The organism is Paenibacillus sp. FSL A5-0031 (assembly GCF_001956295.1).
Lineage (GTDB): Bacteria > Bacillota > Bacilli > Paenibacillales > Paenibacillaceae > Pristimantibacillus.
The window spans coordinates 173,014-288,356 of record NZ_MRTD01000009.1 but is presented as its reverse complement, the minus strand read 5'-3'; the positions used below and the strand labels follow the sequence as shown (position 1 = coordinate 288,356).

Annotated in this window: 87 protein-coding genes and 1 other annotated feature (2 of these 88 only partly in view); of the genes, 30 read left to right on the top strand and 57 right to left on the bottom strand. The window is 45.2% G+C overall.

Annotated elements, in window-relative coordinates; translation table 11 throughout:
* Positions 1–56: the start of a sensor histidine kinase gene (locus tag BK120_RS17940; RefSeq protein WP_083682137.1), read on the bottom strand. The gene continues 1,336 nt to the left of window position 1, outside the view; the window shows 56 of its 1,392 coding nt (coding positions 1–56); its start codon is at positions 54–56; the stop codon falls past the left edge of the window.
* A complete protein-coding gene (locus BK120_RS17935; RefSeq protein WP_076268851.1) occupies positions 53–727 on the bottom strand; it encodes a response regulator transcription factor in 675 nt (224 codons plus the stop codon). Before BK120_RS17935 ends, BK120_RS17940 begins: the two co-directional genes overlap by 4 nt.
* 155 nt (positions 728–882) lie before the next feature.
* Between BK120_RS17935 and trxB the strand changes: the two genes are divergently transcribed.
* Entirely contained in the window at positions 883–1,824 is a 942-nt protein-coding gene (gene trxB, locus BK120_RS17930) for a thioredoxin-disulfide reductase (protein WP_076268899.1), read from the top strand.
* A 237-nt stretch (positions 1,825–2,061) separates the two neighbouring features.
* Positions 2,062–4,002 (top strand): glycoside hydrolase family 13 protein, encoded by a 1,941-nt coding sequence (locus BK120_RS17925; protein WP_083682135.1) that lies wholly within the window; start codon positions 2,062–2,064, stop codon positions 4,000–4,002.
* A 209-nt stretch (positions 4,003–4,211) separates the two neighbouring features.
* Here BK120_RS17925 and BK120_RS17920 read toward each other — a convergent pair whose 3' ends face one another.
* The 6 genes from BK120_RS17920 to BK120_RS17895 form a co-directional block, all read right to left on the bottom strand.
* On the bottom strand, positions 4,212–6,395 hold the full coding sequence (locus BK120_RS17920; RefSeq protein WP_076268850.1) for a glycoside hydrolase family 88/105 protein: 2,184 nt from the start codon (positions 6,393–6,395) through the stop codon (positions 4,212–4,214).
* A gap of 167 nt (positions 6,396–6,562) precedes the next feature.
* Complete coding sequence (locus BK120_RS17915) at positions 6,563–7,855, bottom strand: ABC transporter substrate-binding protein (protein WP_076268849.1); 1,293 nt, start codon at positions 7,853–7,855, stop codon at positions 6,563–6,565.
* A 55-nt stretch (positions 7,856–7,910) separates the two neighbouring features.
* Positions 7,911–9,614 carry a response regulator gene (locus BK120_RS17910; protein ID WP_076268848.1) on the bottom strand — a complete coding sequence of 568 codons (1,704 nt, stop codon included), beginning with the start codon at positions 9,612–9,614 and terminating at the stop codon, positions 7,911–7,913.
* 19 nt (positions 9,615–9,633) lie between these two features.
* The gene (locus BK120_RS17905) at positions 9,634–11,397 is read right to left on the bottom strand and encodes a cache domain-containing sensor histidine kinase (protein ID WP_076268847.1); all 1,764 of its coding nucleotides are present in this window, start codon (positions 11,395–11,397) and stop codon (positions 9,634–9,636) included.
* A gap of 173 nt (positions 11,398–11,570) precedes the next feature.
* Positions 11,571–12,422, bottom strand: a complete 852-nt coding sequence (locus BK120_RS17900; protein WP_372239003.1) for a carbohydrate ABC transporter permease — start codon at positions 12,420–12,422, stop codon at positions 11,571–11,573.
* Positions 12,419–13,303, bottom strand: coding sequence for a carbohydrate ABC transporter permease (locus tag BK120_RS17895; RefSeq protein WP_076268846.1), 885 nt, complete (start codon positions 13,301–13,303; stop codon positions 12,419–12,421). Before BK120_RS17895 ends, BK120_RS17900 begins: the two co-directional genes overlap by 4 nt.
* A 252-nt stretch (positions 13,304–13,555) precedes the next feature.
* Here BK120_RS17895 and BK120_RS17890 point away from each other — a divergent pair, with 252 nt between their 5' ends.
* Complete coding sequence (locus tag BK120_RS17890) at positions 13,556–14,515, top strand: LacI family DNA-binding transcriptional regulator (protein ID WP_083682127.1); 960 nt, start codon at positions 13,556–13,558, stop codon at positions 14,513–14,515.
* Between the two features lie 121 nt (positions 14,516–14,636).
* Positions 14,637–15,914, top strand: coding sequence for an MFS transporter (locus BK120_RS17885; RefSeq protein ID WP_083682126.1), 1,278 nt, complete (start codon positions 14,637–14,639; stop codon positions 15,912–15,914).
* A gap of 20 nt (positions 15,915–15,934) precedes the next feature.
* On the opposite strand, the gene BK120_RS17880 is transcribed toward BK120_RS17885, so the two are convergent.
* Positions 15,935–17,806, bottom strand: a complete 1,872-nt coding sequence (locus tag BK120_RS17880) for a beta-L-arabinofuranosidase domain-containing protein (RefSeq protein WP_256710934.1) — start codon at positions 17,804–17,806, stop codon at positions 15,935–15,937.
* Positions 17,807–17,952: 146 nt separating this feature from the next.
* On the opposite strand from BK120_RS17880, the gene BK120_RS17875 reads away from it, so the two are divergent.
* On the top strand, positions 17,953–18,771 hold the full coding sequence (locus tag BK120_RS17875; protein ID WP_076268844.1) for an SDR family oxidoreductase: 819 nt from the start codon (positions 17,953–17,955) through the stop codon (positions 18,769–18,771).
* A gap of 93 nt (positions 18,772–18,864) precedes the next feature.
* Here BK120_RS17875 and BK120_RS17870 read toward each other — a convergent pair whose 3' ends face one another.
* The 18 genes from BK120_RS17870 to BK120_RS17785 form a co-directional block, all read right to left on the bottom strand.
* Positions 18,865–20,010, bottom strand: coding sequence for a glycoside hydrolase family 76 protein (locus BK120_RS17870; RefSeq protein WP_083682124.1), 1,146 nt, complete (start codon positions 20,008–20,010; stop codon positions 18,865–18,867).
* Positions 20,011–20,042: 32 nt separating this feature from the next.
* Entirely contained in the window at positions 20,043–21,110 is a 1,068-nt protein-coding gene (locus BK120_RS17865) for a glycoside hydrolase family 76 protein (protein ID WP_076268843.1), read from the bottom strand.
* A gap of 246 nt (positions 21,111–21,356) precedes the next feature.
* Positions 21,357–22,499, bottom strand: a complete 1,143-nt coding sequence (locus BK120_RS17860; RefSeq protein WP_076268842.1) for a GntR family transcriptional regulator — start codon at positions 22,497–22,499, stop codon at positions 21,357–21,359.
* 126 nt (positions 22,500–22,625) lie between these two features.
* Positions 22,626–23,735 (bottom strand): glycoside hydrolase family 76 protein, encoded by a 1,110-nt coding sequence (locus BK120_RS17855; protein ID WP_083682122.1) that lies wholly within the window; start codon positions 23,733–23,735, stop codon positions 22,626–22,628.
* 44 nt (positions 23,736–23,779) lie between these two features.
* A complete protein-coding gene (locus BK120_RS17850; protein ID WP_076268841.1) occupies positions 23,780–24,721 on the bottom strand; it encodes a carbohydrate ABC transporter permease in 942 nt (313 codons plus the stop codon).
* Positions 24,722–24,726: 5 nt separating this feature from the next.
* Positions 24,727–25,692, bottom strand: coding sequence for a carbohydrate ABC transporter permease (locus BK120_RS17845; RefSeq protein WP_076268840.1), 966 nt, complete (start codon positions 25,690–25,692; stop codon positions 24,727–24,729).
* A gap of 24 nt (positions 25,693–25,716) precedes the next feature.
* Positions 25,717–28,317 (bottom strand): DUF5696 domain-containing protein, encoded by a 2,601-nt coding sequence (locus BK120_RS17840; RefSeq protein ID WP_076268839.1) that lies wholly within the window; start codon positions 28,315–28,317, stop codon positions 25,717–25,719.
* 29 nt (positions 28,318–28,346) lie between these two features.
* A complete protein-coding gene (locus tag BK120_RS17835) occupies positions 28,347–30,473 on the bottom strand; it encodes a YIP1 family protein (protein ID WP_076268838.1) in 2,127 nt (708 codons plus the stop codon).
* 21 nt (positions 30,474–30,494) lie between these two features.
* Positions 30,495–31,367 carry a carbohydrate ABC transporter permease gene (locus tag BK120_RS17830; protein WP_372239002.1) on the bottom strand — a complete coding sequence of 291 codons (873 nt, stop codon included), beginning with the start codon at positions 31,365–31,367 and terminating at the stop codon, positions 30,495–30,497.
* A gap of 1 nt (position 31,368) precedes the next feature.
* Positions 31,369–32,331, bottom strand: a complete 963-nt coding sequence (locus BK120_RS17825; protein ID WP_076268836.1) for a carbohydrate ABC transporter permease — start codon at positions 32,329–32,331, stop codon at positions 31,369–31,371.
* A gap of 40 nt (positions 32,332–32,371) precedes the next feature.
* Complete coding sequence (locus BK120_RS17820; protein WP_076268835.1) at positions 32,372–35,191, bottom strand: extracellular solute-binding protein; 2,820 nt, start codon at positions 35,189–35,191, stop codon at positions 32,372–32,374.
* Between the two features lie 177 nt (positions 35,192–35,368).
* Positions 35,369–36,427 carry a hypothetical protein gene (locus BK120_RS17815; protein WP_076268834.1) on the bottom strand — a complete coding sequence of 353 codons (1,059 nt, stop codon included), beginning with the start codon at positions 36,425–36,427 and terminating at the stop codon, positions 35,369–35,371.
* A gap of 61 nt (positions 36,428–36,488) precedes the next feature.
* A complete protein-coding gene (locus BK120_RS17810) occupies positions 36,489–36,869 on the bottom strand; it encodes a hypothetical protein (protein WP_076268833.1) in 381 nt (126 codons plus the stop codon).
* Between the two features lie 91 nt (positions 36,870–36,960).
* Positions 36,961–38,226 carry a glycoside hydrolase family 125 protein gene (locus BK120_RS17805; RefSeq protein WP_218639595.1) on the bottom strand — a complete coding sequence of 422 codons (1,266 nt, stop codon included), beginning with the start codon at positions 38,224–38,226 and terminating at the stop codon, positions 36,961–36,963.
* 245 nt (positions 38,227–38,471) lie between these two features.
* Positions 38,472–40,133 carry an alpha-amylase family glycosyl hydrolase gene (locus tag BK120_RS17800; RefSeq protein ID WP_076268831.1) on the bottom strand — a complete coding sequence of 554 codons (1,662 nt, stop codon included), beginning with the start codon at positions 40,131–40,133 and terminating at the stop codon, positions 38,472–38,474.
* Positions 40,134–40,137: 4 nt separating this feature from the next.
* The gene (locus BK120_RS17795; protein WP_076268893.1) at positions 40,138–40,977 is read right to left on the bottom strand and encodes a sugar ABC transporter permease; all 840 of its coding nucleotides are present in this window, start codon (positions 40,975–40,977) and stop codon (positions 40,138–40,140) included.
* Positions 40,978–40,979: 2 nt separating this feature from the next.
* Positions 40,980–42,293, bottom strand: a complete 1,314-nt coding sequence (locus BK120_RS17790; RefSeq protein ID WP_076268830.1) for a carbohydrate ABC transporter permease — start codon at positions 42,291–42,293, stop codon at positions 40,980–40,982.
* A gap of 125 nt (positions 42,294–42,418) precedes the next feature.
* Positions 42,419–43,729 carry a sugar ABC transporter substrate-binding protein gene (locus BK120_RS17785; protein WP_076268829.1) on the bottom strand — a complete coding sequence of 437 codons (1,311 nt, stop codon included), beginning with the start codon at positions 43,727–43,729 and terminating at the stop codon, positions 42,419–42,421.
* A 495-nt stretch (positions 43,730–44,224) separates the two neighbouring features.
* Here BK120_RS17785 and BK120_RS17780 point away from each other — a divergent pair, with 495 nt between their 5' ends.
* Together BK120_RS17780 and BK120_RS17775 are read left to right on the top strand one after the other, a co-directional pair.
* The gene (locus BK120_RS17780) at positions 44,225–45,253 is read left to right on the top strand and encodes a LacI family DNA-binding transcriptional regulator (protein WP_076268828.1); all 1,029 of its coding nucleotides are present in this window, start codon (positions 44,225–44,227) and stop codon (positions 45,251–45,253) included.
* A gap of 4 nt (positions 45,254–45,257) precedes the next feature.
* Positions 45,258–47,201 (top strand): glycoside hydrolase family 15 protein, encoded by a 1,944-nt coding sequence (locus tag BK120_RS17775; protein ID WP_076268827.1) that lies wholly within the window; start codon positions 45,258–45,260, stop codon positions 47,199–47,201.
* Positions 47,202–47,305: 104 nt separating this feature from the next.
* On the opposite strand, the gene BK120_RS17770 is transcribed toward BK120_RS17775, so the two are convergent.
* Both BK120_RS17770 and BK120_RS17765 read right to left on the bottom strand, forming a co-directional pair.
* Positions 47,306–49,597: an alpha-amylase family glycosyl hydrolase gene (locus BK120_RS17770; protein ID WP_076268826.1), complete on the bottom strand. Its 2,292-nt coding sequence runs from the start codon at positions 49,595–49,597 to the stop codon at positions 47,306–47,308.
* A 146-nt stretch (positions 49,598–49,743) separates the two neighbouring features.
* Positions 49,744–50,763, bottom strand: a complete 1,020-nt coding sequence (locus BK120_RS17765; RefSeq protein WP_076268825.1) for a LacI family DNA-binding transcriptional regulator — start codon at positions 50,761–50,763, stop codon at positions 49,744–49,746.
* A gap of 414 nt (positions 50,764–51,177) precedes the next feature.
* Between BK120_RS17765 and BK120_RS17760 the strand changes: the two genes are divergently transcribed.
* Positions 51,178–51,624, top strand: coding sequence for a Dps family protein (locus BK120_RS17760; protein WP_076268824.1), 447 nt, complete (start codon positions 51,178–51,180; stop codon positions 51,622–51,624).
* Between the two features lie 93 nt (positions 51,625–51,717).
* Here the strand turns inward: BK120_RS17760 and BK120_RS17755 are convergent, their stop codons facing one another.
* The 11 genes from BK120_RS17755 to BK120_RS17705 all read right to left on the bottom strand — a co-directional run bounded on the left by BK120_RS17755 (position 51,718) and on the right by BK120_RS17705 (position 65,164).
* Positions 51,718–54,465 (bottom strand): ABC transporter permease, encoded by a 2,748-nt coding sequence (locus tag BK120_RS17755; protein WP_076268823.1) that lies wholly within the window; start codon positions 54,463–54,465, stop codon positions 51,718–51,720.
* Positions 54,459–55,145, bottom strand: a complete 687-nt coding sequence (locus tag BK120_RS17750) for an ABC transporter ATP-binding protein (RefSeq protein WP_076268892.1) — start codon at positions 55,143–55,145, stop codon at positions 54,459–54,461. Before BK120_RS17750 ends, BK120_RS17755 begins: the two co-directional genes overlap by 7 nt.
* Before the next feature lie 97 nt (positions 55,146–55,242).
* Positions 55,243–56,553, bottom strand: coding sequence for a sensor histidine kinase (locus BK120_RS17745; RefSeq protein ID WP_076268822.1), 1,311 nt, complete (start codon positions 56,551–56,553; stop codon positions 55,243–55,245).
* The gene (locus tag BK120_RS17740; RefSeq protein ID WP_076268821.1) at positions 56,550–57,254 is read right to left on the bottom strand and encodes a response regulator transcription factor; all 705 of its coding nucleotides are present in this window, start codon (positions 57,252–57,254) and stop codon (positions 56,550–56,552) included. The genes BK120_RS17745 and BK120_RS17740 overlap by 4 nt, the downstream gene beginning before the upstream one ends.
* Before the next feature lie 136 nt (positions 57,255–57,390).
* Positions 57,391–58,023, bottom strand: coding sequence for a fumarylacetoacetate hydrolase family protein (locus BK120_RS17735; RefSeq protein WP_076268820.1), 633 nt, complete (start codon positions 58,021–58,023; stop codon positions 57,391–57,393).
* Positions 58,024–58,068: 45 nt separating this feature from the next.
* Positions 58,069–60,018 carry an ABC-F family ATP-binding cassette domain-containing protein gene (locus BK120_RS17730; protein ID WP_076268819.1) on the bottom strand — a complete coding sequence of 650 codons (1,950 nt, stop codon included), beginning with the start codon at positions 60,016–60,018 and terminating at the stop codon, positions 58,069–58,071.
* 158 nt (positions 60,019–60,176) lie between these two features.
* A complete protein-coding gene (gene fumC, locus BK120_RS17725) occupies positions 60,177–61,562 on the bottom strand; it encodes a class II fumarate hydratase (RefSeq protein WP_076268818.1) in 1,386 nt (461 codons plus the stop codon).
* Positions 61,563–61,701: 139 nt separating this feature from the next.
* Positions 61,702–62,934: a GAF domain-containing sensor histidine kinase gene (locus BK120_RS17720; protein ID WP_076268817.1), complete on the bottom strand. Its 1,233-nt coding sequence runs from the start codon at positions 62,932–62,934 to the stop codon at positions 61,702–61,704.
* 165 nt (positions 62,935–63,099) lie between these two features.
* Entirely contained in the window at positions 63,100–63,975 is an 876-nt protein-coding gene (locus BK120_RS17715; protein ID WP_076268816.1) for a glycoside hydrolase family 43 protein, read from the bottom strand.
* 109 nt (positions 63,976–64,084) lie between these two features.
* A complete protein-coding gene (locus BK120_RS17710; protein WP_076268815.1) occupies positions 64,085–64,753 on the bottom strand; it encodes a bifunctional 2-keto-4-hydroxyglutarate aldolase/2-keto-3-deoxy-6-phosphogluconate aldolase in 669 nt (222 codons plus the stop codon).
* 99 nt (positions 64,754–64,852) lie between these two features.
* A complete protein-coding gene (locus BK120_RS17705; protein WP_076268814.1) occupies positions 64,853–65,164 on the bottom strand; it encodes a Dabb family protein in 312 nt (103 codons plus the stop codon).
* A gap of 241 nt (positions 65,165–65,405) precedes the next feature.
* On the opposite strand from BK120_RS17705, the gene BK120_RS17700 reads away from it, so the two are divergent.
* Together BK120_RS17700 and BK120_RS17695 are read left to right on the top strand one after the other, a co-directional pair.
* Positions 65,406–69,479: a bifunctional 2',3'-cyclic-nucleotide 2'-phosphodiesterase/3'-nucleotidase gene (locus tag BK120_RS17700; RefSeq protein ID WP_076268813.1), complete on the top strand. Its 4,074-nt coding sequence runs from the start codon at positions 65,406–65,408 to the stop codon at positions 69,477–69,479.
* 123 nt (positions 69,480–69,602) lie between these two features.
* Entirely contained in the window at positions 69,603–70,739 is a 1,137-nt protein-coding gene (locus BK120_RS17695) for a winged helix DNA-binding domain-containing protein (protein ID WP_076268812.1), read from the top strand.
* On the opposite strand, the gene BK120_RS17690 is transcribed toward BK120_RS17695, so the two are convergent.
* The gene (locus tag BK120_RS17690) at positions 70,718–71,947 is read right to left on the bottom strand and encodes a DUF418 domain-containing protein (protein ID WP_076268811.1); all 1,230 of its coding nucleotides are present in this window, start codon (positions 71,945–71,947) and stop codon (positions 70,718–70,720) included. The genes BK120_RS17695 and BK120_RS17690 overlap by 22 nt on opposite strands.
* A gap of 131 nt (positions 71,948–72,078) precedes the next feature.
* Between BK120_RS17690 and BK120_RS17685 the strand changes: the two genes are divergently transcribed.
* Both BK120_RS17685 and BK120_RS17680 read left to right on the top strand, forming a co-directional pair.
* Positions 72,079–72,828: a response regulator transcription factor gene (locus tag BK120_RS17685; protein ID WP_076268810.1), complete on the top strand. Its 750-nt coding sequence runs from the start codon at positions 72,079–72,081 to the stop codon at positions 72,826–72,828.
* Positions 72,825–74,561, top strand: coding sequence for a sensor histidine kinase (locus BK120_RS17680; protein WP_076268809.1), 1,737 nt, complete (start codon positions 72,825–72,827; stop codon positions 74,559–74,561). Before BK120_RS17685 ends, BK120_RS17680 begins: the two co-directional genes overlap by 4 nt.
* Positions 74,562–74,605: 44 nt before the next feature.
* On the opposite strand, the gene BK120_RS17675 is transcribed toward BK120_RS17680, so the two are convergent.
* The gene (locus BK120_RS17675; protein WP_076268808.1) at positions 74,606–75,793 is read right to left on the bottom strand and encodes an aminotransferase class I/II-fold pyridoxal phosphate-dependent enzyme; all 1,188 of its coding nucleotides are present in this window, start codon (positions 75,791–75,793) and stop codon (positions 74,606–74,608) included.
* 52 nt (positions 75,794–75,845) lie between these two features.
* Positions 75,846–76,083: a binding site (T-box leader), on the bottom strand.
* Between the two features lie 244 nt (positions 76,084–76,327).
* Here BK120_RS17675 and BK120_RS17670 point away from each other — a divergent pair.
* Positions 76,328–77,041, top strand: a complete 714-nt coding sequence (locus tag BK120_RS17670; RefSeq protein ID WP_076268807.1) for a class I SAM-dependent methyltransferase — start codon at positions 76,328–76,330, stop codon at positions 77,039–77,041.
* 79 nt (positions 77,042–77,120) lie between these two features.
* Positions 77,121–77,459, top strand: a complete 339-nt coding sequence (locus BK120_RS17665; protein ID WP_076268806.1) for a hypothetical protein — start codon at positions 77,121–77,123, stop codon at positions 77,457–77,459.
* Positions 77,460–77,623: 164 nt separating this feature from the next.
* Here BK120_RS17665 and BK120_RS17660 read toward each other — a convergent pair whose 3' ends face one another.
* The 5 genes from BK120_RS17660 to BK120_RS17640 all read right to left on the bottom strand — a co-directional run bounded on the left by BK120_RS17660 (position 77,624) and on the right by BK120_RS17640 (position 82,023).
* Positions 77,624–77,839, bottom strand: coding sequence for a hypothetical protein (locus BK120_RS17660; protein WP_076268805.1), 216 nt, complete (start codon positions 77,837–77,839; stop codon positions 77,624–77,626).
* Positions 77,840–78,082: 243 nt separating this feature from the next.
* Positions 78,083–78,763, bottom strand: coding sequence for an S-layer homology domain-containing protein (locus BK120_RS17655; protein ID WP_076268804.1), 681 nt, complete (start codon positions 78,761–78,763; stop codon positions 78,083–78,085).
* Positions 78,764–78,835: 72 nt separating this feature from the next.
* Positions 78,836–80,035 carry an MFS transporter gene (locus BK120_RS17650; RefSeq protein WP_076268803.1) on the bottom strand — a complete coding sequence of 400 codons (1,200 nt, stop codon included), beginning with the start codon at positions 80,033–80,035 and terminating at the stop codon, positions 78,836–78,838.
* Positions 80,036–80,069: 34 nt separating this feature from the next.
* Positions 80,070–81,197, bottom strand: a complete 1,128-nt coding sequence (locus BK120_RS17645; RefSeq protein ID WP_076268802.1) for a Gfo/Idh/MocA family protein — start codon at positions 81,195–81,197, stop codon at positions 80,070–80,072.
* Entirely contained in the window at positions 81,190–82,023 is an 834-nt protein-coding gene (locus BK120_RS17640; protein WP_076268801.1) for a sugar phosphate isomerase/epimerase family protein, read from the bottom strand. The genes BK120_RS17645 and BK120_RS17640 overlap by 8 nt, the downstream gene beginning before the upstream one ends.
* A 357-nt stretch (positions 82,024–82,380) precedes the next feature.
* On the opposite strand from BK120_RS17640, the gene BK120_RS17635 reads away from it, so the two are divergent.
* The 7 genes from BK120_RS17635 to BK120_RS17605 all read left to right on the top strand — a co-directional run bounded on the left by BK120_RS17635 (position 82,381) and on the right by BK120_RS17605 (position 89,320).
* Positions 82,381–83,781, top strand: a complete 1,401-nt coding sequence (locus BK120_RS17635) for a stalk domain-containing protein (protein ID WP_076268800.1) — start codon at positions 82,381–82,383, stop codon at positions 83,779–83,781.
* A gap of 19 nt (positions 83,782–83,800) precedes the next feature.
* Positions 83,801–84,664: a phosphate ABC transporter substrate-binding protein gene (locus BK120_RS17630; protein ID WP_076268799.1), complete on the top strand. Its 864-nt coding sequence runs from the start codon at positions 83,801–83,803 to the stop codon at positions 84,662–84,664.
* Between the two features lie 163 nt (positions 84,665–84,827).
* Entirely contained in the window at positions 84,828–85,790 is a 963-nt protein-coding gene (gene pstC, locus BK120_RS17625; RefSeq protein WP_076268798.1) for a phosphate ABC transporter permease subunit PstC, read from the top strand.
* A gap of 14 nt (positions 85,791–85,804) precedes the next feature.
* Entirely contained in the window at positions 85,805–86,695 is an 891-nt protein-coding gene (pstA, locus tag BK120_RS17620; protein WP_076268891.1) for a phosphate ABC transporter permease PstA, read from the top strand.
* A 272-nt stretch (positions 86,696–86,967) separates the two neighbouring features.
* Entirely contained in the window at positions 86,968–87,459 is a 492-nt protein-coding gene (locus tag BK120_RS17615) for a DUF1648 domain-containing protein (RefSeq protein WP_076268797.1), read from the top strand.
* A gap of 94 nt (positions 87,460–87,553) precedes the next feature.
* Positions 87,554–88,330: a 3'-5' exonuclease gene (locus BK120_RS17610; protein ID WP_076268796.1), complete on the top strand. Its 777-nt coding sequence runs from the start codon at positions 87,554–87,556 to the stop codon at positions 88,328–88,330.
* Positions 88,331–88,441: 111 nt separating this feature from the next.
* The gene (locus BK120_RS17605; RefSeq protein WP_076268890.1) at positions 88,442–89,320 is read left to right on the top strand and encodes a DMT family transporter; all 879 of its coding nucleotides are present in this window, start codon (positions 88,442–88,444) and stop codon (positions 89,318–89,320) included.
* Between the two features lie 213 nt (positions 89,321–89,533).
* Here the strand turns inward: BK120_RS17605 and BK120_RS17600 are convergent, their stop codons facing one another.
* A complete protein-coding gene (locus BK120_RS17600) occupies positions 89,534–90,124 on the bottom strand; it encodes a LysE family transporter (RefSeq protein WP_076268795.1) in 591 nt (196 codons plus the stop codon).
* 114 nt (positions 90,125–90,238) lie between these two features.
* Between BK120_RS17600 and BK120_RS17595 the strand changes: the two genes are divergently transcribed.
* Complete coding sequence (locus tag BK120_RS17595; protein WP_076268794.1) at positions 90,239–90,793, top strand: helix-turn-helix domain-containing protein; 555 nt, start codon at positions 90,239–90,241, stop codon at positions 90,791–90,793.
* Between the two features lie 254 nt (positions 90,794–91,047).
* Positions 91,048–92,616: a class I adenylate-forming enzyme family protein gene (locus BK120_RS17590; RefSeq protein ID WP_076268793.1), complete on the top strand. Its 1,569-nt coding sequence runs from the start codon at positions 91,048–91,050 to the stop codon at positions 92,614–92,616.
* Positions 92,617–92,644: 28 nt separating this feature from the next.
* Here BK120_RS17590 and BK120_RS17585 read toward each other — a convergent pair whose 3' ends face one another.
* From BK120_RS17585 to BK120_RS17575, 3 genes are all read right to left on the bottom strand, one after another.
* The gene (locus BK120_RS17585) at positions 92,645–93,181 is read right to left on the bottom strand and encodes a hypothetical protein (protein WP_076268792.1); all 537 of its coding nucleotides are present in this window, start codon (positions 93,179–93,181) and stop codon (positions 92,645–92,647) included.
* Positions 93,181–93,597, bottom strand: a complete 417-nt coding sequence (locus BK120_RS17580) for a MerR family transcriptional regulator (protein ID WP_076268791.1) — start codon at positions 93,595–93,597, stop codon at positions 93,181–93,183. The genes BK120_RS17585 and BK120_RS17580 overlap by 1 nt, the downstream gene beginning before the upstream one ends.
* Positions 93,598–93,834: 237 nt before the next feature.
* Positions 93,835–101,400, bottom strand: a complete 7,566-nt coding sequence (locus BK120_RS17575) for a pullulanase (RefSeq protein WP_076268790.1) — start codon at positions 101,398–101,400, stop codon at positions 93,835–93,837.
* Positions 101,401–101,862: 462 nt separating this feature from the next.
* Between BK120_RS17575 and BK120_RS17570 the strand changes: the two genes are divergently transcribed.
* From BK120_RS17570 to BK120_RS17545, 6 genes are all read left to right on the top strand, one after another.
* Positions 101,863–102,558 carry a response regulator transcription factor gene (locus tag BK120_RS17570; protein ID WP_076268789.1) on the top strand — a complete coding sequence of 232 codons (696 nt, stop codon included), beginning with the start codon at positions 101,863–101,865 and terminating at the stop codon, positions 102,556–102,558.
* On the top strand, positions 102,551–103,555 hold the full coding sequence (locus BK120_RS17565; protein ID WP_076268788.1) for a sensor histidine kinase: 1,005 nt from the start codon (positions 102,551–102,553) through the stop codon (positions 103,553–103,555). Before BK120_RS17570 ends, BK120_RS17565 begins: the two co-directional genes overlap by 8 nt.
* 103 nt (positions 103,556–103,658) lie before the next feature.
* Entirely contained in the window at positions 103,659–104,420 is a 762-nt protein-coding gene (locus tag BK120_RS17560; protein ID WP_076268787.1) for an ABC transporter ATP-binding protein, read from the top strand.
* Positions 104,410–106,362 (top strand): FtsX-like permease family protein, encoded by a 1,953-nt coding sequence (locus BK120_RS17555; protein WP_076268786.1) that lies wholly within the window; start codon positions 104,410–104,412, stop codon positions 106,360–106,362. The genes BK120_RS17560 and BK120_RS17555 overlap by 11 nt, the downstream gene beginning before the upstream one ends.
* Before the next feature lie 161 nt (positions 106,363–106,523).
* Positions 106,524–107,915: an aldehyde dehydrogenase gene (locus BK120_RS17550; RefSeq protein ID WP_076268785.1), complete on the top strand. Its 1,392-nt coding sequence runs from the start codon at positions 106,524–106,526 to the stop codon at positions 107,913–107,915.
* A 128-nt stretch (positions 107,916–108,043) separates the two neighbouring features.
* A complete protein-coding gene (locus BK120_RS17545) occupies positions 108,044–109,453 on the top strand; it encodes a HEAT repeat domain-containing protein (RefSeq protein ID WP_076268784.1) in 1,410 nt (469 codons plus the stop codon).
* Positions 109,454–109,833: 380 nt separating this feature from the next.
* Here the strand turns inward: BK120_RS17545 and BK120_RS17540 are convergent, their stop codons facing one another.
* The 4 genes from BK120_RS17540 to BK120_RS17525 all read right to left on the bottom strand — a co-directional run bounded on the left by BK120_RS17540 (position 109,834) and on the right by BK120_RS17525 (position 113,058).
* Positions 109,834–110,886 carry a hypothetical protein gene (locus tag BK120_RS17540; RefSeq protein ID WP_076268783.1) on the bottom strand — a complete coding sequence of 351 codons (1,053 nt, stop codon included), beginning with the start codon at positions 110,884–110,886 and terminating at the stop codon, positions 109,834–109,836.
* Positions 110,887–111,017: 131 nt separating this feature from the next.
* Positions 111,018–111,845, bottom strand: a complete 828-nt coding sequence (locus BK120_RS17535; RefSeq protein WP_083682118.1) for an AraC family transcriptional regulator — start codon at positions 111,843–111,845, stop codon at positions 111,018–111,020.
* Positions 111,846–111,964: 119 nt separating this feature from the next.
* Positions 111,965–112,579 carry an NAD(P)H:quinone oxidoreductase gene (wrbA, locus tag BK120_RS17530; protein ID WP_076268782.1) on the bottom strand — a complete coding sequence of 205 codons (615 nt, stop codon included), beginning with the start codon at positions 112,577–112,579 and terminating at the stop codon, positions 111,965–111,967.
* Positions 112,580–112,605: 26 nt separating this feature from the next.
* Positions 112,606–113,058, bottom strand: coding sequence for a MarR family winged helix-turn-helix transcriptional regulator (locus tag BK120_RS17525; RefSeq protein ID WP_076268781.1), 453 nt, complete (start codon positions 113,056–113,058; stop codon positions 112,606–112,608).
* A gap of 244 nt (positions 113,059–113,302) precedes the next feature.
* Here BK120_RS17525 and BK120_RS17520 point away from each other — a divergent pair, with 244 nt between their 5' ends.
* Complete coding sequence (locus tag BK120_RS17520) at positions 113,303–114,073, top strand: exodeoxyribonuclease III (protein WP_076268888.1); 771 nt, start codon at positions 113,303–113,305, stop codon at positions 114,071–114,073.
* 58 nt (positions 114,074–114,131) lie between these two features.
* On the opposite strand, the gene murI is transcribed toward BK120_RS17520, so the two are convergent.
* Together murI and BK120_RS17510 are read right to left on the bottom strand one after the other, a co-directional pair.
* Positions 114,132–114,929, bottom strand: coding sequence for a glutamate racemase (murI, locus tag BK120_RS17515; RefSeq protein WP_076268780.1), 798 nt, complete (start codon positions 114,927–114,929; stop codon positions 114,132–114,134).
* A 152-nt stretch (positions 114,930–115,081) separates the two neighbouring features.
* A protein-coding gene (locus BK120_RS17510) for an LTA synthase family protein (protein ID WP_305953891.1) crosses the window boundary here: on the bottom strand, positions 115,082–115,343 show its 3' end. 1,625 nt of this gene lie beyond the right edge of the window; 262 of the gene's 1,887 nt are visible here — the last part of the coding sequence; its start codon lies off the right edge, out of view — the gene reads right to left on this strand; it ends in the stop codon at positions 115,082–115,084.

Genomic DNA, 115,343 nt, shown 5'->3' with positions numbered 1-115,343 from the left:
ATCAAAACGATAACGAGGAATGTTGCCGTAATTCGAAAGTAAAGGCCGCGAATCATGACCATACCTCCAGTCGATACCCTAGTCCGCGAATCGTTACGATACGGAAACGATATTGCTCCTCGGGAAAACGATCCCGCAGTCTTTTGATATGGACATCAACGGTTCGCTCGTCCCCCTCATAGTCCATCCCCCATATTTGTTCAATCAGATGATCACGGGCAAAGGTTTTGCCTGGATAGCTTGCCAGCTTGAACAGCAGCTCGAACTCTTTAGGCGGCAATGTTACTTTCTCGCCACCAGCTGACATATGGAAGTCCGTTCGATTCATGAGGACATCGCCGAACTCTACCGTCTGCGAAGCGGTGATCCGGTATCTTTTGAGCAGTGCCTTAACCCGGGCTATGAGCTCCGGCGGATCAAATGGTTTGACCATATAATCATCCGCACCAAGCTCAAACCCCCTCACCTTTTGCGAGGTTTCCCCCTTGGCAGTCAGCATGAGCAGCGGAATATCATAGCTCGCTCGAAGTTCCGCGCAAAGCGCCCACCCGTCCATGCGGGGCATCATTACATCAATAATCGCAAGATCTGGTCGTACCACGTCCAGCTTCTCTAATGCGTCTATACCATCTATAGCTTCAATGACCTGACAGCCTTCTCTTTTTAGGAAAAGAGCTACCAGCTCGCGAATGTTCGGATCGTCGTCTGCAACTACGATTTTGGGCATTTTGTTCTTCCTCCAATTAGACTTATGTAGTTATGATTTCAGCATACATGACCAACATGAACGTTACATGAACGATATTGACTTTAAAGCTACATTATAATAATTTTAAAGTAGGATTTATTATTCAACGGAATTTTGAATGGAGGATATAGATGATGCATAAAACAATTATTATTGGTACAGGACCTGCCGGATTGACGGCTGCAATCTATTTGGCTCGCGCGAACATGGAACCTCTCGTTATTGAAGGGTGGCAGCCAGGCGGCCAGCTTACAACAACAACAGAAGTAGAAAATTTCCCGGGTTTCCCTGATGGTATTTTGGGCAGCGAGCTAATGTCTAACATGCGCAAGCAGGCACAGCGTTTTGGTGCAAAATTCAAAACAGGCTCTGTAAAAAGCGTCGACTTCAGCAAACGCCCTTACACGCTTGACGTGGAAGGCATTGGCGAGCTGCAAGCCGAATCCATCATTATTTCTACAGGCGCTTCAGCCAAATACCTCGGCATTCCGGGTGAGCAAGAAAATATCGGTCGCGGCGTAAGCACATGTGCAACTTGTGATGGCTTCTTCTTCCGCGGCAAAAAAATTATTGTAGTAGGCGGCGGCGACTCCGCAATGGAAGAAGCCGTGTTCCTTACTCGCTTCGCTTCCGAAGTAAGAGTAGTTAACCGTCGCAATGAGCTGCGCGCATCAAAAATTATGCAGGATCGCGCTCGTGCGAATGACAAAATCGTATGGAGCCTAAACCGAACACCGCTTGAAGTTGCTGCAACGGGCATGGGCTTGCAAGGGTTGAAGGTGCGCAATAATGAAACGGGCGAGGAAGAATTGCTTGAAACAGACGGCGTATTTATTACGATCGGCCACACGCCTAATACCGGTTTCCTTGGCGGTCAAATCGACACCGATGAGCAAGGCTACATTATTGTGAAGCCGGGCACTTCCGAGACGAACATCCCAGGCGTATACGCTTGCGGCGACGTTCAAGACCGTAATTACCGCCAAGCGATTACCGCTGCTGGAAGCGGCTGTATGGCTGCTCTGGATTGCGAGCGCTACTTGGAATCGCTAGCGCATGAAGCGGTTAATGCATAATTTTTTTTCAAAACTAGACTAGTACAATACGTGCAAATTATGTATAATAAAAGTGTTGAGATTTACAATAGAAAGGCAATGCTACCGCAACCATTTGTTCGCAATATGCTTCGCGTGAGCGGCGCCTGAACGTGTTATGGGAGAAGGTACAACCTCGGCTTATTATGAGCAGAGAGGTTGTGCCTTTTTTCGTGTTTCCATATCTTCTCTCACATCATCCATGAAGGAGCGATAATCATGTTATTAGAAGCTGTTTATCACAGACCGAAGCAAAACTGGGCTTACGCCTACGACGGAAAGACGCTGCACCTCCGCTTGCGTACCAAAAAAGACGATGTTGCTGTAGTTGAAGCAATCGTCGGCGACAAGTACGCGTGGGATCAAACGATTACAACGGTCCCTATGCATATTTTCACTTCGGATGCACGATTCGATTATTGGGAAACTTCCGTTATCCCTCCTTTTCGGAGACTGCGTTATGCGTTCCGTTTAATAAGCGGAGATGAGGCGATTATTTTCTCGGATAAAGGTGTCGAGCTTACACTTCCCGATAACTCAAATTCATTTTTTGATTTCCCATACATTAATCCAATCGATGTATTTGAGCCGCCAGCTTGGGTGAAGGACGCTGTCTTTTATCAAATATTCCCTGAACGCTTCGCGAATGGCGATCCTTCGATCAATCCTGAAAATGTGCTGCCTTGGGGCGGCGAGCCTACGCCAAAAAACTTTTTTGGCGGTGACCTGCAGGGTGTAATTGATCACTTGGATCATATTTCAGCACTTGGCATTAATGCGGTATATTTCACTCCGCTGTTCGAAGCAACGACCAATCACAAGTATGATACACAGGACTACATGAAGGTTGATCCGCATTTTGGCACAAATGAGAAGTTAAAGGAATTGGTTGATGCTTGTCACGCCCGCGGCATTCGTGTCTTGCTTGATGCGGTATTCAATCACTCAGGCAAAACCTTCCCTCCATTCGTCGATGCTCAGAAGAACGGACAGCAGTCAAAATATGCGGATTGGTTCTATGTTCGGGAATGGCCGCTGCAAGTGGTGGACGGCGTTCCGACGTACGAGACCTTCGCATTTGAGCCGCTTATGCCAAAGCTGAACACCGAGCATCCTGAGGTGAAGCAATATTTGTTCGAGGTAGCTCGCTACTGGATCGAGGAGATTGGAATCGACGGCTGGAGATTGGACGTTGCCAATGAGGTTGATCATCAGTTTTGGCGTGAATTCCGTCAAACGGTAAAAGCAGTGAATAAAGACGCTTATATTTTGGGCGAGATTTGGCATGATTCGATGATGTGGCTGCAGGGTGATCAATTCGATGCGGTTATGAACTACCCTTTCACGAATGCAGTTCTTGATTTCTTTGCTTATCAAACGATTGATGCTTCTGACTTCGCTAATGCGATTGGAGCGCAGCTTGCAGCGTATCCGCAACAGGTAACAGAATCGGCTTTCAACCTGCTCGATAGCCATGATACGCCTCGTCTGCTTACGATCTGCGAGGATAATACCGATGCGATGAAGCTTTCTTCGCTCTTCCAGCTGACCTTCCCTGGAACCCCATGTATTTATTATGGCGATGAGGTAGGCATCAATGGCGCTGGCGATCCAGGCTGTCGCAAATGCATGGTGTGGGACCCAGAGGAGCAAAACCGCGAATTGCTCACGTTCTATACCGACGCAATCGGACTGCGCCACAAGTACAGCGCGCTTCGCAGCGCTGATATTCGCTTCGTGCACGTTGGCGCAGCAGATGGCACCTTGGTCTATGAGCGTCGTGAAGGCAGCCAGCGGCTTCTTATCGCGATGAATGCTCGCGGCGAAGCTGCTGATTTGAGCTTCGTAATTGAAGCTCAGCCGACTGATTGCAACGCTGCTCCTCACGCTGTTGCTTTTAGAGGCTTCACTAGCAGCGAAAATGCTAAAGCTGCTGCTGCTGAAGCTAAGAATACAACTATAAATGCTGCTAATGGCAGCCTCTCGACTGCTTCTGTAGTCACGAAGAGTAGTAATATATCTACATGGTCTGTATTGCTGTCCAACACCAGCACACTTGCTCAAAACTCCACCATCGCAAGCAATGCTGCCGGCAAGCTGCAACTTAAACTTCCGGCTTATGGTTTTGTTATTTTAGAACAGACTGCAAAGAATGTTTAACCCATATTTCTAGCATGATGCTGCAAGCTAAAACGCCTTCGGCGTCCTTCTGACGCTGAAGCAGCTTAGACGGTGAACTATAAGATAAGTATGAAAAATAATATACTTTCTTATATTTTTAAAAAAGGGAATGCTTCACTGGTTATTAACCATGAAGCATTCCCTTTTCATATTCGCAAAAGCTTTAATAGTTTGAGTATTGGAGGAGGCTAAATCGTTTCAATACCTCTCTTTTGTTGAAGCCATTCCTTAAGCAGAAGCATTTCTACTCCAGCGAGCAGAACAATGCCAATGCCATGCGTATCATTGAGCTGTGTATGCAAGTCGTACTTATAATAGTGACTCGAGAAAGAATAGCCCGAGCCACGGCATACACCATATAAATTCCCCTTGGTATCCATGCAGTGCCGGGTCAAACCTTCCCATGCTCGAAATGCACTTTCAGCATAGGCAGATGCATCTGGCAGCCAGCCGCTGCACACGCCCTTGGAATAGGCATAGATGAACATAGCCGTGCACGAGGTCTCCAAATAAGCATCCTTTTCATCAATAACTTGTCGCCAAAGCCCTTCATCACTTTGATAGCGGAGATAGCTGGCACTTAGCGATCGGAACATGTCCAGCAGCTCGCTACGCTGCGTATGTTTTTCGGGCAAAACAGCAAGCAGCTCTGATAACGAGAAAAGTACCCAGCCATTCCCACGTCCCCATGCAACATCGGTCGCCATTCCATGCTTAAAATCAAATACATGCGACATAATGCCTTTCTCTGGCATAAGCAAATACTTCTTGTATAGCAAGAACTGGTTTGCCGCTTCAGATACATACGCCTCATCCCCAGTTAGCTGATAATAACGGCATAGAAAAGGTACGGCCATATAAAGATCATCCGCCCACAACGTATTTGTCCCAGTCGGATTCTCACGGTAAAAAGCTCCGTCAGGAAGTCTTTCCTGCACATTCGCTATATAATGTCCGATTTCATAGGCAAGCGCATCCGCCCCAGGCAGCTGTTCATGTTCCTTGAATGCTTCCAGCATAATTGAACCGAATGAGCCGCAATCATCAAGACTGTCGATGCGAGCCATCGGATGAAGAATGCCCGGCGCGCCATATTGTTGACGATCCCACTTCATGTATGCATACCATGATGTGGTTTGACCAACGTGTTCAGTCACGTATCGCACAAGATCGCTCCGCTTAAGCTTTCTACCAGCCTGTAACAACCCGTATAGTGTGACACCTAAAGGATAATTCCATTTGCCAAACAAAGGTGCCTCCATATAAGGACGGACCCAAGTACCAGGAGCATCCATCCTCCAATAGGTTCCATGTTCTCCGTCTTCAAAAATGCGATACAGCTCTTTAAGCTGCTCTATATCGGGAACATGCTTTTCGATAAACGGTCCTAGATACAACCAATTTCCCAAGCAGCCCTTTATCTGCATAGGGTTTGTGAACGTCAATTGGCTTTCGCCTAGCCAAACTTCTGCATGAACCCCCCATTCACTCGTTGCCGTTTGTTTGATAATAAGGTTATGCTCACCGAAAGACATTTCAATAGGCACATCAAATTCACCCGTCTGGTTGGTTTGAAAAACCTCTTTTCCGTCAATATACATCGTTATCTTGCCGGCGGTGCTTCCCTTAATACGGCATTCAACGCCATATCCCGGTACATACAACCGCGCCCATGCAAAGCCCGTCCGTCCTTGTGCCTCGCCAAACACTCGCGACAAAGGCGATTTAACTTGCTCTTGTTTTGGCCAACTTAGCCTTGGATACCACTTCAACGTATCCTCAAGCTCAGACTGGCCGTCTCTTGGCAGCCGCTCAATAGGCAATGAATTGTGAATCGGTTCACTGTATAACCAGCCCTCCTGACCTTCACGTTCCTTTGAAGCGACGACGGAATGGTATATTACCCATTTGGTGTTCGACGTACCGAATAAGCCGCCAAAACCAGCGCGTGTTTTCGTATATTTCAGCACCACGTCATTCCAGCCTTTGCCGAGCACTGCGCTGCATCCCCTTGTTCGCCCCTCATTTTCTTCATGCGGCAAGCTGCGAAATACACTCCTATTATTTACGAAGATCTCAAGTGGACAGCAGGCTGTCACTGACCAATGCTGCTCAGTATCCGAAGCATCGCTCCATACTTTCCCCCATACGTAGCAATGCTGTCCCGGCAGCGCTTCTGGAAACCGATCCTCCAGATCGAATCTATATCTAAAGTCCTCCGCACGCTGGATGCCTTCACGATTAAAGGCTCGATATACGTACGGCTGTGCAGGATGTTCGGCTACATAACGGTTGGATAAGCCCCGTATTGCAGCTAAGATGTCCGCACCCGTTTTCTCATACATGCTGCCTTGTTCCTGTAAACTTGTCATTGCACATTGCTCCTTCTTTTTATGATGAGAAAAAAGGCGTTCCCTCCTCGCAAGGATGGAACGCCTTCGCCCCCGCCTCATTATCCGCGTCCGTGCGCATGCTTCCGATAATGCTCTAGCGATGTCCCAGCAAGTTGCTTGAATACCTTCGTGAAATGAGATGCATGCTATTTCAAGCTGGCTTCCGTATCGGCCGCAAGCTTCTGAATCGTTTCATACGCCTTATCCGGCGTTGTTTTGTTAAAGATAACGCTTTGAATCGTATTATTCATATCTCTTCCGAAATCGTTATAACCAGGAGGCTGAGCCGTAAAAGGCTGAGCATTCTTAGCGATCTTCTCCAACATTTGCTGGCCTAGCTTATCCGCATCGGTCAAGTCTGCCTCGATTGCAGCCATCACTTCATCAGAAACAGGTGTTCCACGCTCCGTCTTCAAGATTTTGCCAGCTTCCGGATCATTTAGCAGCCATAGGACAAACTTCTTCGATTCCTCCGCCTGCTTCGTGCCTGCAGCTATAGACCAATAAAATGTCGGTTTTAGCCAGCCGCCCGCTTCTGTGTCAGAAGGGAATGCAGCTACACCAAGCTTACCTGGCAATAAGCTGTCGTACGCAGCAATTTGCGAGGAATGTGTGCCTTTCATTAGAACCTTGCCCTTAACGAGTGAATCGAACTGTGTGTCTAGCTCTACGTCTGAAATGGTCTGCTCTGCTGGTGCTACGATACCGTCTTTACGCATATCACTCCAAATAGTGGACCATTCCAGCCATGTGTCTTTATCCATGTTCAATTTGTTGTCTATATAGAAAGGACCTTTTCCTTCTGCATGCTGATAAGCACGGTATTCCAGCTCACCAGCAGAGAAGTCTCTCGATAGATACATCCCTTCAGGCAATTTAGTACGCGCATCGCGGGCCATTTTGAAGAAATCATCCCACTTCCAGTCTTCCTTCGGCTCTTCAATGCCATATTGCGTAAACAACGACTTGTTGTAAACGATTCCATAACTGTTTCTTCCTGCTGGAAGCGCTACTTGCTTGCCCTCTACAGCTCCCGTATCCAATAGTTTGGCATCGAGCTTAGACAAGTCTGCACCTTCCCAGTCGAGCAATTGATTTCTTGTGGCGTAATCCCCTAGGTAAGAGGCATCCATTTGAAAAATATCCGGCATATTGCGTGCAGCAGACAGCGTAGCCAGTTTGTCCCAATAACCATCCCAGCCCGAATACTCCGACACGATCTTCACGTTCGGATTTTGCTCCTCATACAGAGCGATCGCTTTCAAGGTAGCGTCATGCCGCGTTTGTGAGCCCCACCACATTACTCTCAGTGTAATGTCCTGCTTCCCCCCTTTGTTCCCTTCTTCACCCGCAGCATTATCATTTTTGCCGCCGCAAGCTGCCAGCGAAACCGTCAAAGCTGCAGCCAGAATGACAGTCAGCCATCTTTTGGTTTTCATTTTTTTAGCCCCTCCTTGGATGTTTGTGTTGATACACTCGAATGGTAACATAGCGCTAATCCGCTGGATACGAGGTGGATGTCCGATTATTTTCAATATTTGACGATAATGCGGAATTGTACGTTTCAAACAGCTGTGTCGGATTCATTCCCGTATATTTTTTAAATAATGTGCTAAAATAAGGCACGTTTTTGTAGCCAACCTTGTCCGCCACCTCATAAATAAGATGTTTCCCTTCCATGATTAGCGACTTCGCTCTCTCCATCCGCACCTTGGTTAAATAAGTGTTGAAAGTGTCATCCGTCGTTTTTTTGAAAATATGGCTTAAATAGCTGCGCGACATACCGATCTCGTCCGCTATATCTGTCAACGTCAGCTCCTTATCATAGTTCTCGTGAACATATTGAATAATAAATTCGACGGCTTGAAGATGCTTTACATTAGCATTTGCATGAAACTGCATGCCAATCTGCTGCAGCTTTCCGATGAGCCACAGCTCCATCTCCTTGGCCGAGGTTAACGATTCGATGGCGGAATATGCCTCGTCATTTGCATGAATGTGCTCCTGTACAACACCCGCCTGAGACAAAGCATGGACGATTACTCCCCACAGTTCCGCGCAAAAATGTCGAATATAAGCCATCGGTATTTTGTTGATGCTGTCCTGCTGAATAATAAACCGCTGTATAATAGCGATCGCTTGGTCAATTTGCGCATGTGCGACCGCCTCAGATAGCTCCTGATACATCTTGAACGGATATAGTCCCTGCTTCAGCTCCTGATAAAGCTGATATTCTTCCTTCGCCAACGAGTCCGGCATCGCAAACACCTTATGCTCCTTGCTTAACCGGCGGCTTTTGAAATAAAGTGCATGAAATCCTTCCTCTGTCGATGCGGCAATCTCTCGCCACTCGCGCTTCATACCGCCGATGCCTACTACGATTTCTATTTTCAGGAATGAATAGACCGCTTGAGCGATACGTTCTGCCAGCTTCAGCGCCTTAGCCTCCGCCGCTGCGCATTCATCATTTCCGCTTATATGCAGCAGCAGCGCACAATGATGGCTGTACAGCTCGACAAGTGCCGATTCTGGAAATCCCTCTGCGGCAATCTCCTCAATGATGTTGCTCAGCGCAAAATAAAACAAATTATGATCAACAATCGAGAGACTGCTGATTCGTTCCGTTCGCACCATTTCGATGATTAATACAAGATGCCCCTTATAATTCCAAGAACCAAATTTCTGGTTCACCTCTTCAATATCACTGAATCCTGTGTCCCGGGAACCGGTAACAACGTAATTCATCCATTTTCTTTGAACATAGGGCTCATAAAACATCAGTTTTTCTTTTATTCGCTCGTTCTGCTGCTGTTCATTCATGACGGTCTCAAGCTCCGAGATTGCCTTCGACAACACCTCTTTCATCGTCGTTAACGAAATAGGCTTATTTAAATAGTCATCCACTTGCAGCCGAAGCGCCTGTCTTGCATATTCAAAGTCCGAATAACCTGACAACACGATAATTTTTCCCGCGAATTGCCTCTCACGCAGCTGCTCAATCATTGCAAGTCCATTCAAGATCGGCATGTAAATATCGGTAATAACGATATCCGGCTGCTCAGCCATAATGAGCTCGAAACCAGCATGACCGTCCTGAGCGTCTCCGACCACCTCAATGCCAAGCTCCTTCCATATGCTGATGCCCCGCATAATTTGAATGATTTTTCGCTCATCTTCAATAATGACTGCTCTCCACATGGTCGTTCCTCCTAAAATATCAACGATAGTAATTGGATTTATCACGTTTGGGTATAAGAACGGTGACCGAGGCGCCTTCACCGAACACGCTTGCGACTTCTATCCCGTAAGGCGATCCAAACAAAGCTTCAATACGCTCCTCTACATTACGGATGCCGTAGCCGCCCATCTTCGTCTGATGCTGCGGCATTTCGGTTTGTGATGGGCGAAACCCATTTCCGTTATCTTGAATGACAAAAGCGATGCCCTCTTTATGCTCTAATACCCGGATGTGCACGGAACCATTTTGCCTGCCGTGAAAGCCGTGCATGACGGCATTTTCGACAATTGGCTGGAGCAGCACCTTCGGCATATAATAGGTTTCGAGCGAAGGAGGCAATTCAATCGATACGCTCAGCTTAAAAGGCTCCATCCTAATCTGCTGAATTTGCAAATAACTTCCTATATAAGCCAGCTCTTCCCGAACGGTTACGATCGTATCACCGTTAGACAAGCCAATTCGGAACATTTTCCCCACCAGCTCTAGCACTTCACTAATTTTGGGTTGATTGGCCTCAATAGCCATCCAATTAATCTGATCCAGTGTATTGTACAAAAAATGTGGATTAATCATCGCCTGAAGCGCTTTGACATCCAATTCCTTCTGCTTTATATATTGTTTCTCCAAATGTGCGTACAGCTCCGTAACGCGTTCAGTCAAAGCATCGTAGCCTCGGAACAAAATACCGAATTCATTCGTATAATCGCGAGGCATTTCTGACTTCAACCTATCGACTGAAAAGCGGTCCATTCCTTGCTTCAGCGTCATGATCGGCTTCATAAATTGTCGTGAGAATAAAAGCGTAAAGAAGAAGGCTATAAGAATGGCTGCAATGCCGATCGCTCCCAGCATAAAAGCAATTCTAGTGCTGTCCTCTGAAATCCCCTTTAAAGGCGTGAATTGAATGACCTGCCACTGCGCATTTTCATCCCCTGATTCGGTGACGAAATAAGTTTCCCCAAGCTCTACCTTTCTACCGCTTAAATAGCTCGAATTATCGTAATAACTTTTAATCATATCGCGCAGCCAAACATTTTCCTCCCGCGCGAAACCTGCATCCGTAATCATTTGCTGGCCATTGCCCATGAGCACACGCTTAATGCCGCGATTTTTGTTACTTTCATTTAGCAGCGTGTCCTGCACCGCCTCTGGCTTCATCCCCAGCACAAGCACGCCGAGAAATTGATTTGTATCGGAATATATTTTTTGCGCGAAGCCGATAGCCTTCTTGTTCTGATTCGCAGCAGCAACTTCTCGTTCACCGATCCACGCATAATCGCTTTGGCTAACGATTGGATACCACTCCTCCTGCGGCAAATCTTCCATTTCTTCAAACGCAGCCGGCAGACCCACATTGGGAAGTGGATCATGCATGTACACTTGTACGGAGCTGAGTACATCATTCCAGCTGTATACGATATTGGATAAATAATAGCTTAAATCTTGTTGGGCTAGTTTTCTGTTGTATACATCACTTTGCCTATTTTTCAAATAGTCGAGCAGAGCCTCATTTCTCGTAATCGACAATGCAACCTGCTCTACCGAGGTCATTTTGACATCAATGCGTTTGCCAACCTCATCGAGCAGCTCCTGCTGATAGACAGACACCTGCTTGGACATATAGGCAGAGGTCACCTGGTAGCTTACAGCCATAAGGAGGATGAGAAACAGCACCAAAAAGCCTCCGAACGTAAGCATATATAAGCTGCTCATGCGATACGTTTTGAACGGATTTCGAGACATGCAGAATTAACCTCCCTTGCCGATTTGAACGGCGTTAGCATAGAATTGACCATACGACAAAATGGACAAGACGAACCGCTGCTCCTTTAAAGCTTCCTGACGTCTAAGAGTCATGAAGCTTAAGAGAGCGCGGTTCTCTGTCCATTTCTTTATTTTATAAACATGGTTAAGTATTACCCTTTTAGCCCCGTTGTTGCAATTCCTTCTATAAATTGCTTCTGTGCCATGAAAAAAACAATGACCGACGGAATAATCGACAACAGTGACATGGCTAGCATTTGTCCCCACTCAACGCTTGATTGTGAGTCCATAAACAAACGAAGGGCTAGTCCGACCGTGAATTTCTCGACGCTGTTGATATAGAGCAGCTGCTGGAAAAAATCGTCCCATGTCCATAGAAAGGAGTAAATAGCCACGGTGACTAACGCTGGTTTAATGAGCGGCATAATGATGCGGAAATAAATACCGAATGTACTGCACCCATCAATTTTTGCCGATTCATCAAGCTCACGAGGTATGCTCCTAATGAATTGTACGAGCAGGAAGACGAAGAATCCGCCTCCCCCAAAGAAATGAGGCACAATAATCGGCAAATACGTATTGATCCAATTAAAATCAAAAAACATAACGTACTGCGGGATCACAATAACCTGAGAAGGTATCATCATCGTTAGCAATAACAGTGAAAACCATAGCTTGCTGAACTTAAAGTTTATTCTTGCGAAGCCAAAGGCGACCAAGCTGGCTGTAGCCACGGAGCCCGTGACGCTAAATAATTCTATAATAAAGGAATTCGTAAAAAAGCGGCTGAACGTATGATCTGGAATCGCAGTCCAGCCCTTCACGTAATTGCTCCATTGCGGATCGCTTGGGAAGATGCCCGGCAAGCTCATTTCCGCATTGGTTTTAAGTGAAGCTCCAAGCCACCATACGATAGGATAGATCATGACCAGACAAACAAGGATTAAAATAAGATGCGTTGGAAGATTCCTGTCTTTCATCCACTTCAACGTCTTCAACATCATCTTCCACCTTCACTTTCATAGAACACCCAATACTTTGATATCGCAAAATTCAGCGCGGTAGCCGCAGCAATAATTAACAACAGCACCCAAGCAAGAGCTGAAGCGTAGCCCATTTGGAAAGCGCCAAAAGCTTTTTCATATAAATAAAGAGCGTACATATATGTCGATTTTAGCGGGCCACCTTTTGTAATGATGAAAGCCTGTGTGAACATTTGAAAGGAGCCAATCAAACCAAGAATCAAGTTAAACAAAATGACAGGAGAGAGCATTGTCAGCGTCACGCTGAAAAACTGCCTGAGCTTGCCTGCTCCATCCACAGATGAGGCTTCGTACAGTTCTTTTGGAATTTGCTTTAATCCTGCAAGAAAGATAATCATCGCCGAACCGAACTGCCAAGCCTGCAGCAAAACGAGCGTGCTTAGCGCCGTATCTGGATTCGTCACCATACTCATGTTCTCGATGCCAAACCAGGATAGCAGCTTGCTGATGAAGCCCTCTGCTCCAAAAATGTTCTTCCAAAGGACAGCCACTGCGATACTTCCCCCAATGAGCGATGGCAAATACATAATGGTCCGGTAGAAGGACATTCCTTTAATTTGCTTATTTAGAACGATAGCGACTAACAATGCAAACAATAGCTTGAGAGGTACAGCAAAAATAACATAAGTAAACGTTATTCCTAACGATTTCGAAAAATTGGGATCTGCCGTAAACATTCTTTTATAATTGTCCGTTCCTACCCAGCTTCCAGGCTCCAGCAGCGAATAATCGGTAAACGAAAAGTATAACGATTGAAGAGCCGGATATAGTGTTAACAAAAAAAATCCGATTAGAAACGGGGATATAAATAAATATCCAGTTAAATTCACGTAAGACTTCATTGCTGCACCTCTTTTTCACGTATTGTCTGACTAACCTCGGTTATTGTCATTATAGAGGCTGGATGACATCGCTTAAATGAGAGAGACGTGTGATTTCTTTCAATATCGGACGAATTAGCATAAACGTGAACAAGACATAATCAGTAAATAGCCCCTGTACATTTATTAATTCAAGTTGGCTCTAGACAGTAAATAATCATTTATGCAATAATAACTTAAACGATTAAGTAGTGAAAGGATGTCTCTGTCTCTATTTTCTGCAGCAGTCGTAGAAGGAGTTGTATCCCCATTAAAAAAGCTACGCTTAAGGACATTGCTAAGGCTGCTCAAGTATCTGTAGCTACTGTCAGTTATGTACTCAACAATGTCTCCAATCAGACGATACCTGAAGAAACAAAATGCCGTGTCCTCGATGCAGCTAAGCAATTGAATTATGTACCCAACCTTGCTGCCAGATCACTGGTCAAGCAAAAGTCTGGATTGATTGGCATTCTGATTAACAGAGCGGAAAATGAAGGCTTCTGGAAGCAGTTCCGTTATTCTCAGTTTATTAATCGGCTGGAGCGGCTGCTGACGGATCGCGGCTACCACGTTGTATTATTCAGCTTGGATGCCTCAAGCCCAAATCTCGATATTATCTCGGAACGCAAGCTGGATGGCGTATTTGTTGTTGATGTTAAAGAGGAAAACTTCCACCTGATTTCAAGCCACTTCTTTGCTGACGTCCCTTTAATCGTTGTGGACAGCATGATTGAAGATCCCTTATTTTATAAGGTTAATTATGATTATGCTGATGCCTTCACTTATGCATTCGCATCGCTCTTACAACCTAAGGAAAGCTTTTTGATAATCGACAGCTTCAACAATGCAGACCTCGTTAACCATATTTGTACTCATTCAGGAATAGGACGCGATCAAATCCACGTTATGGATAAAGAGCATGACTTAAAGGCATTCCTCGAACACAATTTGGATCGGACCGGCATCATTCTGAACGAATTTGTCGCCATCTCAGCAGCTAAATATGTTGATCCAACAAGCTTAGCCATCATTTGTACGGCAGGCTGTCCGGAAATCGCCCCTGCTTCCGCTTCCAAGATATCGTTTGGCGATCGCAAGCCAGAAGAAGCTTTCCAGCTTATGATGCAGCTGCTGAAAGATCCGAAGTCTGGCCCTGCGAATAAATATGTTCTTGTAAAAGCTGATAAATAAGTAATCGCAGAGTAATCTCTGCTTTTTCTATATCAACTTAAACGATTAAGTTATCCTCTATATCCTTAATATCTGCAGTTAATTATTAACCAAGTCAATCATTCTTATAGGAGGTTATATTATGCTCGGATTAGCAAAAGAATCAAATGGCAGCGCACCTAATCTTCAACCGCAAGAAGGTTCTGCTTCATCTCTGTGGAAAAACCGTAATTTCATCGCCGTGTTCTCCAGCTACAGCTTATCGCTGCTAGGCAATACCTTTCATAGCATCGCGCTAAACTTGTGGGTACTGCAAACGACAGGTAGCGCCAAGCTCATGTCCGTCGTACTCATTACCCATCTCGTAATCAGCATGCTGTTCGGTTCCTTTGCAGGTACGATTGCGGATCGCACCGATCGTCGCACGTTGATGTGGGTGACAGATATTATCCGTTTTGTGCTCGTCGGCGCCATCGCTGTACTTGTGTACTTGCCTAATATACCGTTTATTTTTATCGTTATTTTGACTGCCATCGTCGCATTTGCAGGGGTTATTCGAACGCCTGCCTTTCAAGCTTCGCTCGTCGAAATTATTGATAAAGAACAAATAGCCAAGGCTGTTGGGGTAATCAATATATCGGATAACATCATCCGAATATCTGGCTTTGCTCTTGGAGGTATCGCTGTTGCTGCATTTGGCGGGGCATTTGCAATTGCTATCGATGCAGTAACTTTTCTGCTCTCAGCAGCGCTGCTGCTCTTCACAGGCAAGTTCCCCTATGCAGCGGCTAGAGATACGGAGAAGGCGCAAACCACCTTTAAAGAGGATCTCAAAGCAGGCTTCCGATACGTATGGACGGATCCATTTGCCAGAGCAGCCGTTATTTTATTACCAGTAGTTATGTTCTTCTTTCTATCCACCTTCATGCTCATTCAAGTCATGGCCATCAATGTATGGCATGCAAAACCGTTTGTATTCGGACTTATGGAGGCGTGCATCCCACTCGGTTATGTCGTAGGCTCCATTCTAATTATTAAGCTCGATACAAGGTTAAAAGGCAGAGGAAAATGGATCATTGGAAGCATGATCCTTATGGGTCCTATGTTCATCGCCATATCGCTAATGTCATCTGCATTTGCAGCATTGCCGCTTATCCTTCTCGTTGGCTTCCTCTTCTCCTTCAGTACGACGATCATCTTTATCGCACTTCGGGTAGCCATTGATCCTTCGATGCAAGGCAGAGTATTTGGACTCATCGGTGCTCTAACAAGCGTTGCGCCGCCAGTCGGCTTAGCCGTATTCTCAACTCTATCTGATATACACGGACCTGCCGTCATCATAGCGATAAGCGGCGCAGCAATGCTCATTATTGGCTGCATCTCCTACATGTATATGAAGGAGATGCGTCACTTCAACTAAAGGAATAGACTGACAACGTTTTAAGATTGAATAACTGGGAACTCGGCGATCCGTAGACGCGCACAGCCGTAAGGGATGAGCGTAATTTCTTCTTCGGGTTCCTTGCTAGCAACAGGCCCTATTGGCAGAGTGCCAGCCGAGTTAAGCTCCATGGTCCATTGCGGGATCCGGCGACCGTTCATTCGCAAACGTATCGGTGCGTTCTCAGCTACGAAGGGCTGCCTTACCATTGCTGCGTCTTCCACAGTAGGATTTCCCTGTTCAAGTTCCTTCAGACTCACTCCATAATTCCATGGCGACTCCGGGTAAATCTCCCAGTCATGATAAGGCTCGTATGTGCGATGCTTCTGCCAGCGCTCCTTGATTGGGATAACGAACATAAGCGCTCCGCGCTGCAAACCGACCGCACCGTTAGATCTGCTGATCATGCGTGCCTCCATTGGAAGCCGAAGAGTCAGCTCATCGCCATCGTTCCAAACCTGCCGCAGCACAGCAAAACCTTTTTCGATGTTCATAGCAGGCTGTTGTTGTCCGTTGATCAACAGAACCGGCGCGCTGCACCATTCCGGTATTCGTAATTTAATCGGGAATTCAGCTGGCTGATTTACATGCACGGTCATCGTTATCGTTTCTCTAAATGGATATTCCGTTGCTACACGTATGGAAACATCGGTACTTGCGTCGATGGCAGCTGTGATCGTACAGGGAGCATACGCGATTGCAGCCAAACCGCCATCCTCTGTTGCCATCCACAATCTTGCCGTGTATTTCGGCCATCCTTGATGCATGTTAGCGGTGCAGCAGCCAAAATGCGGCTCAATGCCAAATAGATTGGCTTCATTGTTGTTTTCCGTCCAATTGCGTTTGGCATGCGTACACATAATCTGGTTAGCCTGCTGGTCATATTGATGAACGGTCCAATCCGGGCTGATTGCGGCAGGCAGTGCATTATAAGCAACCTTCTCCAAAATATCACCGAAGGAGCCATCGCCTGTAATCCGAATCAGATGCTCTAAGGAATGCATATATTCCACCACAGAGCACAGCTCCGTGCCTTGGCTAGGATGGGTTCCTGCAAGCCACTCGTCACCAGAAAACATGCCGTTAACTTGGCCATGGTAAGTCATCACGCTTGAGATCCCTTTGTATGCAGCTTCGATATGCTGCTTATCCTTTGATTGCATGTAGCGGAGAGCTGGCTGCTTGAATGACATTGCTACGTTAACAACATGAACCCGGTGATCAAATGCCTTCTGTAAGGACCAATAAGGATAGTCTTCATATAAGCCTACCCAGTCCAGCGTTTGCTCCTGAATCAATTGGGAGAGCTCAAGCAAGAATGGCTCGCCGGTGCGATTGTACAACCAATAAATGCTGATGAGATTTTCGCCGCCTCTAGCCTCTGCCCATTCCTGCAGCGGACGATTCGGCAGCTCCGCAAGCTGATATTTGAAATAGTTCATCAAAAATGGTTCTACCCGTTCATCACCAGTATACTCAGCGTGCTGAATCAGCACCTTGAGCATAATCATTCGGCTCCACCAATCTTCATTTGCGGCAGGCCCGAATTGCCCATCCTCGCGTGCGCTTGCAAGCGTCCATTCGATCCATGGCTTTACTTTTGCCTTAAGCTTGTCATCATCAAGGAGATAAGCAAGCGGAAGTAGACCGTCCAAGTAGTAGGGTCCTCTCTCCCAGCTGTCTCCGTCTCCTCCGAGCCAACCGCTATTCGGCCCGACATAACGCCAAAATTCATCTAGATGCCCTGTCATTCCCTCGCTTTGAATCTCCAGCTGGTCTCTAAGCCAGCCGTCCGGCTTAATCGCACCAAGCGGCAGTTCTTGAAAAGGGGTCGAAGCAAGCGGTGCACGGTTCAAAAATATAGCGCTCAATTGGTCATCTCCTCTATGCTGCTTATGTAGTTGAATTTCATCTAGCAATGCTAGTCATTCCTAACCCGTTTCCTTAAAGAATAAATGATTTGCCCCAAAGGAATACTAATTTGGAAATAAGCTTGTAATGGAGGGAATCGTTAGTAATGAACAATGCAGCTAACCAGAAGGATTCGAGCTCTTCTCAGCTTCGTGTAAAGGATAAGGTTGCGGTCATCACTGGAGCTGGTTCCGGCATAGGACGCGCAGCCGCGCTGCGTCTCGCACAGCAAGGTGCAAAAATCGTTCTTCTCGATCTCATTCACAACCGCACTGAAGAGGTAGAGCAAGAAATAAAGAAATTAGGAGGCGAGTCCTTCTTCATCGATACCGATGTTGCCAATGCTGAACGGATGCAAGAAGCGATCCAAGCTGCCGCAAAGCATTTCGGACGGCTCGATATTGTGTTCGCTAATGCGGGCATTAACGGCACTCTCGCCCCTATCGAAGATCTGTCGCCCGAGTCATGGGATGAAACGCTAACAACGAATCTAAAGGGAACCTTCCTTACCGTCAAATATGCAATCCCTCATATGAAAAAATCCGGCGGGAGCATCATTATAACGAGCTCCATTAACGGCAATCGTGATTTTTCAGGTGCCGGCATGGCTGCATACAGCTCTTCCAAGTCAGGTCAGGTCGCTTTTGCCAAGATGGCTGCTCTAGAGCTTGCCCGATATAAAATACGTGTGAATGCCATTTGTCCTGGAGCCATTCAAACGAACATTGGGGAAAACACCCATCGCACTCCTCAAGTAGATAAAATCACCATACCCGTGAACTACCCTGAGGGCAGCCAGCCTCTTGAGCATGGTCCCGGGCAGCCTGAGCAGGTCGCCGATTTAGTGCTATTTCTAGCATCGCAGGAATCCAGCCATATCTCAGGAACCGAAATTTACATCGATGGGGCAGAAACCTTGCTATAGAAAAAGAAGCCATACAGGGTTGGAATGCCTTAGGGATGATCCCTAAGGCATTTTCTACTACGCTAAATTGAGGGCTGAATCACATCAACCTAATCACTTTTTCGTATCAGCTGCCAACTGAGCGTGGATCGTAACCAGCGCTGCTTGCTCCAATAGTTCAGTTGAACGATTCGGATCGATTTCAATGACTCCTGTCTGAGGGTTCCGAAGCGTCGTCCACACCTCATCCGCATAGTTCTGTATATAATCTTTATACTTCGATTTTTTGTTCATATCATCCAGCAGCAGCAGATTTTCAAAAAAGATTGAATTGAAAATAATCGGCTGTGTGTAGAGACGTGAGCTGCCATAAAATTTCAAAGCCGCATCAGCGATGCTTACTGCTTTGTTCAAGTACGATTTTTCACCTGTTGCTTTGTATAAAAGCACGCTGGCTCCAATCATCGTTCCTTGATTATAGGACCATTGTGTTTTATTAATATTCCCGTTTAGGTCAATATGGTCCCAGTAAAGCCCGTTAGGCGCCAGCATGCAGTCATTTACCCAGTTATACATTTTCTTCGCCCAGTCTAAATAGTATGTATCCTTGCTGATTTCATATAAATACAGTCCTATTTGAGCGGCAGGTGCATTCGATACGGTATTCCGATCCTTGCTCCACGATGCCTGTGTCCAAAAAACGCCGCCAGGGCAAGCATGAGAGGCATCCGTGTCCCAGCCGGATACTTGCAGCTCAAATATTTGCTTTGCTCTATCTAAAGCTGCAATATCACCAGTAATTCGGTAAATTTTTATAAGTTCTATTGCGATCCAATCATTATCATCATAAAAGATGTCCCCGCCTCCGCCAAGCGGTGCGCGTACGTAAGAATCGTAGCCTGCAGGTGTCTTCGTGTCATTCCAATATGCAGCTAGACCATCTAATCGATTCTGAATGTCGGTTTTGTATTTCTCGCCAACCGCAGGTATATTCGCCAAAGCTACGGTTGACTGCATCGTTCCTGCATAAGGCCAAACATAGGAGTATTGGTTGTTCCCAGCATGCGGGCTGTTCTCGCTGTAGAGCTTGGTGTCTGGCTGATAGAAGTAGGTTTGTAGAGCCTGATAAGCCGCTTCAGCCCGTTCTGCATTTTGATTTTTATTCGGTTTGGCCCAGACGCTTTGACCGGACGTCATTAATAAAACAACAATCGACAATGCAACAAAACGGAACGTCTTTACTGGTTTCGGTGTACTCATGATATACCTCCCAAGGATCTACTTAGACTACTCTATTTTAATCCAGACTTCTCCAAAGCTGCTGCCGTTTCGAGCAGGATCACGCCGCTAAGCTGTGTGCTGAGCTCGATTTCTTCTTCAAGCGATTCATCCCACCGTTTGCTGAAAAGAATATCCCCCCGGCTCGCAACGCTGCTCCATAGGGACGATGCGTTTGCATACAAAACATCTGCTACTTCACTTCCGCTGCCGCTACCCATCGCAAGGGCCAGTTCGCCTGCGTAACGAACAAAAATGCCTTTAAACAAGCCAGCATCCCCGCCGCCTTCTGCCGGTAGGACATTAGCTTCCTGCGAAGCAAACTCCTCCACAGATGCCTGCCATGTCCGAATGGCATCTTCAAGATAACCTTTTTCGCCCGTAATTTTGTACAGCTCAACTGCCGCTCCAATGAATACGCCCTGGCAATAAGTGAACTTCCAATCCTTATCGATAGTTCCATCGCCTAGACGGTTAGCGCCATCCCACACGAAACCGCTTTCAGGATCAACAAGCACAGCTTTCAGCCAATCGTAAATCTTGATTGCCCATTCTAAATCTTCCTGCTTGCCGAATACCTGATATAGACGTGCCGCCAAAATAGCCGCAGGAGCATTAGCAGGCGTGTTTTTATAGTCAAGCTGCGTTTTTTGCCAAGCAATTCCGCCGCCGACATGGTCATTCCATCCCGTCTTAATATCCTCCCATAGCAACTTCGCAGTGTGCCCGTAGGTTTCATCTTGATCAATCAAATACGCGCGAAGCCAGCCAATTGCCATCCATTCCATATCATCGTATAGATTGTTAGGCCATTCTCCGCCGTTTCTCTCCAGAAGGCCTTGGTGAAGCATAGCCAACCTTTGCTTATAGATGGAATCACCCGTACGGTTCCATCCATCCACCTGTGTTTCAACCGCATGGGCCATCCACCAGTAATGAAAAATCGTGTTGCACGCTCCGGCGGGACATGGCGTCTTAATGTCATACAAGCTGATACTTGGATTCCAGAACTGAGAATCCAATGTTCGTTGAGCCTGCTCCGCTCTCATATCCCAGAACGCAGCTTTTACGTTGTTTGCCATCTTCCTCTACCTCCGTTTCACTTTGATCCATAAAATTTCCCGCGACCTGCAAATTGCTTTAACACGGGATTACTTCCTCTTTGAAAATGTACAATATAAAGCACTTTCAAATAATATACTATATTTCACATATTAATATGTCAATATGTCATCTTTACATTTCGGACTGTAATTTTCTACAAAAAAAGGCCGTTCCAAGAGCCATATTGGCAGCTCTAAGAAACGACCCTTTATCCTATTCTGGCGTTAGATAGATACGGTAGAATTTCCTTGAACAATCTCATGCTCCACAATATTGTTCAATTCCGTAGTCTCATTATTCCAAACACGCTGTAATATTTCGACAGCTCTCCTGCCCGTATCACGCTCGTTCTGGCGAACATGAGTAAACAAATAATCGCCAAACGGCTGACTCGGAGAGTCAAAGCAAACAATTTGATAGTCTTCCGGAATCCGTTTCTTTAGGGACAACAGCGCTTCCCGCAAAATAAGAGCAAGATTATATTCCGTAACGACATACGCATTAAGATCCTTATTAATTTCCACGAAATGGCGTACCGTCTCAATATCATACTGTACTTTAATCGTTTGAAACGACTGCGGCAAAGAGCTGTATAGATTCGTCATAATATGCTCAGGTTTAGGTGTAAACCCACGCTGCATGCACGCATCATTAAAACCTTGTATTCGGTCTTCAATCGTCGTCGTATTATCTGCAGGCGTCGATAAGAAACCGACATGCCGGCCCTCTTGATTCAGCAAAATATTCGTAAGGTCGAAGGCTGCCTTTCTGTTGTCTGTATACACAGCGGTAGCCGCAATCCCCTTCAAATATCTGTCTACTAACACAATAGGGAAGCCGTTTAATACGAGTCTAAGCACTTCAGCATTATAGTGTTCGCCATGGCCCGGGAATACGACGATGCCATCGACACCCAACTTCACAAAAGCACGAATGGCAGCTTCTTCTTCCTCACGATTATCGTAAGTCAGCTTCATCATCATGACGCAGCCGCTAATCGCGCATTGCTCTTCTATTCCGCGAATAAGATCAGCACCAAACGAATCGCCAAAGTCGGGCAGAATCACACCAACTATGCGCACAACTTCATCTTCCAGCCTCGCTTCTACGCTTTCTGACTGCTTCTGCAGCTTCGTTTCTTGCAGATCAGGCAAAACCTCCGCCACAAAGGAGCCCTTCCCTTGTATTCTCTCAATGAGTTTATACTGCGAGAGCATCTCCAGCGCTTTCTTAGACGTAATTCGGCTAACGTTAAAATGGGCAGCAAGTTCTTTTTCCGAAGGAACACGCTCCCCTTTTTTTAATTCGCCGTCATTGATTTTTTGAAAAATATAATTATAAATCTGCTCGTATAAAGGATTATCCATTAGCCGACCTACCTTGTCATAGTATCTTGATATATCAACTATACAACTTTATTATCACGACATCAATATATGAAAAGGCGAAATGGAGCAACGGCGCTGCCGTCGCCCCGCTACGTCAATACTAACTTATTCCGAATCTAGTCTTTCTATTTTGGCTGCAGCTTCTATTAAGAAAACTCCGCTCAATTGCACGGATATATCCAGAGGCTCCTGATGAGGCATATCCCAAGCGGGGCCAAACAAGCCAATTTCCTTCGTGCTGCCTTTCGAGAGCAGTGTATCCGCATTATGAAAGATCATTTCTTTAATTTGGACGCTTTCGTTGACTTCATACAAATGGATCAAATAACGAATGAATATGCCTTTGAACAGTCCACCGTCTCCGGTTCCTTCTTCCTTCATCATTCCGGTCTCAGCAACCGTATGATATTTCATAGCCGAGGCAGCGGTTTTCTCCGCATCTGCCAAATACGTCTTGTCATTTGTATGCTTATAAAGCTCAACTGCCGCGCCTATATAAGTGCCTTGGTTATAGGTGAATATCCAATTTTTATTGACATTAAGATCACCATTCTCTTCCAGCTTAAGGCCATCATACACAAGACCGCTTTCAGGATCAACCAAATTTTTCTTCTGCCAATCATATATTTTTTTGGCCCATTCCAGATCTTCCTTATCGCCAAAATACTCATACATCCTGGCAGCCAAAATAGCTGCCGGCCCGTTCGAGCATGCATTCCTGCTGTCTCGTTGATCCTTCTTCCAAGCCATACCGCCCAGCTCATCTTCCCACCAAGCGGTCTTAATATCATTCCACAGCTTTAAAACATAACCTTTAACCGTCTCGCTTTTGGTTGCATCATATAGCCTCAGCGCTGCAAGAGCGAGCCACTCCATATCATCATAAAATTCATTAAACAATGACCCATTTTTTTTAATAATGCTTTTGACGATCCCCTCTGCCCTATCGGTATAAGCAGCATCACCCGTTCTCTCATACCCATCCATCATGGCATCCACGGCATGAGCCTTCCACCAATAGTTTAGGCTCTCCTCGCGTTCTTTGCTATAAGGATAAGCGTTGTTCATCAGCTTCCCATTCTCATTCCAATAATGCTCGATGAGCTTCTCTTCCGCCCATTCCGCATGATTATTGTAATTTTCCAAACGCTCCTCATTTCCATTGCAGCCTGTCAAGAAAAAACTGCCGACAAGCAGCATGCATATGCTTTTCATTAAATTCACCTCATCCGTCCCTTCTTCTTGCAGGCTTCTACCTTTTAACCGACAATACCGCTATGTTCAATACCCTCTACGAGGTATTTTTGCGCAAACAAATACACAATAATCAATGGCACAACAACTAATAATGACATCGTGTTCGTTAAGGTGGCGGTCAGAGGCTGACCCTGCTTCAGTCCAATGGTGGCGCCTTCCAGCATCAAGCCTTCAAATCCAACCAGCAGTGAATTCGATAACAGCTTGAACTGGCTGAAGAACATCGAGGAATAGAAGCTATCCGTCCACTGCCACGAGAAGGAAAATACAAAGATCGTAATCATCATGGAAAATGAGAGCGGAAGGATGATCATGCTGAACGTCCGAAACAAGCCCGAGCCGTCCACATAGGCCGCTTCCTCTAATTCTTTCGGTATTCCTTTGAAATATTGCCGCATGATCAATATATAAAGCCCATTTTTGAATCCAAAACCGATCATCGATAAAATCGCCATCGGCCACATGGAATCCATCAGCCTAACCGTTCCCCCTGTAAAGGTAGACATCAGACCGAATAAATCAAAGAAGCTGAACTTCATATAAAGAGAGATCATATACGTTTGCGGCGGAATTAAAATCGTAAGCACCACTAAAGAAAATATGACGCTTTTCCCTTTAAAGTTAAACCGCGCAAGCCCATAGCCGACCATCGTACAAACCAGCATTTGAATGATACCGCTTAGAAAGGATATGCCGAACGTGTTCGACAGCCCTTTAAAAAAGGACGTATATTCGATGACCGTTTTGTAATTAAACCATGTAAACTGCCTAGGGATGAAGCGCACCGTGCCATCTATCAAATCCTGCGGGCTCATAAAGCTGTTAGAGAGCTTTACGAGCAGCGGATATAAGATAAGAAACGCCAGCCCAATGAGAAGCAAATAGCGAATAACCGACCAGAACAAGCCATTTATTGCATGCAGATTTAAATATTTAGCCCGCATATTTTTCACTCCCTATTCTGATAAAAGACGAATCTGCTGACAAAAAAGCCAATGACGACAAGGAATACGGCTGCTACCAGAAAATAAATCCATGCCATAGCCGAGGCTGTTCCATATTGGCCAAGCTTCATCGCGTTCGTAATGCTGTGCATAATTTGGTTTTTGCTCCCCGTAAAGGAATCAATAATTGAATAAATGATATTGACCAGAATCAATGGACTGATCAGCGGGAATGTAATTTTCCAAAAGCACTCCCAAGCGGAACAGCCTTCGATTTTGGCCGATTCGTAAATGGAGGAAGAGATTGCCTGCAGTCCTGCCAAGAAAATAAGAATTTGCACGCCTGAACTATTAATGACGGCAAATATATTTTCCGCAGCGCCAACCGTTATATTAACGAGTGCCGGACTGAAATCCAGCATTTGGAACATATATTTTTTTAGCTCCAGATTGCTGAACATCCCGCCTGCCGATTCTGTCACGATAGACGCGCCCGTATCAAGCCCTGGGATACTCTGATAAGCATTCATAATCGAGTTGCTTAAATCAGCTTTATCAATGATTCCAGTCGCCAAAATAACGGGCACGAAAAAAATCGCTCTAAAAATTCCCCGGCCCTTCATTTTCATATTTAACAAAACGGCAATAAACAAGCTGTACATAACGATAATCGGAATATCGAATAACATGTTCTGAACAGCACCGTAAAGCTGCTTGTTAAAGTTAGGGTCCACTCTTAAAATTTGATGGTAATTGTCCAGCCCAATGAATTTCTCCGAAAATCCGCCTTGGGTTAGAAGATTCACATCCATGAAGCTAAATCGCAACGAATCAATGAATATACCCAGAAACAGCAGGAGAAATCCGAGTACAAAAGGACTGACAAAAACCCAGCCCATCAGATCCCTCTTCTGCGTCACGGTTAGCCTAAACCTTTCTTTTTTGTTTATGGCTGCAGACAATTTGTTCATTGCCGGTGATCCTCCTCGCTTGGTTTAAGGATTAATGACCGCGTAACCCAATCCATCTACTGCGGTACCCTCAACCTCAATTCCTTTATCGCTGTAATTAACAATAATCGCTGTACCATTTTCATAAGTTGTTTTGTAAACCTCTTCACCAAGCCGCTCATGATTCACGATCGCCTGATCCTGAACATGCTTCAATACATTGTTCATTTCTGCATAGATCGCTGCAGCGCTCTCCTCCCAATCATCAAACTTGGAAGCGTACAAATCATCGAACAACGAAGCATCCTTCAGCAGGCTGTTCTCCCCGTAATTCAACTTGAAATAGACACCGCTGCCGTATTCCAGAGCTTTCAAAACAGCCGGACGCAGCTCGCTCGCTAGGTTCAAGGCTTCGCTCGCGTACCCAATATAGCCATGCAGCGCGATTTGAATAAATGGTACCTGCGCATCTGCTATCGAGAAGGAGCTGTCCTCATCAGGCAGGTTCAAAATATGATTAACATAAGGAAAGGTGTACGCGTTTCCGTCGTCTGTAATAATATCCTCATAATCCTCTTTTGCTTTAGCTAAAACGTCTGTCGTTATTTTTTTTGTGTCCTGTCGATTGATTTGAGCGCGGTTCTTAAAGTTGGAGTTCAAGCTTTCTCCCATCGTCGATAAGGAAAGTGCCTTTAAACCAAGCGAATGATAATCTTTGGAAAATTTATTGTAATAGCCTGAAATTTTGTCCGGATTAATTCCCCACACGCTGCTCTCATACTCAAGCGTAGCTACATTGAACAACCCTTTATAGCTAGTTTTCTGAAACAAGGAACGAATGCTGTCCTTTTGCGGCTTAAAGCCATCGAATGCTTTATTAGAAGAAACAAATAGCATATCCACATCCGGGAACACCTTTGCCCCCAGCTTCTCCGCTTTCTCTGACAGCTTGCGCAGTCCCTTTGCACCGCCGAGCACGGACTCTACCTTCATTTTTGTAGGTGCGGTATGGCTCATGCCTCCGTTATACCATCCGGTATAGCGAAACTTAATGTTTTGGATACCGCTTTGCGACAGCTCATCCAGCATTAGTCCCGCTTGATCGAAGGAAGTAACTGCCACTTGGCTGCGAAACGGAATACCCAGCTTCCGCACCATCTTATCGACAGAACCCATCGTATCCAAGTAGAACGGAATGTTCTCTTCGGCGCTCACTTTGCTCAAGCTTCCTTTATCAACGAGATACTGACGATATGCCTTTGCCATTCCAACGTAATTTGCATCGTCGCCTGTAAGGAAGAAGTACTTCATGACGATGTTGCCGGTATAAGCATTTTTCTCGTAAATAATCCAAGGAGCCTGTTCAAAAGCATTTTTGGCAATAAAAGAGTCTTTATTTCGAATGGTGAAGTTAGCATACGCCGTGTTATAGGAGTGATTAATGCCGCCCATAACGCCATTAATATCCGCTACCGCATCGCCCTCTTCAATAACCGAGAATAGCGCTGCTCCATCCTTCTTGATGCCAAACACCGGCGCTCGAAACTCTTGTTTGAAGCTGCCTCTTGGCGACTGCGTTAATGCATAATCCGGCCCGTACATTTTCCCTGTCGTTAATAGCGTATTTTTGCTTGCATCATTATTGAAATTGAGGAGCGTTCCCGAGCCGTCTGGAAGGAATACATACCCCTCCTCGCCGGTTTGCCCTGCACCGAAATAATTCAGCAAGGAAAGCTTCACAAGATTAAAACGGGATTGATCATATTCAATGCCGCCGTTATAAAGAGTGACCGATAGACCGCCGTCCGCAAGCACGTAATCAAGACTCATTTTAAAATAAGGGAATACGGAATCATCTCCGTCAAATCCAACCTCGGCGTAGTCCTCCTCCTTCTTCTCGTACGTATAACCTGCTTCCTTGACGTAGTTTTCCAACACTTTCTTGTCCCGCTCCTTGACGGAGGTTTTCAGCACATAAATATCTTCTTTCTCCAAAACAGGGTATTTCGCGATCAGCTCCTTGCCTTTGCTCCCTTCTACATCAGCACGACTGTAGAGGATATAGTAGGCTAATAGCTTCTTCTTATCCCGATCAGCTTCCATATGATCAAGAACATTTTGCTCAAATTTGGACTTCGTAATTTGACGCGGCAGCAGCATGCGCTGTTCCTCGCGCCCGATAACCATGTCCACCCTTATGCCGTTATCAATCTTGCCCCAGCTCACCTGATCCAGCTTCATCGCATGCGTGTAGCTGTTCATTTCCAAGTCGCCTTCTTTGCCTTGCACATTATAGACAAGCTTGACCTGCGACATAAGCTCCTGCTTCATCGCATCACTGGCTTTCGGGTCTTCCAGAGCACTTGGCGGGTTGGAATAAAATTTGCTTCCCGTCGCTTTATCTTCAACCGCCACGCCGCCCGATTCATTATCGAAGTACAGCAGGAGGCGATCATTCTCAGCAGCAAGTGCCAATCCGCCATCCTTTACAGCTTTTTTCATGTTTGGCGGGCTTGCTTTTGCTGCAACTGCTGTTTCTGCTGTTGTTGCTTCAACTGCCTCCGCCGTTTTCTCATTTGTCGGTATCCCGAGCGTAATGGCAACCACTATGACCAATAGCCTAGAGATAATCCCCTTGGCATTCATATCGCTGACCTCCTATCCACCATCTTGTTCTACAACCGAAACGTAATTTCATTGATGATCGTCGTAATAAAGGAATTCATATTTTGCAGGATATTAATGAACAGCACCGTAAGGAAAGCAATGAAACCCATTCCTACTATTGAAATAGCAGAGGTATAGAAATTCTTGAATGGACTGTAATCATTGGTCACCAATACACCTATAAATATGAGCCCGAGAGACCAGCCTAACGCTAGGGTTGTAAAAAAGGTAATAAACTGCTGCTCTTCCAAAACAACGATGTTGCTGAATAGGGTGACAGGAATCGTAATAATCACCATTGGGACTAACGAATAGGAAGACGCGATAAAAATATCTTTAAGGCTTCCTTCACCATCCATCAATGTTGTAAGACCCCAGTTTGCACAGCACCATAATCCAAATGGAATAAGGACGCTAAGCAGCGTATCCCAAAGCTCAATAACACGCCAGTCGGAAGGGTACAATATGTATCCGCCTGCCAGCTGTTTAAAGATGTCTACAGCCATAACGGCTGCAACAATAATGACAGCGGCACGAACGCTGCCTCGTTTCTCATGCTTCAAATCCCAAAACCCGTCAAACGGATGGAACATCACATGGAAGGAATAAAGCAGCTCTTCCCACAGCGTTCGCTTGCCGGGCTTTCTCCAGCCTGCTGTGTTGACCTTCTTGGCATATTTGAAAAATCTGTACACTAACCATAGAATGGCTGCTGCGACTATTGGAATGAGGATAATAAATTTGCTTACTATTTCTTTCCGATACTCCGCAAAAGCTTTGAAATAATGATCCCAGTCATTAGCCAGCTTGTAATTATGCATCGCTTTCTTGTATTCTTCTTTGCGCATATTGGACTGCGCCACACCGGAATACGCCATCTCAAGCGTCGGATTCATCTTCAAAACCCGCTGCCATGCAGCGATGGATTCATCGTAATTGCGATTCTTGCGATGATGAATCGCCGCTGCAATGTTAGCGCCGTATTCGGTCCGCCTAAATACAGTCAGCTTGCTTGAATCCTTATCCAGCACAAGCAGATTATTACTCTGGTAAGCGAGTGCTGAAGCGCTTTGGAACACGCCGTCCTGTGTTCCATATCCTCCAAATACATAAAGAAGATTGCCATTATCGTCGTAAGTAAAAATCTTATTTTGCGAAGAATCGAGCGTGCTGTAAGCCCCGTCCTCTGCCAAAGCTACATCAATAAAACGTGAAACCTTGTCGGTTGTTTGAATATCTCCAGCAGGCGGAAAAGCGCCATTTCGTTTCAATACATCGATGCCTGTATTGTTCAGCCGCTTAATTGGCGCATGCTTACTCGATTTGTCCCGGTTAATGAGCGCGCTGTATTGGTTTCTAGCATGGATCGCACTGCTCGTAACATAAGCAAAGCCAAGCTCATCGATCGTAATGTTGTTGTACTCGGTCGGCACGCTTTTGGCCGTGCGGCTCTTCTGCTCCTTGGTCGTCACCAGCTTCCAGAACAAATCGGACACTTTGGGAACTACCTTCTCCGCACCAACAAAACCTTCGAATCCTCCGTCAGCATTCAGAGCAATAACACCCATGTTTGTGCTCTTCGAAATAACATAGATAAGACCGGATGGATCAACACCGATTGCCGATGGCTCGTAAATAAAGCCGGCAGGAAACACATCCGAATCCGGTGCCTCCAATATTTTCTCTACGCTTCCATCCTGATGAAGCACGACGATTCTAGCGTTTTTGGAGTCGGCAACGTAGATCAGCCCCTCCTCTGACACAAATATGCCGCTTGGCGTGTTGAACTGATCCTTCGTCACGCCGTCCTCATGGACAAACTCCGTAATTTCTCGTTTTATTCGGTACTGTTCATCGAGAATAATAATTCTGTTCGATCCCGTATCTGCGATATAAACCGAGTTATTGTTATCTACAAACAAATCCAGAGGCTGGTTCAGCCCAGCGCCCTCGATCCCCATCGCCTTGGCGTTTAACACTTTGTCTGGCACATAAGCGTCAGGAGAAACGAGATACTCCCCGTCATAATCATAAAAATAGGTTTTATATGGAACCATGGCGGAAGCTGATTCAATACCGAAGCTGCACAACAATAATAGTGCGGCCAAAAACAAAATCCACTTTTTTCTAACCACCGCATTCTTCCCCTTCCATGCCTATTCTTTCATGCCTGATGCAGACATGGTCTCTATAATCTTCGACTGAGAGATGATAAACACGATGATAGGCACAATCATCATCAGCACCGCTGCAGCCGATCCTGTCCCTGTACGGGCAATTCCGCCGGCTAAGATTTGGGACAACGCATAGTTTAAGGTTTTCAGCTCCTCGCTTTGGATGAAGTGATTCGCGCCGATTCCCCACAAACCTTGCATGGAGAAGATGATGAGCGTCAGCCAAGCAGGCTTAACCATTGGCATAACAATTGACCAGAAAATCTTCCATTCGCTGGAGCCGTCAATGCGAGCCGATTCCAAGATGGCGTCAGGAATCATCTGATCCATAAACTGCTTCATGAGATACAATCCGAGCGAGGATGCAAATGCCGGAACAATAATAGCCTGATACGAATCAATCCAGCCTAACGAAGAAATGATGATAAAGTTCGGTATTTGGGTAACGACACCGCTAAACATAAGCGAGAGCACGACCGTGCTGAACATGATTCCTTTGCCAGGAAACTTATGCTTGGATAAGACATAAGCGCATAAGGAAGCGATGACCACATGGCCAGCCGTACCAACAGCTGTTATAAATACAGTGTTAAAGATGTACCGGCTGAAGGGCACCCACGAGTCGCTCATGACTGCGAGCAAATCTCTGAAGTTATCTAAGGTTGGGTTATTTACTAGAAACCGCGGAGGGAAAAACCAAATCTCCTCCAATGGCTTAATCGAATTTGAAATCGCATAGACCAGTGGCAGCATCATAAAAACGCCAAACAGCAGCAAAAACAAATAGATGCCAAAATCCGCAAAAAAGGAACGTTTAATGCCGCTCTTGCTTCGATGAAGCTTGATTTGAATCACTTCATTCACCTACCTTTGCCAGAAGCATTTGCACAATCTTATTCGCTCCAATCATGATGATAAATAGAATGGTAGCTATAGCAGAGGCATAGCCCATTTCATAACGTATGGCGCCGTAATCCTCCAAGTGGTTAACGATGGTATGCGCTGCATAGCTGTTGCTCGGCATGCCGCACAATGCGGTAACAATGGCGCCGGTGCCGAATGCGCCGGTGATGCTCATTACCGCCCCGAACATAAGCTGCGGCTTCATCGAAGGCAGCGTGACGTACCAAAGCTCCTGCCACCGATTTTTAACACCATCCATAGCCGCTGCTTCATAAAGCGTTCGATCTATCCCCTGCAATCCCGCAATAAAGGAAAGGAAGCTCGTTCCAACGCTGGTCCATAAAGCAACGATGACGACAAGAGTCATCATATATTTCGGATTCTCAAACCATAGAATAGGCGAAGAGATGACATTATAACGAAGCAGAATAGCATTGGCATAACCATAAGCGTCCTTGTTGAAGAAAATGCCCCAAACCAAATAAATGTTTCCTGAAATGGATGGCGCGTAAAAAATTAAAGTCAAAATCGTTCTTAGAGACTTCGGCAGCTCATTAATAAGCCAAGCGAACACTAGGCACATGATATAACCGATCGGACCTACCATTACAGCTAGCAGGAACGTATTTCCGATCGCTTTAATGAAAATATCATCGCCTAGAAACAGCCTTATATAGTTGTCCATGCCAACGAAGATAGGCGCTTCAAGCAAGTTAAACGAGAAAAAACCTAAAATCAATGAAATAATGACAGGCAGAGCAGTAAAAGCAAAAAACAAAATCATGTAGGGAGCTGCAAAGAGGTAGGACACTTTATTTTTTTTAATCGACTTCCAGCCCTGCTCCAATTTTCGCAAGACCGGATTACCCTGCCTCTTAGGGTCAACAGCTCCTGATATCACCAAATCTCTACTCATGAATGGGGTCCTCCTGAATCAGTAAAATCGCAAGGCAGCATCATTCCAACTTGAACTCCCGCCTTTTTCGCGTTATTTCAGTATTAACTTCTTTCACATAGTCCAGAAGAGATTCAGGATCTCCGTTGTTATACGCCGTTGCGGCAGCAAATCCAATACTTCTTGTCACATAGTAACCGCCCGGCACCTCCGGTGTACCTGTTGCGAACGACCACTGCGTCATCAAATGGTCATACTCTGTTTTTGTCCAAGGCATATTAACAAGGGCTTCCATATTGGCGGTCGCTTGTTTGGCTGCCTTGCCGAGAATCGCTTCCATTTCCATTCCGAATCTGGACTGCGTCTCTGCACTCGTCCACCACTCCATAAAGCGCCATGCGTCATCTTTTTTCTTAACGCCCTTAAGCATCATGATCGCTGTCCCCGTCGACGGCGTCGCACGGTTCAATTGTCCATCCTCCATCACCGTTCCAGGAAGCGGAGCAAATTCCCACAGTCCTTTAATTTCAGGAGCAAACGCAATTAATTGGTTGTATGTCGTATAATCCGCGATGCCTATCGGCATTTCCCCAGTTCGGAAGCGGTTGCTGAAATCATAATCCCTCGGAAACTTATAGGTGGTGAACAGCTCCGTCTGCTTCTGGAACGCGTCGATCGTCAGATCGTCTTCCAGCGTTGAGCGGCTGCGCTCCTTGTTGTAAAGCTCCCCATTTTTCTGATACAAAAAGATTTGCAAGCCGGTAATATCCGCCGGAAAACCAATTTGCATATTTTGTTTCTGAATTTCCGGTATTAGCTTGTAAAACTCATCCCATGTCTCTGGAGCCTTCAGCCCCATATCATGCAAAATATCTTTCCGATAAAACATCATGGGAAACGATTGCGTTTCCGGCAAAGCGTATACTTTCCCATCTAATTCAAAGGGCACTAATGCACTAGGATGGAATCTAGAGGCAATAGCATCATAGTTCGGCATGTCTTTGATGTTCTCCACCGCATGTCTTAACGCGTATTGAATAGGGTCGGCAGCTAGATTTCCCATCGCCACATCCGGACCCGTACCTGCGAGCACCGATGGCAAAAGCGTTCCTTCCGTTACCAGCTTGAGCTTTACGTTTATTCCTGATTCCGGCGTGAACGTGTCATTGATCATTTCCCTAATAATTTGCGATTGATCCCGTCCAGACGTCAGCCATACTTCGAGCGGCTCTCCTTTGGTTTCACCTTCTGTATTCAAGGCATTGTAATCCACAAAGAAAGACATCGAAAAAGACTTCGCTTCAAACATCATTTTTTTGAAAAAGGATGCATCCGCTTTTGGCAGCTTCTTGGACAACGGCATCACGCTAAAATAATCGACCGTTAAAGGCTGCTCGCCTACCGTCAAGATCCACGTACCAAGCGCGCCTACATTTTCTTTAAAAGGGGTAAACGTCTTGGCAATATTGGCTTCCGGATTTTTAACCATTTGCTCGAGCTGGAAGGCGACTTTATCAAGCAGCACCATGTTTTCGCCTTTTTGACCAACCAGCGCCTCCATGTCAGCCGATACTTCTCTAAGTATCGCGGCATGCTCCTTCATGGCGGCTATCGCATCCGGTATTAATTTTTCAAAGCCGTAATCACGATACAAATCCGGCTCAGCGCCGGTTATCATCAGAATTTGCCGATATACGGCATTCAGTTGAAATAAACTATCATCAACCCTGTTCAGCACATCAGCCAAATCTCCGAGCGTGACCTCCATCGTCAGTTCATGCTCGCCCGGTTCTAGGTAAAAAGAAAACGCCTGATCGTCGTTCCCCAATGTTTTCACTTGCCAGTTGTTCCCGTATTTAAATTTCACAGCTTTCGCTTCTTTAAACGGTACGGCTCCATCCAGCAAAATTTTGCGGTTGACGTACATCCCAGCTAATTTGTTTTGCTTGAATCTCGTTGCAATCTTGTATAGGCCCGCTTCCTCTACCGTGAATCGGTAGCTGATCCATTGGCCCGGCATTTTCCATTTATCGCCGCCTATGCTGTTCAAGCGAAGCTTCGATGGGTCCTGCGGCTCGGTTATAGCTGATGAGCGATCGGACACCGGATATAGCGTATTATCAGATTTCTCAAAGCTGTTTTCCGCTTGAACTTTAATTGTCTCGGCGTCCGCTTCCTTGTAGCCTTTTGCTTCATAACCCGCTTTTACTTCATCATAGGTTGGAAGATCCTCCGCTTTATAAATACGAACGGTATTTAAAACCACCGATTCCCTCACCGATTCGAATCCAATGGTATGCTTACCTTTTTCCAAATAAAATAGTAATGGATCGTTATAATAGCCAAGCAAATCATGCAACAGCACCGTTCTCCATCTAGGCGCTTCTGTCTGTTTCGGCCTAATGTCATTTCCTTTTTTGTCTTGCGCAATCTCGCTTTTGTCCTTCCAAACCCGTGATAAATTTATGTATTTCGCTTCGTTATACGGTACTTCACCGTCGATTGATATCATTCTTTCAATGGAATTGCCTTTCCCATCTATCGGGTAATAAAGCAGTTCTACATTGTACATGCCACTCTCAGGAACGTTAATTTCCCATTCAATCTTTCCGGTTTCACCCGTAAGAACAGATTTGCCTTCCTTTCCTTCAAAATGATCGAGGGTTTCTAAATCTCCCTCCGCATTCGTATACGCATCTGCCTTGATTACAATATCCGCTTTCCCAGCTTTTTTATCGGCGTGCTGTTCAAGATAGGTGCGGTAGCTTTGCAGCTTGATTAAGTTGTCATCCTTGCTTGCAAATGCCGCATGCGGCCATACAATCACCAACAAACATAAGGCTATTGCTGCAACTGATAATTTCGCTATTTTATTATTCATAAACGTTCAACTCGCACCGTCATATTTGTTTCCTCCATATGGACAGAGATTCATTGCCTTTTCGTGAACGATAGGGAAAGCAGCCTCATTTTTTTTGCAAAAAAAAGAAAAGGGGCTGTTGCGCTAGCAGCAATCGTCATATGTCTGACAGCCCCTTTATCTATTTGGTGAAAGCTGCTATTCTGCCTTTTTCTCTTCCTCAGGCTTCGGTTCAGGCTCCACGAATTCACCTTTCAGCCTTAAAGCAAGCTCCTCAAGACCAATATTTACAGCATCCTCGATTTCCGCTACCTTGGAGGCAGGCTCTAGGTTCTGATCGTAGAACCCAACATCGGGAATGAGTGCCAAACCACTGTGTACATTGCCTTGCATTTGCTGACCGATGAACGCCATGTCCGACACACCATAATTTTTCAGCTGCAAGAGCGTTTGAAGCGATTCCTCATCACGCAACTGCGTAAGAGCAATTTCATCCATCCAAATTTTCTCTTCGCTTTGCGCTTTCCACGCTAGAGCATCCAAGATAAGTCCTGTTTTATCAAGCTCTTTGTTCGTTACCGGCACTGCGATCGAAGGAGCATCATGGCTTACCCAATCAAGGTAATCGTCTGTGTTGTTGCCCATTGGCAATGGGATAAAGCCAAAGTCACTTTCCATTTCATAAATCGGATCAATAACGCCTCTGCCTCTGGAGTAGGCTAAAAACAGCGATTTTCCTTCAGCAAAAGCTTTCACGTAAGCATCCATATCCTCGCCTTCGTTTTTCGGGAAGAACGTATCACCTTTTTTCGCCATCTTCTTAATCATTTCAATCGTCTCGTATGCTTTTGGTGTATTTACTGCATATTTCATTTTTCCATCACTGGCGATATCAATGATTTTATTGCCGGATGCCAGATAAAGCGCTACAGAAATATCCCAGTCATGTCCAGTCGCCAGTCCATAACGGTCATTGCTGTCCATCACGCCATCACCATTTAGATCACGTTTTGCCGCTTGCTCCATCTCGAGCATTTTCTGGAATGTCCATTGTTTGTTTTTTACCAGCTCATAAGGATTTTCAAGACCTAGCTCTTGAATAATGCTTTTGTTGAATGCCAGAACCCATACTTCATCCCCTTGGTTAGCGAATGGAGCTGCTGTTCCATATGTTCTGTTGTCATAAGTGAGCAAGAATGAAGTGTTGTATTCCTTCCAATAATCTTGATCCATCCGAAGGTTAGGAATCGTATTCATGTCCACAATACGCTTGCCGTTGATATGTCTTCCCAGCTCCCAAGTAGGAGCAACGATGATGTCAGCGTATTTGTCGCCCGCCAGTACCGCCGCGCCAAACCTCGGAATGTTTTCTCACTTCAATTTTTACGTTGTATGTTTCTTCTACCCACTTGATTCGATCAATAATGGCATTGGCGTGATCAGAGCTTCCTTCTTGCGGGAACCATCTGTTCGCATTGTTATCCGCAACGATAAATTTATAACCGCCTAAATCTTTTACTGGAGGAGCTCCGTCATCTGGTGTTGCTTCCGGACTTGGCGAGGCTGTGTTTTCTGCCTTGTTCGTTGCTTCAACCGTCTCCTTGTCTTTGCCTCCGCCGTTATTACTTGTGCAAGCACTCGCAAAGATGGAAATAATGAGGACGCATACGACTAACAAAAACATTCTCTTTTGTTTCATTTTTCTGCCCCTTTCAAATCTTTTATTTGTTATGCAAGTCCTGTCCGCAGCGGAGTCAGGCCCGCTCTAACACAAGTGGAGGTCAAACCAATTAAAAGAGATGCTGTTTCTTGTCTTCTACGAGCTTATAAATAAGTTCACCGAGTAAGCTGTTAGCCCATGCAAACCACGGTCTCGTGAATTCATTCGGATTGTCTACGTGAAAACCCTCATGCATAAAGCCAGTACCGCCATCTGAGCTGATTATCGTTCTTAGAAGTTCTTGTATTTCTGCGTCGTTGTCTGAAGTGAGCGCTTGCATGACTAGGCTGATATGCCATATGTAATTCGTGGGAGTATGTGGGCTTCCGATTCCTCTAGCTGCTTTTCCTGCGTAATAAAAGGGATTCTCTTCACTTAAAATAAACCTTCTCGTATTCTGATAGATGATATCCTCTTTGCTTGTATATCCGAGATAAGGAATCGACAGCAGGCTTGGCACATTAGCATCGTCCATCAAGTTGTAATTCCCTAAGCCATCTGTTTCGTAAGCGTATATTTCGCCAAACGTTTCATGCTTGTATATCCCAAATGCTTTGATGCCGGCATCGATTTCGCCACCTAATTTCTTGGCTGCGAGCGCCAGCGTTTCGTCTTTGTATATGTCTTGGGCGATTTCTTCCACATATCTCAGCACAACAACAGCGAACATATTCGCAGGAATCAAATAATGATATTTGCACGAATCGTCGCTTGGCCTAAAACCCGACCATGTCATCCCTGTATAGGCAACGGGACTCCCTTTTCCATCGTGGCTTAACGTATCCGATTCTGGACAATTAAATCTTTGGAAGCTGTAGCTCGATTGTTCTGCATGCTTCTGCTCGACTGTCCAAAGCCCAATAATTTTGTTAACCGCTTCTTTAAAAGCATCATCAAACATTGCGGTGCCGTTTGTGGCCTTCCAGTACAAATAAGCGAGCTGTATCGGGTAACATAGGGAATCAATTTCATATTTTCTTTCCCATACCCATGGATTGCCCTCGGTTGCATCTTCCGTATGTCCCCTGTTGTCCGGGCCTTTATTGAATGCGTTTGCATAAGGATCGATCTGGATATATTGCATTTGCCTTTTGATAAGTCCCTCTATCATTTTCTGATAGTGGCTGTCTGAAACAGCCAGTGGAATATAATGCCGAACCTGAGCTGATGAATCACGCAGCCACATGGCTGGTATATCACCCGTAAATACAAAAGTGGTTCCATCCTCTAGCCATTCCGTCGTCGTCTCCAGCGTGTTATAGAAGCAGTTTTTATAAAACTTAACGATTTCAGGCCACTTTCCCAGAGATGAAATCAATGCGTCACTCTTTTTCATATCGGTAATAGACAGATTCATTCGCAAACATTCCTCCTAATGGTGATCCTTCTACAAGTTGGATAAAGCTTTGTGATAAGCGCTTACAAATAGTATATTATAAACAATATGTCAACATGTCAATATACCAACTAGTAATTTCCTTAATTTTTTTACAAAATTTGAATACAAATGGGCTGGAATCGCATTGGAACGCACAAAAAAAAGAGGGAGCAGCACCGGCGGTGCAGCTCCCTCTTACCGTATTATTTTAATATGACTGTGGTATAAGCCGGAATGGTCAATTTCCCATTATCCAACTTAGCCCCATCATTGCTTGAGTGAATGATCCCCTCGAATGATCCAAAAGTTTTGGATGGCTGAAGATCAGTCATCTGATCCTCGCCCGATAGATTGTGCACAACGAGCACTCTCTCGCTAGCAATGACGCGAACATATACACTTAGCTTCTGATTGGCAGGCTCCAGCTTAAACTCGGCTATTCCGCCATTGCGCAAAGCGGGCTCCTCGTTCCGCCATTTAATGAGCTCGCGATAATGGTTTAACAGCGAATTCTTATCTGCTGTCTGTGCCTCAACAGATACCGTCTCGACATTCCCATTGAATCGCGATCTCTCCCAAGTGGTTTGGCCTTCTCCTCCACTTGCTGCGCTATACCAAGGCATTGGCTCACGAATGTATTCATCCGGCTTAGCCCCTTTCATGCCCAGCTCCTCACCATAATAAAGGTACGGAGTGCCTGGCAAAGTAAGCAGCATTGCAGCAGCCATCTTGGCATGATTGATATTGCCGTTTAAAACCGTCATGACACGATTCTGATCATGATTGCTTAGGAACGGCGCATCAACAAATGTACCACCAGATGATTTCTCGTAAACACCGTATGCACGTCCTAGAGAATAAGCTAAGTCTGCATCCTTCTCCGTACCGGCTGCACTCAGCAGCCGACCAGCTAGATCAAAGTGGAATGCGGAGTTCAGCGCTTGGTCAAAGTAAGGCGCAATAACCGTTAGTGAATCCCAAACCTCTCCGATCAGATAAGCATCTGGCTTCACTTTGTTCATGCCAGCTCGGAACTCTTGCCACCAAGCTTTATTTTTCGCTTGAATCTCAGGCGTGCTGGCCGTAGACGCGAAGTCGCCGTAAATATGCTTTGCCGCATCAAGGCGGAAGCCGTCCAGCCCCTGCTCCAGCCAGTATTGTCCGATCTTAATCAATTCCTCGCGAACCTTCGGCTCGTCAAAGTTCAGATCGGGCATGCCTTCCCAGAAGACACCTAAATACTTGAGACTGCCATAGCTATGCCATGGATCACCGCCAACTGCCCCATCTGCTCTAACCTTCTCACCTTGTTTAGCAAATGTGTACCAGCTGCGGTAAGGACTGTTCTCATCCTTTAATGCTTCTTTGAACCAAGGATGTTCCTTGCTCGAATGATTAACGACAAGATCCATAATAACTTTAATATCGCGCTTATGCGCTTCATCCAGCAGTTGCTTCAAATCATCCAGCGTACCGTAATCTGGATTAATGGCATAATAATCAGTCGTATCATAACCATGGTAGCTGGGCGATGCGTTAATCGGCATAAGCCAAATACCGCTTACGCCGAGCTCCTGTAAGTAATCGAGCTTAGCCGTAACACCATTCAGATCGCCGATTCCATCTTCATTCGTATCATAGAAGGAACGGACAAATATTTCATAGTATACGCCGCCAGGCTGCTCATCTACCGTATAAGCAGCAGTGGAAGCTTCTCCACTTGCACCTTCTTCATCCGCTTCTGCAGAAGCTGTGCTACTTGGTTTATTATTGTTCGCCGCCTCCTCTGAAGAGCAAGCAGCGAGCATAATAAAGATTAGCGAGCATAACAGGACTATCGCATAACGCAAACGGCTGCGGTTCATTCTCTTATCCTTTCGAAGCGCCAGACATCAGCCCTTGTACAAGGAAGCGCTGCAAGAAGATGAATAGGAGAGTAATCGGGATCGCAATCAACACCGCACCCGCGGCAAACAACGTGAAGTTGCTGTTCTGATAATTGCTTACAAGATCCCACATTCCTACAGCAAGTGTCCAGTTGTCTTTGCTTCGAAGTACCAATCTTGCAAAGATAAAGTCTACCCATGAACCAGCAAATGTAGTCAGCGCTACATAGGTTAACATCGGACGCGACAGCGGAAGCATGATTTTCACAAACACCTGCAGATGAGTTGCTCCGTCGATCCGAGCCGCTTCATCCAAGCTCCGAGGAATCGTATCGTAAAAGCCTTTAACGACAAAACCGCCAAGCACTGCACCAGCAGAATATACGATAATGAGCGCCGCATGTGTATCGAGCAGGTTAAGCTGCAATAAGAAGATAAAGATTGCGATCATACTCATGAAGCCAGGGAACATGCCCAGTACAAGCATAATCGTCAATGTCATCTTACGGCCGCGGAAGCGGAAGCGCGACAACGCGTACATGCTGAGCGTGACCAGAATCGTAGAGAAGATCATCGTCAACGTCGCAATTTTGAGCGTATTCACGTACCAAACACCGTATTGGAAGCTTGGATTCGTAAATAACTCCTTATAATGAACAATCGTGAATGTATCAGGAATAAGACTGTCGCTAAACAGAGCCGTGCCCGGGCGAAGCGAGGATAGCAGCACCCAAAGAGCAGGATAGATAGCGCACACAGCTATAAATATTAGAACGACATAGCTAAGTGTCAGGCGCACAATATTGGCGGTTTTCCGGCCCATTTTCATTGAATCATATCCTCCTCTTTAAATGACCGTGAGCGGCGATAGTTATAAATAGAGAACGACGCTACGATCAAGAAAATGATGATACCGATCGCGGATGCCATATTGAACTGACTGTTGTTCAGCGTTAGCTTATACAACCAGGTTACAAGCAAGTCCGTGCTGCCGGCGTACTGGTAATCACCTTTAACCGGGTCACCGTTCGTGAGCAAGAAAATAACGTTAAAGTTATTCATGTTGCCAGCGAACTGTGTAATCAGAATCGGTGCCGTCGAGAACAAAATAAATGGCATCGTAATAATACGGAATTTCTGTATGCCTGTTGCGCCGTCAACATCGGCAGCTTCGTACAGGTCTTTCGGAATAGCAGTCAATACGCCTAGAATAAGTACCATTGAAACCGGGATACCAATCCACATATTAACGATAATAACAGTTACCTTTGCCCAAAATGGATCTGTCAGCCAAGGCAGCTTGCCCATACCAAAAAACTTTAAGTATTGATTGATCGGACCAAATTGTCCATTAAACAAATTTCTCATGACAAGCAAGGAGATCAATTGCGGAATGGCATAAGGAATAATGAACAATGTCCGCCATAGCTTTTTAAAACGAATGCCTTTTTGCTCAATTAGCAGCGCAACTAACAAACCGCCGAAATACGTCGTTACCGTTGCAATAACAGCCCATACAATCGTCCAAGTAAATACGCCAACAAATGTATGGCTCCACGTTTTCAAAGTCAATAGATTAGCAAACGTTTGGAAGCCTACCCAGTCAACCAGCTTAGCTGGCGGAATATGATCAGGCGATGCGTAGTTGGTGAAAGCAAGCATAATCATGAAGATAATCGGCATGATCGTTAGAAACAATACACCGAGCGCCGGAAGCGTAAGCAGTAAGTGCGGAAAATTACGATCCGTTACATAAGCCCACGTCTTCCGAAAGCTTGCTGGCGCCACTCCTGCGTCTCTTTGCTTACCGTTCAGATAGGCATCGCGGATATTCATAACATAGATAAAGACAAATAGCAGGAATAAAATTAACGTTATTAATCCACTGATTAGAAGAAAGATCGAATGGTCTCCCTCTACACGAACACTGATTTTACCTATTTTCTCAAGCCCTTGCGTTTTCTCTCCGAGCGTGACAACTCCCCAAATCGCTCTTCCTAGATTTGGAATAAAATACATGAGCGCCGCTGCTTCAACAGCAAGCATAATTAAGCCTTTTATAAATTGGCGGTTATACAATTGGCCAAGACCCATTACGAGTAACGACAATATAGCCGCGGTGCTGCGATGACGATTCATCCCGCCTGGCTCCCTTCCTTTCATATAAAAAAACTTGTTGCAACTTGCTAGTATGGAAATTATCGCTTATAAAACATCGGTTCACCCGCCGAAGGAATTCGGCGGGTGAACCCGTTGATATGATGTTATTTCGATGCCGCTGCGCCGTTGTTAGCGTCTTTAATTTGTTGCACGGCATTGTCCAAAGCTGCTTTTGCATCCTTGCCAGAGTTCCAAACATCAGCAAATGCTGCTCCGATAGGAGTCCATACATTGCCCATCTCAGGGATGGATGGCATTGGCGTCGATTGGTTGAATTGCTCCAAGAAACCTTTTACCACTTCATTGCCTTGTACAGTAGGATCTGCTGCTGCTTCTGTGTTCGCAGGAATAGCGCCTGTCAGTTCAAAGTTTTTCAACTGAGCTTCTTTTGTAGATGCATAATAAGAGAATAGACGTGCTGCATTCGGGTATTTCGAGAATGAGTTAACATACCAAGCTTTAATGCCTGAGAAGGAAGAAGCTGGTTGGCCGTTGATGCTAGGCAATGGAGCTACGCCGAAATCGATGCCAGCGTTTCTGTAATCGCCGATTGTCCAAGGTCCGTTAATATCCATTGCAAGTGTACCGCCGATGAACAAACCTTTTTTAATATCGTAGTTGATATCGCCGGAGTTAAGCGGCAAAATGCTGTCTTTCAATGAACCGTAGTATTTCAAGCCAGCGATTGCGCCTTCTGTGTTAAGGCCGATATCGTCTTTGTTTTGACCGTTATCGCCGTATACATAACCGCCTGTTGAGATGAACGGATAGCTGAAGTAGAAGTTTCCTACATCCCACATAAGACCGTATTTGTTGTTTTTCGTATCGTTGAACGTTTTCGAGAATGCTACTACCTCTTCAAACGTTTTTGGAGCTTCTTTGATTAGTGCTTTGTTATAAAACAATGCGTATGTTTCTACCGAACGCGGGTATCCATAAAGCACTCCGTCATAAGATACTGCATTTACTGCAATTTCCGAGTTTGCGCTTCTTGATTGCTCTTCATAGTAGTCATTTGGCAAAACCAATCCAGCCGTCACTGCTTTACCAAGGTTATCATGCGGGAAAAGAACAACGTCAGCGCCAAGGCCTGCTGGGCCGTCTGTAACCAGCTTGTTTACTTGATCGCCTGCGCCGATTTCCTCGAATTTAATTTCAATGCCGTATTTTGCTGTGAATTCCTTCGCGATGGCTTCAACGAAAGGACGTTCTTCTTTACTTTCCCATATAAGTAGTGATGCGCCTTCTTCAGGAACGATCTCTTCCGATGCAGTACCTTCGTTAGTAGGTGTATTATTCGTTGGAGCATTTGTTGCATTTCCAGTTTTCTCTGTGTTTTCTGCCTTATTTGTTCCACCACAAGCGGAAACGATAAACAAGGCTGTGATTAATGACATTACAAACCACTTTTTCATGCTAGGTGATCCCCCTCCATAATGTGTTTCATGCCTTTTTTTTGAATTCACGGCGTTCCAACAATTCCTCAAGCTCTTTTCTAATAGGCTGCATTCGCACAAACGTTTTATTCATCGTTCTGAAAAACTTACTAGCATCATAAATTGGTAAGCTTAACAATGCGCAAACGTTTGTACAAATCATACTAGAAAATAATTTGTGAGCGGTTTTTATGCCGTTTCACAGCTGGAAACATAGTAGAATTGTTTTGAAAGCGTTCTATTCGTGGATTCATCATACAACAAGGTGCACGGTTTGTTAAAACGTTTGCACAGTTCAATATTCCGGTTAAATACGGAGTTATCTTCAATTTTCTTCAATATTCTCATTCTCATTCAGTTTTTCAATATTTGTGAAACGCTTACTTTAGATATATATTTACTTTTAGGCAACAGTTGCATTAGGATGAAGCATATAAAGCAAGCACGTTTGCGCGGGTGGGGGTTCAACTTAATATGGTAACCATTAAAGATATTGCAAAAGCTGCAGGGGTATCTCCTTCCACTGTATCAAGAGTCGTCTCTAATCATCCTAGAATTAGCAAGGCAACCTCTCAGAAGGTCAAACGGTATATGGAAGAAATGGGCTACCATCCTAACGTGATGGCGAAGAGTCTGGTATCAAAAACAACACAAACCTTAGCCATAATGCTGCCTCGACCAGCTGAAGAGCTGTTTCAGGACTTTTTCTTCGGTGAATTGCTTCGCGGAATATTGACGCAATCGACAAGAGCGGGATACGATATGCTGCTTACCGCAGCGACGTCGCCAAGCGACGAGACGGAAACCGTATCACGTCTTGTATTCGGTAGACGAGTTGACGGCGTTATCTTGTTATCCTCTCGGGTAAATGACCCTTTAATCGACCTATTGGACAAACATAAGTTTCCTACTGTATTAATAGGCCGCACAGAAAATCGGCCTAATATATTATCAGTCGATAATAACAATGAGCAAGCAGCTTATGATGCGACGCAGCATCTCATTGTCCAAGGCCATGAAAGAATCGGTTTTGTTAGCGGTCCGCCATCATTAACCGTTGCACATGACCGGATGGAAGGCTACCGCAGAGCCATGTCCGAAGCAGGTTTGCCTGTTCGATCCGAATGGATCGTTGAAGGCGAGTTTCTTCAGCAAAGCGGCTATCGTGCCATGTCATTTATGATGAGCCTACCCGAAAGACCTAGCGGCCTTGTTGTCATCGATGATGTGGTCGGATTCGGCGTATTGCGCGGCCTGACAGAGCTTGGGTACAAGGTGCCTGATGATCTTAGCATCGTAAGTTTCAATAACATTGCATTGTCCGAACTTGCAACACCGCCGATCAGCTCGATAGATATCGGAACCTATCAGCTCGGCTATACCGCATCACAAATGTTGATTCGTCTTATACAAGAAGAAAGCATACACCAGAACAGAATGATTATTCCGCATAGGCTGATCGTTCGCGAATCATCGATTCAAACCGTATCCAAGAGGAGTTGACAGCATGTCAAATAAAAAACCATTTTTAGTGGATGCCATTATCGGCAATTCCAAGTTTCTCGCATCGCTTGGCCGCACAGGCAAAATGTATCGCCTGTGGTGGCCGAACATTGATTTGCCGCAGCATGTAGACGCTATCCGCACAGGAATTCAGTGGGCGCAATCCCCTGTTTCCTGGTTTGATGAAGAAACGAACGGCTTCACTCATGAAACGGCATATGTTGCAAAAACAAATATTCTGCAAGTGAATGCTCGTACTGAACAACAGCCCGTTCAAGTGGACAGCTTGCATTTTGCTGTTCCAGGCGAAGATATTATCGTTCGTGAATACACGTTCACAAATGTCAGCAATCAACCTGCTTCCTTCTCGTTTATCGTTCACTCTTCTTTTCTCGTAAGCGAGAATAATCTATATAACACAACAATGTTTAATGCCGCTGAAGACTCCTTGGTTCATTTCCGCCATAAGTATTATTTTGCGCTTTCAAGTGCAAACGTATGCACAGGTTATCAATCAGGAATCAACTGGGATAACGTTCAGCATGGTGAGTTAAACGGCAATAACATTGATATGAAGCCAGATGGTGCGTTGAATTGGCGTATCAATGAGCTTGCAGCAGGCGCATCCGTAACGATTCCCGTCTATATAACAGCCGGCCATGATGAAGAAAGCGTACTGCAACAAATGCGTACTGCAAAAAGCAAAACAAGCGCAGAATGGGTCCAAGAAACGACGGCCTACTGGCATGAATTTTTGGCTGCCGCTGCCCCTTGTCCGATTGACGACAACGAAATCTCAGATCTATATGACCGATCCCTGCTTATGTTCAAGCTCATGTCCGATGAGCAAACGGGCAGCATTATCGCTGCTCCAGAATTCGATGAAAATTTCACGCGCTGCGGGGGTTATTCCTACTGCTGGGGCCGAGATGCCGCATTCATTACAACTGCGCTTGATAAAGCAGGTCTTGGCGCTCTGTCCGACAGCTTCTATGCATGGACGCTTTCTGCGCAGTCACCAGATGGTTCATGGCAGCAGCGGCATTATCATGATGGCAGCTTAGCGCCGTCATGGGGTTTGCAAATTGATGAAGGCTCGTCGATTCTTTGGGGAATGTGGCAGCATTATTTGGAGAAAAAGGACTCTGATTTCGCTAAGCAGGTATGGCCTGCTGTAGAGAAAGGCGCATCCTTCTTGATGGGCTTCCTCGATGCAGAGAGCGGCTTGCCGAAGCCTAGCATCGACCTGTGGGAAGAGCGTGAAGCATCGCATACGTACTCCTCAGCCGCTGTATACGGAGGTTTGACGGCAGCAGCGAGCTTTGCCGAGCTAGCAGGCAAACCTGAGCTTGCAGCTGAATGGACTGCTGCTGCGGAGCGGATTTCAGCCGCAATCAAAGAGCTATGCTGGAACGAGGAAGGCGGCCGATTCTACCGCGGAGTTGACCTAACGGTAAACGCAGGAAAATACGAGCAAGCCTTGGCAGCTGGCTCAACTGGTTATGTGACTGAAAGCAATAAAGGCTACAAGAAGCATGTTCTCGATCATGATGCTGTAATCGATATCAGCCTGCTTGGCATCGCTGTACCGTTTGGAGCGGTAGCAGCAGATGATGAATCCATGCGCCGCACTGCTGATGCAGTTGAAGCTGCATTGACTGTACCGGGCGTTGGCGGCATTAAGCGCTATGAGGACGATATCTATATTGGCGGTAACCCATGGATTCTCACTACTTTATGGCTTGCTCACTATCGCATTCAAACCGGCAGCATTGATGAAGCGAAGAAATTGCTGAAGTGGGCGATGGACCACCGTACGGAGACCGGCCTCCTGCCAGAGCAAGTAGACAAAAACACCGGCGAAACCGCTTGGGTTGTCCCGCTTACTTGGTCGCATGCCATGTTTATATTGACGATTTTCATGCTTGCGGAAGCTGAAGCAAAGTAAAACCTGCTCTATCCAATTTTTAAGAATCACAAATACATCAAACCCCGACGGTTGCTTGAACCGTCGGGGTTTTTTATGCTTAAATTCCGCGCTGCTGATTTACATCAAGACCAATTGTAGACGGCAGTATCAGACGTGCCTGTCGAACTCGCAGGAGAAGTAAACGAGCGGTTCGTTCCACTCTCCCAGATGACATTGCCGAGACTGTCCTTCTTAATGAACTTGAATTCGAAGGTCGTCCCTTTCGGCACACTTACTGGCAGGAACCATACGGGATAGTTCGGATTCATCATCGCTTCCGTCGATTTAGCTGCATCCCAGCCGCCAAGCTCAGGAATGCTGCCGACGATATGAATATTTTGTCCAACTGTCGTTGTGGCATTAACCTTAAAGATAACCTGTACCTGATCACCCGACAGTACCTCATAAGTAAAGCTATTGCTGACATTTGTCCCTTTCGTAACCGTAATGCTGCTTGAACCGGCAGCTACAGCTGGAACGACAGCTTCGATAAACGTATCATTGTTGGAAACGATCGTTGCAGCAACCGTACCGAATTTCACGGTAGCCGTACCGCCTAAGCCCGTTCCGTAAATATAAACAGTATTGCCTGGGCGTCCTGAAGTAGAAACAACATCACCGATTCTTGGAACGGTAGTGCCAAGCGATGGGTTGTATGCCAAAATGTTAACCTCGCCGCCTGAGAGCGTGAAGCTGGAAATTTTATTTTGACCTGATACGCTCGTAACCGTATTCGACGCGCCCATAAGCAGGCCGGACAATCCATCTGCGTATGTTCCTACCGGCAACGTTGTATTGATTGCAGGAACCGTATACGAAATATCTGGCTGTCTATTTACAGCGACAATCACTTGCTTGTCGTAGAACTGACGCTGATAAACGAGAACATTGTCTGTGCTGTACAGGATGGAAGTTGTACCATAAGCGATCGCTTCGTTGGACTGGCGCAATGCCGATAGATTCTTGATCACTTTGAAAGCAGTTGTCGTCTCATCGAAAGCAGCCGCCTTCTGCATAAATGAACGGCCAGCAATATCGCTGCTGTCCGCGGAGGACATATACTGCTCCGTACCGTAATAAATATTTGGTGTTCCACGTGATGTCATAAGCGTTGCGAGCGCAGCGTGATAAGGCTTATTGTTCGATTGAATATAGCGGAACCGTGTAACGTCGTGGTTGTCGAGGAATGTTACCGCTTGATTCTCATAGGAATAATCGGCGCTCGTTTGTGTCAGCATATTACCGAAAGTAGACATCGTCTCGGAGAAGTTGCCGAAAGCATTTGTTGCAGAACGATAATATTCAAAATCAAGATTATTAACGCCCGTACGGTCAGGGAAGGTACGGAATTCATCATATTTCGGGTCAGGTCTGCTAATAAAAAATTCACCAAAATGAGTGAGCGGTCCGCCTGCAGCGGAGTCAATGGCATCTTTTAAACCTTTCGTAAATGCAGGATTCATATGCAGCGTTGCATCATGGCGGAAGCCATCAACGCCCTTCGATTTCCAGAACGTCGCTGCCTTCTCCAAATGCGCAACTACATTGGCATTCTCTTGCGAGAAATCTGCAAGTGAGCCGAGTTCCTTATGACGGAAGCCATAACGAGAATTGTCGCCTGCGCGATCGCCCAATCCGTGAAACCAGCCGTTTACATCATTATTCGGGTCGGCGATTAGGTTTTCTATTTTGCCATCGTTGTTGTAATCGTAAGGGTTGCCAGCAGCATTGAAGGCATAATTGCCGCTTGCGTCTTTATCCGGCTCATAGAGCTTGCCGTCTTCTGGAGAATTGCCGTTAGTCGGGTTTTGCCAGCGGCTCGTATGATTCGTTACAAAATCAATGACCAGCTTCATTCCTTGATTATGGAGAGCATCACGGAGATTCTCAAAGTCCTTCATCAGCCCAAAATGCTGATTCGTCGCAAAATAATTGCGAACATGATATCCATGGAAGCTCGTCCATTTATTCATGCTTCCGCCCGGCTGGTAATCCTCGATTACAGTATCTCTATTCTCGTAGGGTGCGGATATCCAAACAGCTGTTACACCCATATTTTTCAAATAAGGAATTTTGTCGATAATCCCTTGCCAATCTCCGCCTTGATAAAGCTTTAAATCATTGCCATCCCCTTTGCCATCGCCATTCGCATCATCAAATAAAGCAGCGGAGGAGCCAGCAGGGATATTATTGCTTGTGTTGCCATCATAAAATCGATCCGTAATAATTTGATACACCGTATCCTTTGGCGTAACTGGACTAAGCGCGGACGATGCGGTTAATGCCTCTGCTTCTCTTGGATTAACACTAATTGCCGGCAATACAAGTGCTGCTGCTAATACGAACAAAGCTAACCTTTTCCCTATAACCTTCATCCATTCAACACTCCCCACTATTTTGAAATGCAGATTTATTGCCTAGTTCAAAAAATACCCTTCGTTTAGACGCATTATTTCACCTAGGCTCCTAGAAGTTTGTCATCACCCCCTTCATAGATTGCTGCTTTTCGTGCTGCTTCTGTTCATTTCTTTACTGCTGTGCTTTGCCTAATGGTCAGCTCGACTCCAATTACGACCTTGCGATCGATAGCAGCATCCTTATCCATTTGTGCAGTCAGCAATTTCACAGCCGTCTGTCCTTTGAGCACAATATCCTGATGAACGGTCGTTAAGCCGGGCACCATATAATGGCTGTTCTGATTATCGTCAAAACCCATTACGGACACATCACGCGGCACAACGATACCAAGATCATGCAAGCCTTTAATTAGTCCAATAGCGAGAACATCCGATAAAGCGAATACAGCCGTTAGCTCCTGTCCTCTTGAAGCGATTTGAGATGCCGTGCGATAACCGCCAATGGAGGAGGTAGGAACCTCGAAAACATGGTCGCTTTGGTAGGTCATTCCTGCTTCTTCCAGCGCTCTCTTATAGCCTAGCCACCGTCTATGATTAACGCCTTCTTCGAGCAGTGTCCCAGTCAATAATGCGATGTTCTGGTGTCCAAGTGATAGCAGATGTTTTGTTCCGATATAACCCCCAAGCTCATCATCCAACCCAACTTGGTACAGCTCATCGTTTTTTAAATAGCTATCCATAAACACACAAGGCACATTCAAATCTAAAATCCGCTTGTATATCGGTGAACCCTCAAATACGCCAATAATGATCAAACCATCCAAATGGCGTTCACGAACGAATGAAAAGGTTTCATCCGGCTCTACCCCGACAAGAAGGACATGCAGCTTCTCGTTCCGTGCCCCTTCTTCTATGCCCGTAACAAGCTGCCAATAAAACGGATTGTCATGCAGTCTGCCTTTCTCCAAGAAAGGGACAATGACCGCTATTAGCGATGATTTCTTATCCTTTAAATTGCGGGCGGACATGCTTGGCGTGAAATTCATCTCAGCGATAGCTGCTTGAACCGACTGAACCGTGTTAGGCGCTACTCTGCCTGTTCCATTCAGTACGTTGGATACCGTAGCAATTGATACTTTTGCGCGTTTAGCAACATCTTTAATCGTTATTCGTTCCTGACTCATGACGAACCACCTTTACAATAATTAAACGTTTCATTCACGTTAAAAACTTATGAACAAAGAGTTTATATTAGGGGATATATGAATTTAATAAATAATTGATTAAACGTTTCATTTAATAATTCATACTATATTTTATTCTGTATATTTCTGTCAATCATTATTTTGTAAGCGCTCTATTTTTTCCCGTTAGATGGCCTCTTCTACTTCGTAATAAAAAGAAAAATGAGCTTCAATGCCAATAAGATGTTTCAACTCTAACAAAATGGTGTATACATATTGACAGACATCTTCTAGTTTGTAATAATTATAAAAAAGGAGTTAGTCTAATTTAATTTAGAATTTGCAATCAACCTTTCCATTTTTGTATTCACTGACTGCAAATAGCGCAAACTACCATCAGAAAGGATGATCATTATGACAACACCTACAACTGTACAACAACATTTGAATCGCCAAATCGCCAACTGGAGCGTACTTTACATCAAGCTGCACAATTATCACTGGTACGTAAAAGGCTCCCAGTTTTTCACTTTGCATGCAAAATTCCAAGAGCTTTATGAAGAAGCTGCGCTTCATGTCGATGAAATCGCTGAACGCTTGCTTGCCGTGAAGGGTACGCCTATCGCAACCATGAAAGATTATTTGAAAACTTCAAGCATTGAAGAAGCATCCAATAAAGAAGATGCGACGCAAATGGTTGAGCAATTGATTAAAGATTTTACAACCGTAATCGGTGAACTGAAAGACAGCATGGAGGCCGCACAAAAGGCTGACGACGAAACAACAGCCGACATGCTCCTTGCTATTCATACGACACTTGAGAAGCATGTATGGATGCTTACCGCTTTTAATGGCAAATAATTGTTGCTCGTCCTATGCAAAAAGGAGCTTCGGCAGTAAACTCACTGTCGAAGCTCCTTTATTTGCTTAGTGTTCTAGCCTGATACATCCATTTTAATCGCTGCTCATTTTGAGAACATCAACCGCTTTGAGCTTGAGTGCTGCTCTAGCTGGCGTAATATTAATGAGAAGAGAGGCCAGCAGCAAGCCAGCTATAATGGGAAAAACAATATCGAATGGATACTCATATAGTAGAGCAGACTTATCGCCTTTCAAATCCTCTTTCACACTCTCGACAAACATATGAACCCCGCTAAGGCCTATCGCTAAGCCTGACAACAAACCCATCAAGCTTATAACAAAACCCTCGATAAACAGCATCCAAAATATGGACTTGCCAGGAACGCCGATGCAGCGCATCATTCCGATCTGTTTGCTCCGCTCGCGCACGGCTCTAAACAAAATAATCGCAAGCCCTAGTAAACCAATAAGAGCGGATATAACCGTAAAACCTATGAATCCATAACCAATTTGTTTATTAATCAATTGCTCCGCTGTATTTTGTACATAAGGTACATGAAAGGCCAGCACGCCTTCAAGTGCAAATCTTTCCTCCAGCTCCTTAGCCAGCTTAATGTCTTTATAATCAAATTGGAATAAAACGAAGCCAAGATCGGTTTGGTTGGGCCATTTGTGACCAAGCGGACGAAGCTCATCTACAACTTTTTTGTTCATCAAGGTTGTGCCATAGAAATCTATTAATCCGGAAGCTGCGTCGTTATTTGAAAAACCAGCGATAATGAAATCTCGTTTCTGTTCGGGAACCCAAGCTTCTTCTCTCGATCGGAGCTTGCTCTTATATACAGGCAGCGTAATCTTATCGCCTGCCTTCAGATTTAATAATGGCTTAGGAAACTTCTCTTTATAATAGTCAGGCAGGATTACATATGCAGGATCATTCAGTACAGCCTGCCATGCTTCAGCATCGCTTGAGAACTCTGGCGATCGTGCATTTAATGCAAAGTTGTTATTAAGCAGGAGCTCCTTCGTAACGGGTATAATAGCTTGAGCCATGCCATTCTCCTGCATGCTAAGCATATAAGGCTCCACGACAACTTTCCCCTTCATATGCTCCTGTATCAACGGGTCAGCAGCGGCAACCGCTTCAATTTTATCCTTCTCCAGTTCAGATTGGTATACAGCATAACCACCAAAACCTAAGACGGTTTGATTTATGCGATCAACATTCCCACTAGCTTGTATAAGCTGCGTAATGCCAACCAAAAATGTAATCAACATCATAACAAGTGCAAATAAAAGCGCTGCTGTGTACGTTCGTCCTTTATGTTGATTCGGGTATTTAACAGCAAGGAGCATGGATATCGGCGGAACACCAATAAGCCGCAGCAGCTTTTGCAGCGGGACAGTCATCTTCCCCACTACATTAAGCGCGATAAATAACACTGTAAACACGGATGCTATCCAAGTAAGCACAATGGTAAGCATATTGTCATTCGTTAATTCAGGCGGATCGATAAATGCAAATATAAAATGAACACAAGTAGCGGATAAACCCGCAGCGATTACCCAGCGGTTTCGCGTTCGTTTCCACCCTTTCGCTCGCAAGGTCCCGCTGTCAGCTGAAGGCCCTCGTAGCGCTTCAACAATATTGAATCTGCTTGCTTTGCGAGCTGTTAATCCAGAAATGAAAAGAAGGAATAACAAGGTTGCTGCGAATACAGCTGCTGCTGTTAGGATTGAAACATGAGCTGTAATCGGCACAACGAGACCAACCGTTTGAGATAGGTCCGCAGCATAGAAGCTATAAAAAAATTGAATCAATCCATAACCGCCAGACAACCCAATCAGCGTACCAAGCAGCGCACTAGCCACTGACAGCAAGAGCGCCTCAACCATGAACATCGCAGATATATTGTCTCGCGAGAATCCGATCGCTCGTAGAATACCGTACATCTCTCGCCTGGAATCTCCAATCATGACCAGCACCTGCCGCATAAACAGTATGCTCGATATAACGGCTACAATACTGATCATGCCAATAATGATCGAATAGTTCATATCATCAACTTCATTTTTATATTTGCTTTTCAAATTCTCTACTTTGTACGTTTGGCCTGAAACAAAAAACATGCCGCCCAAGTTTACAGATGGATCAGAGTTTCCCGCCAGTATAGCCTCATAGCCATCTCCAGCTTGGCCAGACAGTTGACGCACAGCTTGCTCCGTCCCGATTATGGTACCGGCAAATGCACCATATTCTTGGTAGCCAGTGAGTCCTCGCTGCTCTACTACCGCACGAATGCGAAATAACTTATCCTTACCTGAGACAGAAACCTTAAGCGTGTCACCGATTTCAACATGCAGAAGCAAGGCTATGTCACGGTTAATAATAAGCTCATCGTCAGTCAAGCCATTCGTCCATAAGTCTTCAAATGCAGGATCAAACCTAGCAGCTTCCTCCATGGAGAAGCCCATAAACAGCATGTTTTTTAGAATGGATTGTTCACCCGTATCAGTATCCTCAGCAAAAACAGCCGCTTCGGCCTTCACATAGGGAAGAATTGTATAGTCGCTTTTTCGTGAGAAGTCTACTAAAAATGCAGCCTCTTGCGCTGAGAAGCCTTCAGAATTAAGCTTCTCCGGCGTAAGCTTCCAGTTGATCGGGCCTAGATGCTTCTCAATCCAAGCTGCCCCGCTTCGCTCGACCGATTCATAGTTTACAGCACTAATGGCGATCAGCATGGCCCCGATGGCCCCTGCCATTATCGTGATTAACGTCTGCTTCCATTGTTTTCTCAAATGACTCAGCGCCATTCGCCATACAAGACTAGCCGTTAGCATGACGAAACGCCCCCATCATGAATAACACGTCCGTTTTGCAATCGAATGGTGCGTGATGTTCGGTTAGCTACTTGTTGATCATGCGTCACAATAACGACCGTTGTGTGGTAATGGCGATTGAGCATCTCCAGCATTCCAATGATTTGATCCGCCGTTTCCGTATCAAGCGCGCCTGTAGGCTCATCTGCCCAAATGATATCGGGTCGCCCCACAATAGCTCTAGCGATAGCAACTCGTTGATTTTGACCGCCCGATAGTTGATTAGGATATTGATTAGCTTTATCAGTCAGCCCAACCTCTTTGAGCGCTTCAAGCGCTCTCTCTTTGGCCTTATTGGCATCACTGCCAGCGGCAATAAGCGGCAGCGCCGTATTCTCCCAAGCATTCAGCACCGGTATGAGATGATAGGATTGAAACACGAACCCCATCTTCGCAAGCCGCAGCTTAGCGATTTTTTCGTCTTCCCATGAATGGATGGGCGCGTCTCCAATCCATACTTCACCTTTATCGCTGGACTCGATGCCAGCCATAATATGCAGCAGCGTTGATTTGCCGCAACCGGAGGCACCCGTAATGGATACCATTTCTCCTTTAGTAATTGTAAAAGATACGTCCTTCAGCGCTCTGACCGCTGCTTCTCCCTTGCCATACGTCTTGCATAATTCCTTTATCTTTATCATCTCTTCAAATCTCACCCCTTGTTCCATTGAATGCTATCACTTTATCAAATCGATATGCATTCTTAATGGAGCAAATATGCAGAACTTGTGCAGATGGCTAGTCTTTTATGATGGGGAGGCTTAATGTAAACACAGCTCCTTTGCCATAGCTGCTCGACACTTCAAGCGTTCCGCTGTGGGCATGCGCGAATTGCTTCGCTATAGCGAGCCCAAGGCCCAGCCCTGAGCCGCGTTTGCTTGCTCTAGCTTGCCCAGCTCCTCTGTAAAAGCGGTCAAAAACAAAAGCAAGCTCCTCCTCTTCGATTCCCAAACCATCATCGATAATCGTCAATTCCGCATATCCAGCTTCTAAGCTGAGCTCGATTCGCAGCTCATGGCGTGCATGCTGCAGCGCATTCCCAATCAAATTAATAATAATTTGCCTGATCCTTGCTTCATCCGCATAAATGCGAATATCATGCTCCATATGTACCGTTGCCTGTATCGTATGTTCATCCGATTGAACGACAAGCGTCTCAGCAACCGCCGCAGCTAGCGCGGTAAGTGAAAACCAGCTTTTGCTTAAGGACAAATGGCCAGATTCCGCTAGCGACAGCTCCTGTAAATCTTTAACCAGCTTAGTGAGACGCAGCGTCTCATCATGAAGCGATACAGTACGCGCTAGTGGCAGCGGCAATCCCTCATGAATGGCATGGTCCAACTGCGTCCGCATGACTGCAATCGGCGTTCGAAGCTCATGAGCAATGTCAGCTACCATCGTTCGCCTAACCGTTTCTAAGCGTTCTACGCGCTGCACAAGCTCATCTATTTGATCGAGAGCATCCGTAAGATGCTTGTCCCCGTCTATATGATTATTTGCTGATAAAGAGGCTCGCTCCCAAATTAACGCCGCTATTCGCCGCTCCGTTTGTTTTGAAACATTGTGCGAGCGTTGAATAACCCATATTCCAATGATGTATATCAACATAGCGAGCAACAGCGGCGGCAGTACCATTCTCATACTTATGAGTTTCTGAGCTGTAGTCGCTACCTGCGTATACCCGACAATCGAGCCATTTGAGAGTACGGCTATTTTCCGCGCGTCTTTATCCGTATTTTGCTTAATGGCCAGCGTGGCTATCTCAGTCATTGCATCTTTGTCATAAACGATAATCGACAGCGATTTGTGTCCGGAAGTCATATAACGATCATGCTGAAGACGATCCTCAAGCCCGATCCAGCTTCCCGTCGACTCATAAAATAGCTTAGCGTATCCATTCCAAAACAGCTGCGTCTTCTTAAGCTCAGTCCGATCGATGCTGTTCATCATCCATAAGGTACAAATAAACGCAACAACGACAGCAATCATACATATGTAAATTAATCTAAGCTTCTCACGCTGCATGCTTGTACTGCTATAGCTCTTCACAGTACTTCCTCCGTAAAACGATAGCCAACTCCATACACGGTTTGAATGAGCTCACGCTTCTCATCGCCGCCTTCCAGCTTACGCCTCAAATTACGAATATGTGAATCGAGCGTTCGCTCATAACCGAGAAAACCGTCGCCAAGCGCCTCATCCATCAAATGTGTTCGTGTAAACACTCTGCCTGGATTTGCCGCGAGCTTCCACAGCAGCAAAAATTCAGTACGGGTTAAGTCAAGTCTGTGCTCATTGAGCACAGCTGTGAAGCGTTGTTGATCGAGCATGAGCGGGCCTCTATAAATAATCGATTCATCAGGCGCAGGAAGGGATGGCTCACCATGCTTGCTTGCTCTGCGCATAACCGCCTTAATTCTCGCACTTAGTTCACGAAGCCCAAACGGCTTCGTCAAATAATCGTCCGCGCCAAGCTCCAGTGCCAGCACCTTATCGAATTCATCACCCTTGGCTGTAACCATAATGAAGGGAAGCTTCCACTCTTTTTCATTACGCTTGCAAATGTCTATTCCGCTTGCTCCACCGGGCAGCATCCAATCTACTAGCAGCAAATCCGGATTCATCTGCTTAATGAGCGGCTCCGCCTCGGTCAATGAGGAAGCGCCATAAACCTCCACCGATTCTTTCCGCAAATAATCAGCACATTCCTGAAGCAGCTGCTGCTCATCCTCAATCCATACGACTTTCATCCTTCACTCACACTCCCCTAAATAAATTGTTGCATAAAAAAACAGTTCTTCCAAGTAGGGAAGAACTGTCTTTTCATACAAATCTATGGATGTTCGCTAAACAAACTCGTTGCCGCGAAATGATAATCAAATGATCTTATACAAGCTTTACGCCGCAGCTACCTACAGCTGTACCTGCCCATAATGCTTGCAGCTGGTCACCGTCATGCAAAGCAGCCACTCCTGCTGGAGTTCCTGTGAATAGAAGATCGCCGGGGCCAAGCCCGTAATGCTCTCCTACGAATTGAATCAGCTCCGATACGCTGAATAACATATCGCTGGCTTTGCCGCGCTGCGCCTCTTCGCCATTTCGCAAGAGCACAAACTCGTTTTCAGCAAGAGCCGCTGCACCTGGGTAAGGAAGCCATTCACCAAGCGGAGCTGAGTTTTTAAACCCTTTGGCCGCAAGCCATGGCTGTCCCTTAGCCTTCAGCTTGGACTGAACATCACGAAGCGTTAAGTCCAAACCAAGCGCCATGCCGTCAATGCATTGTTCTGGATCGATGCCCGGCTCATAAGCACGGCCAATCCGCAGTACGATTTCAAGCTCAAAGTGCACCTCGCCTACATTACCGGGAAGATCTACGGTGTTGCCTGCCATTGGAACAATGGCATGCGACGGCTTTGTAAACACGAGCGGCTTATCAGGCACCTCATTGCCAAGCTCCAAAGCGTGAAGTTTATAATTTCGACCGATACAATAAATATTACGAATCTCATTGCTGCTCATGAACAATGCCGCCTTTCTATTTCAACTAGGTTAAATCGGTTTCGTTTACTTCTGGGCAGCAATTTGCTCAGCCAATTCATTCAGTTCTGCCCAGCGGTCCATTAGCTTTTCCAGCTTTTCTTCCAGCTGCTGCTGCTCTGCTGCCAGCTCTAGGAGACGAGCAGAATCGCTGCTTGCAGCTTCCATGCGTGAGGCGATTTCGCTGATCTCGGTTTCCGCAGCCTCAATCCAGCCATCGATTTGCTCAAAGTCCTTTTGATCCTTGTAGGACATTTTGAGTGTACGTCCCTTAACCGCGGGTTTCGCAGCCGCTTCTGCACTTTTCACCTCTGCGCTCGAAGCCGCTTTTGCAACGGCTGTGTCGGCTGCAACCGCTGATGGCGTAGTTCCAGAGCCGTATTTCTCAACAAACGCTTGGTAATCCGAATAGTTGCCGGTGTGATGTGCAATAACGCCATTGCCCTCGAACGCGATAATCTTGTCTACTGTCCGATCAAGAAAATAACGATCATGAGAGACAACGAACACCACGCCTGGGAAATCGTCAAGATAATCCTCCAGCACTGTAAGTGTGGAAATATCCAAGTCATTCGTCGGCTCATCGAGCAGCAGCACATTCGGTGCATTCATTAACACGCGCAATAGCTGCAAGCGGCGCTTCTCGCCGCCGGACAGCTTCGAAATCGGTGTCCACTGCATCGTAGGGGAGAATAGGAAACGCTCCAGCATTTGTCCCGCCGATATGGTCGAGCCATCAGCCGTCTTTACTTGCTCAGCGCCCTCGCGGATATATTCGATCACTCGCAAAGACTGATCCATCTCTTCATGCTCTTGCGAGAACCAGCCCAGTTTGACTGTTGTACCAAGGTCCACGGTTCCTTCGTCTGGCGTTAATTGCCCTGTAATCAGCTTCATTAGCGTTGACTTCCCGCTTCCGTTGCGTCCGACGATGCCTACTCGGTCCTCTGGAACGGCAATATAGCTGAAATCGCGAATAAGCGTCCGATCACCAAAGCCTTTTTTCACATTTTCCATTTCAAGGATTTTACGGCCAAGTCTAGTCGAAGCTACCGATACGTCCATCTTCCCGCCCGCTTGCTTCGGTGCATCTGCCTTAAGCGCCTCAAAGCGATCGATACGCGCCTTTTGCTTCGTTGATCTTGCTTTTGCCCCTCGTCTGATCCACGCGAGTTCATTGCGCAGCAAATTTTGACGCTTCGATTCCGTCGAAGCTTCCCGCTCCTCGCGGTCCAGCTTCAGCTCAAGGAAACGACTGTAGTTTGCTTGATAGAAATGGGCTTGGCCTTTATCGAGCTCGATGACGCGGTTACTGACACGATCAAGGAAATACCGATCATGCGTAATCATGAGCAATGCGCCTCTGCGTTTTTGCAGCATGCCTTCGAGCCAAGCCACGGAATCATTATCGATATGGTTCGTAGGCTCATCCAGAATGAGCACATCGGAAGGAAGCAATAAAGCAGCAGCCATAGCGACACGCTTGCGCTGGCCGCCGGACAACGTCTCTACCTTCGCTTCAAAATCATTAATGCCAAGCTTTGACAGCGCCATCTTCGCATCGCTCTCCAGCTGCCATGCATCAAATTCATCCATAAGCTGATTTGCCTTAATCAGCTTATCTTGCAGCGCTACATCGCTTGGATTAAGCTCAATCGCTTCCATTGCCGCAGCATAAGCCTGCACAGCTCTTAGCTGTGGAGAATCTCCGCCAAGCACATGCTCCAGCGTCGTTTCGTTCGGTGCAAATACCGGGTCCTGCGCCAGCATTCTAACCGTTACCCGGTTGCCGATCGACACTGTGCCTGAGTCAGCTTGTTCTAGGCCCGCAATCACCTTAAGAAAGGTGGACTTCCCCGTGCCGTTCACACCAATGATGCCGACTTTGTCGCCATCCTCTACGCCAAATGTTACATTTTCGAACAATAGCTTCTCGCCATAGCTCTTCGTTATATGTTCTACAGACAATAAATGCATGAGACAAACCTACTTTTTTGGAATAGTATTGCTGCGATTGCAGCCCCTCGTATCATACCATAAAAAGCCCATATCATAACATGAACCTCTGTACAGCAAAAAGAATCAGCACCTTGTCCCATGAGACAAGAGCTGATCCTTTCTTATTTCGCTGTTTATTAACGCTTTCCGATCATGTTCTCGGGACGAACAAATTCATCGAATTGCTCTGAAGTAAGCAAGCCGCTCGCGATAGCCGACTCCTTCAATGTTAGTCCTTTTTTATGTGCGTTTTTGGCAATGGCAGCCGCATTCTCGTAGCCGATATGCGGATTAAGCGCTGTGACCAGCATAAGCGACTGATCCAGATTACGTTTGATTACCGCTTCGTTTGGCTCGATGCCAACCGCGCAGTTGTCGTTGAATGAAACCATGCCATCAGCAAGAAGGGCTACTGATTGCAGGAAGTTATAAATGATAACTGGTTTGAATACGTTTAGCTCGAAGTTTCCTTGGCTTGCTGCCATCGAAATAGCCGTATCATTTCCAATCACTTGGCATACTGCCATCGTCAAAGCTTCGCTTTGCGTTGGATTAACTTTACCTGGCATAATCGAGCTACCCGGCTCGTTCTCTGGAATTGAAATTTCACCGATGCCGCAGCGAGGACCGCTTGCCAGCCATCTTACATCGTTTGCAATTTTCATCAAATCAGCCGCCAGCGCTTTTACGGCACCATGCGTATATACGATTTGGTCGTGGCTTGTAAGCGAGTGGAATTTGTTCTCTGCCGTTACAAATGTTTTGCCTGTAAGCGCCGTTACTTCTTGCGCCACTGCAACTGCAAAGTCAGGGTGAGCGTTAAGGCCCGTACCAACTGCCGTACCGCCAAGCGCTAGATCGCGCATCGTTTCTACGCTTTGTACTAACATAGCGCGCGTTCTGTCCAGCATGGAGTACCAGCCGCTGATTTCTTGGCCCAGCGTAATTGGTGTAGCATCTTGAAGATGAGTACGTCCGATTTTTACAATATCGTTAAACTTCTCCGCTTTCGCGCGAAGCGTGCCATTCAGTAGATCAAGAGATGGAAGCAAGCGATCCTCGAGCGCAATTACGCCAGCAATATGCATCGCTGCAGGGAATGTATCATTCGAGCTTTGTGAGCGGTTTACGTCATCATTCGGATGAATGCGCACTTCGCTTCCGCGTTCTGCAAGCAAGTTATTCGCACGGTTAGCAATAACCTCATTCACGTTCATGTTCGTTTGCGTGCCGCTGCCTGTTTGCCATACGACTAATGGAAAATGCTCATCCCATTTGCCTGAAACGATTTCGTCTACCGCTTCACCAATAATCGCTGATTTTGCTGCATCCAAAACGCCAAGCTTCTCGTTGGCTTGCGCGGCTGCTTTTTTAATATAAGCCATCGCATACACCACTTCGATCGGCATGCGCTCACCGCTAATTTTGAAGTTTTGCAAGCTGCGTTGCGTTTGTGCGCCCCATAGCTTATCCGCAGGAACCTGAATCTCGCCCATTGTGTCCTTCTCAATACGATAATCCATTAATTGAACGACTCCTTTAATCAATTGTGTTTTCTCTTTTTTGACCCTGTTTCTGTTATAACGCTATTCCTGTTCAGAATCAAGCAAAGCTCCCAAATTGGTTATAAGGACTGTGCTTTTGCTGAGCATGCTGCTCACGCTAAACATACGCTTCTTCAGTCATAAGAGGGAGCTCTAATGCAAAGCATGAGCCGTTCTCATTGGATTCCATCAGCCATATCCGGCCAGCCATTTGCTCAGCAAGTTTCTTACAGATAGATAGCCCGAGCCCCGTACCGCTGTATTCGAAGCTGCGCTCAGGTATATGCAATTGAGAAAATGGTTTAAAAAGCATGTCCAGCTTCTCCGCACAAATGCCGATTCCTGTATCTCTAACCTTTACAAGCATTAAAGGATAACTTGATTCTGAAGAAAGCTGCTCCACAGAAAGGGTTACACCGCCAGTATTTGTGAATTTGATCGCATTGCTGATTAGATTAATCATGATTTGCTGAATTTTCGTAGCATCGGTCCTAACCCTATCCGGTATAGTAGGACAGACTTCCGCATGAAGCTTAATGCCTTTTTTGGCAGCATCCGGACCGAGCAGCTCTTGAACTTGTTTGACGCATGAGCGCAGGTCAAGCGGGAGATGAACGAGCTCTGATTGATCGGATTCGATTTTGGCATACGATAAAATATCATTTAGCACAGCGAGCAATGAATCACCGCTGGACTGTGTAATTTTAATATATTGACGCTGCTCCTCGGTCAGCTCAGTGGACTGGAGCAGATCGATCATCCCGATGATACCATTTAGAGGAGTACGGATCTCATGACTCATCACGGCCAGCAGGTTGGATTTCTCCTCAGCCAAATCACAAATCTTATGATGAGCTTCCTGCAGCGCCATCGCTGCGTCTTCCAATTCTAGAACATTGGCAAAAAAAGCAGCTAACGATGACATGAACGCTACTTCCTTCTCGTCGTAAGCATAGAAGTTATGGTCAAAGGCGCAAAGGGAGCCGTATACTTCTCCACTTTTTTTGACGATCTGAACTCCCATGAAAGAACAACCGCCGACCAGCTTTGTTGCATCCATATCCCGCGTGAGCGGATGTGTCAGATTATTATTAATAATTAATGGCCCTTCTGACTTTTCAATGACCAAATGACAATAGGACTCTTCGTTGTCAACGACTAAGCCTTCATCCAAAATCATGTAGTCGCGATTGTACGACCTCAAGACGGTTGTTGTCATTCTGTCATTTATAGCGATGCAAAACGTGTTTGCCGGTATCATCGTATAGGCCGTGCTCATTACTTGTGTAGCCGAATTATAAATGTTTGCTGAGACTATCGTTAGCATGTCCTCAATAATAGTAGATCTCATACTACCCATCCCATCATGATTATGAATATGACCGTTACACTAAAATTCCATATGTATTGATCATATACTTCTATAGGAAAGAAGTCTAAGCCTTTCGACCTAGCAATGCCTGTGATTAAAGCAAACATCGCCTCTGGCTTGTCTCGAGCTGCCTATTTTTCTTCGTTATTCTTTGCGCTGCAGCGTACCGTTCTTCTCTTCGATTTCAATAAATACTGCTCTTTCATCCGGCTCATTATTGGGTGCGTGCATGGCAAGCATAAGCTGTCCTTCCAATGAGCGGAATAACATGCCGTGTCCACCATCCTGCGGGAAAAGCGTCTCCGCATCCTGCGTCCATGGCCCTTCAATCGTTCCGCTGGCTGAACGGGCGATCCCAATAGCGTAGCCATTTTTCGAACCGCTTGACCAAAGCATAAGCAGCTCTCCTGCTTGATTACGATATAGATAAGGGCCGTCTGTTATATAGTTGTTATGATCATCACCAAATGGAATGGCCCAAGCTGCTTCCGATGCGGAGAAAAGCGTTATCGGCTCTCCGGCCGCTTCCTTTAAATCTGCGGTCAATGGAATGGCGCACATTTTACCATCATTCACCTGCACCCATTCTTGGCAAAATACCATCCATGGCTTTCCATCTGCTTCGATATGCAGCGTACCGTCAAGACATTCCCACTCCGATGGAGTGACGGGCTTATCTGTAAGCGGGACAAAAGGCCCAAGGGGGCTATTCGATATTAAAACCTGTGTTGCGCGCCGCTTATCCTCTGACTTAAATGAAGCAAACATATAGTAGCTGTTATCGTAAACATACACTTCTGGCGCCCAAAAATGATGATCCGACCAAAAACCCGGCGCTGGCCTGAAGGCTGGATAAGGCCCATCCCAGTTCTCAAGATCAGTACTTTTGTACGTATCGAACCCTGTCCCTGGAGCTGACCATACATTCTCATCCGTTGTCCCGTACAGGTAATAACATTTCTCTTGCTCATTTACGAGTATATAAGGATCACGAATTCGAATTTGCTCTCGTTTCAGCATTGGCTGGATTTCCCCCTCTAAACTAGTCACGTAACTATGAGAAAATGATATCCTTTCTTACATTTCAAAAAAAAGAACCTGACAGAGGCAGCCTCCGTCAGGTATTTGATTAAAGTCCTTTTGCTTCGCGGTATGCTGCGATATAAGCAGCGGCTTTCTTCTCAATGAGCGAGAAGTCGCCAGTTTTTACAGCGTCCTTCGTTAGATCGGATCCGATACCGACCGCTACCGCGCCCGCTTTGATCCAGTCCTTTAGGTTGTCGAGCGATACGCCGCCGGTTGGCATAACGTTAGCCTGCGGCAACGGCCCTTTAATAGAAGGAATCACACTTGGTGAATATAGGTTGCCAGGGAACAGCTTCACGATATCAACGCCCAGCTCCAATGCCGTTTGAATTTCGTGAATGGTCATTGTACCCGGCAAAATAGGAACCGCATAGCGATTGCAAAGCTTGATCGTATCCGGATTAAGTGCTGGAGAAACGACATATTCCGCCCCTGCCAATATAGCAGCGCGTGCCGTTTCTGGATCTAGTACTGTGCCGACGCCGATAATAGCAAAGTTGTCAGCATCAGGTGATACGGAGCTTGAATACTCTTTGGATAATTGCTCGATGGCACGCAGTGCAAATGGCACTGTCATCGTAATTTCAATCGCTTTGATACCGCCCTTAATTGCACGGCGTGACATTTCTACAACTTCCTCAGGCGAGTCCGCACGCAATACCGCCACGACGCCGGCATCCGTCAACTGCTGAAGCACTCTAAGCTTTTTCATCCCTTAGTCCCTCTTCCCATTATGTTCGTATTTGTTCGAAAATGTGTAGTCTATACCGCTCATTATATGTCGTTTCAGCTAAATCTTCAATGGAATGTCCTACTTCGCGTAATCGATTTCAAGAAACTTTTCTACTTCTGTCACCCAACGTTCATTTACAAACTGCACATGCAGCGGATGCTCATTATAAGCATCGTAATCAGCCTGATTCGCAAATTCCATTGCGAAGCCATGGCGATAATCGTTTTTCCCGCTTACTTGCTTATACACTTGAAAGTTCTTAACAGACGGAATCGAAGTAAGAATCCGCTCGCCATCCTCCAAAAACTGCTGTTCCTCCGCAGAGCCTTGTTCATGCTTTAAGTTAAAAATGACGGAGTGCAAAATCCAGTCTTTTGTTTGCGTTGTCATTCGTTTCACTCCTTCTTCTCTATGAAATGGTTTTGTTCCTATAAAAATAACATAAACAAGCTGCTAAGTGGAACGCTTTTCGTTATAAATCCTTCCATTTTTTGTTCTTGTTCTTTTTTCAAAATATACATTACTATTAGCTTGGTTCTATTAAATTTCGAAAATATAGTATTGGAATTTAGTAGCTTCTGCTCTAATATGTTTATGTTAACATTTATGACATGAGAGGAAGATTGGTAGAATGCAAGAAGGTCAGCTTAAGGCGAAAAAGGGTTTACGAAAGCTCGCTGTCTCATCATTGACTTTATTCGTGCTCTCGATGCCGTTTAACGGTATGTTCGCAGCAGCAGCGGATGCCGGGACCAGCGTGAAACTCAGAATTATGGAAACAACAGACATTCACACCAATCTTGTGCCGTACGATTATTACAAGGATGCCGTTTCCAATACGGTCGGATTTGCTAGAACTTCAAATCTGATTAAAGCGGCTAGAGCAGAATCAAAGAACACATTCCTTGTTGACAACGGTGACCTTATCCAAGGCACGCCGCTTGGCACTTACAAGGCAGTCGTAGCTCCAATTAAAGACAAAGAGATTCATCCCGTCTATAAAGCCATGAATCAACTTGACTACGACGTTGCTACCCTAGGCAACCACGAGTTCAACTATGGATTAGACTATTTGGACAACGCTCTTAAAGGCGCCAATTTCCCTTATGTGAGCGCAAACGTATATATCGATGATAAGGACTCGAATCCGGATAACGATGTGAACCGCTTTGAGCCGTACAAAATTATTACGAAAAAAGTCGTTGATGAATCCGGTCAGGAGCAGACGCTGAAAATCGGTGTTATCGGCTTTGTACCTCCGCAAATTACACAGTGGGATAAAACTTGGCTTGAAGGCAAAGTCATTACGAAGGATATTGCCGCAACTGCTGAGAAATTTGTACCTAAAATGAGAGCGGAAGGCGCGGACATTATTATTGCTATGGCGCACACGGGCTTTAATGGCAACTCTCAAGCAAATACTAACGCTGAGGATGCTGTACTGCTTCTAAGCAAGGTGTCTGGTATTGATGCAATTACATTCTCTCATACTCATAAAGTATTCCCTGCAGTTGACGATAAATCGCTCGACGCTTTATTTAAGGATGCTTCTGGCAAAGTATATGCAAGCGTTGACAATGCGAAGGGCACGATTAATGGAGTGCCTGCCGTGCAAGCTGGATACGGCGGAAGCAATCTAGGAATTATCGATTTGTCGCTAGAGAAACAGGACGGCAAATGGAAAGTTGCTGGCTCCCAGTCTTCCACGAAAGCGATTTACGATAGCGCAGCGAAGAAACCGCTTGTTGAAATCGATCAAGCGATCATCGACGCCGTGAATGGTGACCACGAAGCAACGATTAAATACGCAAACAACCCTATCGGAACAACAACAGCGCCGATTCACAGCTATTTTGCGCTCGTACAAGACGACCCTTCTGTTCAGATCGTAACGAACGCACAGAAATGGTATGTTGAAAACTATATTAAGAAAAACCTGCCCGAATACAAGGACACGCCAATCTTGTCCGTAGGCGCTCCATTCAAGGCGGGACGCAATGGCGTTGAGGAATTCACAGAAATTAAGGCCGGCCCGCTCGCGATTAAGAGTGCAGGCGATCTTTATCTCTACGACAACACGCTTAAAGCAATTATGGTTAAGGGTTCTGTTGTGAAAGAATGGCTGGAAATGTCTGCTGGCAAATTCAATCAAATCGATCCAAGCAAATCGGAAGAGCAAGAACTGCTTAATCCTTCCTTCCAAGTGTATAACTTTGACGTGATCGATGGCGTAACTTACCAAGTTGACGTTACCAAACCAGCTAAATATAAAGTTGATGGTACGATTAATGATGCAGCTTCCAGCCGAATCATTAAGTTAAACTACAAAGGCAAGCCGGTAGATCCAAATCAAGATTTTATCGTTATTACTAACAATTACCGTGCTGGCGGCGGCGGCAACTTCCCAGGCGTTAAAGGAAGCAAATATATTATTGACGCGCCGGACGAAAATCGCCAAATCTTAATGGATTACATTAGCACGAATAAGCAAATTAACCCATCGATCGATAACAACTGGTCGATTGCTCCAGTTATGGGCGATGTAAAGGTTACATTCACTTCATCTCCAAAAGCGGCAGAGTATGCTAAAACGACGAACAACATCCGTTACTTGGATAAAGTCGATGAAAAGGGCTTCGGCATCTTCTCCCTCGACCTAAACAAGCTATTTACTGATGTACCAGCTTCTCACTGGGCTTCCCCTGCTATTAATGAGCTGGTTGCAAAACAAATCGTTACAGGCAAAACTGATACCACCTTTGAGCCAAACACGAACGTTACTCGCGCGGAGTTCGCGACACTGCTCGTGAAAGCTTTGAAATTGACTGCGAAAAGCAAAAGCTCGTTCACCGATGTTCCAGCGACTGCATGGTATGCGGAATCCGTTGCAGCGGCAAGCGAGAACGGCTTGGTTAACGGTGTTTCCAAAGGCAAATTTGCTCCGAACGACAAAATTACGCGTGAGCAAATGGCGGTAATGGCAAGCAACGCATTGAAACTCAAAGCAGGCAAAGAGACGATCGTAGCAGAAAGCAAAAAAATGGCCGACGATGCTCAAATTAGTGCTTGGGCAAAAGCTGGCGTGAATATCGTCGTTGACCGCGGGGTTATGAACGGACGCGGCGAAGGCAAGTTTGTCCCTAAAGCGTCATCGACTCGTGCGGAAGCGGCGAAAGTCGTTCATACGCTGATCAGCGATATTTCGGTACAATTGCTGGGCATTAACGATTTCCACGGACAATTGGATTACAAAAAAGATGTAAAAGATGCAGCGGGCAAAGTCGTGTCGACACTCGGAGGCGCGGATTATTTGGCCACATATTTGAAACAACGCGAAGCTTTGAATCCGAACACGCTGCTTGTGCATGCTGGTGATGCGGTTGGTGCTAGCGCACCGGTATCCGCGATGCTGCAGGATGAGCCCACAATTGATTTCTTGAACCGCCTCGGCTTCGATATCGGAACACTCGGCAACCATGAGTTTGACGCTGGCGCTGCTGAAGCACTCCGCTTAATCAACGGAGGCAAAAACCCGAAGACGGGCAAGGATTTCGCAGGCGCAAACTTCCCGTATGTCGCTGCAAACGTAGTGGATGCAAACGGCAAACCGCTGCTTGACGCCTACAAAGTACTTGAGGTTGGCGGAGTTAAAGTAGGTTTTATCGGGGTCGTAACGAATATTACGCCTTCTGTCGTAAAAGCTGAAAGCATAAAAGGTCTTAACTTTATCGAGCAAGCTCCAGCGGTTAACAAAGCAGTGAAGGAGTTGCAAGCGAAAGGCGTGCATACCATCGTTATTTTGGCGCATGATCCATTCGATGGCAAAGCCGACGCTCCAACTGGCGAAGTTGTCGATCTGGCTAACAACGTTGATGATGATGTAGACGTTATCTTCGCAGGCCACAACCATGGCGGTCTGAACAAAATGATCGACGGCAAGCTTGTCATTGAAGCCTTCTCTTATGGTACGGCTTTCTCTGATGTGGATCTAGTTATCGATCGTGCAACGCATAACGTTATTTCCGCAAAAGGCGAAGTCGTTGAAGTGAAACGCGAAGGCGTTACGCCGGATGCAGAAATTGCACAAATGATCAAATCGTACCAAGAGCTGAACGCTCCAGTTATGAACGCACCGGTTACTAAAACGGATGCTGCCATTACACGTACAACTAACGCTTCCGGCGAATCAGCTCTAGGAAACCTAATTGCCGATGGCATGCGCGAAGTAATGAAAGCGGACTTTGCATTCATGAATTCGGGCGGAATCCGTAATGATCTTCCACAAGGAAATGTCACTTATGGAAACATGTTCTCCGTACAGCCTTTCGGCAACGTGCTCATTAAGATGACGCTGACTGGCGCGCAAATGAAAGAGCTGATGAATCAGCAATGGTCAGGAACTAGCCCGAAGATTGGCCAAATTTCCGGTTTCACATATCAGTATGACGATAGCAAGCCAGACGGCCAAAAGATTGTTGAAATCAAGAAAGCCGATGGCACTGTTCTAGATGACTCAGCAGCCTATACGATTGTCGTGAACGATTTTATGGCAACAGGCGGCGACGGCTACACGGTGCTCTTGAAAGGAACAAACCGTGAGGCTGGTCCTGTAGATCTTGACGCTACGATCACATACATTAATGCGAAATCCACAGCCGGTACTATCGCGGCAAAAATTGAAGGCCGCTTTACTAAAGTGAACTAATCACCTGTTAAAAGAAAATCCCCCTCGCCGATGCTTCATTCGCACCGGTCGAGGGGGATTTTTTGTATACTAAAGTGAACAATGAAAAATAACCGAATCGTAAATAGAGAGGGGATTCATTGCATGGCTTCATCTAATAAGCGAACAAAGAATGCAGCAGCACCTATTTTAGGAACGCGCCAATTAAATAGAGCTTTGCTTGAGCGGCAAATGCTGCTGCGAAGATCCGATATATCCGTGCTGGAGGCCATCCAGCATTTGGTTGCCATTCAGTCACAAGCGCCTAACCCGCCCTATTTTGCGTTATGGACACGGCTTGAGAACTTCCGACAAGAGCAGCTCTCTAGGCTCATCACGGAGCGTCAGGTCGTGCGCATTGCTCTCATGCGCTCTACGATTCATCTGGTCAGTGCGCGTGACGGTTTGGAATTGCGACCCTTGCTTCAACCTGCTCTAGAAAAAGGCATGTTTAGTACATACGGAAAAATGCTGCAAAACATAGACCTCGAAGCTATCAGTGAAGCAGGTCGCGCTTTAGTGGAGGAGCAGCCTCGCACGTTCAACGAACTCGGCAATCTACTCGCGTTAGAGTGGCCTAATGTTGACCCATCTGCCCTTAGCGCTGCCATTCGAACTCTCGTCCCGCTCGTCCAAATCCCGCCTCGCGGTGTATGGGGACTTAGTGGTCAAGCAACACATACATCTGCGGAAGCTTGGCTTGGACAATCGCTTACGAACTCTCCTTCCCTCGAGACGATGCTGCTGCGTTACCTTGGCGCCTTTGGCCCCGCAACCATTAAGGATATGCAAGTATGGTCTGGGCTAAGCAAGCTCCGCGAGACTATCGAACAGCTGCGTCCCAGCCTGCGTACCTTCTCCAATGAGAAGGGCAATGAGCTGTTTGATTTGCCGGATGCTCCCTTGCCGCCCAGCGACACGATAGCTCCGCCGCGCTTTCTATCCGAGTTCGATAATATGCTGCTCTCCTACTCTGACCGCAGCCGCATTTTGGATGAAAAGTATAAACCGCTCGTGTTCACGATTAACGGCATTATTCGCTCTACGTTTTTAATAGACGGATTCGTACGCGGCACGTGGAAAATAGAACAAAACAACGAAACCGCTGCACTCATTATTCAATCATTTGAGAAGTTAAGCCCAGCTGATCATGATGCTTTAGTGGAAGAGGGCCAAAAGCTGCTCACATTCGCTGCAGGCAGCTCCCTCTCGCATGATATTCAGTTCATAGCGCTAAAATAAGTATGATCCGCAGCCTGTGCATCTGCTGCTTTTTTCGAAAACCGAGCTTTTCCGCTAAACGACCAATATGTTGCAATGCGAAGCAGTCGCTCAAATGGGCCATTTTTGAACCAGAACAGGATGAAGCTGGACACAACGGCTTGAACGGCATAAATGGCTATGCCAAGCAGTACGCCGTTAAGCACCCCGATTTCTCCAAACCAGCCCAACGCATATCCATAAAATATAGTGGTACAAATCACCGTCTGCATTAAATAGTTGGTCATAGACATTCGTCCAACCGATTCAAATGCCATGATGATATAGGATCGTTTAGATAAAAACGACATGACGACCGCAAGACCAAAAATATACCCAAAGGCCAGCAATTGCCCGCCTAACGACAATAATACGCTGCTCCATGCCCAATCCGGCTTTAATACAGCTATCGCTTTCAATAGAAGACCTAGTGGCAGCAGTATGCCGCTGAGCCAAGCAAATTTACGTCTCTCCCGCTTAGGATTATGAAACCACTGCTTATTGGCAGCCGCTATGCCGAACAAAAACATAGGCATCATCAGCATCGGCATCAAAGCCATAAGCACTGCCATGACGGCCACAGGCAGGTCTAGCGGGTCTTCTTCTTGACGAAAATTCATAATTTCCTGATAGGTTCCTTCACCATATACGGTAATAGACTCTTCTACGTAATCATGCATGCGAGCTTTCTCTTTTGGCGTATCCTCCTTCAAGTCGTAGCCGAGTCCAGACATTAATATGCTTAATATGACTCCCCATATAATAAGCGTTTTTGGCTTTCTTTTTACAAACAGTAATAAGAAAAATCCAGTTATTCCATAGGCCAATAGGATATCGCCCTCCCAAAGGAGCATGCTATGCAAAAGCCCAAGTCCTATTAACATAAAAAAGCGCCGTACCATATACCTCGTCGGCTTGAGCCCCTTGGCGATTAGTCCTTCACGCAGCTTAAAGAGGCTGTAGCCGAATAAAAACATAAAGATAGGCATAAAGCTGCCTTCCACCGCTACCTTGAGAACTTGATGCGTCACTTCATCTGTAGGAGTAGGATGAAATAGCTGCATTTCCTCTTTCCCATAAATGCCATATTGAAAAATAAGCATGTTCGCCAGCAGTATGCCAAGCAAGCAGAACCCTCTAATCGCATCAATAACGCGAATTCGCTGTCCCGTTTCATTTTGATTTATCATTCCCATCACCTCTTACCCAATCATAAGGATTCCAATTGAACAGCGAACAAACGGAATCATAACAGCAGCTTAATTTTTTTCTATTTTGTTCAACAGATGTTAAGGTTTGTGTGCTAGCATAAAACGGGGTGATGAACATGAACAAAATTGTCATAGTGGAAGACGAACCTTCTATTGTAAAAATGCTGCAGCTGGTGCTCCAAAAGGAAGGCTTCCAGCATATCTATACGGCAGGAACCTGCCAAGAAGCTCTCGATACGATCGCTCGCTACGGTGCCGATATCGTGCTGCTGGATGTGATGCTGCCCGACGGCAGCGGATTTGAGCTTTGCTCAAAAATTAGACTGCTGGGCAATCCGCATATCTTATTTTTAACCGCCAAAGCATCCGATCTCGATATACTGACCGGATTTGCGATGGGCGGCGATGACTATATCACAAAACCATTTAATCCATTGGAGATTGCAGCTCGCATTAAAGCAAGGCTACGCCGCATGGAAGAGGCGGAGTCACCTCCACCGCATTCCACATTTGCTACGTCAATATCCGCTGCCTCTGCCCCTCATCTAACCTACCGTTATGGCCGTTTTCAGTTAAATGAAGCAGCTGGGGAATTATTAGTAGATAATCAGCCGGTATCATGCCCTGCACAGGTTTTTCAGCTGCTGCTGTATTTCTGCAAAAACCCCGGCATCGTCTTCTCGAAAGGTCAGCTTTATGAAGCGGTATGGGGCATTGACGGATTAGGGGACGACAACACGGTTATGGTTCACATCAGGCGAATTCGTGAGAGGATTGAATATGATCCCAGTATGCCGACGCATTTGCTTACCGTTCGTGGTCTCGGCTACAAATTAGTTAAGGAGCCTGTAAGCCTATGAAGGTTCAACGCCGGATGGCCTTTCATTTTACATATCAGCTCGTCGTGTATTCCATTCTCATATTCGTTGCGATGATCGTGCTGTTTCTTGTCCTTATTAATAAAATTACGAACGAGGATCTCAAACGGAATTTTCCCGCCGGCGCGCTTAGTTCCATTGTCGCGGAAACCGACTATTCGAGAAAAGAGATTAAGATGTCGACGCACTGGAAGGAGCTCATTGAAGAGCGTGATATGTGGCTGCAAGTCGTGGACTCCAAAGGGCAGGTTATTTATTCCGTTCATTCGCCGATAGAGCAGCCGACTTCTTATTCGATTACGCAGCTTTTAGCCATCCAGCAATCCGAAAAATCCGGTATCTATACCGTCGATAACGAGCTCGATCTGACGTATTCTACTCCGCTGCTCTTTCTTCTTGGCTACAAAAATCCGCAGCAAGAGAAGCTGACTGCATGGTATATGGCATACCAGCAGAATGGACTAGTAAATGAGGCATATAAGAATGACCTGCTCACTGAGCTAAGGAAAACGAACAGCTATTTGCTAATCGTCGACCAAGAAGGCAAAAGTGTTCAAACGATTGGAGATCAGACTTCAGCTATCGATGTATATGAGCCGCTGGAAGTGCTGACTATGCAGCAAAAGCCTGGTGATTATGATACGAACATCTTTGTGTATCAGCCTGAAAATAGTGATATGACTTGGATTTTGCACACGCCAAATGAACAAATAACGTATACGAAGCAGCCCATCCTATCGGAAGCCATACGTATCTTCATTTGGATAGGCGGCTCGCTGCTCTTACTCTCCCTTGCTATCTCCATTTGGCATGGCTATCGATATGGTCAGCCGCTCATCCTATTCGCTGGTTGGTTCGAGCGGATGGGCAATGGACGGTATGATGAGGTGCTTACGCCAAAGGATCGCAAAAAGGTATTCCGCCGCAGCGGCAAGCTTCGAATTCGCTACCGCCTTTACCGGGAAGTGATTGCGGCTTTCTACCAAATGGCCGAGCGGCTGGCGCAAACAGAGAAGGATCGGCGCCAGCTTGAGAAAACGAGAGAGGAATGGATGACTGGCATTTCGCATGATTTGCGCACGCCGCTCTCTACCATTCAAGGCTACGGCTATATATTGGAAAGCTCCCCTGCGCAGTGGAGTGATGAAGAGCTTCGGGACATGGGCAAAATGATTCGTGAAAAAAGCAGCTATATGCTGGAGCTTATGAATGACTTCTCGCATATTTATCAAATAAAGCATGGAACCGTCGATATGGATCGACATGAATTTGAGCTCGGCGAGCTGGTTAGACGCTCAGTACTCAAATATGTGAACGATGCTACGCTTGCCGAGGTAGACTTCCTTTATGAAGGAGACGAGCTGCCTGTCAGCCTATATGGCAATCCAAAGTGGATGCAGCGGCTAATGGATAATCTGCTTTCGAACGCCGTGAAACATAATCCTACAGGCATAACCGTTACGGTAACCTGCGGCATGCTGAATGATGATGCCTACATTCGCGTCTCCGACAACGGGAGAGGCATGGACGAGGCCACTGTCAACAAGCTGTTCGAAAGATATTACCGCGGAACGAATACGGAAGAATCAAGCAGCGGTACTGGCCTTGGCATGAGCATCGCCAAAATGATCGTAGAAGCACATCAAGGACGAATCGAGGTGCGCTCTGCGATTGATGAAGGCACCTCGATTAGTATTTATTTTCCAAGCGATTGATCCACTCGTTCGAGCTGTGAGGGAGCCTATGCTGGCTCCCTTCTTTATTTCCCGGACATACCGGGTGTCCTCAAGCAGCGATCCATACGCTCAAGCGCCTCGTTAAGCCTTGATACAGAGGATGCGTAGGAGCAGCGAATGAAGCCCTCTCCTCCAAGGCCGAACACATGCCCAGGCACTGTAGCAACACTGGCATCAAACAATAGCTTTTGCGCAAATGCATCGGAAGTAAGTCCCGTATGCGCAATAGAAGGGAAAGCATAAAACGCGCCCAGCGGCTCATGGCAGGGTAGACCAATTTCCCTTAGGCCCTTAACAAACATCCGTCTGCGCTGCGCATAAGCCTCAATCATCCTATCCTTTTCATCTAATCCATTGCGAAGTGATTCTATCGCCGCAACCTGCCCAATAATTGGTGCGCACATGACGGTATACTGATGAATTTTGAGCATCGCTGCAATAAGCTCCGGATGACCGCAAGCATAACCGATTCTCCACCCTGTCATTGCAAAAGCTTTGGAGAAGCCGCTTATAAGCAGCGTTCTGTCCCGCATGCCTGGCAGTGAAGCGAAGCTTACATGTTTCGCATCGTAGGTCAGCTCTGCATAAATTTCATCGGATATAACGATTAGATTATTTTCTTCCACGACCTTAGCAACAGGAAGCCACTCTTCATAGGTCATGATAGCCCCTGTCGGGTTGTTCGGATAGTTTAAAATAAGCACCTTCGAATGCGGAGTAATGACGGCTTTCAAGGCTTCTGCCGTTAGTTTGAAATGATCCTCAGCGAACGTTTCAACCTCAATGACCTTGCCGCCATTTAACTGCGCGATCGGCGCATAGGCAATATAGCTAGGAACAGGAACAATAATTTCATCCTCTGGCGCTATTAACGCCCGCAGCGCAAGATCAATGGCTTCACTGCCTCCAACGGTAACAAGCACTTCATTCGATGGTTCGTATTTCACTTGGAACCCATTGTATAAATAATTGGCGATTTCTTCTCTAAGCTCAATAAGCCCTGCATTTGAAGTGTAGGAGGTTTTGCCCTGCTCTAGCGCACGGACGCAAGCCGCTCTTACATGCTCAGGCGTAACGAAGTCAGGCTCTCCAACGCCAAGCGAAATAATATCCTTATTGCCTTCAGCCAAGCTAAAAAATTTACGAATGCCCGAAGGCGGAATTTGCTGCACCATTGGTGAAATCATTTTACTCATTGACCATGTCTCCATTACTTTTCCTCCTAAAATATGGATAAAAAACAAAAAAAGAGACCCATCCCTATAAAGGGACGAGTCTCTACCCGTGTTACCACCCTAGTTTCACGCCAAAAGCGCGACACTCTGCTCATGTATCTAGCAATACATGTTCCCGTTAACGCTGGAAATGCGGCAGAGCTTACTCTCGTTCAGCCTGCTTCTCGGAGATGGCTTTCCGCTAGTACCCGAACGTTGGTTTTCAGCTGCCCCAACTCTCTGTTCGATCAGGCCCATAACGTACTCTTTCTCGTCATCGAATGTAAAAGCTATTTAACTTGCCATATGTGTTCATCAGTGATCTTAAAATTTTACCAATCGTACCATCAAAAACTCGGATACGCAATACCCATTTTTTAACGGATTGAAATCGATTCATTCATAGTTTAAAACTATAAAGTATATTTATATTATATATTTCCATTATGAAACAATCATCTATAATATACTGTTTAACTCAAGTGAAAATGACAAATCAGCACGCAGCCCAATATTCGAGGAGGCATTATTGTGAATGAAAATGTGAGAAAACAGTTTGATGCTGTCGCGCCTGAATATGATCGTCAGCGCCGCCAACTGATCCCCTGCTTTGAGGATTTTTACAGCATAGCAACCGACTTGGTTCACTGTGATAGCGATGCCCCGCGTATACTCGACTTAGGTGCCGGAACAGGGCTTTTCTCATCTATGATTCGCAACAAATACCCGAATGCCTCTCTTACTCTTATCGACTTAAGCGAAGAAATGCTAAAGGAGGCGCATTCTCGCTTCGGAGCTGACCCATCAGTCAGCTATATAGCTGCTGATTACTCAAGCTACCCTTACACAGAAAAATACGATGCCATCATCTCCTCCTTGTCCATCCATCACTTATCCCATCCAGCAAAACGCGACTTATTTCATACCGTTCATCAGCTTTTAAAAGAAGGCGGCAGCTTCGTTAATGCTGATCAAGCAGCCGGTACAACCGCTTATTGGGATCAATATTATATGTCGCAATGGACAACAGCCATCCGGCAAAGCGGGTTAACCACAGGTGCAATCGAAGCGGCCATCCAGCGCCGAAGCGTCGACATTAATGCCACTGTAGAGGATCAGCTTAGATGGCTGAGTGAGGCTGGTTTTGTTCATTCCGACTGCGTATATAAAAATAATGGCTTCGCTGTTTTTGCAGCATTTAAACGTAAATCCCATTTCGAACTGAATGGGACAAAAACACAATAATTACAAATTGCTTGCAATTCCTTTAATTCCTAGTATAATACTAGGTATATAAATAAAACGGAGATTGGAGCTGACCAGCATGACTTATTCCGAGAAACAAATTGCAGCAAAATGGGTTGATGATTATTTAGATCTTTATAACTTTGCTGTAATGATCGGAGATGCAGAGTGGCAGCAACAAATCCTTCAAAACCTGCGCGCCAAAGATAACCATATCCGCCTTGAAATCGAGCATGGCATTCGTGTCGATCTATGGCTTCGCTTCGATCAAATCAATCGTAAAATGCTTGATATTTACGAGCAGCTTCGGAATGCACATAATTCGGAGCAGCAGATTCAGCTAAGAGAAAAGGTTTGGGAGTTTAAGCTTCAACGGGTTATGATTGCCAGCAAGCTGAAAGCCCACTATGCGTTATAAGGCGAAGGTTCGAGGCGCAATGGTGAAGGTCTAGAAATAAAAAAAAGCCTGCATGCAGTTGGCTGCTCTGCTTAGCTATGTAGGAAAAAACGATATACGACGGCATGCCGCGAACAGCTCTGCCGATTATACTAACCGCTATGAATGGTCAGATTCATAGATGATTACATCGATACTTGCTCCATGTCACGCATCATTTGCATCATCATCGTGGACATTTCGTCACATTCCTGCATCTTCATCATCATCATGTTCATATCCATGTTGTCCATCATTTTCATTTCCATCATCATGTCCATCATCATCTTCATGGATTTCATCTTGCACATCATTTCATCCATGCACATGTTCATCATCATTTGCATTGCCATCTTTTCCATTACCATTCACCTCCCAAAAGTTTCCTATACAGAAGATACTACAGCCTTGAATTAATTTCAAGGTTTTTTTACATTTTTTATTGATTTTTCAAGATAAAATGTGATATAAATAAAGTTTACCCTTTTATACCTCATTACTCCGCTTGGAATTATCGCGTTGCTAGGAAAAATAATTTAAAAATAAAAAGGCAGTTAAGGAGGCTAAAATAACCCTCCATTAACTGCCTTTCCCTATTTCATTTTTTATTCAGCTGCTCCCTGCTCGGGTTCCGCCTTTTCCTTATGCGCTTCAATAAAGCTTTGTGTATCATACAGCATTCCTGCCGCTTCAGCACGGGTTAAAACATGCGCTGGATCAAAGTTGCCCTTCTCATCTAGAGATGCAATCTTGTATAGCAGTGAACGCTGAATGGTTCCTTGATACGCCGTCGTAATATCCTTTTCGTCCTGGATATTAATAAACATTTTGATCGTCGGATATTGACCGGTAAGCTCCAATGCTTGAACAAGATAATGCGTGAACTGCTCTTTCGTAAGTGGCGCTTGCGGATCAATATCAGCCGGGATGTCCAAACCGTTGTAGTGTGCAATGATAAAATCCTCCGCGTACCACGCATCGTTTTTCACCTTTGTATAGAAACCATCAGCGGTAGGCGCACTAGAAAAATCAATAGCGGCTAGGCTAATTTGCGTCGTTCTCACGATCAAAGAAATGCCTTGTGCTGCCGTCAAATTATCCTCTGGATGAAATGCCGTATCGCTCACTCCTTTAATAATTCCTTGCTGCTGCAAAGCTTCAATCTTTGCTTTGCTGCCTATATTTGCGATATCGCCAAATGGAGCCGCCGCGAAGGCTTGTGCTGCAATAGATGTAGAAAGCATGACCGCGACTGCTGTTATGGCTAAACTCCGTCGTTTCCTCATGGTCGTTCACCTCTCCTATAACATGATGTCCATTCTCTTATTCGAACGACCATAAGACAAGAAAGGTTGCAGTTATCCAGCATGAGAGCTTATTTTGCTGCTCGTGCCCACTTCTCTGCGCAGCCGCGCAAACAACAAGAAGAAGCCAACAATCCCGAGCGCAGCCATGACGCTGCATAATTGATACATCGCCTGCGGACCCATTTGCTCAAACACCCAGCCTCCGAGAAACCCCGCCGCAATGCCTGACAAGCCTCCCCAAGTCAGGGCATAAAGCGCTTGTCCCGATGCTCTAAATTCAGCAGGCACAAGCTGAACGGCCAGCTGCGTGCCAATATAATAGTAGCCGCCAAATGTTAAGCAGTGCAGCACTTGGATATAAATAATTTGCTGAGCAGTGTCTGCGTTTGACATCAGAAACCAGCGCAAGGCGAACAGGATGCTGATGACAACGAGGCATAATACCATCGTTTTTGTATTTTTTTTCAAATACCGATCAAGCAGCAAAAAGACTGGAATTTCAAATATGGATGACCAGAAGGCAGACCAACCGATTAAGGAAGCCTCTCCGCCCAATTCCTTAATATACAGCGGGATAAATGTCGTATTCATAGAGTTAGGAATGGAGATCACTAAACCTATGATTAAGAACAACAAGAAGGAACGGTTTACGAACATCGAACGGTAATTCACTTTGCCGGCAGGGGCTGCACCCTTCGCCTCGCCCTTTGGCAGCGTAAACGCAAAAGCAAGCGAGATAAGCATCATGACCGAATAAATAATCCAGAGACGATCAATGCCAATTTGCCCGATCACAGGTCCAGCCACCAAAGCGATAAACGCCCAGCCGAGCGAGCCGAACAAGCGAAAAGCGCCGAATTTATGGTTCGTTCCTTCAATGCTGTTAAGAATGAGACTGTTGCTCTGTGAAAATAAAGGCATTTGAAAAAAGAAAAAGAACAGCATACAGGCATAAATGATCGTATACGATTGATATAAAAAGACGAGCTGCATGACAAGCATGCTGCCAATAAGCATCACGATCAGAATTAGCCTGACATTGCGGAATCGATCGCTCAAATAACCCCATAGCGGGTTCGCGATGATCGAAACAATCGGGCCGCCGGCCATTAACGCACCAATCTCAAGCGTAGACATGCCAATGGATTGCAAATAAACAACAAAAAACGTACTGTATACGGCAATCGCGCCATATACAAAAAAGTTAAACGCTTTAATTAAATGAAAAGTACGATTCTGATTCTGATTCATATCCAAGTCCCTCGTCTTGCTCTTTAGCTTAGCTTTAAAGCTCTACAGCAGAAGTACGTGCGCGTACAATAACTTCGTCCGCGCTAACCTCACGTCCAAGCTCCTCTGACATATAAATGCCTTCGCTAATGAGCATCGTATTCAGCGCGATTTCCGCTGTTGGCAGTAGTGGCACTCTGCCTTGCAGAGCTGCGATCCAGTGATGCTGAGATGAGCTGTAGGCATCCTCATTCTCATATAAGCGATTCCTGCGCAGGTCCATCATATCAAGGTCCAGCGTACTGTCCATATCCATATCACAAACCGTGTTATGGAAGCTGAAGGACTGAGCCCCCGGTCCTGTCTGCTCGTTCGGCAAGCGTACGCCACCCTTGGAACCGGCGATACTGCTGCCCTCGAAGCCGCCAAGATGAACAGCCCACGCCTCTACGATATCAAGCGTCAAACCACCGTTGAACCGAATCAAGCCTGTAGCCAGCTCCTCTACATCAAAGCCGCTTTGTTCCCTTCTCTCTTGCAGCATATCCGTCTCTTGATAAACTTTCCCTGAAATTCTTTCAACCTGCGGGTTGCCTAATAAATAGAGCAGCTGTGCAATGTGATAGACGCCCATGTCGAGCAGCGCGCCGCCTGCCGCTGTTTCCTTGCGCGTAAAATAAGGCGTGCCATAACCATCAACAAACGGTCGATTTCTTCGGCGAAAGCCTGACGAGCGGGCATGGTACAGCTTGCCCAGCATTCCGCCATCAATTAATGTTTTGGCAGCTTTCGTATCTTTACCATATAACGTGTAGAGCTGCACATGCAATTGTTTTCCACATAACTTCGCAGCATCGACCATAGCCTTGCCATCTGAATAGGTTCCTGCAATCGGCTTCTCACAATAGACATGCAGGCCCGCCTGCAGCGCTGCGATCGTTACCGGTGCATGGAAATTGTTGTGCAGGCACACGTCGACCGCGTCCAAGTCATCACGCTTCAGCAGCTCTCTAAAATCAGAGTAGGCATGAGGGATATCATAATGCTCGGCAACTCGTTTAGCTTCTGCTTCATTTAAGTCGCATACAGCAACAAGCTCAGCGCCAGCGATATTTTTATATTTTTCGATATGCATTTTTCCAATTTGTCCTACGCCTATAATGCCAATTCGTATTTTATTCATAGTGCTGAGCCCCTCTGCCTGATTGTTGATCTGCCTCGATCAGAAGCTTCTTCACCTTCGTAATAAGCAGCTCCGTTTCTACGTATTGATTTTTTGGCGCATTATATTCTACTCCCCAATATCCCTTGTATCCTGATTCTTGCAGCATATGGATCGTCTCCAAAGCATGAGTACCGTCAGCAGTTTCTTCGTCAAAATGGGTATGGTACGCCCAAGGTGCAACGATGCTGTCTCCTTCTGCTTGATTCTCCTTCCACCGGCCTAAATGAACAAGAAAACCAAAGGCTGGATGATCAACTGCCTCTGCGAGACGCTTCATCTCATTCGGATTTAATGACGCTCCCATATGGTTCTCTGGTCCAATTAGAAAGCCATGGTCAGCCGCATACTCAGAAAACTCCTGGTATCTTTTTACCGTATATTCAAATTGCTCGTCGCTCATTGCTTCCCAGTCCTCGTAGCTGCCTCCCGTATCAATACGGACGGTTTCCGCACCTAAAATAACGGAAGCTTTCAAATGAAGGAGAGCATTATCATACAAATGCTGTCTCATTTCCTTGTCTGGGTCCCACAAATGAGCACCGTCGATCGCAAAATTAACGACCCGCATTTCTTTTTCATCGAGCGCCTCACGTATTTTGCGAATATAGCTTTCCTCGGCCAGCTTCATAATAGGCTTGCTGCTGCGATCTATAAAAAAGCCATTCCACAAATCGACCACATCCATCCGATACCGGAATTTTACCGTTTCCAAATATCCGAAAATATCCATTTTTCCTTCTAAATACGTGTTGTTGAATGAATAACCTCCGATTGAAATGTTCATTGATTGGTCCTCCTATAAATGAATAGATTTGCGAGCATACCCCCATTATAAACCTCGTTCAAAAAAGACCATGGTGCACTTTCTTCTTATAGTGGGGTAAATTTCTACTATTTCCTTCTTAAAAGAAGGAGAATTGGATTTAGGTGGTAATTTGCCTATCTTTACAAATTCGATATAATTTCTAAATATTGGGATGATAATTGATTGTTATGATCAGGTAGAAATAAACGATTCGTTACAAAATGTATTGATCTAGCGCTGCCTGGGAGGGATCAAGCCAACCGTATATACTGACCGAGTATGCCTTGGATTGTATTAATAAAAAAAATACCCATTTGAGAAAGGTGACCCAATTCCATGCAAATGAAAAAAGCAATGGCAATCTCGATGATCGCAGCAGCAATTAGCGCTTCAGCAGTTACTCCGGTATTCGCACAAACCGCTTCAGTAAAGCAAGCTGCTCAAATTAGCACAGCAAGCTTTCTAGTAAATGCTAATCCAGTAACCGTTCGTACCGTTGTAGACGGCGGCGTTACACTCGCATCTGTACGGGACATGACAAACGCGATCGGCGCGACTCTTCACATCAACAGCGATCATACGGTAGTTGTAAAGTTTGGCGACAAAACGCTAAAGCTAAAAATCGCTGCAAAAACAATGAACATAAACGGTGTTGCAACTGCACTTCAGCATCCAGCTATTGAAGTGGCTTACTCCACTTTCATCGAGCCTACTGCATTCGTTGAGGCACTTGGCGGCACTTACGAAGACAACAACATACATACGGTTCAATTGCTTGATAGCGCTGAGCATGCAATCTGGGTTAACTCCAAACAGCTTATCGTATCGAACACGGCTGGCGAAGGCCGCGAAGATTTCTTAGTTGATGCTGTTACTGGAAAATATGAGCTGCTTCTAGCATCCTCTGACACTTCCGATCTTATTTTGTCTCCTGATGGCAAAAGTGTAGCTTACTCCGATGCAAACGGTGCGGTATTCACAATCGATCTGAGCACAAAACAAGCGAAACAAGTAAGTACGGACAACTCGATCAAAAATGAGCTTCAATGGTCGAAAGACGGTTCTTCCATCTTCTTCTTACAAGGCGACAAAAGCTCTGTCATCGCTAAGCTTGCTATAGCTGATGGTAAAGTATCCAAAGTATTGGAAGATAAAGTAGATTACAAGGCAAACCTTGAAGTATCTGCAGACGGCACTAAATTCGCTTTCTACGTCTTCAAGCAGCCGAAAGTAACGGCAGATAGCAGCAAAGATGTTGAGCTTGATGATGTTGCTATTGATGCAACAGGAACTGAGCCGCAAATCTACTTCTATAATTCTACAGTTGGCGATAATAAACCTGTACAGCTTACAAAAGAAGCTACGGATAAAGTTTTCCTTAAGCTGGCAGCAGACGGCTCCAAAGTAAGCTATGTTAGCGTAAGTTCAGACGAAGCAAGCGTTGGTCAGCTCGTAACGGTGGACAATACAGGCAAAGCAAGCACGCCTCTCTTCGCTGACAAAGACGTTTACCAATTAGTTCAAGGCGGAAGCAAGCTCTATCTGCTTACAGCTGACGGAAACAGCACTAACGCAATCTACGAGATTGACAGTGCTACAGGTACGAACAAACTTGTGCAAACCGTATCGGACAGCGCAACAGAATTAGTCGTATCGGACAGCTCCGATTTCGCAGCACTTATTGATGGTCAATTGGCAGTATCCGTTCAAGGCAAATGGAAAAACATCACAAACTAATTAATGGAGGTCATTCCTAATGAAATGGTTTAAACAATTAACAATCGCAGCGCTTATCGCTGTTATCGGCTTCAGTTCCGTTCCTGCATCAACACCTACGGCTACCGCAGCTAGCAAGCTTAGCGGCAAAATTGTCATCAACGGCTCCTCTGCTCTTCTGCCGTTGACACTTCAAGCATCAAGCGAGTTCAAAAAATTGAATCCAAAAGTAAAAATCTCAGCTTCCGCAGCTGGATCGATTACTGGACCGCAAGCTGTACGCAAAGGCATCGCAGACATCGGAGCAGTTGACTGGGATGCATCCAAAGATGTTCCAGGCTTCAAAAAATTCGAAGGCCAAGTTGCACATAAAGTAGCTATCATTCCTTTCGCAGCTGTTGTTAACAAAAACGTAACTGCAACAAACCTAACGACTAAAGACTTGCAAGGCATCTTCTCCGGTAAAATCAAAAACTGGAAAGAAGTTGGCGGCAAGGATGCTGATATCATCGTTGTAAACCGTACTTTCGGTTCCGGTACTCGTGTTAACTTCCAAGACAAAGCACTTGATGGAACAGATTTCATGAGCAAAGGCGACAACTACAAAGAAGTAAAAACAAGCGGCGACATGAAGTCCGCAATTGAAACAACACCAAACGCTATTGGTTACATGGACCTTGCTTATGTAACAGACAAAATGACTGCTGTAAAAATCAACAACATCGAACCAACTGAAGCTAACGTTATTAACGGGAAATACAATGTATGGGGCTATGGCTACTATATGACAAAAGGCGAGCCAACTGGCGCTACAAAGGAATTTATTAAATACGTACAAAGCACAAAATTCCAAAATGGTTCGCTTAAAAAGCTTAAATTCATTCCGATCTCAGCTATTAAATAGTTAAAAACAAGAGGAGCGGTCGGCTTGCGCACAAGAGCGCTTAAGTCGATCGTTCTTTTCTTTAACCGCATGAATCGTTATCCCCATTTATATTTTATTGCGAAACAGCTTAGCTGCTCCAGAAACAGCTAGGGCGGGTTTCGCACAGAGGAGCCTATAATTTATGTTGGAGTCCACTCATGCTGCAAGGCAGCCGCGTCTCTCTTCTGAGCTCGGCAGCGCGATCTTGACTGGCAGCAGCAAGCCGTTTGACCGGAGATCGCGCTTGTTTTTCACGAATCGTATGTTTCGTTACTTGTGCATAGCAGCAGCCGGTTTTGTTTGCCTCATCCTCTTACTCATTTTGCTGCTTATGTTCCGTACCGGCGTTTTGACATTCGGCAACATCTCACTAGCAGATTTTTTCTTTTCCACGGAATGGAATCCCGAAAATGAGCAATACGGCGCGCTTATTTTCATATTCGGCACCTTTGCCCTAACCGCTTTGACGCTATTAATCTGCGTCCCTATTTCCTTAATCATTGCAGTATTTCTGTCTGTCTTTGTACCGCCGTGGCTTAAAAACATGCTGCGTCCGGTTCTTGACCTGCTCGTCGGAATTCCGTCCGTCGTTTATGGCTATTTGGGGTTGACCGTGCTTATTCCTCTGATTCGAAATGTTACCGGAAGCGGAATGGGCGACGGCCTGCTTGCGGCAGCGCTTGTGCTTACAATTATGGTTCTACCTACTGTAAGCCGTATAAGTGATGACGCGATTAGCGCTGTACCAGCTAAATTCAGCGACGCTTCCTATGCGTTAGGCGCTACTCGTTTCCAAACCGTATGGAGAGTATTGCTTCCTTCGGCCAAAAGCGGAATCATGTATGCCGTCATTCTCGGTATGGCGCGTGCTGTCGGCGAGACGATGGCTGTCGTTATGGTTATTGGCAATACGCCTCAACTGGCAGACAGCTTGCTCAAGCCTACCTCCGTTCTTACGAGCAACATCGTTATGCAAATTTCGAATGTTCCTTTTGATTCCACTTGGAACTATGCGCTCTACTTAATGGGCTTCTTGCTCCTCGTTATTTCGCTGCTTATGATCGTTGCCATTCGCTGGCTTCAAAGAAAGGGGTCGCAAGTATGAAACAAGCTTTAGATATGAACCCATTAGCAAACCCCTTTAGCAGCAAAAAAGGACTTAACCGCTTTAAAGACCGTCTGTTTACAGGTGTTGTTTGGTCGTTAGGCATTTTAATCATCGCTTTTATATTTGGCCTTCTTTTTCTAATTCTGCAGGACGGTCTTCCAAAAATAACATGGGATTTCATATTCGGCTTGCCGAGCGAAATTGAAGAAGGCGGCGGTATCGGCCCTACTCTTCTTAACTCCTTCTACATCTTATTTATCTCTTTGCTCATCTCTATTCCGCTCGGAATGGCAGCTGGCATTTATTTGGCCGAATTTGCGCCTGACAATAAGCTAATCGGCTTCGTACGCATTTGCGTGGAAGGACTCGCTTCCGTGCCGTCTATCATTTTCGGCTTATTCGGTATCGCTCTATTCGTTGAATATTTCGAGATTGGCTTGACCATCCTTGGCGGTGCAGTCAGTCTAGCTTTTCTTAACTTGCCTGTACTAACCCGCGTAACAGAGGAGTCCATTCGCGCTGTACCGAAAGAGCTGAAGAGCGCTTCCTTTGCACTTGGCGGCACGCACTTGCAGACTATTACTCGTGCACTTATTCCGGCTGCGCTTAACGGTATCATTACAGGGATCTGCCTAGTTGCTGGTCGCGCATTCGGCGAAAGCGCCGTAATCATCCTAACTGCTGGAGTTACGACATCCGGTGAAATGTGGGATTTCAGTCTCTTCTCGCCAGGTGCTACACTTGCCGTTCATCTGTGGTATGTACAATCCGAAGCCATCGTTGGCGACGCTCAGGAGATTGCTCAAAAAGCGGCAGCCGTGCTCATATTCGTTGTCCTGCTGATCAACTTAGTGTTCCGTATCCCGCTTTGGCTGAATTCCCGCCGTATGAAACGCTCTTAGAAAACTAAGCGACTCAAGCTAAAACGCCTTCGGCGTCCTTTGGAAGCTGAAGCAGCTTTGACGGAGAAATATAAGCCTTCTATAAATATCAAACTTATAAATTCTTATATTTAAACAAATAAGTGATCGAGCCACTCCAGTCTTAGCCCTCCCCCGGCCTAGGCTGGAGTTTCTTATTTGGAAAATTACTGTAAAAAAGGTTACTATCCGCAAAGCCATACGCTATAATTAATGAGTATGCACATGACTAGACATAAGGCGGTGCTGCCACAATGGCGAACTTACCTAAGCTTACTATTGCAAAATCAAATCTTGAAAGATGGCATGATAGAATATCGGTTCTACTCCTGCTCTCGTCCGTCATCTATTTGATTGTAAAATGGCCTGATCTTCCGCAAACGATTGCCATTCACTTTAACGGGAGCGGCGAGGCTGACGGATGGGGAAGCAAAGCAGCACTCGTCATTTTACCGATAATCTCATTCCTATTATTTGCTGGGCTTGCGCTTTTACGCAAAATCCCTCATCAATTCAATTACATGACCACGATTACGGAGCAAAATGCCCCTTACCAATACAAGAGCTCCATCCACCTGCTAAGCTGGGTCAAGCTTGAAATTGTAGCATTATTCACTTATGTGCAATGGGCTGCCATTCAAGTAGCTTCCGGAGGCGTCTCTTCGCTTGGCGTATGGCTGCTTCCTGTGATCCTCGTCATTCTTATTGGTACGATTGTCTTTTATGTAATGAAATCAAAAAAATAAACCTGCTGCGGCGTTCTACCATATTGTAGTTTCCATCTGGATAACTTTTTCTGATAGAATGAATAACACAGGCTATCTATCGGAGGTTAAGATTTTGGACTACATTATATTGGATATTGAATTTAACGGACGAAAATTTGCAAGCGAATTACCTATGGAGGTTATTGAAATTGGCGCGGTTCGTCTCAATAGTTCACTTGAACAGGTAGATGAATTTTCCGCATTGATCAAACCGATTTATTTCTCCAAGCTGAACAGCTTCATTAAGAAAAAAACAGGCATTCCACAGGAAGACATCGACGTAGCAAGCCGTTTTCCGAAAGTAATAGGGGATTTCACCGCATGGCTCAAAAAAAGCGACTCCTTCCTGCTGTTCACTTGGGGCGGCGAGGATTTGAAGAGAATCGTCTATGATACGCGCATGCATAAGCTCGATGACAGCTTCTGGATGGCTGCCGATTATTTCGACCTCTTGAAGGGTTACATTCGCTATAAGAACGTAACGAACGATGTCAGCGTCGAAGCTGCGCTCATTGATCTTGAAATCACAGCTGAAGGCTCAGCGCACCGGGCACTCGACGATGCTCGTATGACAGCTGAGGTATTCCGCAAAATTTTTGGCGAGCTGGATTTCGAGCTTAAGCAGCAGTTCAAGGATATGTACACGAATGCAAAGGAACGCAGAATGGTTAAAAACGCGATTCGCTCTATGAACGCGCAAAAGATCGTTCCACAATGGGAAGTTTTCGCGGAACGTTATTTAGCAGGCAAAGCCTCATTCGAGGATGTAAGAAAAGTGACGGAGCTTCAGCAGTATTTTGACGCAGAACTCGAGAAGGCTGGGAAAACTTCAGCTGGACAAGCCGGATAGCCGCAAGAGCTGTTATGTTTGATCATAAATATAATAAAGCCCCCTGATCCTTCCATCGCAGATGCTGCAATTGGACTCAGGGGGTTTATAAGTATGGGAGAAATTACAACGATGAACCGCAGCACCAAGTCTTTAGCCACTTATGAATTGTTATATATCATTGGTATTATCGCTATATCCTTTTCTTCCATTTTCGTTCGTTGGTCAAATGCTGACGTTGCCGTCATCGCCATGTACAGGCTTTATCTAACTAACCTGATCATGCTGCCGCTCGTCTTTAAATACCGCACGGAAATGTTCCAGCTCAGTGCCAAGCAGTGGAGGCTGCTCACCCTCTCCGGCGTCATGCTCGGGCTGCACTTCTTATTATGGATGGCTTCTCTGCGGCTGACCACGGTCGCAAGCTCTACCGTTATTTTGACATTGGAGCCTGTTATGGTTATGCTCGGCTCCTACTGGCTGTTCCATATTAAAGCAAATCGCATGATGCTGTGGGGGATGGGGATCGCGCTGATCGGCTCCATCGTTATTGCATCGGGAGACTTTTCCCTCTCAAGGGATGCGTTGATCGGCGACGTTCTGTCCTTTCTAGGTGCAGCTGCTGTTGCTGTTCATATGATGATCGGCAAGGAATTGCGTAAGGATATGAGTGCATTTACTTATAATTTCTGGGTATTCGCGCTTGCTGCGACTTCACTCGCCGTCTACAATCTCGTTCGCGGCAATTCCTTTACAGGCTACAGTCCGCAGGAATGGGGCATTTTCTTGCTGCTCGCGATCGTACCGACGCTGTTCGGGCATTACTTGTTCAATTGGCTGCTGAAGCATATGAGCGCAGCAGCCGTATCCATGGCTGTTCTTGGTGAACCCGTCATCGCCTCCTTGCTCGCTTGGGCTCTGTTAAAGGAAGCATTGACAGCTTATCAAATGGCAGCCGGCGTACTTATCTTGTTCGGCGTGTGGCTATTCATACGTCATGGCAAGGAGTAGAAGCTAAGAGCTGCAGCAATTATCGAATTTTAAAAATAGATTAGATCCTCATAATACAAACAACGGCAGATCTGGACGAGAAAATAAGTCCTGACTGCCGCTGTTTTATTAGGCTGTAGTGCTCCGTTAACTTAACCATAAGAAAGCTTGCTTCCAAAGCCAAACAGCTCCTTTTTCAGCTCAACTATCCTGCCCTTCTTTCTGAACAATCCCCTACAAATGCATGGTAATTGCACTATAAATCAATAATAATCCCATGAATATATTGAACTTTTTCTCATGTGCAGCGAGAAACTTTTGAAATAATGCACCAAAAACAGCCCAGCAGGATGTGGCTACCAGTCCTACAAAGGCAAGGAACATCGAAAACAATAATAAGCTTATATTTGATTTGTAAAATGGCATGATGAACGTCGAAATCGCTGTAATCCCGTATAATATCACCTTAAAATTAACGAACTGCAGCAGCATGCCCGATAAGAATGAATTCAGCTTCCCATGATCATGATTATCTCCATCACTACGGCGTGGTTTACTCTTCATTATTTTAAATGCAAGATAAGTCATATACAGGCTTCCTAAGATATTCATGACAAATTTCATTTTAGGAACGAAGCTATATAATAGCAGATTGAAATAACAACATAAGAGCATTAATAGTAAGAAACCAGTTGCTACACCAAACAGAAAACGAATAGACTTCTTCATTCCATATCGGCTCGCATTAGACATCGCCATGATGTTATTTGGCCCTGGCGTAAATGTATTCACAATAACATAAATCAAAAAAGGAGCTAAAGCCATGATTTAAATCCGCCTCTCGTGTGCTATACTTGAACAAGATGTACTCTTTAACGCATGTACGTTATGATTATACATTATGGACGCTATATCGCACAATCGAGGAGGCTAATTATTTTGGAAGACATCAATTATGTACTTGCCAATAACCTAAAACACCTGCGGGAGCTACAAAAACTTAGTCTTGATAAGGTAGCAGAAATGACAGGGGTCAGCAAAACGATGTTAGGACAAATCGAACGCGGCGAATCCAACCCTACTATTGGAACCGTTTGGAAAATAGCTAATGGTTTAAAAGTTTCATTCACTTCCCTCATTAACGAGCCGCAATCCGATACAGTCATCGTTCGCAAAAATGAAATACAAACTCTAACAGAAGATAACGGTAGATTTCTGCTTTATCCGTTTTTCCCCTTTGAAGAAGGCAGACGATTTGAAATGTATTCCGTTGATATGGAAATAGGCGCTTATTTGAGCTCTGAATCACATAGAGAAGGTACACAGGAGTTTTTAACCGTGTTTAATGGCGAGCTTACCGTTCGTGTAAATAATGAAGAATATACAGTGAAAACGGGCGATTCCATACGTTTTACAGCAGACACGCCCCATGTCTATCACAATTCAGGTGATTGTATTGTGAAAATCAGTATGGTCATTTATTATCCGTCTTAACAAAAGGCTGTTCCAAAAGTAGAATACTTTACTTTTGGAACAGCCTCTTTTGTTATAATCAACTATTGGTTGCTGAAAGGAAATTGCCAAATCATTGTAGTAAGTCGTTTTCATCGGTTGGTCATTTTATAAAAAAAACATTATTTTTCCATAAGGAAAATCAATTTGCTGCCCCAGCTTCTTCCTGTTACGGTTGAATAGTACAGTAAATTCATAGGTTTTATTGCTCTTATTTTAATTAGGGAGGTTATCATATGCTGCTTTCCAAAATATTGCCGAAGACTGCTCAGATGCACCCAACAAAAAATGCAATGAGGGATAAGAATGGAACCCTTACTTATGATCAGTTATTTAATAAGGTTAACCGTGTCGCTCAAGGATTTCATGATCTTGCAATCAAGCCAGGTGATCGAATTGCACTAATTAGTTCCCCATCACCGTACCTCGCTATTGCCGAACTTGCTGCGGTTGCCATTGGCGCCATTCCTGTAACGATTTTTCCCGGGTTAGCCGCAAATGAAATAAAAAATATTGTACAAGATGCTGCTCCCACTGCGCTCGTCTACAGCTCCGAACAATCTCAGCTATTAGAATCCTTATCTTCACTGCCAATTGCGCATTTCATTTCATGCACCTTAGATCAGTCCCCCCTATCATTGCAATCTTTTATGGTTCATTGTCCCGCTCTCGTGGATTGGCATGAAGCTGAACCAGATGATGTGGCGCTTATTATTTATACAGGCGGTACGACGGGACGATCCAAAGGCGTCATGCATTCTCATCGCCATATTCGCAATTGGTCCTTTATGAACCTTGAGAGGGGCGGCGGGCATAACACCTCTAAAAAATCGATCGTGATGAATCAAGCCCATTTAACCGGCCAGTTTGTTTTGTGGACGACCTTATTTGAAGGCGGCTGCCTTATTTATCCGAATGAGTATCCCGTTCGAGCTGAAGAAATCGTAGATATCATAGAACGAGAGCAAATTAGGTTTTTGGGTACTGTGGGGCTATTATTTCGAGATATTGTCCTTATGGAAAATATCAAATCCCGCAGCCTGCAATCTATCGAAGGCATCTCTTGCGGCGGCGCTCCCATCAGCGAAAATGTATTTCATCAAGCGTTAACTATTTTTCCGAATGCACAAATTACCGAAGTCTATTCCCAAACAGAAAGCGGACAATTTATTAGTTTTTTAAACATAAACCAATGTTTCCATGAAGGAAAGCTAAATCGATTAGTATCCGTTGGCAATCCAGCCAATTTGCCATATTGGGGGCAACAAGCATTTCAAATTCGTATTATTAACGAGCATGGCCAAGATGTTAAACAAGGAGAAACTGGCGAAATTATATGCAAAGGAGAGCAAATCATGCTTGGCTACTGGAATAATCCAGTGGAAACAAACCATGCCCTGCAGGACGGGTGGCTCTATACGGGTGACTTAGGCAGGTTTGATGAGGACGGTTATTTGTATCTCATGGATCGAAAGAAAGATATTATTATTATTGACGGTGCAAATGTTTACTGCTCAGAAGTAGAGGAGGCACTTAGCAAGCATCCGTCAATTCGTGAGGTTGCTGTAGTTGGAACGCCCTTATTAGTGGATGGCGAAGAAGTAACTGCGGTGGTGTCCCTTAAGGGCGATGCAGAGCTGACTTTAACTGATCTAAAAATATTTTGCCATGAGCAGATTGCTCCATTTAAAATTCCAACGCGATTGGAAATCGTTGCTTCTCTCCCAAGAACCTCTGTCGGGAAGCTGAACAAGGCGGAGCTGAAGAAACCGTATTGGCTCGGCAGAACACGTATGATCAATTAATGCTTATCTCATTAATTATTTTGGATGCTTAACGTGGTGAAAGCCCTTCAATTCGGTATTTTTTCTCCCAATCCGCATATTCACTCGATTCGATCCTAATGATTTTTGTTTGGGAATGATCAATAAATTCATATTCAGATTGCTCATTAGATTTTTTCAGAGCCAGATGTTCTTTCATAAACGCTGCGGCTTCTTCATCAACGACCAAGCCGTCCATTTCATCCTCAGATACGATCCTTAATGGCACTTCATGTTCAATTCGAATAGGCTTTTCTTTTTCTCTATAGGTGATAGCAACAATGATAGTCTTCTCTCCGCATGTTACTGGGCTTGTCGTAAATAGTTCAACGAACATGTTATTTATTATCATCGGATTGGATACGACGATCTCCTGAATATCCGTCTCCTCATATCCACTCAAATTGTGCAGCCGATGAATGCCGCTTGGCAGCGTAAGCTGCACACGAACATCATCCGTATTACTAATTGGAGAAAGCTGAAGCCATAGATGGTTCATGCCCTCTTCATTTTCCATAACGGATTTTGTGAATCTTGTTTTGATCATCACTTCACTTCTCCCTTCAGCATTTGAGAGATCGTCTCTACCATTTTCACTCGGAGTTCCGCCGATATACGTGGACTTATCGAAAGAATGACGTCTTCATTAATGACATGGGTATCGTTGGTTAGCATTTTTTTGGAGCGATACAGCTGAAGATTCTCGCCTATTTTGGAAATCTCATCTATAGAGACCTCCTTCAGCTTTTCTTGGATAGCAGCCAGCGTTTCTCCGCTATGGACTAACGTGAGAATCGCACGAAAGTAACTAACATGGTTGCTCGTATAAACTCTTTTGTTCCCCACAAGCTCTAACGGGGGAACGATCCCGATCTGGGTATAATACCTAACGGTTCTCAAATTCATCTCAGGATCTTCCTGCTGGAGAATCTCCGCAACTTGTTTCGCTGTGAATGTGTCCATCGTTTCACCTCTTTTCTCAATATTGACAACCAACCATTTACAGTTCGCTGTATTAGTTACAGTATACTGTAACTATAGTCATGATGTAAAGATATTGATTGCTCTACTCGGCAATACAACAACGCAAAAAAAGCCGGGTCTCCAGAAGGAGAAACCCGGCTTTTGTCTGTTTCAGCAACTACATCATGTTAGACATAATGATTTGCTATCTTTCTAAACCTTACATTGAAGAAATGCTTATTTCCCTAAAAGCTTATAGATGACCTGTGCACTTTCTGCACGTGTCATTTTCCCCTTAGGCACAAATGTTTCGTTTGCTCTGCCTTGAATCAGCCCTAGCTTAGCAGCCGCCGCAACCGATGCTTCCGCCCATTTGCTAATTTGGCTGCGGTCTGTGAATGTTGTTTCCTCTGCCGCCGAAGCTGCAGCCGCTCCCTTTCTAACCTCATACGCTCGCATGATCATGACAGCCATTTCCTCGCGGCTTATCGTTTCATTTGGCGCAAACGCCGAAGTACTGCGGCCTTTTATAATGCCCAGCTTGCTCGCTGTCGCCACATAAGCGGAATACCATTTGCCCGCTTCTACATCGCTATAGCTTGCCGTGCCTTCTACTTTCACTCCAAGAGCACGGATAAGCATAGCTGCAAATTCTGCTCTCGTTACGTTAGCTTGCGGTGCAAATTGCTTCTCATTAATGCCCGAAACAATGTGCTTCGCAGCCAGTGATTTAATCGCTGCGTTAGCCCAGTGACTCGCTGGCACATCCGTAAATGATTTATCATACTCAAGAACCGCATATTTGCTGAAATGGAATACCTCCGCCGTAATCATCTCGCCCTTAAGCGTGCCACCGATGTATTCCAGCTTGCCAGCATCACTCACATAATAGATACCAATGATGTCTTGGTTTGCGTTCGGGTTGAGCTGGAAGCTGAGTAGGATCGGCTTCGCAAACTTCGTAATCGGAATCACTTTTCCAGCCTTCGTTACGATGCTTAAGTTGAAATCATAAACCAGAGATCCCGCTTTCAGCTTAACTTGAACATCCTGGGTTCGACCAACCAAAGCGTCCGCATCTGCTGTCTTCAACGGTTTTGCCTCAAATATGATACGAGCCCCATCCGCTTCACTCACAGACACAAGTCCTTTAATAGAAGCCAATAGTTCATTTGACAGCGTCATTGTAATGCCAGCTGCCTTCAGCTCCAAGCTATTGCCTGCCAGCACTGCTGCTGCATCAAGCGGCAATTGTACCGAATGTTTTCCATCGGTTATTTGCACCGAAACTTTACCATCCTTGCCGCTGCGCAAGGTGTCATTATCAATCACTTGGACGTCTGCTGGCTGAGGTGTACTCGGCGTCGTAGGTGTTGGAACATTATCCGCAACCTCACTCAAAATAACCGTTCCGCCTTCGTTTCTCCCCGGCACTTCAACCGTCACCTGTCCATTATCCTTCACCGTATAAAGTGTTCCACTGTACTCATCCTTTGCCTTAGCTCCAGCTGCGAAAGGAACTTCCAGCGTAACCTGCTTGCTCTCCACGGCTGTGTTAATGATCGTTACAATATTTACGCCGTTAAATTGTTTATTAAATGCTAAATAGGCTAGTGTATCCGATCCAGCAAGCTTGGTGCGCAAGCCTTTGGAATAAACCTTCGAGAACTTCGCCCGAATATTGAGCAGCTTCTCGTAATGATCATGCAGCGCTTGTTCTGCTGTCAACTGATCCCATGGCATATCTGAACGGTTTTCGCTTAACAAGCCTGCTTTCAAGTCACGAGCATTAGGGCCTGAGCGGCCAAGCTCCTCGCCGTAATAAATGACGGGCTGGCCTTTCGCCGTGATTTGAAGAGCTGCTGCGATTTTCAGCTTGCCTTTGTCTCCTTTCACAAACTCAGACAGGAATCCATCCTCATCGTGGCTGCTTAGGAACTGCCCCATCATTGCTGTGTTATCCAACTTCGTTTCCCGGTCTGCCAGATAAGCATCGACAGCATCAATCTTCCCATCTGTAAAATCTTTGGCTCTGTCATTAAAGCTAAAATCGAGCAAGCTGTCCATTTGGCCGCTGCGCAGCATGCCGCCGTCACCGTCGATTGAAGCGCCAAAATTTTCACCGATCAGCTTGAAGCTTGGATCGATAGTCGTCAACGCATTTTTGAACGCTTTCCACGTTGTACTCTCTACATGCTTCACTGTATCCACGCGGAAGAAATCAATCGTATCGCCGCGATCCGTTCTAGCACGCTCGAGCCAGCCTGCTTGCCTTTCAATTATTTTCTCACGAACGGCTGGGTCCTCTGTCTTGAAGTCCGGCAAACCATCCAGTTCTCCTTCAATTGGATTGGTGCTGGCTTGAACGCCATTTGTTCTGAGCATCCCTTCAAAGCGAGCTTTGTCCTCCGGCGTAATGCCTGGACGGTTATCCTCAGCTTTTAAGCCGTAGCCGGTATGGTTAAGCACCACGTCGACCATAATCTTGATGCCCTTGTCGTGAGCTTTGTTAATTAGTTCCTTAAACGTATCCATATCACCAAGATGCTCATCAAGCTTCGTGAAATCTTTTGCCCAGTAGCCATGATAGCCGTACTGCTTGGTGTTAAAATCTACGCCTTTGTTGAAATCGATATTATCGACAATCGGAGTGATCCACAGCGTATTAATGCCCAGCTCCTGCAAATAATCCAGCTTGTCGATCATGCCTTGGAAATCGCCGCCGTGATAAGCTTCAAGGTGATCTTTATCTACATCTGCATTATTGCTCGAATCCCCATCCGCAAACCGATCAGTTAGCGCGAAATAGATACGTGCCTCATCCCAATCAAAGTCGAGATTGCCAGCAAAGGTTCTTGCTTTTACCGTTATTGTGGCTGTATGGGTGTGCTTGTTGCCGTACTCATCATACAGTGTAATCGGTATTTCCTTGATTCCTGCAGTCACGGTATCCTTTACGGCAATCGTTTGAGCGAGCAGCTTCGTATCGAAATACACCTTCGCTGGTCCTCCTACTGCCGTTAAGTCCATAAAACCTTCTGTAAACGCCACCTCTTCCGAAGCTGAAGTCTGTACCTTGAGCACCGCACCTTCATTATAGGAAATCGCGGTTGGATTAAAGGATGATGTCACCGTCACAGCAGGCGTTCGATAAGTAAATACTGATTTTTCATTCATTGTATTTGTAGGATCGTTGATTTCATATGCTTCTTCACCCTTCTGCTTTACAACGAAGCTATACTCATATGCCCCTACTTCTAAATTAGCAAGCGTGTAAGTAAACAGCTCCTTCGCAGAATCATAGATCATATCATATTCCTTGCCGCCTACCTTCACCTTAACTCCGGTTAGATTACTCGAACGTCCGTTTTTGAATAAGTAATCATCCCGATAGAGGAAGGTAATGCCTCCATCCTTAAGAACAGGTCCCTTTATAGTTGGTAATATATCCAGCTGATTAACCATACTCGTTATATTTACCTTCGTAAAAACGGTACCCGGCGAGATCGGAATAAAGCGATCATCTGGAATATCCTGCTTCGCAGTGTCCCAATCCGTTCCTTTACGGAGCACAAATCCTAAATTAACTGTTTCAGGTGAAAGCTCCACCATCGCAGTGGCAACGCCATTCTGGGTTTTCCCAAAATTGATTTGGTCCTTTTGCAGATCATTGTTCCAAACCCACATATTCCAATCGCCATATTTCTTGTCAGGACGAATGTAATTGATTTGGACAAAACGCTTCGTCATATCGGTTGATGCTTCTACTACTGCGCTTGTAGATATTCCGTTATATTTGGCTGTAATCGTTGCTTTGCCCGCACCGACCGCCTTTACAACGCCGTTTGGTCTCACGATAGCAATTCTCGGCTTATCCGAAGAATAAACAACGCCGCTCGTTACTTTTTTCTTGGTGCCGTCGCTGTATTTGGCATACACTACTGTTTGGTGCGTCGTTCCTATCTCAAGTGGATAACTCACATTGTCCAGCACTAGCTCCTTAAGATCAGGCGCTGCCGCTTCCATCTTAATAATGACTGCGGTCAACGGCTCAAGCGTAATCGAGCTCGCCGTCAGCTCAAAGCCGGACGGCACAGAAACCGCTGAAATCCCCGCTTCATCATTATCTACAAGCACTGTGCCTGCAGTTAAATCCTCTGATAACGTAAGCGTTCTTGCTGTACGATCAGCATTCATAAATACATAATAATTGCCGGTGCCATCTGTTGCTTTATTTTTGTAGCCGATCACAAGATCGTTATCTTTCATTTCCTTCGCAGGAATGAGCGTTACATTGGAATCAACTAGGTCCTTTTCGCCTAAACGGAAGGCATCCGTATGTTTCCGAAGTTCAATTAATCCTGATGTGTACTCCTTCGTTACATGATTGACTGGATATTGCTCAGCATTCGTCGCCTTCTGCCAGTCAAATTTATTGATTGCATCGGAGGAATCATAGGAATCATGAATGAAATAACCAAATGAGGTTCCAGCTGCATCTTTCAGCTCGTGGTATTTCTGCTCCGGCACTCCTGCCCCAAGCCACTGCTTCGTTCTGCCATATTCTTGACCAGCATGAAGGAAAGCCGTACCTTGAGAGGTTAGAATGAGCAAATTGCCAAGACGTATCCGTTTATGAATTTCCAGATCATTAGCCGCTATAGCCGGATCTTTCTTAATCGACTGGGCAATAACATCATACAGCGGCAAGTTGTCATGAGCTTCAATATACTGAACCATGTCACCCGGGTCATCAGCAGGCGTGTTGCTTGGCTGCCCCTTGATATTATTCAGGATCGTAGCCACGCTTCTTGCTCCACCTGTTATAAATCTTGGTTCGCCCTCCGAGCCGAAACCGGATTTTAATTCATTACGAATCTCATCGGAGAAAACGCCTACGCTGTCTGTTTTATCCATCCATTTTTGGTCTGCGCCTTTGCCCTTCAAAGCAGGATCAGAAGCATCGCCCCCGAACGTTACCCAGCCTTCACCGATAAACAAGGCATTCGGATTAATACTCGCTGCTGCATCGTAAGCATTCTGTACGGAATCATACGTAGCGTCGCCCATCATATCCCAGCGCATGCCGTCGATTTTGTATTCATCAAACCAGTACTTAACCGAATCAACCATTAGCTTCTCCGCCATTTTGTGAGAGGTAGCAAGGTTGTTGCCGAATCCGCCGATATTGTTGCCATTTGCATCTTGGAATGCGTAATAATTAGGTACGATATCGTTTAAGAAGCTTGCTTTGGCCATATGGGTGTAGACGACATCAAGAACGACTCCCATACCTTCATCATGAATCGCATCAATGAGTCCTTTTAATTCCTTTACTCTCAGCTCGGGATCTGCCGCATCCTCCGAATAAGCGCCATCCGGCGAGAAGTAGCTATGCGGATCATACCCCCAGTTGTATTCGTTGTTTTGTGCAGAGTATTCCAGTTCTCTTGTTCCCATCTGAGCTTCGTCGCCATAATACCAAGCCATAACTGGAAGCAGCTGAATATGCGTAACGCCTAATGATTTAATATAAGACAGCTTATCCTTGAACGCGTTATAAGAGCCCCATCTCGCATTAAAATCATCAGCTACGGATGGATCGGACGTAAAGTCTCTAATATGCGCCTCCCAAATAATCGCGTCCTCTCGTTTCTCATAGCCGTCAATTTTGGCAAAATCATAGTCTGCGGCAGGATTAGTTGCACCTAGATCAACGATTGCCGCTTTGCCAACTGCATCGCCATCTGGACCGGTTTCACCTTTCGTATTCACTCTAAACTCCGCCATCGATTTCGCGTACGGGTCGAGTACTTGTTTCGTAACCCCATCATTCGTCACTTCATATTGATAAAAATACCCCTTCAGATCGGTTATGCCTTGACCTGTAAGATCAGTTGGCGCGATAGCTGCCGTCCAAACGCCTTTGTCGCCTTTCGTCAAACTGGCACTGCCAACTAGCTTAGTGGAATCGGCTTTATCATAGACATTTGCTACGACTGAGCTTGCTTTTGGCGCCCATAGCTTCAGAACCACGCTGCCAGAATGATAGCTCGCCCCAAGATCATTACCTTCGTAGTTGTAAAGCTCATCAAGCATTCTCCAGCCTGAAGTCGCGGATACGGTTTTACCTTGGTAAGTTACGTTCAGCGGCGTTTGATCCAGCTGAATGTTTGCCGAGACCATTGCTGTTTTTTTATCAGCGTTTAACACCACTTGATTAATCGATACAGCTGTACCGTTCTTATCCGTAATTGTAATGGCATTCTTCAATTCCTCTGCTGCGAGACCGTCGGTCATCGTGAATCCGAGAAGGAGCTTACTTTCGGATAAAATCTCTGCGGACTCAAGGGCTGTAGGCAGTTCCCAGTAAGGGGACACGTATACATTATTATCTCCCTTCTTGATCCAGAGCTGATTGTAACGATCTACAAGACTGAAGGAGCGATTGCCACCGTCCTTATCCGCATCGCCCAAGGTGCGATTAACGACAATAAAACTAATTTTTTTTGCGTTCTCTTGAAGCGGAATATCGACATAGCTGCCATAACGGTCGACCTGTTCCTCTGTAAAAGCGGATGCGCCCGTTGGCCAGTCTGTTGAAGGAGTCGCCACCTGATCCCACAGCCATAAACCGTAAGCACTCTGTTTTTTGTCGTCTCTCACATAGTGAATACGAACGGTATTAGCTGGGAGCTCTACCGGCTCGAAATAAGATACTTTATCGGCGTTCTCCTTAATCCAAATTTCATTTACTGCAGGGGAGCTTATGGATACCGTTTTATCGCCGCCATCCTTAGCTCCATCTAATCGATTAACAATAAGGAAGCCCACTTTTTTGGCATTCGCAGCTAGTGGAATATCAACATAGGCACCATAGCTGTCTCTCTTATCTGCTGGAAACGCTATTGCGCCAAGCGGCCAGCCCGTTGAAGGAGCGGCAACCTGATCCCATGTCCATATTCCTTGATTCTCATAAAGAGCATCTGCCCGATTGTAATGAATGCGCAGATGGTTAGCCGGAATCGGATCGAGGTTCGGGTCAACCGGATCTGGACTCGGACTCGGGTCAACTGGTGCTTTGAAATCTGCTGATACTACTTCTGTATTCGCGTTATATTTAAACGTTACTGGAAGATCGGCAGGAAGACTAAGCAATTGATCATCCTTTGGATACGTCTGGTCATCCCAAGTCGATCCAAGCACGATTTTGAATTTGTAATCCCCTTTGGGTACATCTTTCGTTATCGTGTAGACGCCATCCAGATCGGTATCAGTCAAAATAGATAGCGCCGATTCTGGTGCCCAGTTACTTGGTTCCCCTAGCGGAACCTGCAGTGTCCCAACAATCCGAGGCAGCTTGTCGCTGGCTACCTGGGTGTAATAGGTAGAATCCGCAATTTTATGTGTATCGTGGTTATAATAAAAAGTCACTTCTTTCTCTTCGGAGAGTGTCAGCTTAATATTGCCGCCGCTATCCACACCGCTTGGATTCGTGTAATTGCCAAAGCCATAGCTTTCCAACCAGCCTCCATTTAGAGCTACTTTATATTCATATGTGCCTGCTGGCAGCGTAGCCTTAAACGTATAATAACCGCTGCCGCTCTCGCTCATCTTGGTTACCTCGGCTTTGGGGTCCCAATTCTCGCTGTTACCGAGCCCCTTCTGCAAGTCGCCGACAAGAACAACCTGAGTTGGCGCCGCGGCGTTCGTATGTAGCGGTATTGCGCCCACTATCGACCAGATCATAGCTGCAATAAGCATGATAGACATCATTTTCTTTCGTTTTAAAGCAAAGCCCATTTGGATGAACCTCCTCAAATTATGATCATTGCACCTTTCAATCATCAACTCGCACCGTTCCGTCTACACCAAAGTTCGTTAACACAACACCCCCTGACTTCTGTCTAAACAGCTATAGATTTTATGCAAGCGTTTGCACAAATAACATAATTAATGCAAACTTTTTAACCGCATCTTCTACAACAGCTATTCCAGTCATAAAAGTGCAATGAAAGCGTTTGCTGATTCCCATATTAATACTCAAAATAAAGCGCTGTCAATTGTTTTTCTCACCTTTTACCTATTTCGACACGTAAATTCACCTTTTTCTCTTGAAATGACAACGTTTGCACAAAATGTTGCACAACCTTCTTTTCTCATCCCCTCTCTCTATGCAGCACTTTGTTCCGTGCCATTTATGGCATACATAGGGATTTTCCTATACAATTCATAGTAATAAACTTTTAAAAAAGCGGTGACCCTATGTTTAAACTATTGTTAATTGAAGATGACACAACGTTATTTAACGAGATAAAAGACCGATTATCCCAGTGGTCATATGAAGTACATGGCATTTCGGATTTTGAGAAAGTGATTCAGCAATTTACCTTGGTTAAGCCGGACCTCGTGATCATCGATATTCAGCTTCCAAAATTCGATGGATTTCATTGGTGCAGAATGATACGTTCCCACTCGAGCGTCCCGATCATCTTCCTATCCTCGCGAGACCACCCGACGGACATCGTCATGTCTATGCAGCTTGGAGCGGATGATTATATACAAAAGCCCTTTCACTTCGATGTGCTCATCGTCAAAATACAAGCTATTCTTCGGCGGGTATACAATTACAATACCGAACATATCGAGCTTAAAACCTGGTGCGACGCAAAGGTTGATTATGAGAAAAATCTGGTCTCCAATCATAAAGGTTCCATTGAGCTTACCAAAAATGAGATCTTTATTTTAAAAATGCTCATTGACCGTAAAAATAAGATTGTTAGCCGAGAAGAATTGATTAATAGCTTATGGGATGATAAACGGTTTGTCAGTGACAACACGCTTACAGTGAATGTGAACCGGTTGCGCAAAAGGCTCGATGAAATTGAACTGGGCCGTTTTGTTGAAACGAAAGTTGGACAAGGCTATATGGCTGTTGAAGAGGCGCATGATTATGATTAGAAAATATATAGTGGAACGGCGCAGCTGGATTCTTTTGTTTATTATTTTGCAGCTGCTGATCCTTGTTTGTGCTTATGTAGATTCAACGATTCCTCTGCGATCGATGATCTATCTCTTTTATTTATCTTCGATTATTTTTATCATCCATTTCGTCATCCGGTATCATAAAGAAACAAGGTTCATCAGAAGCTTAGAGGAGCGAGACATCAGCCTGGATACTACGAGCATGGCTGAGCCGGAGAGTCCGTTTGAGAAAGTAATCGAAAAAAGCATGACGAATCAAGCGGAACTGCTGAAGCACGCTGCAATGAACAATCGGATGATTTTGGAGCATGAGAAGGATGAGCTGTTATCTTGGATACACGAGGTAAAAACGCCGCTAACCGCGATGCGTCTCATGATAGACCGTATACAGGATGAAGGAATGAAAACGCATTTGACGTATGAATGGCTGCGGATTCACCTCCTGCTCGACCAGCAGCTCCATCAGAGACGCATACCGTTTATTGAAAATGATATCTATATCGAAAACACCGATTTGGAAACGATCATCTTCGATGAAATCAAGACGCTGCAATCATGGTGTATCCAGAAGGGGATCGGCTTTGATATTCAATTGGATGAACCGAAAGCGCTGAGCGATGCGAAATGGCTTTCCTTTATCATCAGACAGATTTTAACCAACGCTGTAAAATATAGCCCTCCTTCAGATATCGTGATCAAGAGCTATCAGCGGAATCAGCAGACTATCCTCGAAATTATTGATAATGGCCGCGGCATCGATCCGAAGGATCTGCCTCGCATTTTTGATAAAGGCTTTACATCGACGACAATGCACCAAGACAGCGCCGCAACAGGCATGGGATTGTATTTAGCTCAAAAAGCAGCTCAATCGCTGTTGATCCGTGTCCATGTCAAATCCGAGCTTGGAGCAGGAACAGCGTTCACCTTAACTTTCCCGCAGCGAAATGCATTCGTTCGTATCACAAGCATGTGACAACATTGTCACATGCTTCTATTATTTGTTCGGTCATTCGAAGGAACTAATCGGACATTCGATTTACAATACAAGTAATAGACCTAGGGAGAGTGTTAATCACATGTTCATTCTGGAAGCAACCAAAATTCATAAAATTTACGGAAATAAATTCAATAAGCAGGAAGTATTATGCGGGCTTGATATTAGCATTGAAAAAGGGGAATTCGTCAGCATCATGGGCGCATCCGGCTCAGGAAAAACGACCTTGCTTAACGTGCTTTCATCGATTGACCACATTAGCAGCGGCTCGATTAAAATCGAAGGGAAAGTTATTTCTGGGTTAAAAGAAAAACAATTGGCTGAATTTCGTAAAAATCGTTTAGGCTTTATTTTTCAGGAATACAATTTGTTAGACACGCTAACGGTCAAAGAAAATATTTTATTGCCGCTGTCGATTACGAAGACGCCAAAAAAAGAAGCTGAGCGTAAGTTTCAGGCGGTAGCGACCGAGCTTGGCATTTATGAGCTCCGCAATAAGTATCCGAATGAAATATCTGGCGGTCAAAAGCAACGTACATCCGCTGCAAGAGCCTTTATCCATGAACCAAGCATTATTTTCGCTGACGAACCGACAGGTGCCCTTGATTCCAAATCCGCCTCTGATTTACTGAACAAGCTGAGCGGTTTAAATCAAAAAAGACAAGCTACCATCGCCATGGTTACTCACGATCCGGTAGCTGCCAGCTATTGCAGCAGAGTCATCTTCATCAAGGATGGACAAATCTATTCTCAGCTTTATAAGGGAGAACAAACGCGGCAAAACTTCTTCAACGATATTATGGCAACACAAAGTGTACTAAGCGGGGTGCACCATGAGCATTAATCAACTCATTTTCCGCAATCTAAAAAAGAATTTAAAAAACTATTATCTCTATGTGTTTGCTCTCGTGTTTAGCGCTGCTCTTTATTTCGCCTTTGTCACCCTGCAGTTTGATCCTGCCATGGATGAGGCGAAAGGCTCTGTTAAAGGGGCTGCTGCCATTAAGACTGCTTCTTATTTGCTCGTTGGAATCGTTTCTATTTTTCTGCTGTACGCCAATACCATCTTTATTAAAAGGCGCAGCAAGGAAATCGGCTTATTTCAGCTTATCGGAATGACCAAAAATAAAATTTTCCGCATTCTGACGCTGGAAAACTTTTTTCTTTATTTCGGCTCCATCCTGCTTGGGGTTCTGGTCGGTTTCTCTGTGTCCAAATTAATTATTATGATTTTATTTAAAACGATCGGTGTTGAGGTGGCCGCTGAGCTGCATTTCTCCACCCAAGCATTCAAGCAAACCATCATTATTTTTTTAGTTATTTATCTTCTGATTATGTTGATGAACTATTTATTTATAAAAAAACAAACGATATTATCGCTGTTTAGAGTGAATTCCGTCACAGAAGGCAAAGCAAGAAGAGTGTCTATTCTGGAAATGCTAATCGGCATTGCCGGATTGCTTTTGATAGCGCTGGGCTATTATATTTCTTCCGAACTGTTCGGCGGTAAGTTTGTGACGATGACCGCGCTCTTTGCTGCCATGATCGGCATACTCGGCTCCGTCATCCTTGGAACCTTCCTTTTCTATAAAGGATCGGTCAGCTTTATTTTCAACGTGATCCGAAAGCAGAAAAACGGTTACCTTAACATAAATGAAACCTTATCTCTCTCGTCTATTATGTTCCGGATGAAATCAAATGCGCTGCTGCTCACGATCATTACGACCGTGTCGGCGCTTGCTATCGGCTTATTATCCTTAAGCTATATCTCTTATTACTCTGCCGAAAAAACGGCCAAAAACAATGTTCCCGAACATTTTGCATTTATGAACGTTCAGGACGCGGAGCAGTTTAAAGAAGCTCTAAACAAAAACAAGCTGCCGTATACCGAAAAAACCATTCCTGTCATTCAGGTAGACGTCAATGTGAAGAGTATTATGAATAACAATCTGGAAGGGGTAAGCGTGGCTGGGAATTCGGATATGATGACCTTGCCCGTTGTCAGCGAAAAGTCTGTTGACGGCATTCAGCTGTCTAAAGACGAGATCTATCTCTCCGGTTACAGCAGCATGCTCAAACAGTTCATGTCTTTGAAGGACTCAGGGCCTGTACAATTAGTGAATCCTACTCAAAGTATTCCACAACAATATATCGGACTTAAGGAGCAGCCCATCGTCTCATGGTGGTTTAAAAGCGGCGGATTGCCTGTAGTTATCGTCGATGATTCTGTTTTTGAGCGCTTAAATAATCATCTTGATCCGGCTATTCAGAAACACTCTACCCTGCATATCGGAATTAATATGAAAGATCGTTCTGATCTAAAAGAAGCGACTCAGCTATTCAATGAGATGAAGTTCTCTGAACACAACAGAAATGATTCTCAGCTTAATACAAGCAACCAGCAAAAACAAACGATGGGCTTGATTATGTTTATCGTTGCTTTCCTTGGACTAACCTTTCTTATCACATCCGGCAATATTCTCTATTTTAAGCAAATGGGAGAAAGCGAAGAGGAAAAGCCGAACTATACCATCCTTCGAAAGCTCGGCTTCACAAGGGCTGATTTGTTAAGGGGCATAAAAATAAAACAAATGTTCAACTTTGGCATTCCCTTAGTGGTTGGGCTGCTTCACAGCTATTTTGCAGTCAAATCCGGATGGTTTTTCTTTGGAACAGAGCTTTTAACTCCGATGATTATCGTCATGCTGCTATATACCATCCTTTACTCCATATTCGGAATTCTTTCCGTCTCTTATTACAAAAAAATCATTAAAGAAGCACTTTAATACCATCTAAACAGGATATCCCTCTTTGATTTTCAGAGGACGGGTACCCTGTTTTTCTTTGTGTGTTAATATGCAAAAAAACGAGATCGCTAACTCAATATCCAAGTGGAAGTTCGATTCATTACCTGTTAAGATGTGGATATGTAAGGAGGGTTGCGGAAATGAGTTCATTAACAGCAGCAGATATTGAACAGATTGTGCTAGAGCAAAAAACATTTTTCGAACAAGGCCAGACCAAGGAGCTGCACTTTAGGCTGAATCAATTGCAACGATTGCTGCAAGCCATACAGCGTCATGAGCAGGAAATCGTCGAGGCGCTTTATCAAGACCTTCGCAAAAGCGAACTAGAGACCCATATGACAGAAATTATAATCGTAACCAATAGCATTCGACATGTCATGAAGCATCTCAAAAAGTGGATGAAGCCGCAGAAGGTGAAAACTCCGATTTATCTATTTCCATCATCCAGCCGTATTATGAAGGAGCCCTACGGCACAGCTTTAATTATTGGTCCCTTCAACTATCCATTCCAGCTTGTCATCGAGCCGCTTATCGGAGCCATTGCCGCAGGCAACTGTGCCATTCTCAAACCATCCGAAAGCTCGCCTCATGTTTCAGCTTTAATAAGTAAAATCATCAATGAAACCTTTGATCCCACCTACATTAAAGTCATTGAGGGGGAAAAGGAAACGACCTCATTGCTCATTCACGCGCAGGTTGATTATATTTTTTTCACAGGCAGCATCGCCGTCGGCAAAATCGTTATGGAGGCGGCTGCCAAAAACCTTGTGCCTGTCACGCTTGAGCTCGGAGGAAAAAGCCCTGTCATCGTAGATTCTTCCGCTAACCTCGAGATCGCTGCCAAGCGGATCATCTGGGGCAAATTAATGAATACCGGCCAAACCTGTATTTCACCCGACTATGTGCTGGCTCATCAGGATATTAAAGAAAAGCTAGTCGCAAAAATGAAGGAAGTCATCCAATCCTTCTATGGATCTTCTATACAAAGCAACAAAGATTATGGTCGAATCATTAATCAACGCCAATTTGACAGGCTTGCTTCCATTCTAGAGCAAGACAAATCCAGCATCGTTTATGGAGGAGGCACAGACCGCGAAGACCTCTTTATCGAACCGACGATACTGGATGGCGTTTCATGGGATAGCGCAGCGATGTCAGAAGAATTATTTGGCCCTCTTTTGCCTGTTATGGAGTACCAAGATATGCATGAGGCCATTCGAATGATTAACGCTCATCCAAAGCCGCTTTCCCTTTACTTATTTACTGAGAATAAAGCGCTGGAGGATGAGGTTATGAGCCGTGTTTCTTTCGGCGGCGGCTGTATTAACGATACGATTATGCACGTCTCTAATCCCTATTTGCCATTTGGCGGTGTTGGCAGCTCAGGTGTAGGAGCCTATCATGGCAAATACAGCTTTGATCTGTTCTCGCATCAGAAGAGTATTTTGAAGAAAAGCACTAAGTTTGAGCTTGGGCTCGTCTTCCCTCCTTATGCTGGAAAATTAAAAAATATTAAAAAGCTGCTCAAATGAGCAGCTTTTTTGGCTGACAAACAGGAAGTTAGTTTTATGCAAGCTTCACTTAGTTTCGTGTATGTAGCATTGGTTCGACTTCTCATATAATCGGTTTATCACCACAACATTAGGAGGTCATCCATTATATGAATCAATCACCGCTTCTACTCACTGACGAGCAAATGCAAAAGTTTATAACTGAAGGTTTTCTTATTCTAAAAACAGATTTCCCTGAATCCTTCCATCAAGCCATGACAGCTGAACTTGGAAAAGTTTATGACGAGGAAGGCAATCCCGGCAACAACCTACTGCCGCGAATTAGGGAAATACAACAGGCTTTCGACAGCCCCGTTATTACAGGCGCATTAACAAGCGTACTGGGTCCAAACTACATGCTGCATGCCCATCGCCATGGCCACTTTAATGCACAGCCGGTTGCTGGCGGTTGGCATAAGGACAGCTACTGGGGCTACTCCCGTATGCGCAACCACCACCCATGGTGGGCTATGATTATGTACTTCCCGCAAAACACGCCAATTGAGCTTGGGCCTACTAGCGTTGTGCCTGGCACACAAAATTACGAGTCGCGTACCTTCGCCTCTGACGAGGTGCAAGGAGAAGCTTTCGCTAGCGGTGAAGCAGGTACATTTGCACTCATCCACTATGATATCTGGCACCGTTCAACACCAAATGTATTAGGCAATGCTCGTTACATGCTTAAATTTGAATTTATGCGCACAGCTGTTCCAACTAAGCCTTCATGGAATAATCTGATTTCGGAGTGGAAAGAGCCAGCTGACCTTGCCTTGCCAATCGCAAACCACGAAGACATGTGGGAAGAAACATGGAACTGGATGTCAGGCAAGCTAGGCAGTCTAGCAAACACTGCGGAAGCAAACGAAGAGAAATTAGCCGCACTGGCAACGGCTTTGGAAGATAGCTTCGAACCAAATGCCTTGAATGCAGCCTATGAGCTTGCTAAATATGGCGCTCCAGGCGTGAAAGTACTGCTGGCTGGTCTTCATCATGAGAGATTAGACGTATCACGCACATCTACTTATGGACTGTCCATCGCAGGCTCAGATGCAGTAAGCGGATTAATTGACGCACTAGACAGCGATCGCTCAGAAACTGTACAACATGCTATTTTCGCGCTTGGCGAGCTGCGCAGCTACGCTGAATCCGCGCTTCCAAAGCTTGTTGAACTTCTGTCCCACTCCGACGCGACAGTAAGAATTGCAGTCGTTGAAGCACTTGGCATTTTGTCTAATTCTTCAGAAATTGCAGTGAAGGGTCTTATTACAGCCTTGTCCGATGAGGATGTTCAAGTACGATTTACAGCTGGACTGTCCTTGTCCCGCATGGGTGCTGCAGCGGCAGCAGCCGTTCCCGCTTTGGCGGCAGTACTCGATGACGAGAACCGTTATGTAAGAGCTCATGCTCTAGAAGCACTGCGCTATATCGGCACGGATGAAGCGAAGGATATTTTGATCAAATCACTATTCAATTCCCGCTGGTGTTCGACAACTACGCCTGCAAACAGCTTTTATCCTTGATTCCATCGGAATTCTTATACTTGCAGCAAAAAAGATTGTCCCAAAAGAATTAGTTGTGCAGAACAATCCTAGTCATGGGAAAAAGTTCGGAATAGCAAAGGAGCTAAGCGATTTGAATCTGCTTAGCTCCTTTGTTTTTGGCGTACGCTGCACCGCTGTTGCGAACTCAGCAGCTCTTATTTAGACCATTTGCAAGGAATTATTATTGCAACGAACTCCAGCATCGCTATTTCGAGAAAAACAGCTCATATCACCCTATCGAGCATGACATAACGCCAATCAGGTTCGTTAGCGTTTGAATAAGATCATTTTCTGCATAATAAGCATGATACAGTTCGTTAGAGAAAATACTAATCCGAAAGCGTAACAGGGCAAGCGAACTATTCGCTGTCCTTTTTGCTTACCTCCATCAACTGCTGGCATTTCGTTTGAAATTCATAAGGATTATCTACAAATAAATAGATTTGGTCAACTTGTTCTCGAATCCCGAACGCCGTAATAACCGTGATTTCTTCTTTTAATATTATATGCACATTCGGTTCTGTATCCAGAATCTTCATCGTTTTCTTCATTTTATCCTTAGCTAATTTCTCGAATTTAATGACCGAAATGGATGCAACAGTATTGATATTCATATCCGAATACAACTGAATGCCGTACTGAAATCTTATTTGTTGATCCCATACCAAAATAGGATTTAAGCACATCGCTCGGTAATCAGCAATTAGCAGCATAATAATATACACATTTCCTAATGAGAGTAACCATGCAGCGGTATGCGACCATTGCGCAAGCAGAATATGCATGCATACCCCTTCAATAATCAATACTTTCGAAAATACGAGTAAGGTTATCAGCTTGTTAGAGTTTTTATGATAGCTAAACGAGGCAGCCCCCGTTCGAACGAACGGTTTTTCTCTCCATGCGAACAAGGCGTAATAAAAAATAGATAATTCATGCGTGAGCAAAGCTGAAATTTTGGGATGGCGAATGGTCTCTTCTAGACTTTTCCGAAGTGTTTCTATAGGGTGATCATCAACTTTTCTATAACGCTTATAGGCAGCTGCAATATCATAGATTTTTAAAGCTAGAATAAATGGCGGCAGCGGGATAAGGAAATATTTTATAGCGTTCATCGTTTCTTGATCGGTGTTTGGTACAAATAACGCTAATGCTAAATAACCCAGAAGAGCAAATGGAATGATGGATGCGATCTTGAATTTTAGTTCGCGAAACCATAGAAAGTACAGCAATAATGGGATAACAACGACAAAATCTAATGCAATGCCAAGTGTCAGCAGTTGATCATTCTCTTTAATTAGAACAGAATTAGCAAATAGAAGATCGAGCAATATGATAATGAAGCTTGAAGCAATAAAGAAACTAATATTCTTTTTATAAAGTTTGTTAATGGCATAAACACTCCCTTCCATTTCCCTTTTCATTATCTAATATAGGGGTAAAAATAACGCCGTTCAATTCCCTCATGTGAAGAAAATGGAAACATTTTGTTTGTACTCACAAAAAAAGCCGTCGCATTAAATAGCGACGGTTTATTAATTAATCATTTCAGTGAAAGCTCCCTATATTCGCTCGGTGACAAAGCCATATACTCTTTGAATAAACGAGAGAAATAAGTGGCATCCATTCCTAGAGATTCAGCAATTGCCGAGATGCTAAGTGAAGTAAAGGATAACAGCTGCCGTCCTTTGTCCATACGCTTGCGATTCACATATTGTATAGGTGAGAGCCCTGTCGTATTTTTGAACATGCGTATAAAATAATTAGGGTGAAAATGTACAAGCTGAGCAAGAGTATCTACTGTAATATTTTCCGATAAATGCTCTTCAATATAGGTCAGCACGACATTCAGCTTCTCAAATGAGCTGGTTGCCGGTGTCTTAATTGTCACATCCTCAGCCTGCTCCAGCATCATCGCCATAATCTCAAGAAACGCCGACTGCAGCTGCAGCTCGGATGTCCAGTCTTCACTCTTATGATGGTGCACTAGCCTTTCAAATTTACCCTTCAAGCCTTCGTGATCGGATATCGATATCATGACGGGCATTTCGAGCAGTTGAAACAGGTTGAAATTATCTATTTTTGCAGTAAAGTGACACCAATATTTTCCGTAAGTATTCGTATTAATCGTTCCATAGGATTGTACGACATCTGCGGGCAGCAGACACAGATCACCGGGCTTTGGATAATAAATTTGATTCCCGGCCTTAATGTACCCTTCGCCCTCTTGGATATAATATAGCTTATTCACATCCGTCGTATAATTATCGTCCTTCCACGAAAGCGGCACCTTCGTATAGTCGGCTATGGCAACATGCAATTTCAAACCGCTCATATAGGACTTCCAAAATGTACTTTTGCTTGCGTTCACCGTTATTCCCGCCTTTCAAGGCTGTCATACCCATTGTTCATCGAAGATCGCTGCGATTACCATACCATAATAGCACAAAAAAAAGAGGCAGTATCCCTCTGCCTCTTCTTATTTTCTGCTTAAGCTTGAGCGAGCCCTTGCTTGACCCACTGCGCAACATTGACTGTACGCTTAGCTTGATATTCCACAGCTGCTTTTACATCCTCAACCATTTTCCCGCCTTGCACCGTCACGCTTGTCCCATATGGATTGCCGCCAGCTTCAAAGGTAACTGGACTCGAATAACCCGGTGCAGCTACTATCGCTCCCCAATGATACATTGAAGTGTATAGTCCAAGGATGGTTTGCTCTTGACCGCCATGCGCGTTCTGCGCCGAAGTCATTCCGCTGACTACTTTATTGACTAGCTTGCCGTTAAACCAAAGTGAGCCTGTCGAATCAAGAAACTGCTTAACAGGACCAGGCATACCGCCAAAGCGGGATGGAATACTAAATATAATAGCGTCCGCCCATTCCAGATCCTTATAGGTAACCTCAGGTATATCTTGCGTTTCTGCAACATGAGTTCTCCAGATAGGGTTAGCTTGTATTGCTTCTTCTGAGGCAAGCTCAGGCGTCTTCAATATTTTCACCTCAGCTCCAGCTGCTTTCGCACCCTCTGCAGCCCACTGCGCCATTTGATAATTTGTTCCCGTTACACTGTAATATATAATAGCAAGATTAATCGTTGTCATCTGATACATCCCCTTAAACGTTTATGTTATTCGCTCAGTTGTTCTGCATTAATGCCGATCGTTTTTAATAGCTCAATAAGCTTCTCTTTATCCTCGTTGCTTACAGAGCTCAAATTGCGTGTAATGACATCTGCATGCTTCGGAAAAATATCATCAAACAATATTTGCCCCGCTTCGGTAAGAATGACATTTGAGCCTCTACGGTCGGTAGCGCTTGGCTCTCGTCTTACATATCCTTTTTTCTCAAGCTTATCAACTACATAGGTAATGCTTCCGCTTGGAATGCAGAACTTTTCACTTATTTTCTGTATCGGATGAGGGCCCTTGCTATACAAAAGCTCCAATATCATAAAATGTTCCTGACTAATGCCATGGCTTTCAATATCCTTGCGGACATTGTCGCCAACTGCCTTAGACGCTTTGAACCATATACGAAATAACCGAAGATCAAGCTGGCTCTGTTCACTTTGTTGATTCATGCCCATGCCTCCTTGCTGCATTTATCTTAAAATCGTATTTCCTATTTTTAGCATACTTTTATCCTATCATTAGGCTAAAGACATGTCAACCAACTTTTACCACACGCAAAGTGGTTGTCTAGCAAGTGTCTAATCGCTTAGCACAGCCTTTTTTAACTATAGAGCATGATGTTTCCAACAGTCCTTTGAAGAAAATATGATAAACTAGTACGTAATGCTAGAAAACGTAAGGAGATAGATCATGATTAAGCTAGTATCTTGGAACGTAAATGGTTTACGGGCATGCGTAACGAAAGGCTTTAACGATTATTTCAAGGAAACGGATGCAGATATTTTTTGCCTGCAAGAAACGAAGCTGCAAGATGGACAAATCAGTATGGAGCTTGGTGAGGAGTACTCGCAATATTGGAATTACGCAGTTAAAAAAGGTTACTCTGGCACGGCTGTTTTCACTAGGCTAAAGCCACTCTCCGTGCACTATGGTATTGAGGAAAACTCGGAGCCAGAGGGCCGAGTCATTACGCTGGAGTTTGAAGGATTCTATCTAGTTACGGTATATACGCCTAACGCCAAGCGCGACTTATCGCGATTGGATTACCGAATGGAATGGGAAGATCGCTTCCGCGGTTACCTTCAGCAGCTTGATGCCTTAAAGCCTGTCATTGTTTGCGGTGATCTGAACGTAGCCCATCAGGAAATTGATCTTAAGCATCCGAAGCCTAATCTAGGCAACTCTGGCTTTACGCTTGAGGAGCGTGGCAAGATGACGGAGCTGCTAGCAACTGGCTTCCTCGATACATTCAGACATTTTTACCCGGATCGTACGGATGTGTACAGCTGGTGGTCGTACATGATGAAGGTGCGCGAGCGGAACGTGGGATGGCGGATCGATTATTTCTTAGCCTCTTCAAGACTGAGCCCACTGCTCATCGATGCGTCCATTGACACTCATATTTTGGGCAGCGATCATTGTCCTGTTTTGCTTACTTTGGAAGAACCGCCGGCAATCATATAATCGTCATAAAAAAGGCGGGCAGCACTCATGATGAGCGCTGCCCGCCTTTTGCTTCGAATTAGCTTTGAAGTGACTGAGTTAAAACATTTTTTTCACGTAAAATCGAAAGTGCCTTTTGCATCTTGTCCATGTAAGCAGGCTCTTGGCCCGAGCACATAAAGCGAACGTTTCCGTTGCCTCCGCCTCCGGGAATACCATAGCGGCTCAATAATGCTGATAGGCGTTTCACCGTTCCCACATTCCCATCCACAATCTCGATATGAGCAGGAAGCAGCTCCCTCAATATATCCTTGTAGAAAGGATAATGTGTACAGCCAAGTACGATAATTCCGTAATTGTCTAAATCATAGTTTGCGAGCTTTGCCCGGAAATATTCGTTAATAATCTGTTTATCAAATTGCAGCGCCTCACAATAACGCACAAGCTCCGGCAGAGGCAGTGAATCCACGATTCCCATCTCATCCACGCGTGACACGAGTGCGTAATATTTTGGCAATTGTAGCGTTAACTGCGTTGCGAAGACGAGTACCCTTTTGCCTGTTGCTCGGTTCATTTCTACTGCTGGCTTAACAGCAGGCTCCATGCCGACAATGGGCAGGGAATAACGCTCTCTTAACTCGTTAATTGCAATACTAGTCGCAGTATTGCAAGCCACGACCAATGCATCTATGCCCTCTTCCATCATTAAACCAACCGTTTCAAAAATGTACGCTTTCACGTCTTCCTCTGACTTCGTCCCATAGGGAACGTGGAGCGTGTCCGCCATATAAAGAAAATCCTTATCAGGTAGTCTTTGAAGTGCCTCCGCTAATACGGTAAGCCCGCCAAGCCCTGAATCAAAAAAACCAATTCGCATGTCTCATCGATTCCTTACGTTTATTGGAATAGAGTACCTTCTGTAGCTATATCCATCTTACCTCATTGCCTGCCTCCATAAAAGCTTATAATTGCATTTGCGAAGAAAAAAATGCCTCAAGTCCGGATAGACAAGAGGCATTTCATCTGCTTCTATGGTGCCCGCTTCGGCAGCAGACGTACATAATCATCTGAAAGCTTCATGAGTTCCAGTATATAATCATAATCTCCACGATATTTGCTGAAGTCGGCTACCGGCTTTTTCGTTCTAATATCGACGGCAGTTCCGTCCTCAAAGCCTTTGCCTGGTATAAATAAGATGTCATTATTAAAAAATGATCCTGTCGGCAAATAATACCGCATACCAATTACATTTTGAGAAATATTAAGCAAGTCATGACCAAACGTCGTAAAA

Coding starts and splice junctions, on each gene's coding strand:
- BK120_RS17935 (WP_076268851.1), bottom strand. CDS start 727: ATGCCCAAAATCGTAGTTGCAGACGACGATCCGAACATTCGCGAGCTG.
- trxB (WP_076268899.1), top strand. CDS start 883: ATGCATAAAACAATTATTATTGGTACAGGACCTGCCGGATTGACGGCT.
- BK120_RS17925 (WP_083682135.1), top strand. CDS start 2,062: ATGTTATTAGAAGCTGTTTATCACAGACCGAAGCAAAACTGGGCTTAC.
- BK120_RS17920 (WP_076268850.1), bottom strand. CDS start 6,395: ATGACAAGTTTACAGGAACAAGGCAGCATGTATGAGAAAACGGGTGCG.
- BK120_RS17915 (WP_076268849.1), bottom strand. CDS start 7,855: ATGAAAACCAAAAGATGGCTGACTGTCATTCTGGCTGCAGCTTTGACG.
- BK120_RS17910 (WP_076268848.1), bottom strand. CDS start 9,614: ATGTGGAGAGCAGTCATTATTGAAGATGAGCGAAAAATCATTCAAATT.
- BK120_RS17905 (WP_076268847.1), bottom strand. CDS start 11,397: ATGTCTCGAAATCCGTTCAAAACGTATCGCATGAGCAGCTTATATATG.
- BK120_RS17900 (WP_372239003.1), bottom strand. CDS start 12,422: ATGATGTTGAAGACGTTGAAGTGGATGAAAGACAGGAATCTTCCAACG.
- BK120_RS17895 (WP_076268846.1), bottom strand. CDS start 13,303: ATGAAGTCTTACGTGAATTTAACTGGATATTTATTTATATCCCCGTTT.
- BK120_RS17885 (WP_083682126.1), top strand. CDS start 14,637: ATGCTCGGATTAGCAAAAGAATCAAATGGCAGCGCACCTAATCTTCAA.
- BK120_RS17875 (WP_076268844.1), top strand. CDS start 17,953: ATGAACAATGCAGCTAACCAGAAGGATTCGAGCTCTTCTCAGCTTCGT.
- BK120_RS17870 (WP_083682124.1), bottom strand. CDS start 20,010: ATGAGTACACCGAAACCAGTAAAGACGTTCCGTTTTGTTGCATTGTCG.
- BK120_RS17865 (WP_076268843.1), bottom strand. CDS start 21,110: ATGGCAAACAACGTAAAAGCTGCGTTCTGGGATATGAGAGCGGAGCAG.
- BK120_RS17860 (WP_076268842.1), bottom strand. CDS start 22,499: ATGGATAATCCTTTATACGAGCAGATTTATAATTATATTTTTCAAAAA.
- BK120_RS17855 (WP_083682122.1), bottom strand. CDS start 23,735: ATGAAAAGCATATGCATGCTGCTTGTCGGCAGTTTTTTCTTGACAGGC.
- BK120_RS17850 (WP_076268841.1), bottom strand. CDS start 24,721: ATGCGGGCTAAATATTTAAATCTGCATGCAATAAATGGCTTGTTCTGG.
- BK120_RS17845 (WP_076268840.1), bottom strand. CDS start 25,692: ATGAACAAATTGTCTGCAGCCATAAACAAAAAAGAAAGGTTTAGGCTA.
- BK120_RS17840 (WP_076268839.1), bottom strand. CDS start 28,317: ATGAATGCCAAGGGGATTATCTCTAGGCTATTGGTCATAGTGGTTGCC.
- BK120_RS17825 (WP_076268836.1), bottom strand. CDS start 32,331: ATGAGTAGAGATTTGGTGATATCAGGAGCTGTTGACCCTAAGAGGCAG.
- BK120_RS17820 (WP_076268835.1), bottom strand. CDS start 35,191: ATGAATAATAAAATAGCGAAATTATCAGTTGCAGCAATAGCCTTATGT.
- BK120_RS17815 (WP_076268834.1), bottom strand. CDS start 36,427: ATGAATACGATTCCTAACCTTCGGATGGATCAAGATTATTGGAAGGAA.
- BK120_RS17810 (WP_076268833.1), bottom strand. CDS start 36,869: ATGAAACAAAAGAGAATGTTTTTGTTAGTCGTATGCGTCCTCATTATT.
- BK120_RS17805 (WP_218639595.1), bottom strand. CDS start 38,226: ATGAAAAAGAGTGACGCATTGATTTCATCTCTGGGAAAGTGGCCTGAA.
- BK120_RS17800 (WP_076268831.1), bottom strand. CDS start 40,133: ATGAACCGCAGCCGTTTGCGTTATGCGATAGTCCTGTTATGCTCGCTA.
- BK120_RS17795 (WP_076268893.1), bottom strand. CDS start 40,977: ATGGGCCGGAAAACCGCCAATATTGTGCGCCTGACACTTAGCTATGTC.
- BK120_RS17790 (WP_076268830.1), bottom strand. CDS start 42,293: ATGAATCGTCATCGCAGCACCGCGGCTATATTGTCGTTACTCGTAATG.
- BK120_RS17785 (WP_076268829.1), bottom strand. CDS start 43,729: ATGAAAAAGTGGTTTGTAATGTCATTAATCACAGCCTTGTTTATCGTT.
- BK120_RS17780 (WP_076268828.1), top strand. CDS start 44,225: ATGGTAACCATTAAAGATATTGCAAAAGCTGCAGGGGTATCTCCTTCC.
- BK120_RS17775 (WP_076268827.1), top strand. CDS start 45,258: ATGTCAAATAAAAAACCATTTTTAGTGGATGCCATTATCGGCAATTCC.
- BK120_RS17770 (WP_076268826.1), bottom strand. CDS start 49,597: ATGAAGGTTATAGGGAAAAGGTTAGCTTTGTTCGTATTAGCAGCAGCA.
- BK120_RS17765 (WP_076268825.1), bottom strand. CDS start 50,763: ATGAGTCAGGAACGAATAACGATTAAAGATGTTGCTAAACGCGCAAAA.
- BK120_RS17760 (WP_076268824.1), top strand. CDS start 51,178: ATGACAACACCTACAACTGTACAACAACATTTGAATCGCCAAATCGCC.
- BK120_RS17755 (WP_076268823.1), bottom strand. CDS start 54,465: ATGCTAACGGCTAGTCTTGTATGGCGAATGGCGCTGAGTCATTTGAGA.
- BK120_RS17750 (WP_076268892.1), bottom strand. CDS start 55,145: ATGATAAAGATAAAGGAATTATGCAAGACGTATGGCAAGGGAGAAGCA.
- BK120_RS17740 (WP_076268821.1), bottom strand. CDS start 57,254: ATGAAAGTCGTATGGATTGAGGATGAGCAGCAGCTGCTTCAGGAATGT.
- BK120_RS17735 (WP_076268820.1), bottom strand. CDS start 58,023: ATGAGCAGCAATGAGATTCGTAATATTTATTGTATCGGTCGAAATTAT.
- BK120_RS17730 (WP_076268819.1), bottom strand. CDS start 60,018: ATGCATTTATTGTCTGTAGAACATATAACGAAGAGCTATGGCGAGAAG.
- fumC (WP_076268818.1), bottom strand. CDS start 61,562: ATGGATTATCGTATTGAGAAGGACACAATGGGCGAGATTCAGGTTCCT.
- BK120_RS17720 (WP_076268817.1), bottom strand. CDS start 62,934: ATGAGATCTACTATTATTGAGGACATGCTAACGATAGTCTCAGCAAAC.
- BK120_RS17715 (WP_076268816.1), bottom strand. CDS start 63,975: ATGCTGAAACGAGAGCAAATTCGAATTCGTGATCCTTATATACTCGTA.
- BK120_RS17710 (WP_076268815.1), bottom strand. CDS start 64,753: ATGAAAAAGCTTAGAGTGCTTCAGCAGTTGACGGATGCCGGCGTCGTG.
- BK120_RS17705 (WP_076268814.1), bottom strand. CDS start 65,164: ATGACAACGCAAACAAAAGACTGGATTTTGCACTCCGTCATTTTTAAC.
- BK120_RS17700 (WP_076268813.1), top strand. CDS start 65,406: ATGCAAGAAGGTCAGCTTAAGGCGAAAAAGGGTTTACGAAAGCTCGCT.
- BK120_RS17695 (WP_076268812.1), top strand. CDS start 69,603: ATGGCTTCATCTAATAAGCGAACAAAGAATGCAGCAGCACCTATTTTA.
- BK120_RS17690 (WP_076268811.1), bottom strand. CDS start 71,947: ATGATAAATCAAAATGAAACGGGACAGCGAATTCGCGTTATTGATGCG.
- BK120_RS17685 (WP_076268810.1), top strand. CDS start 72,079: ATGAACATGAACAAAATTGTCATAGTGGAAGACGAACCTTCTATTGTA.
- BK120_RS17680 (WP_076268809.1), top strand. CDS start 72,825: ATGAAGGTTCAACGCCGGATGGCCTTTCATTTTACATATCAGCTCGTC.
- BK120_RS17675 (WP_076268808.1), bottom strand. CDS start 75,793: ATGGAGACATGGTCAATGAGTAAAATGATTTCACCAATGGTGCAGCAA.
- BK120_RS17665 (WP_076268806.1), top strand. CDS start 77,121: ATGACTTATTCCGAGAAACAAATTGCAGCAAAATGGGTTGATGATTAT.
- BK120_RS17660 (WP_076268805.1), bottom strand. CDS start 77,839: ATGGAAAAGATGGCAATGCAAATGATGATGAACATGTGCATGGATGAA.
- BK120_RS17655 (WP_076268804.1), bottom strand. CDS start 78,763: ATGAGGAAACGACGGAGTTTAGCCATAACAGCAGTCGCGGTCATGCTT.
- BK120_RS17650 (WP_076268803.1), bottom strand. CDS start 80,035: ATGAATCAGAATCAGAATCGTACTTTTCATTTAATTAAAGCGTTTAAC.
- BK120_RS17645 (WP_076268802.1), bottom strand. CDS start 81,197: ATGAATAAAATACGAATTGGCATTATAGGCGTAGGACAAATTGGAAAA.
- BK120_RS17640 (WP_076268801.1), bottom strand. CDS start 82,023: ATGAACATTTCAATCGGAGGTTATTCATTCAACAACACGTATTTAGAA.
- BK120_RS17635 (WP_076268800.1), top strand. CDS start 82,381: ATGCAAATGAAAAAAGCAATGGCAATCTCGATGATCGCAGCAGCAATT.
- BK120_RS17630 (WP_076268799.1), top strand. CDS start 83,801: ATGAAATGGTTTAAACAATTAACAATCGCAGCGCTTATCGCTGTTATC.
- pstC (WP_076268798.1), top strand. CDS start 84,828: ATGTTGGAGTCCACTCATGCTGCAAGGCAGCCGCGTCTCTCTTCTGAG.
- pstA (WP_076268891.1), top strand. CDS start 85,805: ATGAACCCATTAGCAAACCCCTTTAGCAGCAAAAAAGGACTTAACCGC.
- BK120_RS17615 (WP_076268797.1), top strand. CDS start 86,968: ATGGCGAACTTACCTAAGCTTACTATTGCAAAATCAAATCTTGAAAGA.
- BK120_RS17605 (WP_076268890.1), top strand. CDS start 88,442: ATGAACCGCAGCACCAAGTCTTTAGCCACTTATGAATTGTTATATATC.
- BK120_RS17600 (WP_076268795.1), bottom strand. CDS start 90,124: ATGGCTTTAGCTCCTTTTTTGATTTATGTTATTGTGAATACATTTACG.
- BK120_RS17590 (WP_076268793.1), top strand. CDS start 91,048: ATGCTGCTTTCCAAAATATTGCCGAAGACTGCTCAGATGCACCCAACA.
- BK120_RS17585 (WP_076268792.1), bottom strand. CDS start 93,181: ATGATCAAAACAAGATTCACAAAATCCGTTATGGAAAATGAAGAGGGC.
- BK120_RS17580 (WP_076268791.1), bottom strand. CDS start 93,597: ATGGACACATTCACAGCGAAACAAGTTGCGGAGATTCTCCAGCAGGAA.
- BK120_RS17575 (WP_076268790.1), bottom strand. CDS start 101,400: ATGGGCTTTGCTTTAAAACGAAAGAAAATGATGTCTATCATGCTTATT.
- BK120_RS17570 (WP_076268789.1), top strand. CDS start 101,863: ATGTTTAAACTATTGTTAATTGAAGATGACACAACGTTATTTAACGAG.
- BK120_RS17565 (WP_076268788.1), top strand. CDS start 102,551: ATGATTAGAAAATATATAGTGGAACGGCGCAGCTGGATTCTTTTGTTT.
- BK120_RS17560 (WP_076268787.1), top strand. CDS start 103,659: ATGTTCATTCTGGAAGCAACCAAAATTCATAAAATTTACGGAAATAAA.
- BK120_RS17555 (WP_076268786.1), top strand. CDS start 104,410: ATGAGCATTAATCAACTCATTTTCCGCAATCTAAAAAAGAATTTAAAA.
- BK120_RS17550 (WP_076268785.1), top strand. CDS start 106,524: ATGAGTTCATTAACAGCAGCAGATATTGAACAGATTGTGCTAGAGCAA.
- BK120_RS17545 (WP_076268784.1), top strand. CDS start 108,044: ATGAATCAATCACCGCTTCTACTCACTGACGAGCAAATGCAAAAGTTT.
- BK120_RS17540 (WP_076268783.1), bottom strand. CDS start 110,886: ATGGAAGGGAGTGTTTATGCCATTAACAAACTTTATAAAAAGAATATT.
- wrbA (WP_076268782.1), bottom strand. CDS start 112,579: ATGACAACGATTAATCTTGCTATTATATATTACAGTGTAACGGGAACA.
- BK120_RS17525 (WP_076268781.1), bottom strand. CDS start 113,058: ATGAATCAACAAAGTGAACAGAGCCAGCTTGATCTTCGGTTATTTCGT.
- murI (WP_076268780.1), bottom strand. CDS start 114,929: ATGCGAATTGGTTTTTTTGATTCAGGGCTTGGCGGGCTTACCGTATTA.